Here is a 115,000-nt window from a genome sequence, read left to right on the forward strand (position 1 = left end):
GTTCCAGGTGGGGATCGCCTTCGGTCAGTTCGCGCGCCTTTTCGTTAAGCGCCTCGCGCTGGCGGATCACGGTCCAGCGCCCGGCCTGCTGGCGCTGTTCCATGGTCAGGCGGCGCAGTGCCGACCAGGTCTGGAATGCCGGGTCCGCCAGCATCGCCTTGCGCGCCTCATGCCGGTTGGCGATCGGCCTTCCGTGGGCGGCGGCAAAGGCTGGTTCGACCCGCGATTCGTAAGCGGCGCGCACCCCCGGTACGACTCGCGCGGCGAGGTGTCGGTTCATCTGGGCGAGGTAATTTATCCGCTCGATCTCGTCATGGCTCGTCTCCGGAAACAGCGCATGGCGGCCGATTGCGCGATAATCGGGCGGTCCGTCATAGCCGGCTGCCGGGTTGTTTTTCCGAACGGCGGTCACTGTCAGGCTCCTTGATTGCATGTCTTGCGGCAATTCCTACCGCGGAAACGGTCATCACGTGGGAGGTATCATGCGGGTCATCGCATTGTTCAATCTGAAGCCGGAAGTCTCGCCAGACGAATATCTGGCCTTTGCGCGGGAGCTTGACCTGCCCACCGTCAACGCCCTGTCATCCATCGATTCCTTCCGCGTTTTCAAAAGCACCGGGCTGCTTTTCAGCGAGGGCGCGCCGCCTTATTCGCATATCGAGATCATCGACATAAATGACATGGATCAATTCGGCCGCGATGCTTCCAGCGAGGCGATGCAGGCGATTGCGGCCAAGTTTCAGGCGATGGCCGATGTGATCTTCCTGGCCACCGAAGAAGTGACCGCGTGAGGCTGGCAGGCAAAGTCGCGGTCGTCACCGGGGCTGGACGCGAGGCAGGTCTCGGCGCGGCGATTGCCCGGCGGCTGGCGGCAGAAGGCGCGGCGGTGGTCATTTCCGACATTGGTGGTTCGCGCGATGCGGCTACGCCCGAAGCGATGATCGGCGGAACAGCGGAAATGCAGGCAATTGCCGCCTCGCTGCCGCATGGCGGGTCGACTTTCGTCTGCGATGTGCGCGATCCCGAGTCAGTCAGGGCGCTCGCCGATCATGCCGTGGCAGCGCACGGTTCGCTCGACATCTGGGTGAACAATGCCGGCATCGGCTACATCATGAAGCCGCTGGAAGAGGTCTCGCCCGACGATTGGCGCGCGGTCATCGATGTGAATTTGACCGGCGCATGGTTCGGCTTGCAGGCCGCAGCCGAGGTAATGTTGCGGCAAGGCAAGGGCGGTAGGATCGTCAACATCGCCAGCCAGGCAGCCAAGAGCGGCTTTCCCCACGCGCAGGCCTATACCGCATCGAAGCACGGACTGGTCGGTCTGACGCGGTCAGCCGCGATTGAGTTGGGTGGCCACGGAATTACAGTCAACAACGTCTGCCCGAACCACGTGACGACCGGACTTGGGGCTTGGCAGAACGCCCATTTTGCCGAGCTGCAGGGCAAGACGGTGGAACAGTACATGGCCGATATGGCCGCGCGAATTCCGCTGGGCCGGCCGGGCCTGCCCGGCGACACGGCGGCGGCGGTCGCCTTCCTGTGTTCGGACGACGCCGCCTATATCACGGGTGAAAGCATGAACGTCTCTGGCGGGGAAGAACCCCATTGAGCGACGCCGCCGAACGCCTGATCGATCACGCGCTGGGCCTGCACTGGGAGGCGATTCCTAACGGTGCGCGCATGGCTGCTCAGGCCTTCCTGCTTGATAGCCTTGCGGTTGGTGCTGCGGGGCGCAACGCCGCTCATGCGGACAGTGTGCTGGCCATGGTGCAAGGCTGGGGTGAGGGCGGCGCGGCGGGCGTGCTTGGTCGGTCAGACCTGAAACTGCCCGCGCCTTCCGCGGCTTTCGTCAACGCCTTCCAGATTCACGGGCAGGAATATGACTGTGTGCATGAGGCGGCGGTGCTGCACCCGATGGCGACGGTCCTCTCCGCCTTGCTTGCCGAACTGGCGCGCGGAGCGGCAGTGGACGGGCGCACGTTCATGACCGCCATCGTCGCCGGCGTGGACGTGGCGGTGACGCTCGGCCTTGCCGCCCCCGGAGCGCTGACATTCTTCCGCCCTGCAACCGCCGGCATCTTCGGCTGCGTGGCCGCCATCGCCAGCCTGCGCGCCATGCCGCGCGAGCAAGCTCTCGATGCCTTTGGTCATGCGCTGGCCTTTGCGTCGGGCACGATGCAGGCCCATGTCGAGGGCAAGCCAGCCCTGCCGGTGCAGGTCGCCAATGCGGCGCGCGGCGCCTTGGTTGCGGTCGATCTCGCACGAGCCGGAATGCCCGGAATTCGTGGCACGGTGGAGGGTCCGTTCGGCTACCTCTCGATGCTCGAAGGCGAAACGGCGCTGGCTCCCGCGCTCGCGAAACTGGGGCAGGGGCACCGGATCGAGGAGGTCAGCTGGAAGCCGTTCCCCACCGGACGCGCCGGCCACGGCGGCATTGGCGCGGTGCAGAAGCTGAAGGCAAAGGGCCTTTCCATCAGCAATCTCGCTCATCTCGAATACCGCGCGCCACCGCTGATTCACCGGCTGGTCGGGCGGCCCGCGCATGGCAACATGGCCCCCGGCTACGCGCGGCTGTGCTTGCCCTATCTCGCTGCCGTTACCTTGACGCGCGGCACAGTTTCGCTGTCGGATTTTGGCGCGGAATCGCTTCAAGATCCTGAGCTTCTGGCGCTGGCCGCCAAGGTCGAAGTGGTGATCGATGGCAACCCGGATCAGGCCGCCTTTGTCCCAACCATGGCAACAGCACAGCTTTCCGACGGGTCAATGCTCACCGAAGCCGTGCCCGCGCTGCTCGGATCACCCAGCTGTCCGCTGAGCCGGTCCGAACAGGAGATCAAAGCCGCTGCCTGCCTTGCTTTTGCGGGTCATTATGACCGGCTGGAGAACCTGCTCCACGCTGTCGATACCCTTGCCGATGCGCCAGATGCGCTCGCAACAATTCGCGCCAGCGGGGTGATGACATGACCCTGCTGCGCTGCGCCACTTTGGTCGTCGAGGACATTGACGCAGCGACAGCCTGCTATGCCGAATGGCTAGACTATTCCATGGTCGAAAGCGGCACAATCCCCGCACATCTCGCCGCCGCATGGCAGGCCCCGGCCAGTGCCGGCAAGCGCTATGCCGTGATGGAGCCGCAATCCGGCGAGCCAGTCTTCCTGAGGTTTGTTGAGGGCGATCCGGTGCCGGATTACCTGCCTATCCGCACTTATGGCTGGGCTGCGACCGAGATCTGCGTCACCGATGTCGAAGCGGTCCATCAGCGGATGCTTGCCAGCCCCTTCGAAGTCATCGGCCCGCCGCGCCCGCTGGATGGCTACGCGACGATCAAGCCGATGCAGGTGCGCGGACCCGAGGCGGAAATCGTCTACCTCACCGAGTTCGCCAGAGACGATCCGGCTTTGGCCCTGCCGCAGCCGAAGACCTTGATCGACCGGCCGTTTATTATGGTCCATGCCTGCCGCGATCTGAACGCTGGCCTCGTCTGGCTGCGTGATGTGCTGGGACTGCAGGCGATCGATCCCGTCTCCATCCGTTACACCATGATCGAGCGCGCTTTTGACCTGACGCCCGAAGACAAAACCGCGATCACCACCGCGCAATGGCCTGGCGGCGAGACTTTCCTTGAATTCGACCAGTACCCTGAGGCCGCGAAAGATCGCCCGAAGCATCTGGGCGCGCTGCCGCCGGGGGTGGCGATTGTCACCATGCTGCACCCCGAATTGGCGCGGTTGGAGGGGCATTGGTTGTCGCCGCCAGTCCGCCGCGAAGGTCCGCTTTATGAAGGTCGCACTGTCGGTGTCCTGCAAACCCCTGAGGGTGCCTTGCTGGAGGTGATCGATGCTGGCTGAACCCGTGATACGCCGCCGATTTGCCGATCTCGCTCATGGTCAAGTCCACTACCGCGAAGCGGGTGAGGGCGACGCGCTGTTGCTGCTCCACGGTTCCCCCGGCAGCTCGCGGCAACTGGTGCGGCTTATTGCCCGTTTTGCCCCCGCCATGCGCGTGATCGCGCCCGATACGCCAGGCAATGGCGATAGCGAACCGCTGCCGATCGACGCGCCGACGATTGCCAATCTCGCCGCCGTCGCGCTCGAATTCATGGACCGGGCGGGCATCGCCTCGGCCCATGTCTATGGCAGCCACACCGGCTCGGCGATCGGCGCGGAACTGGCCTTGCTGGCGCCCGATCGCGTGCGCTCGCTGGTTTATGACGGCGTCGGGCATTGGGAAGGCGAGGTTTTGGCCGACATCCTTGCCAACTACGCCCATCCCTTCACGCCTGACACGCAAGGCGAGTACCTGAAAAGGGCGCTCGACTTCTGCCAGAACCAGTATCTGTTCTACCCGTGGTATCGCCGCGTTGAGGAAGCCCGCCGCACCGGGGGGCTGCCGCCGGCCGAGGATTTCCACGCGCTGTTCATCGAGGTGATGAAGGCAGCCACCACTTTCCACCGCAATTACCGCGCCGCGTTCCAGTGGAATGCACGCGGGCGGCTGCCGTTGGTGACATGCCCGGCGCTGTTCATGGCGAGTGTGAGCGATCCACTGTTTGAAGACACCGCCGCGCTCGCCGGCGAAAGCCATTTCACCGCCCTGCCGCCGCTGACCGATCCAGCCTACTCCGGTGCTCGGCAGGCCGCCATGACCCACTTTTTCGCCACGGAAGTCTGATAAATGGACCACATTCTCGCGTTGTTGACGCTGCTGCATCTGCTGGTGCCGATCTACTGGCTAGGCGGCGATCTTGGCACTTTCCTGTCGGGGCAGGTGCTCAAGAATCCGGCCTATAGCCCAGAGGAACGCCTGCTGGCGCTCAAGATCCTGCTCAACTGCGACATGGGCCCGCGTACCGCGCTGATCCTTGCCTTTCCGACCGGGTTTGCCCTTGCCGTGGCCAAAGGCTGGCTGGCAGCTCCGGGCTGGGCGGTCGCGCTGATCTGGCTGGCTGGCCTCGCGTGGCTGGCGATTGCCTGGGCGATCCACCTCAAGCACGGGCCTGCGGCCAATCCCTATCGCAAGGTGGACACTCTGATCCGGCAGGTCGCACTTGCCGCGCTGTTGGCTGCCGGAATTGCCGGATTGGCCGGAGCGCTCGCTCTACCAAAGTTCCTCGCCATCAAACTGCTGCTGCTCGCTGCCGGGATCGCGCTCGGGCTGCTCATCCGCCGCCAGCTTGCGCCGCTGTTCCCCGCCGTCGGTGCCTTGCGTGCCCATGGCGCGACCGAGGGCACCAACGCAGCCATCGCCGGCGTGCTTTCACGCACAACCAGAAGCGTCATGTGCATCTGGGCCATTGTCCTGCTTGCCAGCCTTGCCGGCATCGCCACACCGCTTTGAATACTGGAGTCAGACCCTTGCAACAGCACCGCACCGTCACCGGCCGCATCCTTTACACCTCGCGCAAACCGGGCCGCGAAGGCGAAGAGCGCGGGCGCGAATTCTTCACCTGGACGCACCATTCCGATGGCAAGAAAACCCTGCGCGCGCGCTGCGAGATCGACGAGCCCGATCCCACGGTCCACCGCGACATCGTCTATTCGCTCGATGAGAATGACGTGCCGATGGATCTGTTCGTCCGCCTCACCGTGGGCGACAGGTTCATGGGCTCGGGCTGGATCCGCAATGCCGGCGATTATATCGAATGCGAGAGCTATGGGCCGTCGATTGGCCGCGTCTCGCAAAAGCTGCCAGTGACGGGCGAGTTTGACGGCTTCGGCACCCACCCCATCGTGGCGGATGCCTATAACGCGCGGCGCATCGACCGGTCGAAAGGCCCGCATGCGCGCAAGTTCCGCTGCTTCCTGCCATCGCCTGATCACCGGGGCGCAACCCCGCCGTTTCTGGCGGAATCGCTGATGCAGCTAGGCTATATCGGCGAGGAAACAGTCACCGTTGCCGCCGGGACTTTCGATTGCTGGAAGTTCGAATGGAGCGATCCGCACGGCGGCATGGTCAATGCCAACGGAGCACATCCGCCTTACGAAATGTGGGTGACTGCCGACGACGACGCCTTGTTTGTCCAGGGCGGCGTCGGCGGGTATATGCAGACCTGGTATGAACTGGTTGAGCTGACGCGTTGAACGCACACCTCCGTCAGCGCTTCGCGCCGCCACCTCCCCATTTGCACCTTGCGGCGAAGATGGGGAGGATCTTTGGGGTCAGTCCAGTTTGATCAGCACCTTGCCGACATGCCCGCCTGACTTGAGGTAGGCATAGGCGTCACGTGCTTCATCGAAGGGGAAGGTGCGGTCGATCACCGGCTTGATGCCGTTGGCGGCAATGCAGTCGACAAGGCCAGCGAGCATGGCGCGGCTGCCCTCAGTGATGCCCTTGATGACCAGATTTTTGCCGATAATGCCGCCGTAATTGGGCAGCGGGCCATCGGCGGAACCGACCGCGATCAGCACGATCCGCCCATTGGCGGCGGCGGCGTTGATCGATAGCGGAAGCGTGCCTTGACCACCGGTCTCGGCGATGATGTCTGCCCCGCGTCCGCCAGTCTGGCGCAGCAGTTCGGCGGCCCAGTCTGGGTGCTCGGCATAGTTGACCGTGAAGTCCGCGCCCAGCTTGCGGGCGAGGTCCAGTTTTTCATCGCTCGACGAGGTGATGGCCACCTGGGCGCCGTGAGCCTTGGCAATCTGCAGCGTCCAGATGGCAACTCCGCCGGTGCCGAGCGCGAGGACGAGGTCGCCCGGCTTGACCTGTCCGACCGCGACCACCGCGTTCCACGCCGTCACCGCTGCCGAAGCGAGAGGGGCGGCCTGCTCGTCGGACAGGCCCTCAGGCACGCGGACCAGAGCAGAGGCGGGAACCTTGACGTATTCGGCCAGCCAGCCGTCATGGGTGATACCGACATCGTGGCCGAAGGCGCTCATGGCGAAGGCGCCGTCGATCCACGTGGCGAAATGCGCGAAGACGGCGCGGTCGCCCACAGCGATGCCTGTCGCACCTTCGCCCAGCGCGACAACTTCGCCGACGCCTTCGGAAGTGGGCACGCGCTCGGCCGCCTTTTTCGCGCCGTAGCGGCCTTCGATGACTTGCACGTCACGGTTGTTGAGGCCGACCAGCCGCACCTTGAGCACGGCCTCGCCGGGGCCGGCAACCGGATCAGGACGAGCGACTTCCGTCAGGGCGGAAATACCGTCCTGCGCGCCGATTTCATATGCTTTCACGTGGTGCTCCCGAAGCTGTCGATGATGTCCGCGCCGCGCGCGAACCAGGTGTTGTTGCGTGCTGCCAGTTCGGCAAGCAGGCGTTCGAATGTGTCCATCCGGTAAGGCAAGCCGGTGATGTAGGGCGTCAGATGCAGCGGCAGCATCCGCCCGCCGCCGCTTTGCGCGGCCTCGTTCGACAGCCAGTCATGTGCGTCGAGGACCTGTTCGGCGTAGCTGTCGATGGTCTGCTGCTGGACGTTCAGGATCTGCCGGTCGGACAATTCGTGGTTCAGTGGCAGGTTGATCAGGCCGTTGTTGAAGGTCCACGGCAGTTCGTCATTCGCCCAGTCGCAGCAATATTCAACGCCTGCCTCTTTCAGCAGGTCCGCCGTGGCAAAGCTTTGCGAGCGGGCGATGGAGAGCCAGCCGCGCGGACGGGTGCCGGTGGCCTGCGTCAGGGTGTCGAGCGAGTGCGCGATCAACGCAGCTTCATACTCGCGGGGAAGGGTGGAGGCGATGGTGCCGTTCATGTCGGTCGAATGGGCGATGATCTCGTGACCGGCTTCTGCGATGTCCTGCACTAGCGTTGGATAGCGCTCGGCAATTGCGGCGTTGACGGCGAAGCTGGCAGCGATCCCGGCCTTCGCGAAGGCATCGAGCAGGCGGTAGACGCCGACCCGGTTGCCATAGTCGCGCGCGGTATAGTGGCGGTAATCCGGATAGGCCGTCTGCATGTGGCCGGGCGCGCGGAAAGGCTTGTCCGCCGGGGTGATCGGGAACCACTCGACGCTTACGCAGAGCCAAACGGCGAGAGTCTTGCTTCCTGGCCAGTGCAGCGACGGGCGACTGTGCAGCGGGGCATAGGGATAGAGGTCGTGATCGTACCCGGCGCGGCGGCGCGGGTATTCGAGATAGCTGGGATCAAGCGTCACTGCGCAGCCCTCCACGCATCGGCAATTTCGCCGGAAGTGGTTGCCCATGCCCGCCCATCGGCAGCGATGTGGCGGAGCACTTCCTCGAAGGCACCAATGCGGTGCGGCTGGCCGATCAGGTAGGAATGGAGCGGGATGCACATCACTGTGCCGCTCGGCTCGTCCGCCAGGCGTTCGAACTGGCGGATCAGCGTGCGGGCATACTCGCGCGGGCTCATATTGTAGATGAAGAAGCCGTAGTGATCGTTGACTTCAAGGCTGTAGGGCATCGAAATCAGATCGCCGCTGGCCGTGTTCACGCGGAATGGCTGGTCGTCGTGATAGAGGTCGCAGGTGTAATCGAGCCCGTATTCGGCGATCAGATCCAGCGTGCGCGGGGTATGCGTGAGCGCGGGGGCGAGCCAGCCGCGGATCGTCTGCCCGGTCGCCTCGCGCACGGTACTGATCGAATCCTCGATGATCGCGCGTTCCTGCGCTTCATCCATGCCGTAGGAATAGCGCGTGTTGTAAATGCCGTGGCTGAAGAACTCCCACCCGCGCGCATTGGCGTCGGCGACGACTTCGGGGTGGTGCTGGCACAGCGCAACGGACAGCGAAACCGAGCCGGGAAAGCCGTGGCGCGTCATGACCTCGGCCATGCGCCAGTGGCTCACCCGGTTGGCATGGTCGCGGTGGGAGTAGCCGACAACGTCCGGTTGCGGTATGGCCCAAGCCTTGCGGTGCGGGTTCAGAGGCGGATCGATCTCGTAATATTCGAGGTTGGGCGAAACCCAGACCGCCACCTTCTTGCCGCCCGGCCATTGAAACGGTTTGCGGCCCCGATAGGGAACGTAATCGTAGAGGCCGGGATCAGCCGCACCCTCTTGCATTACCGCGCCTCCAGCCAGTCGATCACGGTCTGCACCGGTTCCACGTCGGCATATTTCAGCTGCAGATCGGTGAGGTTGGCGAAGTGATAGGATTCATGCTTGTCAGCGCAGGTCTCGATCGGGACGATGGTGCGATAACCGCGTGACAGTGCATCCACCGCCGTCGCCCGGATGCAGCCGGACGTGCTGCCGCCGGTAATCACCACGGTATCGACCTTGTGCCAAACCAGCAGGCTTTGCAGCGGCGTTTCGAAGAAGGCCGAGGGCATGCGCTTGGTATAGATCATGTCGGCTGGATCGATCTTGCAGCGATCATCGAAGGCGTGGCGGTCGCTATCGTATTTGATGTTCTGCAGCGAATCCGGCGTGTTGGTGCGCGTACCCCAGACGCCTGCGTCGCTCGCGTCCTCCGCATAGGCGACGTGGGTCCAGATCACCGGCATGCCGCGCGAACGGGCGAGGGCCGAGATCGTGTTGGTATGCTCGATTTGGCGCGGATCGGTCTCGTAGGCAGTCTTGTAGCGGTCGATCCGGGTATAGGCGTTCTGGAAATCGACATTCACGATCGCCAGCTTTTCGCCAAAGCCGAACTTGGTGCGCGCCGAATTGGCCATGACCTCTTCGAACAACTGCCTCGCGGTCTTGCCGTCGCTGACCATGCGGGTGCCGATGATCTCGCTCATGCTGCGTCCTCCTCAAAGCGGGGATAGCGGCCAAGCAACAGGAACAGCGCAGCGGCCAGTGGCAGGGCGATGGCCGAGGTCAGCAGCGCCGGACCATAGCCCTGCGTCACGTCCCGAATCCGCCCGAAAACCAGCGGCGCAATGCCTGATCCCAGCGCGAAGAAGACATAAAGGATGGAGTAGAGCCCCGAATAGGCCTTCAGCCCGAAATAGCGCGAGGTGAGGTATGCCAGCACATCGTATTCAATGCCCAGCGCGAAGCCGATCATCAGGATGGCGAAGGCGGCGGTTGAGGCATCGTAAGTGCCTTGAGACAGCACCCAACAGGCCACACTCGGCAGACCCAGGATGACGAATGCCACGGCCGGCGCCCAGTATCTGTCGAGCAGCAGGCCACCAACGATCCGCCCGGCGATGGCAGAAAGCCCGATCAGCGGGGTAAGCGACAGGATCGTCGCAGAATCGAGGCCTCGGTCCTTGAGGATGCCTTCAAGGTTCGGCACCGGTCCGCCCAAAGCGAAGGAAACGATCAGCATGGCCAGCGCGATGATCCAGAACCGCTTTCCCCGCAGCGCCTCGCCGCGGGTGAGGCCGGTCAGTTTCTCTGCCGGAGCCAGGTGCTGCGCTGCTTCGCCGGCCGGCTCGCGGAACCAGGCAATTGCAATGGGCAGTGCCAGAACCAGCGGAATTGCCCCGATTGCGGCATAGCCCGCGCGCCAGCCCCAATCGCCGATGATCCATGCAAGGTAAGGCTTGCACAAAATGCCGAAGATGCCGGTGCCGGACATCGCCAGCCCCAGTGCGATGCCTCTGCGCTTGTCAAACCAGCGATTTACCGTGCGCGTGAACGTGATCGGCAAGGTTCCCGAACCGATCAGCGCGATCACGCCCCAAGTAACGTAGAACTGCACCAGCGAGCCTCGGAGCAAGGCCATCGACATGAATGACAGTCCGAACAGCACGATCGAGCCGAGCGCGACCGGCCGCGTCCCGTAGCGCTCCGAAAGCGCGCCGGCGAGTGGAGCGCCGACCACCACGGAAAATGTCGTGATCATCAACCCGGCCATGACTTCCGCCACGGACCAGCCAAATTCGGCAATCAGGTGCGGAGCGAAAACGCCCATGGTGTAGAACGGCAGCGGCGAAAGCCCGCAGCCGATGCCGATCAGGGCAGCCGCGACAACGCGCCAGCCTTGGCTGAATTCGCCCTGCTTCTCGGAGGAAACTGCCGCTGTTGTCGCCATGGATTCGCTCGCCCTTGTCGTTGAGACCAGCAAGGAGTCCCGGGCCTTTCAGACAATCTCCTCGCCCGGCCAATCCGCACAGCGGATAGCGGACCTCGCTGCGTTGTTCGTGCGGGGGGCGGGTCCAGACTCCGTGCATGCAGCTTACCATCCCCCCTCATACTTCGCCTGATTCGCACGCTTGGCGAATTCGCCTCGGCTTCGCGATGGTGGGCAAAACTTTGTGCGACTTTCATGAGCGCAAGCGCCTGATAGCGAGCCTGGGCGCGGAGATCGGTGGCCGATTTTGCAAATTGATGGCCATTAAGCCGAGAGAGGTAATAGCATGAATGCTCGTGCTTTCGCGATTGTCCTGGCTTTGCTGGCCGCGCCTGCACTGTCAAAGCCGCGCGTGCTCCCGCCAGAGTCAGTCTGGCCCTCCGGTGTTCCGGGCGGGGCTGAGCTGGTCAAGGAAGAGTCGAACGCCGAAGACGTGTGGAACGTCACCACGCCGACCTATCAGGCCTTCCTTCCGCCTAAGGGCAAGGGCAACGGCGCGGCCATGATCATCGCGCCGGGCGGCGGGTTCCGTCTGCTATCCATGGCCAAGAGCCAGAAGGTGGCCGAATGGTTCGTCGAACGCGGTGTCGCGGCTTTTGTCCTCAAGTACCGGCTTGTCACTCGCCTGCCCGGCGAAACCCCGGCGGCCCAGCGCGACCGGCTCAACGCCACGATGCGCAGCGAGGATCGCGGCATCCGCGCTGCCGAGGATGGCATTCAGGCGCTGCGCCTGATCCGGGCCCGGGCCGGACAGTATGGCATCGATCCGCAACGCATCGGTGTCGTCGGATTTTCCGCCGGCGGCCATGTTGCCGGAATGATGGCGCTCGCCCCCGAACCGGAGCGGCCAAATCTGGTCGGGCTGATCTATGGCATGCCCTTCCTTACCCCGCCGCCGCCACTGCCGCCGGCCAATCTGCCGTTGCCTCCGGGCACGCCCAAGGAGCCATGGCTTCGCCCCGCACCGACGCCGGCACCGGGTGCGTTACCACCGCATTTCATGGTCGTTGCGCAGGATGACACCGCCGTCGGGAACGGCTTTCGCGACTATTACGACGCCCTCTACGCGGCAGGCTACCGGCCGGAAGCTCACATTTACGAGAAGGGCGGTCACGGCTTTGTCCTGAAGAAGCAGGGCCTCACCAGCGATTACTGGATCGACGAATTCTACTGGTGGATCCAGTCGCGCGGCTTCCTGAAAGCTCCTGCGGCGGCGAAGGCCTTTACCGACTGCAAGCTCGATTGCCCCGAGATGGTCCCCATCGCCCCCGGCAAATTTCGCATGGGCGCAGACGGCGGCGAAGAGGGCCGGCCCGAAGGTCCGCCGCACGATGTCACGATTGCCAAGCCCTTCGCGCTGGGCCGCTTCGAAGTGACCAACGCGCAATACGAACGCTTCATCGCCGATACCGGCCGCGTGCCGACCAAGGGTTGCCGTTCGTGGGATCGGAAGTCGAATTCCGTGAGCGAAGGTGCCGACGCCGATTTCCGCAAGCCCGGCATTGGCGCAGGTGAAGGCGCGCCGCAGATCCCGGTCGTCTGCGTCTCGTGGCGCGATGCCAAGGCCTATGTCGCATGGCTGGCGAAGAAGTCCGGCAAACCCTATCGCCTGCCTACCGAGGCCGAGTGGGAATATGCCGCCCGCGCCGGGTCGCAGGATGACTACCCATGGGGCAAGGACCCTGCCGCCGGTTGTGTCTGGGCCAATACGCTGGACAAGCGCGCGATTGCATCGGGGATGCTGCCCGCCTTTCAGGAGAAAGCGGGCGAGCCTGCTCATGCCCGCTGCGACGATGCACAGGCCGGTGCGTCGCCGGTAGGCAGCTACAAGCCGAACGCCTTCGGGCTTTACGACATGACCGGCAATATTTGGGAATGGACCGAGGATTGCTACGCCGCGCCATATGCGCCTGACGTGCCCACCGATGGCAGTGCCTATCAGGTAAACGGCGAATGCGCGCGCCGCGCCGTGCGTGGGGGTAGCTGGATGACCGTGCCCTTCCGCAACCGTCCGGCCTGGCGCGGGCGCGATCCGGAGGATCAGGTGAGCTGGATTTTCGGCATGCGCGTGGCGCGCGATCTTGATGCGAAGGGCCGATAAGTGATGGACGAAATTGCCAGGGTCGATCGGCGTGGACTGTTGCAGATGTTGGGGCTGGGGGCAGGCGCACTGGTGCTCGGCATCGGTCCGGCGCGCGCGCAGGCGAAAGGCAGCCAGTTCGGGGCAATCCTCGGCATTGGCAGTGACGGAGCGATCACGATTGTCTGCCCGTCCTCAGAAATGGGACAAGGGACGCAAGAGGCTCTGGCGCGCTTGATTGCCGAAGAACTCGACTGCGATTGGAGCAAGGTGACGATCCGCCAGCCATGGGCTGACCCGGCTTTCATTAATCCTGCCGCCAAGCGGCAGCTGACCGCGAATTCGATGACCGTGACTGGATACTTCCTGTCGCTTCGACAGCTTGGCGCGTCAGCGCGTGCTTCGCTAGTTGAAGCGGCGGCCAGCAAGCTTGGCGTTCCGGCAAGCGAGCTTGTCGCTGCCAACAGTCGGGTGCGTCACACGGCGACAAACCGGGTTTTGGGATATGGCGAGCTTGCGGAAGCCGCGGCGGCGCTGCCGCTGCGCGCCGACGTGGCGTTCAAATCAGCCAGCGCCTATGCCCTGATCGGCAAGAAGATGCCGCGAAAGGACCTTGAGGCCAAGGTGACTGGCCGGGCCGAATACGGCATCGATGTGCATGAGAACGGCATGTTGATCGCCGCACTGGCGCTTGCTCCGCACCGGCTGGCGGAATTCTCAGCGACCGGAATTGCCGAGGCCAAGGCTATGCCTGGGGTCAAAGCGGTCACGAAGGTGAACGGCGGTTATGCTGTGATCGCCGACAGCTTCTGGCGAGCGCGCAAGGCTGCCGAAAAAGTCATCGTGACGGCGAGCTCTTCGCCGATTGCCGGTCTCGACGATGCCAAGATCGCAGCGGCCATCACCAAGGCGTTCGACAGCGTTCCGGCCGAACCTTTTCCCGATGTCGACATCACCGTGTCGCCGCAGAAGTTCACGCCAGGCGATCCCGATGCCGTCGCCAAGGCGCTCGCAGCTGCGCCGCTCAAACTGGAAGCGGAATACTCGGTGCCATATCTTGCCCACGCCGCGTTGGAGCCGTTGTGCTGTTCGGCGCGGCTGAAGGATGGCGAGCTGCTGGTGCGCGGGCCGTTGCAAGCGCCAGAAGCCTCACGTGATCTGGCGGCGACGCGGGCCGGACTTGCCGTTGATAAGGTACGGGTCGAAATAACCTTCATCGGCGGCGGCTTTGGACGCAAATGGTCGACCGACTTCGTTGAGGTTGCGGTACAGGCTGCTCTCGCCGTGCCGGGCCAAATGGTCAAGACGATCTGGACCCGAGAGCAGGACTTCGCACAGGACGAATTCCGCCCGGCATTTGTTGCCCGCACTACCACCGGATTGGCGGCCGATGGTTCGATTCTTGCCATGGATTCTCGCATCGCCGGCGAGTCGGTCAACCGCTTCCACAAGCGCAAAGGGCCTCCTAGAATTGGCGATCCGACCGCTGCGGCCATGCTGATTTATGGCGCTTATGATTTTCCAAACAAGTTGATCCACTATCACCCCGCAGACCTCTCGATCCCAGTGGGTTTCTGGCGCAGTGTGACGCTGTCGCAGAACGCCTTTTTTGCGGAATCGATGATCGATGAAGCGGCTCGGGCAGCGAAGCGCGATTCGCTGGCTTACCGCAAGGCTATGCTGGCCAAGCACCCGCGTGCGCTTGCCGTGCTCGACAAGGTCGGAGTAATGATCGGCTGGGAGGCCAAGCGGGCAAGGGGCAAGGGACGCGGAGTTGCGCTGTCCTATGCAGACAACGCCTGGTGTGCCCAAGCGGTCGAGGTGTCAGTCAAGGGCAAGGCGCTGACGATTGAACGCATTGCCTGTGCCTTCGATTGCGGCCTTGCGATCGATCCGGCCAGTGTCGAAGCGCAGATATCCGGGGGTATCGTTTTCGGGCTGCAGGCGGCCTTGTGGGGAGAGACGCACTTCGCCGACGGGGCCGTGACCAGCGCGAACTTTTCGGATTACAGAATGCCCATTCTAGCGGATGTGCCGCGAATTGATGTGGCGCTCTTGCAAGGCTCTGAACGGCCCGGAAGTGTTGGTGAATCCAGCGTTCCGGGCATTGCTCCAGCACTTGCCAACGCCATTGTTGATGCCGGGGCCCCTCGTGTCCGCCGCCTGCCGATTGCCTCTACACTCGAGATAAAGGAGGCACGGGCATGACCGAGCTTACCGTGAACGGTCAAACCCATAGCGTCAGTGCTGATGCCGACACGCCACTGCTGTGGGTGCTGCGGGAAGACCTTGGCCTGGCGGGAACGAAATTCGGCTGCGGAGCAGGGCTCTGCGGCGCCTGCACGGTGCATCTTGATGGCGAGGCAACCCGTTCGTGCCAAGTGCCGCTCAGCGAGCTCGGCGCGCGCAAGGTCACGACAATTGAGGCCATCGGGGGCAGCGGGATCAACGCGGTTCAGTCCGCTTGGATCGCCGAACAGGTTCCGCAATGTGGCTATTGCCAGTCAGGCATGGTGATGGCGGCCACGGCGCTGCTCAAAGCGAATCCGCATCCCTCCGTTGCCGAAATCCGCGCAGCAATCACCAACATCTGCCGCTGCGGCACCTATCCGCGCATTATCGCCGCGATAGCGATGGCTGCTGGATAGGGGGCCTCCGGAGCAGCGCCTTACCTCAGAATTGGTTGAAGCCTCAGAACTGGTTGACGCCTCAGAACCGGTTGATCAGGTTCTCACACCATTCCTGCCGGCCAGACTTTTGCTTCGGCGCGGCGTTGCTCGATACGGCGCGGTCGGCGATTGCGGCGAGCGTCGTGCCTTCGGCATGGACCATCTGGCCAAGTTCGCCCTTCCAGCCGGCGTAACGCTCGGCGCGGAAGGTTTCGAGCTGGCCGTCCTCGATCACGGCAGCAGCCCGCAGCAGGCCCTTGGCGATCACGTCAACACCGCCGATGTGGCCGTGGAACAGGTCAGCCGCGTCGATTGACTGGCGGCGCACCTTGGCGTCGAAATTCCAGCCGCCATTGACGAGCCCGCCAGCGCGCAGGACTTCAAGCTGGGCGAGGGTGATTTCCTCGACCGAGTTGGGGAACTGGTCGGTATCCCAGCCATTCTGCGGATCGCCGCGATTGGCGTCGATTGAACCCAGAATGCCAAGCGCGCGGGCCATGGCGATTTCGTGTTCGAAGGTGTGGCCGGAAAGCGTGGCGTGGTTCGCCTCGATATTGACCTTGACCTCGTTCTCCAGCCCGAAGCGCTTGAGGAAGGCGTAAACCGTCTGCGTGTCGAAATCGTACTGGTGCTTGGTCGGCTCATGCGGCTTGGGCTCGATCAGGATCGTGCCGGTGTAGCCGATCCGGTGCTTGTGATCGACGACGAGGGACAGGAACCGGCCGAAGTTTTCCTGCTCCACGCCGATCTTGGTGTTGAGGATCGAATCGTAGCCCTCACGGCCGCCCCACAGCACGTAGTTCGCGCCGCCAAGGCGGTGCGTGGCCTCAAGCGCGTCACGCACCTGCAACGCTGCCCAGGAATAGATCTCCGGATCGGGATTGGTCGCCGCACCGGCCATATAGCGCGGGTGGCTGAACAGGTTGGCGGTGCCCCACAACAGCTTGCGGCCATGCTTGCCCTGCAGTTCCTCAAGGTGGTCGACGGCTTCGGCAAAGCTCTTGCGGAAATCGGTGACGCCATCGGCATCGGCCATGACATCGACGTCGTGGAAGCAGTAGAACGGCAGGTCGAGCTTCTCGACGAAGGCCAGCGCCGCCTCGCGCTTTTGCGCGGCGCGGGTCGCATCGTTCGGGCCGGCGTGCCACGGGCGCGAGAAAGTGCCCGCGCCGAACACGTCGCTGCCCGGCCAGCAGAAGGTGTGCCACATGCACACGGCAAAGCGCAGGTGGTCTTCCATGCGCTTGCCCATGACCACGCGGTCCTTGTCGTACCAGCGGTAGGCAAGGTCGCTCGTGCTGTCCGGTCCTTCGTAGCGGACGGTGTCGAACGGGGCGAAATAGTCGGCGGACATGGTGCTTCCTCTCAGATGGACGCGATCGCGGGATAGGCGGCGCGGAATTTTGCGAGCTTGGGGGCGAGCCGTTCGGCAAGGTCCGGGTCAGGCTCGATGATATGGGCGACGGGCGGCCGGGTGCAAACCTCTTCCGCGCTGGCTCCGGTCACGGCGATCTGGGCGAGTTTGGCTGCGCCCAAAGCCGGGCCGACTTCGCCGCCATCGAGGTAAGTCAGCCGCGCGCCCAGCGAAGCCGACAGGATCGTTCCCCAATAGCGCGAGCGGGCACCGCCGCCGATGACGCTCAGATTATCGACCTGAGTTCCCGCCTCGCGCAACACGGCAAGCCCGTCGGCATGGGCGAATGCCACGCCTTCGAGCACGGCGGCGGCAATGCGTCCCGGATCGCTTTCGTTGTCGAGCCCGAGGAACGCGCCGCGCAAGTGCGGATCGTTGTGCGGCGTGCGCTCGCCCGACAAGTAGGGAAGGAACAGTTCGGGGCCGGAGCAGGGGCCAGCGGCCTCGGCGGCAGCGAAGAAGGCCGGCACATCCATGCCGGTCAGCCGCGCGGCCCAGTCAATGCAGCTGGCGGCGGACAAGTGGACGCTCATCTGGTGCCACAAACCGGGCAGGCAGTGGCAAAACGCATGGACAGCGCTGGCCGGGTTGGGGCGGAATTCCGCAGTGGCGACGAAGATCACGCCCGAAGTGCCGAGCGAAAGCAGGGCGTCGCCATCGCGCACCACGCCTACGCCGGCAGCACCGCCGGCATTGTCTCCAGCTCCGGCAGCAACCGGAACCTGCGCCATGCCCCAGCGCGCGGCGACATCGGCGCGCAGCGTGCCGCTGACTTCGGTGCCTTCCATCAGGCGCGGCATGTGATCGCGCGTCAGGCCGGTCACAGCGAGCATGGCCTCCGACCAGTCGCGCGCCGCGCCATCGAGCCACAGCGTTCCGGCGCTGTCGGACATGTCGCCGGCCTTTTCGCCGGTCATGCACAGCCGCAGGTAGTCCTTGGGCAGCAGCACCGTGCGGACCGCCGCGAAGGTCTCGGGCTCATGCTTGCGGACCCATGCGAGTTTGGGCGCAGTGAAGCCGGGCATGGCGATATTGCCGGTAATCGCGCGAGTCCGGGGCTCGGCCGCCTCGATCTCCGCGCATTCTGCGAAGGAGCGCCCGTCGTTCCACAGGATGGCGGGGCGCAGCACCTTGTCGTCCGCGCCGAGCAAGGTCGCGCCGTGCATCTGGCCAGCGAGGCCCACGCCTTGAACCTTGGCGCGGCTGTCTTCGGGCAGGCCGAGAACAGCCGCTTCGGTGGCGCTCCACCAGTCGGCGGGGTCTTGTTCGGACCACAGCGGCCGCGGGCGAGAGACGCTGAGGGCGGCAGTCGCCTGCGCCACTACGCCGCCGCGCTCGTCGACGATGACCGCCTTTACCCCCGAGGTGCCGAGATCAATCCCCAGGAACATGGCGCGTTCAGGCCTTGTGATCCTCGAGGATGAGTTCGGCGGCGCGTTCTGCCACGGCCATCGCAGGGCCGTTGGTATTGCCCGAAACCGGCGTCGGCATGATCGAACAGTCGACCACGCGCAGACCGCCGATGCCGTGCACGCGGGTGCGCTCATCGGTCACCGAGGTGCGCAGGTCATTGCCCATCGCGCAGGTGCCGGTGCCGTGCAGGCCCGCTTCGACCATCTTGGCAAGATCGCTCAGAATTGCCGCTTCATCCTCAACCTCGGCGCCGGGCATCCGCTCGGCACCGATGAAGCCCGCAAGGGCAGGGTCGGCGGCGATTTTGCGGAACAGCAGGAACAGGTCCAGCGCCTTCTGCTGATCGTAGTGGTCAGACCAGATCGCGATGTCAATAAGCGGCGCGTCGCGATAGTCGGCAGAGGTGAGAGTAACGCTGCCGCGGCTGCGCGGGCGCAGGTGATAGCCGGAAAAGGTGAGCCCTGGCTTTGCCGTTATCGGACTGCCCGGCTGGGCGGCCATTTCGTTCACCGTACGCATGGCAAAGGGCGCGGCGGCGACCTGCAGGTCGGGCCATTCGGGGTTGCCCTCGCTCGAAATCAGGCCGGTGATCGGCATGCCGACGCGCGCCAGCGGGCCCGTGCCGGTGAGGAAATAGCGCATGGCATTGCGATAGAGCCGCCAGCCGATGAATTCGCGGTTGGTGCCGGGATGGCCGGGCAGATCGAATGACAGGCCGAACTTCTGGTGATCGGCAAGATTGCGGCCAACGGCTGGCAAATCGGCCAGCACGTCGATACCCAGTGCCTGCAGCGCCGCGCCGCCGCCGATGCCCGACAATTGCAGCAATTGGGGCGAGGAATAGACGCCGGCTGACATGATCACTTCGCCGCTGGCGGCCAGTGTCAGTTCCTGCCCATCGCGCTCGCAGACCACTCCGGTGGCGCGGCCATCGGCGATGGTCACGCGCTTGACGCGGGTCTGGGTGAAGATCGCGAGGTTGGCGCGCGACTTGATCGGCTTGACGAAGGCTTCATAGGCCGAGGCCCGCTTACCGCGCCGGTCAACGGTATATTGCGAGCGGCCTGCGCCGGTGATGCCGGGGGTGGTGATGTCGCTCACCCAGGGCATGCCCTGATGCGCGAAGGCAGCGGCGAGCGCGTCGAACACCGGCGAGGCATAGGTGGAGGGCGTGATCTGAAGTTCGCCGCCGCGTCCGCGCCCGGGATGCGCACCGGGATCGCGGTAATCCTCGAACCGGGCGAAGCAGCGGGCAATCTCGTCCCAGCCCCAGCCGGTCAGGCCGTGGTCGGCCCAGCCGTCATAGTCTGCCGGCATTCCGGGGAGATACCATGTGCCATTGATCGCAGAGGAACCGCCAAGGCCGCGGCCATAGACATGCATTTCCTTACGCCGGCCGGGCTGCTGCTTGACGGGGAAAGCACGGAAATAGGCGGGGTTGCCCATAATCTTCACGAAGCCGCCGGCCATCGAGATGAAGGGGTGCTGGTTGTCGCCCCCGTCCTCGATCAAGGCCACGCGGTTGCGCGGATCGGCGCTGAGGCGATTGGCGAGCACGCAGCCGGCCGAGCCGGCTCCGACTATGATGTAGTCGAACGTATCCATGGAGCTATCGGCATCCCTACCCAGAGTCAGAATAAGACCCACTGTTCTATTTTCTACAGCACGGGGCTTGACCGCCTGTCAAGCATCAATTAGAAATGATATTCTAATTTAGACGCAAGGGAGAGGAATGCGATGCTGCCGGTCGAACGAGTCATTGGCGAAGAGGGGCTCAGCGCCACATCCGAAGGGCTGAAGCTGGCCATGCGCCTGCCGTGGTATCGCTCGCTGCCGTTCTCGACCGTCGAAATTCCAGAATGCGCCATCGACGGCGAAGCGGTCGACCTGTCCAGCGCCATTGTGGAATACGACGGCGCGCGCTGGCCACTGGCAGAGCTTGGCGAACAGACCAACGCCTTCTGGTTCGTGCGTGACAGCGCCTTCCTGCTGCTTCCCGGTCGCACCGCCGAGCCCGGCAGCGAGCATAGTGTTTCGCTGACGGTCAACGTCAACCCGCCGTACATCCCCGGCATGAAGCGCGCCAACCCGCAGACCACCACGCTGCGCGTCAACTGAACATCCGGGAGGACCCGAAAATGACTAATGCAACCGGCCCCCAGGTGGGCGTAACGCTCTATTCCTTCACCAACGAATGGCTGACCCGCCAGTTCGATCTTGAAGGCCTGCTGCGCGAAGTCGCGAAGCGCGGGATGGGCCCCAATATCGAGATCATTGGCTTCCAGAACTTCAAGGAGTTCCCGGATGTGTCCGACGATTTCGCTGCCCGCTTCAAGGATATGGTCGCCGAAATCGGCCTCAATCCCGTGTCCTGCGCGATCAATTCGGACCGTTTCCTGAGGCCCGGCCAGCAGCCGATCGACGATGCCAGCCTTGTGGAATACCACAAGCGCCAGCTGCGTTCGGCCAAGAAGATGGGCTTCAGCCTCGTCCGCTATCAGTTCGCCCTTCCGGTCGAACTGCTGCCCCAGATCGCGCCCTATGCCGAAGAGCTCGACATCCGCATGGGCGTTGAAGTCCACGCGCCGATGTGGGCCGGCCACCCGGCGGTGCAGGCTTATGGCGATATGTATGACAAGCTGAACACCCCGGTGCTCGGCTGGATTCCGGACTTCGGCGGCACGGCCAGCCGCATCCCTGAATCGATGCTGGATGCCGCGCGCAAGACCGGTGCTGCTGAGAGCCTGCTCGACATGCTCAAGGAGATCTGGGTCGAACCGGGCATGAGCCACGAAAAGGCCGGCAAGCTGCGCGAATGGGGCCTCGCCAACGGCCATGCGCCGCTGCACATCCAGGCCGCCTGCCTCGCGTTCTTCATCCTTGCCAACCACGATCCCAAGAGCTGGGCTGCGATGGTCGACCGCACGATTCACATTCACGGCAAGTTCTATGGCGTGAGCGAGGACCTCGTCGAGGAAGCGATCGATTATCAGACAATCCTGCCGCTGTTCCGCGATGGCGGCTTTACCGGCACGCTGGTCAGCGAGTGGGAAGGCCATGCCTATGACACGCGTGATGCCTTTGAACAGGTCAGTCGACATCAGGCGATGTGCAAGGGTCTGTTCGCAGCTTGACGGGCAAGCCGACTGACACCGGACCAGCGCGATGATCGACGCCAATTCCATGACTGCGCGGCAGAAGACACTCGCGCTGCTGGCGCTCGTCGTCGCGCTGGTGCTGGAGATTGTCGACCTGACGATCATCAACACCGCGCTGCCGGCGATCCAGGCCGATTTCGGCGGCGATGCACAGGCGTCGCAGTGGATCATCGCGGGCTATGCACTGGCCTTCGCCCTGCTGCTGATGGCGGGGGGAAGGTTGGGCGATACCTATGGCTATCGGCGGATGTTCCTGTGGGGAGTGGCCGGCTTCACCCTGTCATCGGCGCTGTGCGGCGCGGCGGGGAGCGGAACCGAGCTGGTGCTCGCCCGCTTGCTGCAAGGCGCCACCGGAGCGCTGATGGCGCCGCAGTTCATGGCGCTGATGCAGGTGATGTTCCAGCCGGTCGAGCGGATATCAAAGCTTGCCATGTTCGGTGTGATCGGCGGTCTGGCGGCGATTATCGGCCCGATCATCGGTGGCCTTCTGATCGAGGCGAATACCTTGGGCCTTGGCTGGCGGCTGATCTTCCTGATCAATCTGCCGGTCGGCCTGATCGCCATGGTCATGGGCTATATCTACCTTCCCGAAGCGCGATCGGGCCGGCCGGCGGGTGTCGACCTGCGCGGCATCGTGCTGTTCGGACTGGGCATCGCCGCCCTGCTCTGGCCGCTGGTACGGGGTGATCACGGTGCGCCGGGAGCGACCGAATGGGCACTGCTCGCCTCGGCCGGTCCGCTCGGCTGGCTCGGTTGGCGGCACGTGACGCGCCGGGTGGCAGATGGCAGGGCGGCGCTGTTCGATCCCTCGCTTTTCACCAACCGCCCGTTCGCCATCGGCATGGCGCTGTCTGTGGCCTTCGCCGCCGCCAATGCCGGCTTTCTGATGTGCTTCGCCTTCGCCTTGCAGGCCGAGCGCGGGCAGACACCCTTGACCACTGGCTTGATGCATGTGCCGTTCGGCTTCGGCGCGATGGTCGGCATTGCCGTTCTGGGGCGTCGCTTCCTTCCGCGCTGGGGGCGCTGGGTGCTGGTGCTAGGCGGCATAGTCATGGCCGCGTCCTGTGCGGTCATTCTACTCGGGATCGGCGTCCTGGGTCTTGATTTTGCCGTGCTGGTTCCCGCGCTTGTTACGGCTGGTCTGGGCATGGGGATGCTCTCGGGCTGCATCAACCCTGTCGCCGTGGCGCAGGTTGACCGCGATCATGCGGGCGCGGCGAGCGGCTTGCTCAAGACCGGCCAGCAGGCGGGCGCGGCGCTCGGCATCGCACTCGTCGGCAGCGCCTATTTTGCTGGCGCAACGCTGACCGGCCATCCCGGCTCGGCGACAGCGCTTTATGCCCTGTTGCCGCTGTTGCTCGGCTGCGCGCTGCTTGCGGCCCAGCTTCCCGCGACGATCTTTACCAAGGCTCCGGCGCACTGATTTCGGCTGGACGCAATGCCTGCTTGGTGAATATGGCAAGGGCAAAGGACCAACGCCCCATGCCCAATCTCTACGACAGCCTGCGCGCCGGATTTCCGGCGGATCGCTCCAAGCCCTTCGCGAGCGAGCTGGATGGCGCGGTGACGACTTACGCCGACGTCGAGGCGCGGTCGGCGCGGCTGGCCCACCGGCTGGGCGAACTGGGCGTGAAGCCGGGCGACCGGGTCGCGGTGCAGACATCCAAGAGCGTCGACATGCTGATGCTCTACCTTGCCTGCCTGCGGGCAGGGGCGGTGTTTCTGCCGCTCAACACGGCCTACACGGCGGGCGAACTCGATTACTTCATGCGCGATGCCTCGCCGGCGTTGTTCGTCTGCGATCAGGGCGCGTTGGCCGCGCTCGCACCACTGGCCGAGGCTGCTGGCGTGCCGCGTGTCGAGACGATGGGGACCGGCGGCGCCGGGACGCTGGTGGGAGGCGCGAGCGCCTGCGCGGAAGACTTCGCGACCTTGCCGATGGCGGACGATGACCTCGCCGCCATTCTCTACACCTCGGGCACCACCGGGCGTTCAAAGGGCGCAATGCTGAGCCACGGCAATCTGGCGTCGAACTGCTTCACCCTGCGCGAATACTGGCGCTTTACCGCAGATGACGTGTTGCTCCACGCGCTGCCGATCTTCCACACGCACGGGCTGTTCGTGGCGACGAACATCGTCCTTGCGAGCGGCGCGCAGATGATCTTCCTGCCCGCCTTCGATGCTGCCCAAGTGCTTGCCGCCCTGCCGCGCGCGACGGCGATGATGGGCGTGCCGACGTTCTATATCCGCTTGCTCAAGGAGTCTGCCTTTACCCGCAATCTGGTGGCGCACATGCGGCTGTTCATCTCCGGCTCGGCGCCGCTTTCCGCCGACATCCACCGCGAATTTTCCGAGCGGACCGGCCACGCCATCCTCGAACGCTATGGCATGACCGAGACCAACATGAACACGTCGAACCCCTATGACGGGGACCGGATTGCCGGCACCGTCGGCCATCCGCTGCCGGGCGTGTCGATCCGCATCGCTGACCCGGAGACGGGCCGGGTGCTGCCGCAGGGCGAGATCGGGGTGATCGAGATTCAGGGCCCGAACGTGTTCAAGGGCTATTGGCGGATGCCGGAAAAGACCGCCGAGGAATTCCGCGACGGCTATTTCATCTCGGGCGATCTCGGCCTCATCGATGAACGCGGCTATGTCTCGATCGTGGGCCGCGCGAAGGACCTGATCATTTCGGGCGGCTACAACATCTATCCGGCCGAGGTCGAAACCGCGATCGACGAATTGCCGCAAGTGCGTGAGAGCGCGGTCATCGGCGTGCCGCACCCGGACATGGGCGAAGGCGTAGTCGCAGTTGTCGTGCCGATGGAGCCGGGCTTCGCCGATGGCGCGGCGATCACCGCTGCGCTGGCCGACCGGCTCGCCCGTTTCAAGATGCCGCGCCGCGTGGTCTTCGTCGATGAACTGCCCAAGAACGGCATGGGCAAGGTGCAGAAAACCGTGCTGCGCGAACAGCTTGGCGACAGTTTCAAGCCGGCCTGACGGGCTATTTCAGCCGCCCTTACCTTTGCCGATGCTGGCAACGTGGGCCATCATCAGGTCCTTGTAATGCGGGCTCAGCATCAGCGATGAATTGACCAGCCGCTCGACCGATGCGGCCTGGTGGGCGGGCAAGTCCTTGGCCAGTTCGATCGCGACCTTCGATGCGCCGACCATTTCGCTGTCCTGCTTGGCCAGGTGGCGGCAGAAAGCCAGCACGTCTTCCTCGAACGTCTCGTCCGGGTAGACCTTGTGGACAAGGCCCATCATTCGCGCTTCGTCAGCATCGACCGGCATGTTGGCGGTGATCATCCAGCGCGCCCAGTGGGTGCCGACGATGCGAACCAGCCGGCTGACGCCGTTAGTGGCCGGCAAGACGCCAAATTTGGCCTCGGGGAAAGCATAGCTTGCGCTTTTGGCGGCAAGGCGGAAGTCGCATGACAGCGACATTTCCAGACTGCCGCCAACGCAGCGCGCGTGGTGCGCGACGACGAAGGGCTTTTCCATGCCCTCCATTTCGTCCCACACGCGGCGCATGCCGCTGGGCAGGCGGCGGTGCGTTTCGCGGATTTGCGAGCCGCGCGTCGGGAAGCCCTTGGCCCCGCCGCCTTCGCGCAGGTCCGCGCCTGACGAGAAATAGCGGCCGTGCGACTTGATCAGCATGACCTTGAGCTCGGGCGTCTCACGGTAATGATCGACCGCCTCTTCGAGCAGGCGCATCAGCTCGTTGCTCATCGCGTTGAGCTTGTCCGGCCGGTTGAAGGTGGCGACCAGAATCGTGTCGTCCACGGTTTCGACGAGCAGGTGCGGTTCTTCGGACATCAGGCCGGTCTCCAGGATCATGTGCCACGCATGGATAGCGCGCTTCGCCATAAGTGAAAGGGCAAGGGGGAGCGGCTTGTCCAGTGGCGTCCCGTGCTGATCGTCCGCGCGATTGGCGGCAGACCGGCGCGGATCACTCCATCGAGGCGATGAGATCCTTGACCGCGACCGAGGCAAAACCGACCGCGCTGTCCGAAATGCCGTAGGGGATCAGCAGCTGTTCCCCCACCTTCAGCGCGCCGCAGGTGTAGACCACGTTGGGGACATAGCCCGAGCGGTCGGCATTCTCCGCCGTCAGCACAGGTTCGCTCGTCCGCGCGATCACCTTGGAAGGATCATCCCGGTCAAGCAATGCGCAGCCCAGCGCATATTTGCGCATCGCGCCGACGCCGTGAGTGAACATCAGCCAGCCTGCGTCGGTCAGGATAGGTGAGCCGCAATTGCCGATCTGGATGAATTCCCACGGGTATTTGGGCTCCATCAGCAGGATGCCTTCGTCGTCCCAGACGTTCGGACGGTCGGAGCGCAGCAGGAACAGGTTCTTGCCGTCCTGCCTGCCGACCATCACGTATTGCCCGTCGATCTTGCGCGGGAACAGCGCCATGCCCTTGTTGCGCCCCGCCGCGCCTTCGATCGGTTCCAGGTCGAATTCCCGGAAATCGCGCGTGCGCAGCAATTCGGAACGGATCGAGCTGCCGGAATAGGCGGTGTACGTGCCGATCCATTCGCTTGAGCCGTCGTCGTGATCGAATTTCACCATGCGCAGGTCTTCCAGCCCGCCGCGCTGCTGTTCTGTGATCGGGAAGATGACCGTGTTCGAAAGGCTCGAATCGGCGTGGCGCAGCACCGTGACGCCGGCATCGGCATCGTTCATGCTCTCTTGCTCAAGCTCGACCGAAGTGGCGAAGGCGCTCTGCGGCCAGAGTTCGAACGTGCCGTCCGGCGCGGCGATGCCTTCGCGGAAAACGATCGAACTGATGTGGCCCTCGCCGACCGCGCGCAGGCTCATGACGAAGCGGATATAGCCATCAATCATGCCGCTTTGATCAGGGTGAGGGACGATCGAGGGGTTCATCAGGGCGGCAGCGGCATAGGTATATTCGTGGCAGAAATAAGCGCCGATCAGCCGCTTGCGCGTCAGCGAAAAGCGCGAACCGTCAAGGCCGAGGTTCGCCTCAACCTCGGTATAGCGCCGTCCGAACATCTGTTCGGTCTGCCAGTGCCGTTCGAGGAAATCGTGCGCAACCCGGGCATATTCCTGGCTGACGCGATCCTCGGGCATGGCCGCAACATCCTCGACCAGCTTGAGCGCCCGTCCTCCGGGTGCGGAGGTCGATTGCCAGCCGAGATGGAATGGCCGCAGCACGACCCGCGACGGGTCGGCATGAAGTCGCTGTTCAAGTATTCGCAAAGGACTGGCGCTGTCTTCCCGTAGTCGCTGCAACCGTGATTCCGTTCAAGCTACCCAAAGTCGTGTCCGTATTGAGCGGCTTTGCGCTGCGAAGCAATCCCATCACGGCAGCATGTGCAAGCTGGAAGCCGAGGATCGATTCCGCCCCGCAATTGGCGTTGGCCCCGCGCGGGGTCACGCCGTCGCGGCAGCGGCCGGTGGCGATGTTGGCCAGCATGACGCCGCGGTCATTGGCGCCGAAGTACCAGCGATAGGCCGTGACCGCACGGTCGATCCAGCGGCGGTCTCCGCTTGCCTTGAAGGCGCTGACCGCTGCTTCGATCGCGGCCTGTGCTTCGAGCGGCTGCTGGTCAAACGGCATCTGCTCATAGGGCTGACCGAAACCTTCCGAACCGACCGGGCGGAAGTGGCCCTGATCGGCGGTCTGGCGGCTGTTGATCCAGTCGAGCGTTTCGAGGCCGATCGCCGTCCAGTCACTGCGGCCGAGCACCATGCCCGCCTCAATCAAAGCCTGCGGCATACGCGGGTTATCATAGGCAAGAACGGCCTCGAACCAGGTCCAGTCGGGACGTCGCGCGGAAGCGAGCAGATGGGCGAGTAAGGTGCCGCCCCGCTCAAGCGTGGCAAAGGCCTCTTTGTGGAAACCCTGCGCCGACAGCACGCAAGACGCACCGAGCATTGCGAAAGATAGCGCGCGCGGCGAATCAATGACCGCAAATGGAGCCGAAGTAATGTCGAACCAGTGCTGCGCCCAATCGCGCATGTCGCCATCGGGGGCGTTGGCAACCGTGTGGCCCAGCGCCCATAGCGCGCGGCCATAGGAATCTTCCGAGCCGGTTTCTTCGCACCAGGTGCGGTCATAGCGCATGAAGTTGCGGAATGCGCCCTGGCCCGGGTTCCAAGCGTACTGGATGAAGCTGGCGAAGGTCGATGACCATTGCAGCCGTTCCGCCGGGGACACGCTTTCGGACACGTTCATCAGGATCAGCGCGCGGGCATTGTCGTCAAGGCAGTAGCCGTGGCGGCGATCGGGGATCACGCCGATCGAATGCTGCATCATGCCGGTGCCGTCGCACATCGCGAAAACGCCGGTCATGCCGGGGGTTGCCGTGATCGGCAGGTCGCTGACCGGCTTGGCGACCGAGCGGCTGACCAGTTCGGCGCTGGCAGCAGCAAAGCGCGGCCAGATCGTTTCACGCCCGGCGCGATAGGCGCGGCGCTTGGTGGCGTTCAGGTGTTCGCGATCATCAAGCAGCGCGTTCACTGCGCGGGCAATCGAGCTGACCGAATTGGGTTCGACAAGGATACCCACACCGCCGTCAAGCAATTCGCGGGCATGGACATAAGGCGTTGAGACCACGGCCTTACCCAGAGCCACGGCATAGCTCAGCGTGCCCGAAGTCGCCTGCTGCATGCCCAGATAGGGGGTGACGTAGATGTCGCAGGCTTCGAGCTGGTCGAGCAGTTCTTCGGTGTCGAGGAAGCGGTTGTCCCACATCACGTTGGCGCTGACGCCGAGCCGCTCCGCCAGCGCGGCGAGGCCCTCGCGGTAGGCTTCGCCATCGCGGGCAACGAGGTTGGGATGGGTGGCGCCGACGATACGGTACACCGTGCCGGGATGACGCTCGAGGATCGCAGGCAGCGCCTCGATCATCTGCTCAAGCCCTTTGCCGGGGCCGAGTAGGCCGAAGGTCATGATGACATTGCGGCCTTCCAGTCCGAGTAGCTGCTTGAACTGCTCCTCGCGGCCAAATGGCCGGTCTGGCGCGCCGTGGGGGATAACCTCGATCCGGGAATGCTCCGCGCCATAGCGTGACGCCAGCATGTCGCGGCCGTGGCGCGACATGACCATAACGCGCGATGCCCGCGCCAGCAGGCGCCGCACAATGCGCTCCTGATTGGGTGATGGCTCGGCCAGGACAGTGTGGAAGGTGATGATAAGCGGCGCAGCGACCCGGTCAACGAAATCGCAGACCATCTCGCCATCGGGGCCGCCGAAAATGCCGAATTCGTGCTGCAGCCAGATGGCGTCATAGCTGCCTTCGTTGATCTGGCGCGCGGTCCGGCTGTAGCAGGCCGGGCTGTCGCAATCGATCACCGCAGCAACGTTTTCGTAGCAATGCGCGCTGTCCGCATGATCGAGTGCGAAGACCTCGGTCGACACTTCGGGGTTCCAGACGGCGAGTTGTTCGGTGAGATCTGCAGTGAAGGTCGCGATGCCGCACTTGCGCGGGGTATATGTCCCGACCACGGCAACCCTGGCTGTGCCATCGAGCGTGATCCGAGCCGGAGATTCAAAAAACGGGACAATCCTTGCGGGCGGGCGCAGACCAGTTGGCGAGCCTGCGCTGAGAAGCGAAGCGGGCGTAAAGACCTGATGTTGCATGCCGTGGAAATCCCGTCTGTGCCGTTCCGTCGCTAGATAAACAAGGCGGAGGCTATAGAGTTCCTGCTGCAGCGCAACATAAACCTCTGTTCATCGCAAATGCCGGTCAATCAAGCGATAATCAGGATAAAATGCTGCAATTGCGAACGTTTGGCATTGCGATAGCGAGCGAATATTGCGGCGCTTGTTGGCCCACATGGCAGGTGGCCAGTGCGACTCGGCAGATTCTGGTTTAAACCCCTGGAGAATGCCGGAACTTTCATCGCAAAGCGGAGTTTTGCGACGGAATGCCAGACAGGAGCGTTCAGATGCCGAAGGGCGAAAAGGTCAAGGCTATCCTGTTCGACGCGAATGGTATGGACCGCGAAATCGCGCCGCTTGCCGATGTCGCGCACATTCCGGATAAGCAGATCTACTGGTTGATCGTATCGGGCCAGGGCGCCGGGAAACTGCCCCATCCTGCGGACGAGATCGACCGCGCGGCTGTGCGGCTCGGCGGCGTTGTTGTCAGCGATGACCGCTTCTGCTTCTCGGTCCCGGTTGCGCCGAACGAAGGCGGTCATTCGGAGGACGCGATGATCCTTGTCGTCGGGCGCAACTGGCTGCTGACCTGTTCGGACGCACCGCTGAGCCTGACGGAGCGCTATCTTGAGCATGACACGGGCGAGACGCTGAAAGGCAGCCTCACTGCGCCCGCCCTGGCGGTGTCCCTGCTCCTTGCGCACTTCGACGAATTTCATACCCATCTCTCCGCAATAGAGGAGAAGCTCGACACGCTTGACGAGCAGGTCTTCCGCTCGCGGCAGCGGCACGATCCGCTTAACACGCTGGCCGTGCTCAGGCGCCGCGCGGCGCGTTTGCGCGGGCTTGTCGCGCAGCATCGCAGCACGATCGCCGCCCTTGACCGGCCCGATTTCGGCCCGGCAGTCTGCGAGGAGGACCGGCATCACCTGACCCATCTGGCTGAGGCTTATCACCGGCTGGTCGACACAGTGGACCGGACGCGAGATGCCGTGCTTTCCAGCTATGATCTCTATGCAACGCGCGTGGCTCAGAACACCAACCGGTTGCTGCAACGATTGACCGTGATCACCATCGGGGTTGGCCTGATCGGCGCCATCGGCAGCATTTTCGGGATGAATTTCAATCTTGGCCTGTTCAAGGCTGGTGAAAGGCCGTTCTGGATTACCGTGGCAGTGATGGCGGTGACCGCGCTGGTTACCCTGTTCCTCGCGCTGCGCGGAGGCCGGCGCTAAGCCATCAGGCGCAGAGCAGTTCGCGCGAGCCCGGCTGATCTTCAAGGAAATCGATGAGTCCGCGCTCGTAGCGCGATAGCCAGCGCGTTGCCCGCGGCAGACGCAGCGAGCGGATCGCCAACTGGTCGTCCAGCGCCACCAGGATCGCTGGGTGGACATAGGACTTGCGGGCAATCGCCGGCGTATTGCCCAATTGATCGGCGACAGCCTCCAGCACAGCCAGCTTGGGCACATTCGAAGCGGCAGAATGCACCGCTTCGAAGGCGACTGCCGATGCTGCCCAGGTACGAAAGTCCTTGGCAGTGAATTCGCCGCCCATCGTCTCGCGGATGTAGTCGTTGACGTCGGTCGAGGCGATGGGGACGGTTTCGCCGTGCTCATCGACATACTGGAACAGGCGCTGCCCGGGCAGGTCCTGCATGGCGCGCACGAAGCGGGCGAGGCCTCTGTCAGACACGCGCATCGCGCATTGCTTACCGCTTTTGGCGCGGAAGGTCAGGTGCAGGGTGTTGCCGACGACCTTGGCATGGCGCATCCTCAGCGTTGTCGCCCCGAAGCTCTTGTTGGCCTTGGCATAGGCCTCGTTCCCCACGCGGATGCCGCCGGTATCGAGCAGCCGAACGATCGAGGCGATAGCCCGTTCCCGGCTGATCGCAGGGGCTTTCAAGTCAGCCTCCACCCGCTCCCGGATCAGCGGCAGCAGCCGGGCAAAACAGGCGCAACCATCGAACTTGCGAGCATCGCGCTGGCTACGGAAATCGGGGTGATAGCGGTATTGCTTGCGCCCGCGCGCATCAATCCCGGTGGCCAGGATATGGGCGTTGGCAGCAGGCGCATACCAGGCATCGACATAGGCCGGGGGCAGGGCGATGGCATTGAGCCGGGTAATTTCGTCGCGGTCAGTGATGCATGTTCCGTCAGCAGCGAAATAGACCCATTTGCCGCGCACTTGCTTGCGGCTGATGCCCGGCAAATCATCGCTGACGTAGATAAGCTTCATCGCTGGCACCGCTTGCTGGAACTGGTGTGCAGATAACGGTGCTGGCGGCGATTTGGTTCCGCCCCCTTTCGCGGATTGCGGTGTCAGTCGCCGCGCCCGGCCTTGGCGAAGGCTGAGCCAATCGCGGTGTGCAATTGTCCCATGGTATAGGGCTTTGTGATCGATGGCGCCGAACTGAGCGCCGGATAGGCACTGTTGTTGTCGCCATAACCGCTGGCGACAACGAAAGGAATCCTGCGTGTGAGCAGCCGCTGTGCAACTGGCTCGGAAACCTCGATGCCCAGGTTAACGTCCAGCAGCGCGAAGGACAGGTCCTTGTGGTCGAGGATCTCCAGCGCGACGGCAACTGACGATGCCACGTGGCACTCCGTAGCGCCGGCATCGCGCAGGATGTCCTCCGCCTCCATGGCGATGATCATCATGTCCTCAACGATCAATACGTCCCCGTGAAGCACGGCCCTGTCTTTCATGCCGCCATCCTCATTGCCGCCATCGCCATTGCCGCCGTGGCGCGACGTACCTTCGGCATCTTTAGTATCGAGACTGCAAGAGGCTGCAATATGATTTTGCGGTGGGGGGATGTCAGTCGCTGTCGCCCGGCGTGAACCAGTCCATGCGCGAAGCAATTTCGCTTTCAATTTGAGGACAACGCTCGGTCGCATGGCAGCACAGCAGGCCTTCTGATTTGAGGTACCGAACGTAATTGTGTTCTACTATGCAGTCCTTCCGAAGAAATCAGCCCACTAGTATACAATGGCTCGGAACCGAGGGAGTTGCCGTGCGTTCAGGCAGGTAGTCTGCCGAACGGGAATCATGATGCACGGTAATGAAAACAATCTCCTGCGGGCGCTGCGGCCACAGGATTACGATATCGTCGAGCCCTATCTCAACGCGGTCCAGATCGAGGCGGGGTCGACGCTTTATCGTCCCGGCGACTTTGTCCAGACGGTATATTTCCCCTGCGGCCCGGCGATGGCGGCCTATCTGGTCGAGCTTCCTGAGGGCAAGGGCGTTGAAACCTCGCTGATCGGCCGCGAGGGAGCGATGGGCGGGATTGTCAGCCAGGGACGGTTGCCCAGTTACTCGCGCTGTACTGTGCAGACTGGCGGCACTTTCATGACCATCCGCTCCGAAGTGCTTGAGGAACTTAAGGGCCGCTCAGAATCGGTGCGTCATCTCTTTGCCCGCTATGCCGATTGCCTGATGGCGCAGGTGTTCCAGTCAGTTGCCTGCAATGCCGCCCACAATATCGACCAGCGCGCCGCCAAGTGGATTGTTGCCACTTATGAACGAACCGGCAGCCTATCGCTGCGCATCACGCAGGACCAGCTCGCGGATATGCTGGGGGTAGGGCGCAGCTACATCACCCGCGTTATATCGCGTTTCAAGGACGATGGGATGGTTCAAACCGGCTGGCGACAATTGACCGTGGTCGATCTGGAAGCGATCCAGGCTATGGCCTGTGACTGCAATGAATCCGTCAAGCGGCACTTCAATGATGTGCTGGCCGGGGTCTATCCGGAGCCCTGATTTGCTCAGCCGTCGGCGATGACCACCCGCACTCCGGCCTTTTCGAGAATGGCACCAAAGCCATCGGGCAGGTCGTCAGTGATGATCGTGTCGATCTCTTCCAGCCCGCAGACGATGGTCCCCGATTGCGATGTGAACTTTGAGCTGTCGACCATCAGGTTGACCTTTTCCGCCCGATCGATCAGCCTGCGCTCGGCGGCGACGAGCACGACGTCGGCCTGCATTATCCCCTGCGGCCCGACGGCGGCAGCGCCCATGAACAGCTTTGGCGCATGAAAGCGCGGCATCGATTCCTCGCCGGCCGCGGCAAGGATGATGTTCTGTTCGCGAAACACCGTGCCCGATGGCAGCAGGATGCGCGTGCCCGGCTGCGGCAGCAGTGCGTTGACGATGTAGAGCGAGTTGGTCAGTACCTGGCAATCGAGCCCGGCAAGGTGAGGGACCATCTGCAGCGTGGTCGTGCCGCCATCTACCATGATCCCTTCGCCCGGCTGGACGAGCGCCGCCGCGGCCTTGCCGATCGCCTGCTTGGCAGCAAGGTGCAGGGTTATCGACTGATCGAACGGTGTGCCGATCAGGCGGGGCGATGCCTCGTCCGTCTCCGCGAGCTTTGCCCCGCCGTGCACCCGAACAATGCGCCCGGCATTCTCCAACCGCGTCAGGTCACGCCGGATGGTCGCCGGGCTGGCATCGAGCCGCGCTTCGAGATCACGATAGCTGACGAATCCCGCCGGCTGCATGATCTCGAGGATGAGTCGCTCGCGCTCCTCTGCATGCATCGTGTATTTACCCCCGTTCGGCCTCCAGCTGCTCGAGCGACTTGCCCTGATTGCTGGGCGCCCAGATATACCCGATCAGCCCCGAAGCAACCAGGAAACCGGTGAGGATCCACGCGAGTGAGTGGAAATCTGCCGAGGCGAGGGCGGGGACTGCAAGGCTCCAGATGCCCAGCCCGATGCGCACCACGGCAAAGGTGACACCCTGCGCGGTTGAACGGATGGCAGTGGGGAACAGCTCGGCGCTCCACAGCTGGAAAAAGCTCTGCGCGCCGAAACCACCGGCAATGCCCATGATGACGATGTGGACGATGACCACCGGCAGGGTGAAGGGCAGCACCGCCAGCAACGCCATGCCAACCACGTGCATCAGCGCCGAAATGCCGAACATCGTGCGCTGGCTGACCTTGTCGGACAGGGTCATGAAGATCGTCAGGATCGAGACGATGCCGATGCCGAAGTAGCTCGCCGGAACCACGGTAGCCGCCCATTCGGGCAGGTTGTTCTGCTCGATAAGGAAGGGTGTGAAGAAGCCGTTGTAGCCGGCCCACAGGTTCCACAGCCCGTACATGCAGATCAGGTAGAGCATCGATTTGACGTAGCGCGGGCTGAACAGTTCGCGCCAGTCGATGCCAGATGGTGCGCCTTCAGCCTTGGCCGCCTGGCTATCTTCCCAGCGCTGCGATTCCTTCATCCGGCTGCGCAGGAAGGTGAGCGCAAGCGCCAATACCGCGAGGTGGATGAACAGCCAGCGGATGCCGTCAATTCCGAAGGGCTTGAGGAAATAGGCCGCGAGCAGGACCACGACCGGGCCGAGATACCACAGCACCTGCGCCACGCCGGAATGGGCGCCGCGCTTGGTATCGGGTGCCTGTTCGGCGATCAGCGACCAGCTGGCGGGAATATCCGCGCCTACCGCCAAACCGACCAGCAGGAAGCCGGCGATGATCATCCACGCCGAGCTGGCGAAGATCAGGAACAGCATGCCGAAAGCGTAGAACAGCATGTCGTACTGGTAGATCTTCTTGCGGCCGAACTTGTCGCACAGCCAACCGCCGATAAAGGCGCCAATACCGGCCGAGATGGCGTTGGCGCTGAAGGCGGCGATCAGGCCGATGAAATTGTCCGACAGGCCATAGATGTCCTTCCACAGCGCCAGCGCCACCGATCCGGCGACAATCGAGCCGGCATCGATATAGTTCGCCAGACCGGCCAGGATCGTGTCCCGCCAGCTGCCTTGACCCGAGGTGGCCGTGCTCATGCAGTCTCTCCCTGTGTAATTGCGTCTGCCGGGGCAGCGCCGTGTTCGATGGCGGCGCACCATTGCGCGCGGTATTGCGTAAGGTCGGTGTCAAGCGGCGTGACCGGCACCAGCTCGCCTTGCGGGCGCAGCGCCGGATCGATCAGCCGCAACGCGCCGAACGACACGTCGTTATGCGCGTTGGCGGTGTAGATCTGCGTTCCCGGCCGCAGCGAGGCGAGCGCGCGGACGAAGACTTCCGCCTCGGCAAAGCGGCCCTCGACCAGCAGGCGGTCCTTCGATCCGATCAGGTCAAGCGAGGTGCTGGCCACCAGCGCGGCATAAAGGCAGGCGGCGGCGCGGCGTTCGAACCAGCATTCCGGCCGGTTCAGCCAGCGCGCTTCGTTGCGGGGGAAGGGGCCATTACCCGGCGCTAGCGTCGGCAGCACCATCGCGCCATCGCTCACCAGCTTGTCCACCGCGGCAAGGAGCGCCGGCTGGTCGGGCTTGATGTCGACGCGGCGGGTGTCGATCTCGATTAGCGTCTCGATCTCGCGCCCGCCCATGAAGCGGGCGGAGGGCACCGGGCGGCCATAGGCATCGACATTGACCAGACAATCGCGCGCTTCGGGCAGGCTGGCGCTGTCCACCGCCTCGCCAGCCAGCCGCATGGCAATGAACCAGGTGCCGGTGGACAGGACGGTCGCTTCATTGTCAGCGATCTCGGCAAAACCGCGCGCGGCGAGCAAGGCGGCGTTGGAATCGTGCAGGCCGGCAAGGACCTTGGTTGTGGCGGGCAGACCGGTCTGCCGCGCGATTTCCGGGCGGAGCGTGCCGGCCGTGTCGCCGGCGCGGACAAGGGGGGCGAATTTCCCGGCCCATCTGCGCGTCTTGGCCATCGGCGAGAAGTCGCCATCAGCCGGGTTCCAAAGGTCGGAATGGCAGCCAAGGCTGGTGACCTCGCTCACCGCCACGCCGGTCAGCAACCACGCCCAGTACTGGGCGTAAGGCATCAGCGTCGCGCCTTCGAGCAAGTCAGCCGTGTCAAGGTAATGCAGCTGCACGCCGAAGTTCAGCCCGGCGGGCAGGGCGGGAGAGCCGGTCATGGCGAAGCTGTCGCGCTGGGCGCGGTAGGCCGCCATTCGATCGGCAGGCATGTCCCATTCATAATCGATGCAAGGGAAAGCGAGTGCGCCGTCCCTGATCCCGGCGACCGCTGCGCCGTGCGAAACCGGGATGATCGCTTCGATTGGGTGCGCGGCAAATGTCGCCAGTGCCTCAAGCAGCCATGCGCTATTCGCCGCCGTATCAAGCGGAACATAGGGGTTCGCCGCTTGCGGTTGGTTGGCGCGCGTCAGGCGTTCAAGGCAGTGCCCGTCACGCGTCCACAGCGACACCTTGCTGAGCGTCTTGCCGAAGTCGACGACGATGTAAGCACCTTGGGCCAATGCCCCCTCCCGAACGCTTCAAACAATCAATAACGATCATGTTTGATCTTTTCCAGTTAAATTGCTACAGGATCGCCAAGCCGAGTCAACCCGCCATTATCCGTCTGTTGGGACATCCGAGGACTGCCATGAACGCCCATACCCAGATTTCCGCCGCCCTGCCTTTCGCCGTTCCGGCCAGTCGCTGGGACGATGCCGTGGCCGCAAAGCTGAGCGCGGCGGAACTTCTGCTCTATCGCTCGAACCTGCTCGGCAGCGACCTGACGGTGACGAATTTCGGCGGCGGCAACACTTCTGCGAAGATCGTCGAGACCGATCCGCTCACCGGCGCGGCGACCGAAGTTCTGTGGGTCAAGGGTTCGGGCGGCGACATCGGCTCGATGAAACTTGATGGTTTTGCCACGCTCTATCAGGACAAGCTGCTCGGGCTTGAAGCGCACTATTCCGGTCCGGACGATGACGACAAGATGGTCGGCTATCTGCCGCACTGCACGTTCAACCTGAACGGCCGCGCCGCCAGCATCGACACGCCGCTGCACTCGCTGCTGCCCTTCGCACACGTCGATCACGTCCACCCTGATGCGATCATCGCACTCGCTGCAAGCTCGGGCGGCGAGGCGGCGACGCAGGAGATCTGGGGCGGCAAGATCGGCTGGTTGCCGTGGAAGCGCCCCGGCTACACGCTCGGCGTGATGCTGCGCGATTACGTCGCGGCGAACCCCAGTGTCGAGGGCGTCATGCTCGCCGGGCACGGTATCATCTGCTGGGCGGACAGCGCCAAGGCCTGTTACGAACACACGGTCGACCTGATTGCCGATGCCGCGAACTACCTCAATGCCAAGCTTGCTGCTGGCCCGGCTTTCGGCGGCCAGGTGACCGCGCCCAACAGCGATCGCGCAGCGATTGTTGCGGGCCTCATGCCCCGCCTGCGCGGACTGATGACCGGCGCGCGCCGCAAGCTTGGCCACTGGTCAGACGATGCCGAGGCTCTGGAATTTACCGGTTCGGCTGAGTTCGAGCGGCTGGCCGGCCTCGGCACAAGCTGCCCGGATCACTTTCTGCGCACCAAGATTGCGCCGCTGACGCTAGATCCTGCGCGCTTGCAGGACGACGCCTATCTTGCGGAAAAGATTACTGATTATCGCGCGATGTATGCCGCCTACTACGATCGCTGCAAGCGGCCGAATTCGCCCGCGATGCGTGATGCCAACCCGGTGGTCGTGCTGGTCCCCGGCCTTGGCCGCATGACCTTCGCCACCGACAAGACCACCGCGCGGCTCGCCGGCGAGTTTTATGGCAATGCGATCAACGTGATGCGCGGGGCTGAGGCCATCGGTGATTACATTGCGCTCGACGAACAGGAAGCCTTCGATATTGAATACTGGCTACTTGAGGAAGCCAAGCTGCAGCGTATGCCGGCACCCAAGCCGATGGTCGGCAAGATCGCTCTGGTCACCGGCGGGGCGGGTGGCATCGGTGCAGCAACGGCGTCGCGGCTCCTGCGCGAGGGCGCCTGCGTCATGCTTGCCGACCGCGATGCAACGGCAGTGCAAGAGGTCTGCAACGGCTTTGCCGGCCAGTTCGGCAAGGACGTGGTCCGCGCGGCCACTTGTGACGTCACCGATGAGGCGCAGGTCAAGGCTGCCTTCGATCTGACCGCCCGCGAATTCGGCGGACTCGATGTGTTGGTCGCCAATGCCGGGATCGCCTCTTCCGCCCCGATCGAGGAAACGACGGTCGAATTGTGGGACCGCAATTTTGATGTGCTGGCGCAGGGCTATTTTCTCACCGCCAAGCACGCCTGGCCTTTGCTGAAAGTGATGAAGGCGCAGGGCGGCACCTCGGTGGTATTCATCGGATCGAAGAACGCGGTCGCCGCGGCGAGCGGGGCGTCGGCCTATGCCTCGGCCAAGGCGGCGGCGAACCATCTTGCCCGCTGCCTCGCGCTGGAAGGCGCGCCCGAGGGTATCCGCGTCAACGTGGTGAACCCCGATGCCGTGATCAAGGGCAGCAAAATCTGGGACGGCGACTGGCGCAAGGAACGCGCCGCCAACAACAAGATCGATCCCGGCGCGGAGCTTGAAGAGCACTACCGCAACCGGTCGATGCTGAAGCGCGACGTTCTGCCCGAAGACATCGCTGAGGCCACCTATTGGCTCGCTAGCGAGCTATCGAGCAAATCGACTGGTAACATGATCAACGTCGATGCAGGAAACGCACAGGCATTCACTCGCTGAGGAATGCCGCGGGAGAGGCATATGATGAAGACCACCTTCGCGGCACTTGCCGTGCTGACAATTACCGTGCAGCCGTTGGCCGCGCAGCCGGCGGGCATGCCGATGCCGAAGCCTGTCGCCGCCCCGACCGAGCCCGGCGCGATCCCGCTTTATGGCGACAAGACGCCAGGCACAGCCGCCAGCGAAGTCTGGTCCAGCATGGGTGTGAGCAACCTGGGCGTGCGCAACGTCACCCGGCCAACGCTGACGCCGTTCCTGCCCAAGCCCGGCAAAGGCAATGGTGCGGCGGTGATCGTGGCTCCCGGCGGTGCGTTCATGATGCTGGCGATGGACCACGAAGGCTGGAAAGTAGCCCGCGCGCTTGCCGATCGCGGCATCGCTGCTTTCGTTCTCAAGTACCGGCTGATCGAAACGCCAAAGGACGACATGGAGGCCATGCGCTTTGTCGGCGAGCAGATGATGAAGGAAGTGGGCAAGCCCATGGAGGGCGCGCTGATCAAGCAGACCAAGGCCCCCGAAGACGCCCGCGCCGCCATCGCCATGGTCCGCGCAAATGCCGCCAAATGGAAGATCGATCCTGCGCGTGTCGGCATGATCGGCTTTTCCGCCGGCGCCATGACCTCGCGCCGCGCCGCGCTTGATGGCGATCCGGCAGGACGGCCCAATTTCGTAGGCTACATCTATGGCCCGCAGGATGCCGAGCCGGTCCCGGCCAATGCGCCGCCGCTGTTCAACGCCATCGCCATGGATGACTCGCTGTTCCCATCGAAGGGCTTCCCGATTGCCGAGGCGTGGCACGCGGCAAAGCGGCCGGTGGAGACCCACGCTTACCAGTCCGGCAACCACGGCTTCGGCCTTGGCCAACCGGGCTCGACCAATGCCCTGATGATCGAACAGTTCGTCAGCTGGCTCGCCCAGAACAAATTCCTCACACCTGCAAAGAAGTGATCTGATGACCAGCCTCCCGCTTTCCCAGGACCTGATTGCCGAAGCCAATTCCCGCGACATGGTTGCGCTGGACGAGGACTATGCCGCGCTTGGCCGCAAGCTTTCGCGCACCGGCATCGATATCGACGCGATCAAGGAGCGGGTGGCGAGCTTTTCTGTCGCCGTGCCCAGCTGGGGCGCGGGGCGCGGCGGCACCCGTTTTGCCAAGTTCCCGATCGCCGGTGAACCAACCAATATCCACGAAAAGCTGGAGGACTGCGCGGTAATCAACCAACTCAGCCGCGTCACGCCGCGCGTGTCGCCGCACTTCCCGTGGGACAAGGTCAGCGACTTCGCGGCGCTGCGCGAAGAAGCTGCCGAGTTGGGCCTCGGCTGGGATGCGGTGAACTCGAACACCTTCCAGGATCAGGTCGGGCAAGCGCATACCTATGCGAACGGCTCGCTGTCCTCGCAGGACGCCGGCGCGCGGGCGCAGGCAGTCGAACACAACATCGAATGCATCGAGATCGGCCAGAAGCTCGGCTCGACCGACCTGACGGTGTGGGTGGGCGATGGCACCAATTTCCCCGGCCAGCAGGACTTCGCCCGCAGTCTCGACCGCTACCTTGATGCGGCGAGCGAGATCTATGCCGCGCTTCCCGGAGACTGGCGGATGCTGCTGGAACACAAGATGTTCGAGCCAGCGTTCTATTCGACCGTGATTTCCGACTGGGGAAGCTCGATCCTCGCCGCGCAGGAACTCGGCCCCAAGGCGAAGTGCCTCGTCGACCTTGGTCACCACGCGCCCAACGTGAACATCGAACAGATCGTCGCGCGGCTCCACCGCTTCGGCAAGCTTGGCGGTTTCCACTTCAATGACAGCAAGTACGGTGACGACGATCTGGATTCCGGATCGATCAACCCGCACCAGCTGTTCCTCGTGTTCAACGAACTGATCGAGGCGGAACTGAACCCGCGAGATGGGTTCAACCCCAGCTACATGATCGACCAGTCGCACAACGTGACCGATCCGATCGAGTCCATGCTGTCCTCCGCCGAAGCCATCACCCAGTGTTATGCCAAGGCCGCGCTGGTTGACCGCGAGGCGCTCCACGGCGCGCAAGAAGCCAACGACACGATGATGGCGTTTCAGGCCCTACGGCGTGCCTATAACGTCGATGTCGCCCCGATCCTCGCCAAGGCGCGTGTCGAAGCGGGCGGCGCGATCGATGTGCTGGCGGTCTATCGGACAAGCATGTGGCGTGACCGCAAGGGGCAGGAACGCAAGGCTGTGGGGCTGGGCGCGGGGATCGTCTAAGCCGGCGAGAGCATATAGGCCCGGCCGTCGTCCTTCGCGGCGAGGCTGGGCAATCCTGCAGTTGTGCTGCTGGACAGGTGGTAGCTGACGATTCCGTCCGCCTTGTCGCCTGCGGGCACCGGGCGCCCCGGCGGTTCGAACCAGATCGGAATCAGCCCCGCCTCGATTCGCCCGTCGGCATGCCACAGCAGTCGCCCGATCATGCCGTTGACCGCTTGCGGATGGAATGGCGCGAGCGGATAGGCGGGGTCGGGCGTGAAGCCGAACAGCTTCTGACGGCGGTCCGCCCATTCGGCACGGGCCGGATGGTCCTGCGCCGGGGCGAGTGCGTGGGTGACGACGCAGCCATTGCCGAGGCCGTGGAAAATCGGTTTGCCCTCGAATATCTCGATTCCTTGCGCGATATGCGCGTGATGGCCGGCGACGGCATCGGCACCGGCGCGGATTGCAGCCTGAGCCAGCGGACGTTCGTAAGCGGCAAGGTGCGCGGGTGTGTGTGTGACGCCCTTGTGCAGCGCGACGATCACGCCGTCAGCCATTGCGCGCGCGGCGGCGATATCGGCCTCCATCGCGGCGAGGGATGCCGGCTCGATATCGCGCAAGTTCGCCTGCGGCCGGCTGGGTCCGCCGTCGGTGGCGAAAACGTTGACATAGGCGCAGCCGGGCGCGTCATCCGCCGCCCAGCAAAGTTCCGGACCGACGCAATTGTAGCTCAGCAGGGCGACTGTTCGATTGCCGATAGTCATAATGGCGGGCATGTGCGCCTCGCTCAGCGACATGCCCGCGCCGGCGTGTGCGATGGCGTTGCGGTCCAGTCCGGTGATGGTCTCCGCCAGTCCTTCGACGCTGCAGTCCATCATGTGATTGCCCGCCATCGAGACCGCGCCGATGCCAGCCCGTGCCAGCGCATCGAGGTGCGAAGGATCGGCTCCGGGGGCGGGGACATCGCCGGGCATTTCTTCCTCGCTCGACGTATAGGGCACCTCAAGGTGGCCGATGACGAGGTCCGCGCCGTGCAGAATGGGCGCAATGCCCGACAGCCAATGATCGGGGTCGGGCACGTCCAGGATCAGGTCGCCGAGCAGCAGGATTTCGTCGGCAGCCATCAGATCGCCTTCGACGCGCGCAGGGACGCGATGGCGGGGGCGTCGTAGCCCAGTTCACCCAGCACGGCGTCGGTATGCTCGCCCAGCGCGGGAACGTGGTCTGGCGCGGCATCGTGATCGACTGCAAAACCCGGTCCGAGAACGTCGAGCAGCTTGTCAGTCCCGGGCAGCGATGCCTGCTGCACCAACCCGCGCGCAGCCATGTGCGGGTGCTGCATGATTTCTCCGACATCGCGCAGCATCGCGGCGGGTACGAGCGCTGAGGTAAGTGCCTGTTCGAGCTCAGCGGCGGACTGCGCCAGCAGGAATTCGGTCAGCCAGCCCTTGAGCGCGGCATAATTTTCCACCCGCGCGGCGTGGTCGGCAAAGCGCGGGTCGGCGAGCATGTCCTCGCGTCCGAAGACGCGGAACAGCACCTCTATCTGGTGCTGGTGGTTGGCACCCAGCGCGATCCAGCCATCGGCGCAGGCGTAGTATTCTGCCGTCGCCACCAGTCGGAAGCCCCGGTTGCCGGTGCCTTTCGGCGCGACCCCGGTGAAAGACCAGACGCTGGCCGCGCTGCCCATGATCTTGAGCGCGGCGTCGAGCATGGCGACATCGATGCGCTTGCCCGTGCCGCTCGCATCGCGTTCGCGCAGGGCGGAGAGGACCGCGATGACACCAAGGTAGCCGGTGAAGCAATCGACAACCGGCAGACCGATCTTGAATGGGCCGGCATCGGTGCCGTTCATGATCGCCATGCCCGAAACGGCCTGAGCTATGTGATCGTAGGCACCCCAGTCACGCAGGGGGCCGGTCTGGCCGAAACCGCTGAGCGACAGCATGATCAGGCGCGGATTTGCGACATGCAACTCCTCCCAGCCAAGCCCTAGCCGCGCGATCACTCCGGGGCGGTAGTTCTCGACCAGCACATCGGCGCGGGCGGCGAGGTCTCGGGCGATCTTGCGGCCTTCCTCGCTCTTGAGGTTGAGCGTCACCGAGCGCTTGCCGGCATTGGCCGAGGCGAAGGGAACGCTCATGCCGGGCAGGCCGGCGTGTTCGGTGTAGTGGCGAAAATCGTCGCCCTTTTCCGGCGGTTCGACCTTGATCACTTGCGCGCCCAATTGCTGCAGCATCTGCGTGCAGGTCGGCCCGGCGATGGCGTGGGTGAAATCGAGCACCCGGATACCTTCGAGCGGCTTCATGCTTCGCGCTCCGTTGAGAAAGCGCCTCGGGCGGCGAGGTCTGCCTCGTCAAAGCCCAGTTCGGCAAGGATCGCGGCATTGTCTGCACCTGCCGCACCGGCGGACTTGGGCGCAACCGGATTGGTCCCGGAAATCGAAAAGGGCAGGCCCAACTGAGTCACCGGTTCCTGTCCATCCACCGGCACCTCCAGCACCATGCCGCGCGCGCGGTTGTGCGGATGGGCCAGTGCCTCGGCGGGGAAATAGACCGGCATGGCCTGCGTTCCGGCCTCGGTCAGCAGCGCGTGCCATTCGCCGCGCGGGCGGGTGAGGAACAGCGCGGCTAGTTCGGCGTGCATGCGCGGATGCTCGGCAATGGTGTGTTGCAGCGCGGCGAATTCGGGCTTGCCCATGGCCGCGCAGAACCGCGCCCAGTAGGCGGGCTCCATGTCAGTAGTGCAGAGATAGCCGCCATCCTGGCACAGCCACACGCCGCCCTTGGGGTGCCACTGACCGAGCGCGGGCAGGCGCTCCAGATCATCTTCGCGCCCCATGCCGACGAGCAGCAACGGCATTGAGGCGTCCGACATGGCGACATCGACGTGGGCGCCTTGCCCCGAGCGTTCGCGGGCTTGCAGCGCCACCAGCATGGCGATGGTCGCATGGGCACCGGTGAGCACGTCTGCCACCTGAAGCCCGGGCAGCGAAGGCACTGGCAGGCCGTTCAGCCGACCCAACGTTCCTGCCAGAGCCAGCGCCAGCGGATCGTGACCGGCCTGTCCGGCGAGCGGCCCGGTCTGCCCGGCGAAACTCACCGACAGGTAGATCAGACGCGGGTTGAGTGCAGCCATGGCGTCAAAGCCGACGCCCATACCGGCCATCACGCCGGGGCGGTAATCCTCGATCAGGATGTCGGCCCCGGCGATCAGTTTTTCGAGAACCGGGCGCGCGGCGGCGGCACCGGGGTTGATCTTCAGGCTGCGTTTGCTGCGCGTATAGCTGGGGCGAGCGCGAGCGCGGGCGGACTGCGCGCCGAGCATCGCTTCCTGCTTTGCGATCTCGCGCGGGTGTTCGATGCGGATCACTTCCGCGCCCATGTCGGCGGCAATCCAGCTGGCATAGGCGCCCGGCAGGAAGCGCGAGAAATCGACGATCTTGAGGCCTTCAAGCGCCGACATATCGCGCCTCCGCCCGCATGGTCGCCGGTCCTTCGATGAACGCGGTGATGGCCGCTTCGATCGCCGCGCCGTCCTCGCCATCGCGGTTGAAATTGTCAGCGGTGAGTTCAAGCACCGGATAGCCCGCCGCGCGCAGCGCTCGCACCACGAAGGGATCGGCGTCCTGCAAGGCGACCACGGCGTCGACCGCGTGGGTATCCGCCTCGTGGACGTACCACGGGCCGGCCCAGGTTGGCATGCGCAGTTCGTCGCCCATGCAGACCACGCGGCTGGCGAGCGCGCGCAAGGGATCGCGGCCGCCGGAAATGTCGCGGATATAGCCGTCCGCCGCCAGCGCGAGGTACATCGACCAGACGAAAACCGCGCCGTGGCTTTCTTCCCATTTCTGGTAAAAGCCCATCTCGCTCCACAGCCCGCGTCCGACCCACATCAGTCGCACGCGTTCATTGGGGCAGGCGGCAAGGCCAGCCTCGGCGCGTTCTTTCACTTCGTCGTAAAACGCCTTGGCAGCATCGCGTGCCCATGGCGTGCCGCGCTGCCACTGCGGAATCATGGTCGCGGGCATCGAATCGACTACGCTGATCGGCGCAGGCACGGTGCGGGCGACGAGGTCGCGGGTCTGGCGGTAGTAATCCTCCTGCTCGTTGACGAGGTCCATGACCTCGCGCAGGCGTTCCATGGTGAAGGTGCGATCGGTCTTCGCCTCGATCGCGGCGATAACCTCGCACATTTCGGCGACCATCAGGTCGACCCGCTCGGCTTCGACAGCCTGCTCCCAGTTACCGGGAAGCTGCACCCACCAGTCGGAAAAGAGGTCAGGGCGGGGGTCAATCGTGCGTTCATAGACGAAGCTCTGCGCGCCCGCCTCCTTGCGCCAATGTTCGAAGATCTTGAGCGTCGGATCGGACGAAGCGACGGCGTGGACGAAGTTCGGGCGGGGCAGTCCGCCCCAGGGGGCATTGTCTTCGTCGTCATCGAACACGGCGGCCAGACCTTGCGCCGAATAGGCTTCGACATCGGTGGGATAGTCGTGCGCGCGCAGCAGGCCCTGATAGCGGCGCGATTGCTGCTTGGCGGCGACGATGGAGGCCCACCACTGGTTGACCACAAAGGGCACGTCCATGGCGCGCAGTATTTCCTGCGGAGCATTGGCATTGACCACGGCGAAAGGCGATCCGGCAGCGACTTCCTCGCGCACCCGGGCGAACCAGTCGCGCTGGTAGGCATTCACGTCGGCGGTGGAGGTCAGCGATTTGCGGCTGCGGCCTTGTTCGGAGCGCGGCTTTGGCTTGGCGTGAGCGGCTGGCGCCGGGGCACTGGCGGGCTGAACTTCCTCACCGGCGAGCGCTGCCGAAATGCGTGCGCGAGCTGCGGCGTCAGGGATGGAACCGCAGCGAAGCGTGGCGAAGCGCAGTCCACCGGGAAGAGCGGCGCGAATGGCGGCGATGTCCCACGGTGCGGCCTCATCGCCGTCGATGGCAATGTGCAGGACGAGGTCGGGCGAGAGGGTGCGGACACGCTGGGCGATGCCTTCGGCGACCGCAAACGGAGAGGCCACCCGGGTAGGCGCTGCGTGGAGACTGGCCCAGCCGTGATCGGCACCGATTATGAGCGCGCCGGCCTGCTCGATCGCGCGGTACAATTCCGCGCCCTCGTGGGCGGTGCCGCAAAGGAACACGCGGGGGCCTGCGGTGCCGTATGCTAGGGTCCTTGCTGCCACTGCTGCTTCGAGCGCAGCAAGGCTTTCATCCACTGGCAGGATTGCACAGGCAGCTACCAGTTCGAGGTGATCACTGGCCGGAATGGTGCCTTCCAGTTCGCCAAGCAGTCGCTCGATACGCCCGAGCTTCTCGCCAGCAGCGGCGAGCGAAGCGGCATCGACAGCCGATCCGCCAAGACCGGCTAGCCAGTCGTGCAACTGGCTCAGGCGTGCTGCGTTATAGGCTGCCGAAGCGGGTCGATCGATGTGCAGCAGGTCGCAGAAATGGACATGGCGTGGCACCGCCTCGCCCAGCCGCCCAAGCTCGCGCAGGGCGGCGAAAATTTGCGGCTGATCGGCATCGGCCTGAGTGATCAACACCGGCACGTCCGGGTGGGCAGGCGCCAGCAACGCTTCAAGCAAACGCCGCCCGCGCGGGCCCATTTCGGCCGCGCCCATGATTGCATCCGCGCGCGGGGTCGCCTCAAGCCTTGGCGCGACGAGGCGCACAGGCTGGAAACTCGCCGCGATCAGGTGCGCGCGCGGTGCATTGTAACCCAGCGTACGGATCGGACGTCGACCTTTGGCAAGCGCGCGTTCGACTTCGCCTTCGGGATTGCTAGAGGCGAGGCGCAGAGTCTCGATCATCAGATTGCGCCGGCTGCTTTCAGCGCGGCAATGCGGTCCTCATCATAGCCGAGCAGGTCGCGGAAGATCGCCTCGTTGTGCTCCCCGATCGCCACTGGGAGCGCATCGTCGAAGCCGGTCGTCGCGCCGGAAAACTGGATCGGAATGCCGGCGGTGCGCAGGTCGATGCTGGAACGGTAGAGCGGGTGCTTGACCGCCATCGTTTCCTGCCGGGCGACCACGCGCGGATCGACCAGCGCGTCTTCGGGATGGCGCACCGGAGCAACAGGCACGTTTTGCGCCTCAAGCGCACGGACGACCTCGACCAGTGGCAACTGTCGCGACCAATCGTTGATCGTCGCTTCCAGTTCGGTGGCATTGGCGACGCGCACGTCGCGGCTGCAAAAGCGGGGGTCCTCGCCGAGTTCAGGCTGGCCCATGGCGGCGAACAGCCCGCGCGCCAGCGGTTCGTGCACTGCCACCACGGCGACATAGCCATCAGCGCATTCGAACACGCCAAAGGGAGAGAGGCGCTGCACGGTCAGCCCGGTGCGCGCCGGCATTCCGGCGGCGGCCATGGCGGACCAGTTCTCGATCGCGACGAACGAGGTCAGTGCGCCCAGCATCGATACGTCGACATGCTGGCCGGTGCCGGTCTTGTGACGCTGCTCGATGGCGGCAAGGATGCCGATGACGGTGAAGACGGGAGCCAGCATATCGGCCATTGGCACGCCGATGCGCACCGGCGGATGGCCGGGTTCGCCGCTGGTGTACATGGCACCCGACAGCGCCTGAATGATCACGTCCATCGCCTTGCCATCGTGATCGGTGGCGCCAAAGCCGGACAGCGAGGCAAAGACAACGCGCGGGTTCACTGCCCTGCACGCGTGATAGCCAACGCCGAGCCGGTCGGCGGTTCCGGCGGTGAAATTCTCCACCACGATATCCGCCTTGGCGACGAGGTCGAAATAGACCGCGCGGCCTTCCGGCGTCTTGAGATCGAGCGACACGCCATACTTGCCGCGGGCGCGGGTCAGGTGGCTGATCGATATGTCGTCGTCATGCCGGCGCACTACCTGAATGCCGTCGCGGCCCACGTAAGGGCTGTTTTCGCGGGCTAGGTCGCCGCCCTTCGGCTCTTCCACCTTGATCACCTGCGCGCCAAGGCCGGCCAGCAGCATCGTGGCATAGGGGCCGGCCAGCGCGCGGGTCAGGTCGATGACGACCAGTCCTTCAAGCGGGCGGTGCATCAGATCGCTGCCGTTACTCACTTCGTTACTCCAACTGATATGGCCGGGCAGGGCTTGCTGCCGGCAGCGATGAGGCGCTGCGCCTCTTCGAAAACGGGCATGCCATCGATGCCGAAAACGGAAAGCCGCTTGGCCTGATCGATGGCAAAACGGTTATAGAGCGTGTCGAGCTTGGCCTGCTCGGCCTGCGGGAAGGGAATGATCTCCACCTTGTGCGTGGTGGCAAATTCGAGGCCGGCCTTGTCGGCGCGGCTGATCTGGCCGTTAAGCGCCTTTTCCCAGACCGGCTTCGATGCGAGCAGCAGCGCCTGCAGGTCTGCGGGCAGCCGGTCAAACGCGCGCTTCGACATGGCGCGTGCGGGATAGGCCCCGCGGCTGAAACGCAGCGCGGTGAAATGGTGCGCGACTTCGGAGAAGTGCAGGCTCTTGATCGTGTCGGCGGGGGCCACCACCCCGTCGATCACGCCCTTGGCCAGCGCGGAGTAAACCTCGCCCATCGGCATGTTCACCGGATCGGCACCCAGCGCGCGCAGCACGTCGATGGCGTCGCTTTGCGCGCGCAGGCGCAGGCCCTTGAAATCGGCCAGAGTGCGGATCGGCTTGTGCCGCGTCATCACGCCGGGGAAGTTGCCGCCCTGCGCGGCGAGGACGACAAGCCCTTCGAGTTCACGGCCGAATTCGGGGAATTTTGCGTTGAGGCAGTCATAGACCGCGACCTGGTCCTCGATGGTCTGGATGCCGCCGTAAAAGCCTGACTGGGCGCGCAGCATATGCGCGCCGCCGCGCGAATAGATCGGGGTGATCAGGCCGATATTGGCAAGGTCGTGGCGGATTTCGGTCATGCTCATGTCAGAGCTGAGCAGAGCACCTGACCAGTAGGTTTTGAAGGCGATGCGCCCGCCGCTCGCGGTTTCGACATGCTTCATCCATTCGATATCCGCCTTGCTGAACGGATGTCCCGGCGGATAGGGCGAGGCATAGCTGATGACATGCTCGGCCACGGGCGCAGGCTTGCCGCAGGCCGCGATAGCGAGGCAGAGGAGGAGGGTGAGGATCTGGCGCATCGGCTTCATCCTGCAACGATGCCCGGCAACCACAAGGTCAGCGCGGGAACGGCGATGATCACGCCGAGGTGGATGAAATCGGCGACGAGGAAGGGGATCACTCCCCGGAAGATCGTGCCGAGCGACAGGTCTTTGGCCAGACCCTGGATGACATAGATGTTGAGCCCCAGCGGCGGATGGACAAAGCCGATCTCCATCGTGCGAACCAGGAAGATGCCGAACCAGATCGGGCTGTAGCCCAGCTGCTCAGCAATCGGCAGGAAGATCGGCGTCGTCAGCAGCATCAGCGCGACCCCGTCTAGGAACGAGCCGAGCAGCAGCAGGACCAGCGCCATGACCACGATGGCGAGCAGCGGGCTGGCGTGAAGGTCGGTGACCAGTGCCGAAAGCGCTTCGGTTATGCCCGACACGCCGACGAAGGCTGCGAAGATCAGAGCGCCGATGATCACGACATAGATCATGCCGGTGGTGCGCAGCGTGTCCTTGAGCGCCTTGGTGATCGCCGGGAGCTTGAACCCTCCGCGAATGGCGAGTAGCATCAGCGAGACGACGACGCCCACCGATGCCGCCTCGGTCGGGGTGAACCAGCCGATCATCATGCCGCCGATGACGAAGAAGATCAGCGCGAAGATGTCGATCACCTTGCGCAGGGCGGGGATGCGTTCACGCCACGGCACCCGCGCCGTCGCCGGTCCGAGCTCAGGCTTGATGGCGCAGAGGATGACAATGGTGATCAGGTAGAACACCGCCTGACTGAGGCCGGGCACCACGGCGGCGGCGAACAGCTTGCCGATCGATTGTTCGGCGATGATGCCGAAGACGATCAGCGCGCCTGATGGCGGGATCAGCGATCCCAGCGTGCCGCCGGCAGCCAGCGCGCCAGAGGCGAAGCCGGGGTGGTAGCCGGCCTTGCGCATTTCGGGGAGAGCAACCGAACTGATCGTCGCGACTGTGGCAAGGCTCGACCCGCTGATCGCACCGAAGCCCGCGCAGCCGCCGATCGAAGCGAGCGCCAGCCCCCCGCGCCGATGGCCGACGAACTTTGCTGCAACATCGAAAAAGTCCCGGCTTGCCCCGGCGGCGAAGCAGATATGTGCCATCAGCAGGAATAGCGGCAATACGCCGAGCTCGTACTTCGAGAGGATCTCGAACGAAACGACGCCGCCCTTGATCAGCGCCGCCTCGGGCGAGATCAGGACGGCCAGCCCGCCAAGTCCGACGACGAGCAGGCCGACGCCGATCGGCACACCCCCAGCCAGCAGAGCCAGCAGCAGGATAATGCCGAAAATGCCGATGATTTCGGTCGTGATCACGCCTTTTCCCCTTCGCCGGGAGCGGGCGAGAAGGCGCGCATGAAGAATTGCCAGGCGATCAGCAGCGCGACAACCAGCCACAACAGCCGCAGCCAGCGAAAGGGAATGTGAAGCAGCTCAGACTGTTCGTGCGCGTTCCACATCTCGGCGGAAATCCAGGCCGAACCGGCAAGGATGACGAGGAAGGTCACGCCGCTGACGACTGCCGCCACGCGCGCCATCATCCGCGCCCGTTCGTTCGAAAGCCGGCTGGTCAGCATGTGGACCGAGGCGTGGTTGTCCGTGATCGTAGCGATCAGCATGGCCGACGTCGCCAGCAGGACCACCGCCGCTTGAACCAGTTCGATCGAGCCGAGCAGGTTGAACCCGGCATGCCGGCCGGTGACCGCAATTGCATCCGAAAGCGTTGCGCCAATCAGTCCCGCTCCGCCAACTGCAAAGGCCACCCGGGCGAGTTTGCTGTCAGACTTTGACGGTTCGACCGTGCCAATATCGCTGGCGCCGCCATCTGCCGCATCGCTAAGGTCCATTTCAGTCCACTCCCCAGCCTGCGCTTCCCGTTCATACGGCGATGGTTGACAGGTGTCTGTCCGAATCGTCTATTAGGGCACAAGTCGAGACGGTAGATTATTTCAATCATCTGTGCTGTCAACTATTGAGGTATGAGCGATGAAGACCACCAGCACTGCCGCGCGCGGCTCGGCCGCGCGCCAGATGCCCGACACCGGACGGGTCAGCCTGGGGCGGCTCGGTGATTTCGTCGGCTTCCGCCTGCGCCGTGTGCAGAACCAGCTCTCGCGGGATTTCGCCGCGGCCACTTCGGCCAAGGGCTTGCGCTCGGGCCTGTTCTCCTCGCTCGGCATTATCGAGGCCAATCCCGGCATCTCGCAAAGCGAATTGTCCCGCGAAGTGGGGCTCGACAAGTCCGTAACCGTAACTATTGTCGATGAACTGGAGAAGTTCGGCTGGGCTGTGCGTGAGCGATCGAAGGAGGATCGTCGCCGGCACGAACTGTTCATCACCGACGAGGGCAAGGCCCACCTCGACGAGCTTTTCACCATCGTCGGCAAGACCGAGGATGCCGTGCTTCACCAGCTGTCGCCAGCCGAATTGCACCTGCTCAGCGAACTGCTCGATCGGATGTACGCAGCCTGTATGCGCGACGACGGCTGAAACGCCGCGCGATTATCCGGTGAAAGAATAGTTGACTAATTCCACCATTTTTGAAATTCAATGCAGCAAGCCGGCAAACGGCGACTGAGTGCGAGGCCACCAAAGGCCGGACGTACAGGTGAGAGGATACGAAACCCGCGTGCCAGATGGTGCCGGTTCCGCCCTCTCTCCGAAATGCCTGGGATTGCTTTCGAGCGGGAGGATAAAATGAGGGTTTCCAAGATAATCAAACGGGGTGCGTCGACGTGCATGTTGGCGATCGCGCTGGTCAATGCCGACGCCGCGCTGGCGCAGAGCGCTGACGGGACCGAGGCGGGCGCCGATGAAATCATCGTCACCGGCAGCCGCGTCCGCGGTGAAGCGCCGGTCGGTTCGACCGTGACTTCGCTCGGCCGCGCCGAGCTCGAAGCGTCATCGGCGGTGACCATCGACCGCATCATCAAGGAAATTCCGCAGAATTTCGACCTCGGCGTTTCGGAAAACTCGCGCGGCCAGTCGGGTGGCAGCGGCAACATCACGTACGGTAACACGGTCAACCTGCGCGGCATCGGGCCTTACGCCACGCTGGTCCTGGTTGACGGGCACCGCGTGACCAACAACAGCCGCTCGATCGATCCCTCGGTCCTGCCGTCGCTTGGCGTTGAGCGTGTGGAAGTCGTCGCGGACGGCGCTTCGGCAATTTACGGTTCGGATGCCGTCGCCGGCGTGGTCAACCTGATCCCGCGCCGCAACCTTGATGGCGGTGAAGTCTTTGCCCGTTACGGCATTGCCGACGCTGGCGATTTCAACGAATTCACCGTTGGCGCCGCGCTCGGCAAGGTGTTTGATCGCGGCCAGATCATGGTGGCTTACGAACACGTCGAACGTTCCAACCTCTCGGGCGACAATCGCTCGTTCTTCACCAGCAATCAGACGCCTTTCGGTGGCCCCGATGGCCGCACAACTCGTTGTTCGCCAGGCACGATCCGCATCGGCACAACGACCTATGCGATTCCTGATGGCGGCGTTACGCAGGCGACTTCTGGTAACCTCTCCGCCGGAACCGCGAACCGCTGCGACATCCAGTCACGGCAGGACCTGTTCCCCGACCAGACCTATGATTCGGTCAACGGCACGGGCCGCTATGAACTCAGCGACTGGCTGACGGTTTCGATCGACGGCTTCTATTCGAAGCGCAGCTTCTACCGCAAGTCGGCTTTCTCCTCGACGGCGATGACCGTGCCGCAGACCAATGCGTTTTTCGTGCGTCCGGCGGGCTTCACGGGCACCAGCTACACGGTCGACTACATGTTCCGCGAACTGCCGGTGAACGATTCGGAAGGCTTTGCGGAAAGCTGGCAAGTCACCCCGAAGATCACCATCAAGCTGCCGCATGACTTCGAGTTCGAGGCGCTGGCTGGTTACGGCAAGACCAACGATTATTCGGCCTCGTTCTTCGGTGTAAACACAGCTGCACTGAACGCCGCGCTGGCGAGTAGCGACCCGACCACCGCCTTCGATCCCTATGGCCTTGGACGCACCAACCCGGCGCTCTATTCGACGCTGGCCAACCAGATATTCCTCGCGCCGACCAATGGCCGGCTGAGGACCTATGAAGCGCGGCTCAACGGCGCATTGCTGACACTGCCGGGCGGTTCGGTGAAGATTGCCACCGGCTACGAACGGCAGGAATTCAAGGTTGCGCTGGGTTCGGCGCGCGGCGGACCAACCACGCCGCTGACGTTCCGCACTTTCGGCCGCAACGTCGATTCGGTCTATGCCGAGCTCTACGTCCCGCTGTTCGGTGCCGAAAATGCTATGCCCGGTTTGCAGCGGCTGGAGCTCAACGCCGCCGTCCGCCACGACAAGTACAGCGACGTTGGCACGACCACCAATCCGAAGTTCGGCATCAACTGGGTTCCGGTCGACGGGCTGAAACTGCGCGCCAGCTATGGCACGTCGTTCCGTGCGCCGACGATCCCTGAAATCTACGGCAATTCGAACAACCTGTTCATCCAGAACTACAGCAACCCGGCGGGCGGTTCGATCACCGGCGTGGCACTGTCCGGCCAGAACCTGTCGCTGAAGCCTGAGACGGCGACGACATGGTCGGTTGGTGCCGATTTCGATCCGATGCCGAACCTGCACTTTGGCGTCACCTATTGGGACGTGAATTACAAGAACCAGGTGCTCGCCAACCTTTCGAACCTGGCGATCCTGGGGCAGGCTTCACTTTATGCCGGGACCAACATCCTCTACACCGGCACGGCAGCGGCAACGCAGGTGCAGAACTACCTGACCGCCGGGATCACGACGGTTGGCACTCTGCCCACCGGCTTTCCGGGATCGATCACGGTATTCGTCGACGGGCGCAGCCAGAACCTGGGTGTATCGATCACGCGCGGGTTCGATTTCGTGGCCAGCTACAAGGCTGAGCTGTCCGCTGATGACAGCCTGACCTTCGCCGCAAATGGCACATATCTGACGACTTACCGGGTCGCCATTTCGCCGACAGCACCGCTTACCAACCAGTTGAACACCATCTTCAATCCGCTGAAGTTCAAGGCGCGTGCCAGCTTGACCTGGGATCATGGTCCGCTGACCACACGGCTGCAGCTGACCCATGTGAACGGCTACAAGAACACGGTGTCCAACCCAGTTCAGAACGTCAGCAGCTTCAACCCGGTGGACTTGTCGATGACCTGGAAGATCGGCGACAAGAGCGCTTCGGGCTTCTTCGAAAAGGGCATGACGCTGTCCTTCGAAGTCCGCAACCTGCTCAATGAAAAGCCGCCCTATGTGAACATCGCGCCCAGCGGCAATGGCAGCGGCGGCTATGACGCCACGGCTGCGGATCCGATCGGCCGCCTGTTTGCCGTCAGCGTCAGGAAATCGTTCTGATGCGTCCTGCGCTCCTTGCCCTGTCCCTCGCCATGGTCCCGGCGGGGGCAGGAGCAGGGGCGCAGGCGGAGGGGCCGGCACCCGCAATGGCGCCGGCCTCCACCGCTTCGGCTTTCGGGCAATATGCCCCGCCGAGACAGTTTACCGAACAGGTCACCGAGACGTTCTACCTGCCGATGCGCGATGGCACCCGGCTCGCGGTGCTGGTCGCGCGGCCGGCGGTTGGCGGCAAGGCGGCACAGGGCCGCTTCCCGGTCATCTGGCATCACTCGCTCAGTTCGACCCAGCAGGACGGCGACGGCGTCGGCCCGCGCAAGGGCGGCTTCGGTTCGATGCCGGGGCTCACCGCTCATGGCTATGTCGTCGTTCAGGTTGCGCGGCGCGGCAACGGGCAGTCGTTCGGCACGATGCGCGGCTATCATGACCGTAACGAGGCACACGACGCCTATGAACTGATCGAATGGCTCGGCACGCAGCCGTGGTCGAGCGGCAAGGTCGGGCAGTACGGCTGCTCGAACACAGGCGATGCGGCGATGCACGGGATGACGGTCAACGCCCCGCACCTTGCTGCGGTCTTTGCCGGCTGCTTTTCGTGGAACAAGTACGATGCCATGCGGCGCGGAGGCATTTTCGCGCAGTGGGGCACGGGCCCGACGCGTACGGTCGAGCAGGACATGGCCGTCCCGCCGGTCGCGGGTGGCGAAGGCAAGATAATGCTGCGCAAGGCGGCCGAGGAACACCAGCGCGGCGTGCGGCTGTTCGACGTGTGGAACGCGCTGCCGTACCGAGACAGTTTCTCGCCCCAGTTGCAGAGCACCTTCTGGTTCGAAGGCAGCGCGTCCAGCTACAAGCCGCAGATCCTGCAAGGCAAGGTGCCGCTCTACATCGTCGGCGGCTGGCGCGACGAATTGCGCGATCAAGGCCTGATTGCGCGGATGAACGTCCCGGGCGCGCGCATCGTCATTGGTGACTGGCTGCACTGCGAGAACGAGGATTTCGCGCTGGTGCAGGAAGCGCACCGCTTCTTCGATCGGCACCTGAAAGGCATCGACACCGGCATCGATCGTGATCCGCCGATCCACTATTTCGTCGTCGGGGCGAACGGCACCAAGGGCGAATGGCGCAGCGCCGTCCAGTGGCCGCTGCCGCAAAGCAAGCTCGTTCCGTTCACCTTTACGCCCGCCGGCCTGAAGGAAGGCACCGCCACCGATCGCGGGCTCACGCGCAGCTTTGCCGTGGACTATGCGGTGACGTGCAAGGACAGCGGGTTCGGCCCGTTCATGCAGCCTTGCCACTTGCCGGGCGTCGGTGCGAGCATCGCCGGCAAGCCGTTGCAAGCACCGACAGAAATGACCGGCCACGGACTTGCTGATGTATGGATTTCGGCACCAACGCCGGACGCCAACCTGTTCCTCTATGTCGAGGATGTCGCTCCTGACGGCAAGGTCCGCGTCGTCACCGAGGGCCGGCTGAAAGCCAGCCTGCGCAAGCTGGGCCAAGCACCCTGGGCCATGCCCGGAATCCCGTGGCACCGCGCCTTTGCCGAGGATGCTCAGCCGCTCAAGCCAGGCGAGCCGGTGCGGCTCCAGTTCGATATCATGCCGACCAGCTGGACCTATGCGAAGGGTCACCGGATGCAGATTACCGTAACGGGTTCGGACTGGCGCGAGCGTGCGCGCGATCCCCAGTCACAGCCCGCCCAGATCACCCTGATCAGCGACCGCGACCACCCGTCCTCGGTGAGCCTGCCGCTCGTTTCCAAGTGATGCGTTCGCTTGCCCTTGCTTGCGCAGCGGCAATTGCGGGGCTGGTGACGACGAGCGCAGAGGCGGCGCCCTGCGACAGCCTGAAAGGCCTGCGCGTGCCCGCGCTCCGTATCGACCGCGCGACGCCTATGACGCAGCCGGTACCCCATTGCCGCGTCGAAGCCAAGATCGAGAACGAGATCGGCGTCGAACTCTGGCTGCCAGAGCGCGCCGCGTGGAACGGCCGCATGCTTACCGGCGGTGTGGGCGGGCAGGCTGGGAGCTTCAACCAGCTCGAGCTCGCGCGCGGGGTGCGGCGGGGTTATGCCAGCGCCAGCACTGATACCGGCCACAAGGCGGCGGACAAGCATTGGCTCCTGAAGCGCCCAGACCGCGCCGCGAACTATGCCCACCGCGCCCATCATCTGCTGGCGGTAAATGCCAAGGCGGTGCTGCGGCATGTCTATGGCCGCAAGCCGGACCATGCGTTTTTCGTCGGCTGCTCGGGCGGCGGGCGTCAGGCGCTGACCGAGGCACAACGCTATCCCCGCGACTATGACGGCGTGATAGCCGGCGCTCCCGGTGTGAACACGCCGGAAATGAGCGCGCGGCGTATGTGGGAAATGCAGCGTCATTCGCAGTGGGGCGCGGCTGTTCCGCCGAGCGTCTGGAAGCTCGTCACCCGCTCGGCCATTGCCATGTGCGACGGCGATGACGGAGTGAGGGACGGCGTGGTCGCAGATCCGCGCCAATGCCGCTTCGATCCCGCGCGCCTGCTGTGCAAGTCCGGTGAAATGGGAACGCAATGCCTCAGCCCGCTACAGGTCGATGCGGTGCGCACAATCTATGCGCCGTTGCATGACGAGAACGGCAAGCCGATCGATCAGGGCTTGCTGTGGACCGCGCCGGTCTCTCCCGCGCCGCTGCCCGAACCCTTCACGCCCGGGCCGAGCTATCTCGCGACTGTGCTTTTCGCTGACGGGGTTCACGCCGATCCGGCATGGGACGCGCGGCAATTCTCGCTCGCACGGGACCTGCCCGCGATCGATAGGCTGATGAACCTTCACGCCGATAATCCCGCAATCGAGCCTTTCACAAGGGCAGGGGGCAAATTGATCCTCTACCACGGCTGGGACGATCCACTGGTCTCGGCCACATCGACGCTGGGCTATTGGGACGCGCTGTCGGTGCGCTTTGGTTCGCGTCTCGATGCCTCGGTGCGGTTGTTCATGGCGCCCGGAGTCGATCACTGCCGGGGCGGTCCCGGTGCGGATCTGTTCGGCGGGGCGGGGGGCGATTCCCCGCAAGTCGGTTCGCGCCATGACCTGCTCAGTGCGCTCGAGGAATGGGTGCTGCGGGGAAAGGCGCCTGCTACGATCATCGCTACCAAGCTGCCGGCAAACGGCGCGCCAGGACGGACGCAGCCCCTATGCCTGTGGCCAGCGCGCGCCGTGTGGGACGGATCGGGCGACACGGCGCTCGCGGCGAGTTACACCTGCCGAAAGGACTGAACATGGGGCCGCCCGGTAATCCGACTCTTGCCAGCCGGTGCCTCAGCCGATATTGCTATGCATAATAGTTAAATCCCTCGGAGAGAATCGCCATGGAATTTACCCGCCTCAACCCGCTGACCGGCGAAGTGGCTAGTTCGGCCACGGCCATGAAGGCCTCGGACATTCCCGCCATCGCCGCCAAGGCCCAGGCAGGCTTTGCGGTCTGGTCGAGGATGGGACCGAACGCCCGCCGTGCGGCGCTGACGAAGGCGGCGGATGCGCTGGTGGCGAAAAAGGATCAATTTGTCGCCGCGATGATGAGCGAAATCGGCGCGACTCCCGGCTGGGCCATGTTCAACCTGATGCTCGGTGCCGGCGTAATCCGCGAAGCAGCGGCGATGACCACCCAGATCACGGGCGAAGTGATTCCATCCGATCATGACGGCACGATTGCCATGGCGGTGAAGGAGCCGGTCGGCGTCCTGCTCGGCATTGCGCCATGGAACGCGCCGATCATCCTTGGCGTACGCGCTATCGCCATGCCGCTCGCTTGCGGCAATGCCGTGATCCTCAAGGCGTCCGAACAGTGCCCGCGCACGCACGAACTGATCATTGAAGCCTTTGCCGAAGCAGGCTTCCCGGACGGCGTCGTCAATGTCGTGACCAACGCGCCTGAAGATGCCGGCGAAGTGGTCGGTGCGCTGATTGATGCGCCGCAGGTCAAGCGGATCAATTTCACCGGCTCAAGCGGGGTCGGCAAGATCATCGCCATTCGCGCGGCACAACACCTCAAGCCGGTGCTGCTTGAACTGGGCGGCAAGTCGCCGATGATCGTGCTCGACGATGCCGATCTCGACGAGGCTGTAAAAGCCGCCGCCTTCGGCGCTTACATGAACCAGGGCCAGATCTGCATGTCGACCGAGCGGATCATCGTGGTGGAGAGCGTGGCCGATGCCTTCGCCGAAAAGTTCGCCGCCAAGGTGCGTTCGATGCCGGCGGGCGATCCCGCTGCTGGCAATACGCCGCTGGGCGCCGTGGTCGACCGCAAGACGGTCGATCATTGTCTGTCACTGATCGACGACGCGGTCAGCAAGGGTGCGCAGCTGCTGGTCAGCGGCGACACCACCATGAACGTCGTCATGCCCGCGCATCTGGTCGACAAGGTTACGCCCGACATGAAGCTGTTCCGCGATGAGAGCTTCGGGCCGGTGGTGGGCATCACCCGCGCGCGCGATGAGGCTCACGCCATCGAACTGGCCAACGATACCGAATACGGCCTGTCATCCGCCGTCTTCACCCGCGACACCGTGCGCGGTCTGAAAGTCGCTCGGCAGATCGAGGCGGGCATCTGCCACGTCAACGCCTCGACCGTGAGCGATGAACCGCAGATGCCCTTCGGCGGCATGAAGTCGTCAGGCTATGGCAGGTTCGGCGGCAAGCAGGGCATTGATGCCTTCACCGAGACGCGGTGGATCACGTTTGAAACCGAGCCAGGCCACTACCCGATATGATCGCTCCGCTTCGTTTGCTTGGGCTTGCCGCAGCGGTTGTCGCATCTGCGGCCACCGCGCAGCCATCAGCGCCGACGCCTGAGCTGGAATATGCCTTCACGGTCAAAGTCGACGTCGCGCCTCCGGTCGAAATGGGACCGGCCGATGGCGGGCGCAAGCGCTTCATCGCGATCACTGGCGGCACCGTCACCGGGCCGGCACTGACCGGCACGGTGCTTCCCGGCGGCGGCGACTGGCAGGTGATCGAGGAAGGCGGACTGACCCGGCTGGAGGCGCGGTATTTCCTCAAGGCGGCGGATGGCACGGTGATCGAGGTGACCAACCTTGGCGTGCGGGTCGCATCGCCGGAAGTGACTGACCGGCTGGCCAGGCTGCAGGTGGTCGATCCTTCGGAATACTATTTCCGCACCACGCCGACCTTCACCGTCACCAAAGGCCCGCACGACTGGATGCGCCGGTCGACTTTCGTCGCGCGGGGTATTCGCAAGCCGGATCGGGTGCTGGTCGACGTCTACCGGGTAAAGTAGTTTCGACTGCGACTAAAAGCCCGGTTTTCCGCCATAAATTCGCTCTGACTGGCCGAATTGACTCTAGGCGCGGTCGGGCGGCCCGCTTATGGCTTTGCGGATGATAACCTCGACAAGTGAACGCGTGCTCATCGCTGGCGGCGGCATTGGCGGACTGGCGCTCGCGCTGACGCTCCACGAAATTGGCGTGCCCTGCGTCGTGTTCGAAAGCGTTCCCGAACTGCAACCGCTGGGCGTGGGCATCAACCTGCAGCCCAATGCGGTGCGCGAACTCGAGGACCTTGGCATTGGTGAGAGCGAGCTGGATCAGGCAGGCCTGCCGGCGCGCGAATGGGCGCTGGTCGGGCTGAACGGCAAGGACATCTACAGCGAACCGCGCGGCAAGCTGGCCGGTTATAACTGGCACCAGTATGCGGTGCATCGCGGCCAGTTCCACCTGCTGCTCTATCGCCACGTGGTCGAGCGGCTGGGCAAGGATGCGGTGCGGCTGGGCCAGAAAGTTACCGGCTATCGCAAGCTGGCCGATGGCTCGGTGATCGCCGAAATCGCGACTATCGACGGGCAGACGATGGAAGAAGCCGGCGCGCTGCTGATCGGCGCGGACGGGATCCATTCCGCCGTGCGCGCGCAGATGCATTCAGGCCAGCCGCCGATCCGCTGGGGCGGCACGATCATGTGGCGCGGTACCAGCCCCGGCGTGCCGATCCGCAGCGGCTCGTCGTTCGTCGGGTTGGGCACAGACCGGCACCGCGTGGTGATCTATCCGATCTCCGCGCCGGATGAGAACGGCCTCGCCGAAATCAACTGGATCGCCGAACAGACCTATGATGCGGACCATGACTGGACGAAGACTGGCTGGTTTCGCCCGGTGCCGCTCGAGGAATTCGCCGCCGAGTTCAGCGGCTTCGTCTATGATTGGCTTGACCTTCCGGCTCTGCTCGCCAAGTCTGAAGTGGCTTACGAAAACCCGATGATTGATCGCGATCCGCTGCCGTTCTGGGTTGATGGTCCGGTCGCGCTGATGGGCGATGCCGCGCATCCGATGTATCCCACCGGATCGAACGGCGCTTCGCAGGCGATCATGGACGCGCGCATTCTGGGGCGGATATTCACCCAGATGGGCGTGTCGCAGGACAGCCTTGCCGCATACAATGCGGAACTATGCGAGCCGGTTGGTAAGCTGGCCTTGCGCAATCGCGGGGCAGGGCCGTTCGGCTTGCTCAAGATGGTGTCGGACCGCTGCGGCGGCGAATTTGACAACATCGACGACGTCATCCCGGCGGACGAGCGCGACCAGTTCATGCAGGCCTACAAGGCGGCTGCCGGCTTTGCCCGCGACACGCTCAATAATGCTCCGCGTACGGTTCCGAAGGGCGCGCGCGTGAAGCAAAAGGTTGCCGATGTCGCTCCAGCTTGAACACGTCTGCGACCTTACGGTCGAACTGACTCCGCCGCATGAGGTTGGCACCAGCGGGCAGGGCGCGCGGCGGATCATCCCGATTGTCGGTGGCAGCGCGCGGGGTGAGCGTCTGTCCGGCACCATCCTGCCGGTTGGCGCGGACTGGCAGACGGTGGACGCGAACGGCGTGGCCGATCTCGATGCGCGTTATGCTATTCAGACCGATGACGGCGCGGTGATCGAAGTGCTCAGCCAGGGCGTGCGCCACGCCTCTCCCGAAGTGGTCGCGCGGATTATGGCCGGGGAGGCGGTGCCGCCGTCCGAATACTACATGCGCACGGCCATTCGCCTGAGCACCGGCCATCCCGCCTATGCCTGGGTAAACTGCGCATTGTTCGTTGCGACCGGCGGGAAAGTCGGCGCGAAGGTCAGCCTCTCGGTCTATCAGGTCCTCTAGCTTCTGCCTGAAAATCGCCGTTTCAACAGGAAGCACGGCCGATCAATTCAAACCCGACATCGATACCGAGTGGCACTCGCTCGCGTTTGCTGCTGCGCGTCTGGAGCAGCGCGGCGAGTTCCTGCCCGACTTTGGTGCCATCGATCGCTACGGACGTGATTGGCGGTATGGCCTCACTCGACAGTCTTGAATTGCCGAAGCCTACCACGGCGAGATCTTCGGGAATGCGCAGCGCCCGCGCCCGGGCCTCTCCAGCGACGCCAAAGGCCAGCAGGTCCGATCCGCAGACAACAACGTCAGGCCGGATCGCCGAAGCAAGCAGCGCGTCGGTAAAGGCATGGGCATCGCTCAGCGTCCCCGGCGTGCCGACCTGCGTGGTCTGCGGCTCTGCCCCGCCAAGTGCCTGCCAGGTCTCCAGAAAGCCCTGCCGCCGCACCCCGGCGCGGGCAGCGTCCGGCATCAGCAGGTGCGGCGCGCGGTAGCCGCGTTCGTGGACATGGTGGGCGAGCGCTTCGCCGACGGCAAAGTGCGAAAAGCCAATGGCGACGTCGACCGGTTCCGCGGGCAGGTCCCAAAGTTCGATCACGCTGGTGCCAGACTTGCGCAGCAGACTGCGCGTCACGCCATCGACTGCGCCGGTGACGACCACGGCTTCTGGCCGCCGGCCCAGCGCAGCGCGAACCATGTCGGACGGCGTTTCCAGCTTGAGCCCGGTGACAAGCAGCATCACGACGTAGCCGTGCGAAGACAGCTCCTCGATCATAGCTTCGATCATGTCGACGAATATCGAACCTGACAGTTCCGGGATCATCACCGCCACCAGCCGCGAACGGTTGGACGCCAATCCGCCGGCCAGCAGGTTGGGGATATAGCCCAGCTGCTCAACAGCCTCGCGGATACGCTCCGCCGTCGCGCGCGCGACAATTCCGGGGGTGTTGAAAAAGCGGGAAACGGTTGCCGGCGAAACCCCGGCCGCCGCGGCGACCTGATCGAGCGTTATGGTTTGGTTGGTTGTGTTCACGCCCTGCAAACTATCGACCGTCTCGTATTGCGCAAGGGTGCTGGAGACTTGCCAATTTCCGATGCTGCGGCCAATGTCTGCAAACGCTTTCAGTCATCGGCCATGAAGGAGGACGCCAATGATCCGCATGCTTGCCGCAATGCCCCTCGCGCTGACCGCCATGCCGCTTGACGCGCAGATCGCCCCGCCGCCCAAGGCCGACCCCAAGCCCTTCGGCATCGTCGGCGCGCCGGGCGGGTCGGGCGCGATGCCGGCCGTTGCCGAATACCTGCGGGCCATGCCCGACCACACGTTCTATCATCCGGCGGTCATGCCGAAGGAGCGCCTGCCGATCATGCTGTGGGGCAACGGCGGCTGCGCAGACAACAGCCTGTCAGCGGCACAATTCCTGCGCGAGGTGTCCAGTCACGGCTATTTCATCGTCGTCCCCGGGCCGCCGCGCAGCGAACGCCCGCTTACGGTGCCGGTGCGGATGACCGAGCCTCCGGCGCTCGACGCTGACCGCAACGCCCAGATTGCCAAGCGCGGCCCCGATGCAACCAGCCCTGAACAGATCCTCGCCGGACTCGACTGGGTGACCAGGCAGAACGCCGATCCGAAAAGCCCGTGGTTTGGCAAGCTGGATCCGTCACGCGTCGCGGTCATGGGTCATTCCTGCGGCGGCCTGCAATCGATCCGCGTCTCGGCTGATGCGCGTATCAAGGCGACAATCCTGTTCAACAGCGGCGTCTTCAACAATCCGATGGAAGGCCGCAGCGCACTGTCGATCACGAAGCAGGAACTACTGAAGCTTCATGCGCCGATTGCCTATATTATCGGCGGGCCGGCCGACATCGCCTGGCCGCAGGCAATCGACGACGCTGCTCGTATAGTCCACGTGCCGGTGTTCTTTGCCCACTCGCCAGTCGGCCATGGCGGCACGTTCTGGACCGCACCAAACGGCGGCGAATATGCCGTAATCGCGCGCAAGTGGCTCAATTTCCACCTCAAGGGACGCGCGAAAGACGGGCTCTATTTCCGCGGACGCAATTGCGGACTGTGCACAAAGACGGACTGGTCCGTGCCGCGGCCGCTGTGACGAGATTGCCATGACCCACGTGTTCCTTGCCACTGGCGACCTTGCGATGGACCGCGAGGATTACGACGAAAGCTTCGTCGCAACGCGCGATCTGCTGCGGTCGGCGGACATCGCCTTTGGCCAGCTGGAGACGAGCTTTGCCTCGACGGGGAGTCGGATGCCGCAAGCGCGCCATGCCGTGCTTGCCCGTCCTGAAGGCGCGGCCGCACTCGCCCGCGCCGGGTTCGATGTGATCTCGATGGCTGGCAATCACTGCATGGACTGGGGACAGGAAGCGTTCTTCGAAACAAAGAGCAACCTTGAGGCTGCCGGTCTAGCGGTGGCCGGTGCCGGGGCGAATATCGCCGAGGCCCGCGCCCCGGTCATCCGCTCGTTGGGCGATGGCACACGGGTGGCGATCCTCGCCTATTCTTCGATCCTGCCGCAGGATTACTGGGCCACCGAGCGCCGTCCCGGCTGCGCCCCGATGCGCGCGCATACCGTCTATGAGCAGATTGAGCATGACCAGCCGGGCACCCCGGCGCGGGTCCACACTTACGCGCACCGTGACGACCTTGCGGCGATGGAAGAGGACATTCGCACAGCCAAGGCGCAGGCCGATGTCGTCATCGTGTCGCAGCACTGGGGCATCCATTTCGTCCGCGCTGCCATTGCCGATTACCAGCACGAAGTTGCCCGCGCCGCCGTGCTCGCCGGGGCCGATGCGGTGATCGGCGGCCATGCCCACATCATCAAGGGTTGCGAACTGATCGAGGGCAAGCCGGTGTTCCATTCGCTGTGCAATTTCGCCACCGATCTGGCGATGGACGAGGAGCACGCCCAGTCAAAAAGCTTCAACGAAATCCGCGTTCTTGCGGAAGAGTGGGAGCCTGATTTCGGCAGCCTCTACAACTTCCCGAAAGCGAGCCGTCTGGCCTTGATCGCCCGGCTCGAGATCGCCGGGGGCACCGTTATCAAGGCCGGGATGCTGCCTGTGGTCATCGGGCGCGATGCGGTGCCGCGCTGCGTCGACAAAGGCAGCGACGACTATGCCGAAGCGCTGGATTATCTGACCGCCGTGACCGCCGAGGCCGGGCTCAATGCGCGATACCGTCAGGGCGAGAAGATGATCGAACTGGAACCTTCCGCATGACAGCCAGCCGCAAGTTGTCGCTCGAGATGATCGTCTTCTTCTATTTCCTCGCTTACCTGCCCAACGTAATGATCACCCGCTGGGTGGCCACCAATCCGGACCCGTCGCTGGGCCGCCCATTGACCGGGCTCGAGACTTTGCCCGTGTCGCTGATCGTCAATCTCGTGCTGACTTACCTGTTCATCTGGCTGTCGGGCTGGCACCGCGATGCCAACAAGGTTCAGATCGGCAGGTTTCGCATTCCGTGCCCGGACAGGTTCACCCTGCTGTCAGGCTTTGGCACGTCGCTGGTGTTGTTCACCGTGCCGCTGTCCTACACGTTTCAGGGCGTGAGCATTCCCTTCATCCAGCTGATCATGCGCGGCGATATCCTGATCATCGCGCCGCTGGTCGACATCGCTTTTGGGCGGCGGGTGAGCTGGTTCAGCTGGACGGCGCTTGCCATGGTTTTCCTGGCGCTGGTCATCGCCCTGACCGACCGGGGCGGGCTGAAACTGCCGCCGCTCGCGATCCTGACCGTGGTACTTTACACACTGGGCTACTTCGTGCGCCTTGCGGTTATGACGCGGATTGCCAAGAACGGAGATGAGGCGATGGTGCGCCGCTATTTCGTCGAGGAGAAAATGGTCGCACTGCCACTGTCGATCATCATTCTGGCGATCATCTCGGCATCGGGCATCGGCGGTCAGGCCGGTGAACTTGAATGGGGCTTTATCGGCGCGTGGAGCAGCTCAGCCGTCTGGCCGCTGGTCATGATCGGCGTGACGCTGACGATCATCTCGGTGATCGCGATCATCATTCTGCTCGACCCGCGCGAGAACGCCTATTGCGTGCCACTGGAGCGCGCGGCGAGCCTTGTTGCCGGAGTAGGCGGAACGATCCTGCTGGCCTGGTTTTTCGGAGCAAAGATGCCGCGCGGGGCCGAACTGGTGGGCGCTGCGATCCTGATCGGGGCGATCGTCCTGCTATCGCTCGCGCCGCGCCTGTCACGCAATAAGCCCGCATGACTCTCAGCGGGCAGATTTGCGACACCATTGCCCGTCTGCAATGGGAGGACTTGCCCGCCTCGACCCGGCGCTCCGCGTGTCACGTTTTGCTTGATGCGAGCGGCGTGATCCTCGGCGCCAGCGGCCTGTCCGAAGAAGTGCGTCCATTCCTTGCCTTGGCCAAGGCATCGGGCACCGGGCCGAGCACAGTGTTGGGGACGGGCCTGCGCGTTCCGCCTGCCGCCGCCGCACTTGCCAGCGGCGCAATGTCGCACGCGCTGGATTATGAAGACGCCTTCGACATTCGCCCTGGACATCCCAATGCCAGTCTGGTGCCGGCGCTGATCGCGCTGGCCCAATCGGAAGGCCCAATTGATGGCCCGCGCTTCCTCACCGCTCTGGCTGCGGGCTGCGATTTCGCCTGTCGGATCGGTGTGGCGCAGCGGCAAGCCATGGAGGTGGGCGGCTGGTATCCGCCGCCCATCGTCGCCGGATTGGGCGCGGCGGTGGGGGCGGCCAAGCTGCTTGGGCTGGACGGCACCGGCATTCGCGACGCGCTCTCGCTGGCGCTGTGCCAGGTGACGATGCCCGGCGAAATCAAGCACAGCCCCGGCACGGTCATCCGCGCCGTGCGGGAGAGTTTCCCGGCGCAGGCGGCGGTGACTTCGGCGCTGCTCGCCCGCGAAGGCGTTGCGGGATTTGAGGAGCCGCTGGAGGGCAAGGACGGCTTCTTTGCGCTCTATGCGGGCGGCAATTTTGACAGCGCCGACTTGACCGAATGTCTCGGTAGCCGCTTCTGGATCGACCACCTGACGTTCAAGGCCTGGCCGAGTTGCCGGGGCACGCATCCATTCATCGAAATGGCGCTTGGCCTGCACGAACGGCACGGCATCGATCCGGCCCGGATCGCGCGGATCACGGTCACTTGCGACGAAATCCAGCGCATGTTGATTGAACCGGCCGGTCGCAAACAGGCTCCCGGTGTGCTCATCGACGCCAAGTTCTCGATCCAGTTCTGCACTGCGTTGGCGCTGGTTCGCGGCAGGGTGGGCCTAGATAGCTTCACCCCCGCCGTGCTGGCTGATGCGGCCGTTCTGGCGGTAGCATCGAAAGTTCAGGCGCAAGTCGACACGGCATCGACCTGCCACCCCGGATCGGGCGGGGCAATCGAGATAGAGATGATGGACGGCACAGCTTACCGAGCCGATGTCCATAACGCTAGGGGTTGTCCCGAAAACCCGCTGAGCGAAGCGGACCTTGTCGCCAAGTTCGTTGACTGCGCGGCGCGCGCGCAGGTGCCGCCCAGCGACCCGCAGCAACTGGCGCGGGCCATCCTTGCGCTGGCCGATTGCGAGGACGTTGGCGCGCTGTTCGCCTAAAATTCGGCACTGATTTCCGCGCGGCGCTGGGACTGTCCGGGGAGCGTATCGGCATCGGGAAGGTCTGCTGGTTTGGCGCCGGTCTTCGCACGGGTCTCGACGACAATGCCGGGGATCAGCCGACGCAGCGATTCCGCGACGATCTCCGCGCGTTCGCGGGCGACCTCGGGCCGCTCGGCCAGCGTCATGCCCGAAACGCTTTCCGGATCGGTCGCCGCATAGCCGGTCACAACGACCTTCGCCGGTTTCGCAGCGATGATCCACTGCGCGGCATTGTCGAGCAGGAAGTCGCTGTACTGATAGACCACGAAGGCGCGGTCGAATTCGAAGAACACCGGGAATGTGCGCGCCGCAAAAGGCCCGGCGGGCGGTTTGCGCGGCACGGAAAGCGGGGTCAGGTTGCGTGCCGGAAGCACGAACTTTCGCCCCGGGTGACCTTCCGCCGGAAGCATGTGCCGCTGGCAGGGCTCGCTCAGGATCGAGGTGCGCACCGGATTAAGCACGGTGGAACCACACGGCGCGGTGCTATCCGCAGTGACTCGGCCTTCGACCAGCACGGCGCGGTTCCAGTCGGGCTTGTGCGGCGATTGGCTCACGTCATAGCGCCTGCCCGACGCGCGCTCGTCAGCCAGCCAGCAGCCCGATTTCTTGCCGCTGTCGGCGTCGCGATACACTGGGCACGAGACGAAGCGGACATAGTCGCCCGTCTCGGCGGCGAAAGCGGATAGCGGCGCGGCTAGCGCGACCAAGGAGGCAAGGGTTTTCACAGCACGCTCATCAAGTTGACCAGATCCTGCTTCTCCCGCTCGGTGTAACCGATGTTGTAGCGCCGTTCGTAATAGTCGACGACGGCGCGCAGGTCCCTGGCAAGTCCGTTGGAGAAATAGGGCGCGCGGGCGGCAAGGCCGCGCATCGATTGCAGGGTGATCTTGCCGGCATCGGCGCAGCGCCCGGTGGTCAGGGCAAAGCCGGGATCATAGGTGTAGAAGGTGCGGCCGTAGAACGGATGCGGCGTCTTCAGGCAGGTGATGCGGAACAGCGGCAAGTCGTCGAACGGATCGGCATAGGGCAGGGTGGTCGTGCCCAGATCGACCTGACCCGGCGCGACGTCATTCCCCATCTGCGCCATGTTGTGGCAGAACACACAGGAATTGCGCACGGGATTGCCGAAACCCACCGGAGAATTGATCCCCGAGCTGTCGGTGATCAGGAAGGTCTTGTCGCGGAAAGTCCGCGCGCCGCGGGCTACGGATTGCCGGAAGGCAAGCTGCTCCGGCGTGAGCTTGGCAGCGTCATCTGGCGAAATTTTCTCCCACGCGGCATATTCGCTCCACACCGGCGTGCCGATCGAGCCAAGGGCGCCGGGTTCGCTGTCGCGCAGCTTGGCGGGGCCGCCGGTCGCTCCGCCGCTGTCTAGCGCGCCGCCCTGCTTGCTGACCTGCTGCGCGGTGTAGAGCCGCATCTCGAAGTCAGTAATCCGGGTGATCTGTGCCGGGGTCAGGCGCCTGGCGAATTCGAGGTGCGTGCTCGACGCATCCTCCATCTGCTCGCGCAGGTTCCGCGCGCGGTTGTCTGCCATCAGGTTGCCCGATTGCATCGCGCCGCTGTCTGGATCGCGCGGCAGGGCAATGCCCTGCTTCGGGTCATAGGCGAAGCCCACGGCGAGCAGGTACTTGAAGTTCGAGACTGGGCGCGGACGGCGGTAGACCGAGATATTGCCCGCCTTCGGGCCGTATTTTTCGCCGCTGTTGCAGCCGTTGGGATCGCGAACAACTTCTATGGCGAAGTCCGGCGTCACTGGCTTGCCTTGCCATTCGCGGACCGGCCAAGGGCGCTGCACGCGGATCAGACCGCGATCCAGCAGCAGCGAGTGCGAAGCCTTCTCGGACTGCGGCAGGCTGGGGCAATTGGAGCCGTCTGACGCGGCGAACAATGGGTCGCGGCCCTTGGTTTCATCCCAGCGTTGCCGCGCGGTTGCGGCGGAAAGGCTCGTGCCGTCAGCGGGTTGGTGGCAGGTTACGCAGGCCCGTCCATTGGGGCCGATGGGTTCGAAAAACGGGTGGCCCTTGGTCGGCAAAGGCCCACCGACGAGCAGGCTGCGCTGCGTGCCATGTTCGTTTGCATAGTCGAGCGTGGCCGGAAAACTGCGGCCTTCACCGGGGGACCACCAGCGCGGCGGGGGTGCCTTTTGCGCGGCGGCAAGAACCAGCAGCGCGGCGGCGGCGAGGATGGGGCGATAGCGGATAAGGTTCATGCGGTTTGCATCCGGGTCCAGCTCGCGGCCATCGCGGCGGCGAGCGAAAGTAGCGTCATCACGGTGAGTACGATGCCAAGCCTAAGCGTATCGGCCGCGCCTATCATGCTGCTTGCAAGCGCACTGCCCCCCATCTGCAAGGCACCTGCAAGGCTGGTGGCCGTGCCTTCAAGGCCGGGGCGCGATTGCATGATGCGGCTGATGGTCGATGGCCCGAGAACTCCGGTGCCGAAACCCATCAAGACCATCGGCAAGAAGAACGCGGCGAGGCTGTGGGCGCCCGCCAGCGCTCCGGCCAACAAGAGGACGGCACCACTCGCCACCAATGCAGCTCCGACGATCGCGCCATTGGTCTGGCGGTTGATGGTGCCGACGAATTTTGTGCCGACGATCCCTGCGGCGGCGATACCGAGCAGGAACAGGCCGGTGTCGCGCGGGCCGATGCCGTGCTGGCTGGCGAGGATGAAGGGCGTCGCGGCCAGAAAAGCATAGAGCGACGAACTCGCCAGCATCATGGCCAGCGCATTGCCGGTGAAGCGCGGGTTGGCAATCAGCATGGACCAGGCATGGGCGAGATTGCGTGCCGGCGCGGCCGCGCGGCGCGGGCTTTCCGCCAGCCGCAGCTGGACGAACATCGCTGCAGCAAGGCCGGTCAAAACCAGCAGTACGAAGATCGAGCGCCAGCCGGCCAGTTCGGTCATCGACCCGCCAATTACAGGCGCTATGGCCGGGGAAAGCAGCACAACCGACATCAAGGTCGCCTGCCGTGTCGCGGCTTCCTCAGGCGGGAAAATGTCGCTGACCATGACCCGGGCGGTGACGATCCCCGTTGCGCCGCCGAGCGCCTGTAACAGCCTCGCTGCCAGCAGCCATGTCAGGCTGTGAACCGCCAAGGCAGCCGCGCTGCCGATCACGAAAAGCCCCAGTCCGCCCAGCATGACCGGGCGGCGGCCGTACTTGTCCGCCATTGGTCCGGCGAACAATTGCCCGCCGGCGAGACCCAGCAAATAGATCCCGATCACCCGCTGCGCTGCCACGGTCGATGCGCCAAATTCCGCGGCAATCGGGGGCAGGGCGGGAACAACCAGCTGCGTCGCCAGCGAACCCAGCGCCGCAATAGCCGCCAGTGTCAGGATGATGGCATTCCCGCCCTTGGCCTTCACGCCATCACTCCCTTGCCGCGCATCCGGCGACGGGTGACGAGGCAGAGCATCACGTTTATCACGGCGATCCCGGTCAGCAGCAGGGTCGGCGGCAGAAACGATCCGGTGCTTTCCCGCAGGAAGCCCATCAGCGGCGGGATGGTTGCCCCGGCGAGCGAGCCGAGCATGTTGATCATCACCACGCCCATGGCCATCGACCGGGGATTGAGCATCTTCATCGGGATCGCCCAGAAGGCGGCAACAGTGCAGCCGGTGCAGGCTCCGCCCAGCACCAGCATGGCGAGCCCGGGCAGGCCGGAGCCGAGCAGGAAGGCCGCAAGTAGTCCCAGCCCGCCAACCATGGCCGGCACGGCGATATGCATGAAACGCTCGCCGGTCCTGTCCGAATGGCGCGCGTTGAGCAGCAGGCCGATGGCGCTGGCCGCGTGCGGCAGAGCTACGATGAACCCAACCTGCGTCGAGGTCAGTCCGGACATGCCCTTCACGATGGTCGGCAGCCAGAACATGATGCCGTAATTGCTCGCCAGGATGCAGAACCAGATCAGTGAGCACAGCCAGCCGTCGAGGCTTTTCAGCGCGTCCCAGCGGCCTTCGCGGCTGCCATCGGGCGCTGCCTTGGCCTCGGCGCGGATGTTGTTGGCCATCCATGTGCGCTCGCTGTCGCTCAGCCAGCGCGCCTGCGATGGCCGGTCGGGGAAATAGAACCAGGCGAAGAACGCGAGCGCGACTGCGGGCAGGGCCTCGACCAGAAACATGAACCGCCAGCCGGCGATCCCCAGCGGATTATCAATATCGAGCAACCAGCCCGAAATCGGCGCGCCAAAGACCTGCGCAACGTTGATCGACATGATCGGCAGGGCAAGGATCGTCGCCCGCCAGCGCTCCGGCGCCCAGTGGGCAAGGTAGAGCATCAGGCCCGACGAAAGCCCGCCCTCGGCAAAGCCGATCAGCACGCGCAGGATGTACAGCTCCAGCTGGCTATCGATGGCGGCAAGGCTGCAGGCGGCGATGCCCCAGGCGAAGGTAATGATCGCCAGCCAGCGCCGGAATCCGATCGCTTCGTACAGCAGCACGCTGGGATACTTGGCGAGGAAATAGCCGACAAACAGCACGCCGGCACCAAAGCCGAACTGCGTGCCTGACAGGCCAAGATCGGCGTTCATCTCCAGCGCGGCAAAGCCGACATTTGCCCGGTCTATGGCTCCTATCAGGGTGAAAAGCGCGCAGGGCAGCACTAGCCGTTTCACAACCTTACGGCCAAGTTCCTCTTCCAGCTGGCCGCTCAATTCCAGACTCCCATTCAAACCTGACGCTTATGATAGCGCTTGCATAGCGCCCCGTCGATACCTATGCGATGGCTATGTCACATAGCCTGAACGATTTCGATTCCGAAGCGACGGAAGACTTCGACAGCGGCCATGCCGAATTTGCCCGGCTGCGGCGGGAATGCCCGGTTGCGCATAGTGAAGGGCTCGGCGGCTTCTGGGCCCTGACGCGCTATGACGACGTCCGCCGCGCGGCAAGCGATCCGGCGACTTTCATTACCTCGGTGCAGAATGTCGTGCCCAAGGTGGCCTTTACCGGCCGCCGGCCGCCGCTGCACCTCGATCCGCCTGAGCACACGCCTTATCGTCGCACGCTCAATCCGCTGCTGTCGCCCGATCGCGCCGCAAAGTTCGAGCCTTACGCCCGGCAATGCGCGCGCGACCTGCTGGCGCCGATGATCGCGCGCGGGTATGGCGACATTTGCGGCGAATTCGCCAGTTTCCTGCCGGTGCGAGTGTTTGGCGAATGGATGAACGTGCCTGAGCACTGGGTTGAGCCGCTCCACCAGTCTGGCCGCGCCTTCATTCTTGCGGTGAACCTTAACCAGCCCGAGCAGATGAAGGCGACCAGTCTCAAGCTGTATGAAATGGCGCGCGAACTTCTGCAATTGCGCAAGGCCGAGCCGCTCGATCCGGAAAGCGACATTACTTCCGCACTGCTGGCCTCACTGGAACGCGGCGAGGACATGACCGAAGACCTCATCGTCGGCATGGTCAGGCAGGTGCTGGTCGTGGGCATCGTCGCGCCGACCGTGTTCATGGGATCGATGGCGGTACACCTGTCGCGTCACCCTGATCTGCAGGTCCAATTGCGCGCCGATCGCAGCCTCGTGCCGGCTGCGGTGGAGGAATTCCTGCGTCTCTACACCCCCTATCGAGGCTTTGCCCGCACGGCGAAATGCCCGGTCGAATTCGGCGGGCGCACGATTCCTGAAGGGGAAGGGATTGCGCTGGTCTATGCCTCGGCCAACCGCGACGAAGCCGTTTTCGAGAATGCGGAAGAGTTCATCCTCAACCGCGCCAATATCGCCGATCACATGGCCTTCGGGCGCGGGCCGCACAATTGCCCGGGCGTGCACCTTGGGCGGATGCAGGTGCGGGTCATGCTCGACGAATTGCTGGCCATGACCTCGCATTTCGAGATCGACGGGCCGGTCGCACCGGCACGCTGGCCGGAAATCGGCGCGATTTCCGTGCCACTGAAGTTGGTCGCAGCCTGACCTAGCGCCAGAGCGCGTTCAGCGCCGGCACCAGATGCGGGCGATGCGCGGCGGGAATGCGCCGCAACAGTTCGCTCTCGAAATTGTCAGTCACCACGCGCACTTCCGCCGCCTTTTCGCGGCCCTTGGCGCTCAGCACGATGGCCATCGACTTGCCGTCGATCCGCACCTTGTCGATGAGCCCCGCGTTCGACAGCCGGTTGAGCAGCGGAACCATGTTGGCCGAACGGATATCGAGCACGCTGCCGATCGCGCTTGACGTCATATCGTCGCGCCCGTCGATCAGCAGCAGGATCGATGCCTCGGAAATCCGCAGGTCAATTGAATCGAGCCGGCTGCCCAGTTCGGCCATCATGGCGTTCGCCGCGCGGCGGAGGGCATAGCCCGGAAGATGGGCCAGCGGATCGTCGCTGACTGCCGGAGTATTCGGGTTCCTGTTCTGCGGCCGTGCCACGCGTTGCTCCAGATTGCTATTGCATATAGCTAAATATTGGCTATTGGAGATAGTCAAATCCCAGTCCAAATACAGCATAGCCGGAGAAATGCCATGTCTGAACGTGCCGAAGCCGATACCGTATCGTTTGTCGTGGAGAACCGCATCGCCTGGGTCTCGTTCGCGCGGCCTGAAAAGCGCAACTGCATGAGCCCCTCGCTCAACCGGCGGATGCTCGAAGTGCTCGAATCGCTGGAATTCCGCGATGACGTTGGCGTTGTCGTGCTGACAGGTGAGGGCACGGCCTTTTCCGCCGGCATGGATCTCAAGGAATATTTCCGCGAGAACGAGGCCAAGGGCCTTGGCGCAATCCGTAAGGCGCAGCGCGAAGCCTATGGCTGGTGGGAACGCCTGCGCTGGCTGGAAAAGCCGACCATCGCCATGGTCAACGGCTGGTGCTTTGGCGGTGCCTATGGTCCGCTCTATGGCTGCGACCTTGCCGTGGCGGCTGAGGACGCGCAGTTCGGCCTGTCGGAAATCAACTGGGGCATCCTGCCCGGCGGCGGTGCCAGCAAGATCATCGTCGAGCTGACCGGCTTCCGCAATGCCATGTACCACGCGATGATGGGTGAGAATATCGACGGCATCAAAGCCGCCGAATGGGGCTTGGTCAACGAAGCGGTTCCCGCTGATCGGCTCAAGGCGCGGGTCACCGCCATCGCCGAAGTGCTGCTGGCCAAGAATCCTACCGCGCTGCGCGCCACCAAGTGGGCGGTTCGCCGGGTCGGCGAAATGACCTTCGACAACTCGATGGACTACCTTGTCCGCGCGCAGGAAGCTGCCAACTTCTTCGATGGCGAAGGCCGCAAGGAAGCAACCAAGCAGTTCATCGACGACAAGACGTTCAAGCCGGGCCTCGGCGCTTACGACCTCAACAAGTCGCGCTGAACAGCGGAGCGGGAGTGTTTGATGACTGAAGGCAGCTTGCCGCGCGAGGCCATTTCACGATTGCTACGGCCGCGTTCGGTGGCTGTGATCGGTGCCAGCGACACGCCGGGTTCGCTCGGCGCGTCGGTGCTGGGCAACCTTGATCGCAACGGCTTTGCCGGGGAGGTCTATCCGATCAACCCCAAGCGCGAAGTTATCGGCGCACGCAAGTGCCTCGCCTCGGTCGATGACCTGCCGGAAGGCGTGGACGTAGCTGTGCTGGCAATTCCGCAGGCCGCCGTGCTTGATGCCGTGCGCGGACTTGCGCGGCGCGGCGCGGGCGGGGCGGTGATCTTCTCCGCCGGATTCGCCGAGGGCGGCGAGGAAGGCAAGGCGCAACAGGCCGAGATTGGCCTCATTGCCGCCGAACACGGCATGGTGATCGAAGGTCCGAACTGCCTTGGCTTCGTCAATCACGTTGCGGGAATTCCGCTTACCTTCGTCGAGACCAAGACATTGGCACCGGAGGGCAGGCGCGCGCTGGGCATCGTTTCGCAGTCCGGTGCGATGGCAGCGGTGCTTTCGACAACCTTCCAGGCGCGTGACCTGCCGGTCAGCTATTCGATCTCCACCGGGAACGAGGCGGGCAGCGGGGTCGAGGACTATGTCGACTGGCTGGTCGATGATGACGCCACTCAAGTCATCACGATGATCGTCGAACAGTTCCGCAAGCCGCGCCGCTTCCTCGCCGCCGCCCGCCGCGCGCGTGCAGCGGGCAAGCCAGTCGTCCTGCTGCACCCGGGCACGTCGAGTGCAGCGCGTGAATCCGCTGCGACGCACACCGGAGCAATGGCCGGTGACTACAAGCTGATGCGCCGCAAGGTAGAGCGCGAAGGCGTGATCTTTGCTGAAACGCTGGAAGAACTAGGCGACATTTCGGAAATCCTGATCCGCTGTGCTGCCATGGCACGGCCCGATGTAGCGGTTCTGGGAGAATCTGGCGCTTTCAAGGCTTTGATGCTCGATCTGACGGAGGCACTCGAAGTTCCGCTGGCAAACCTGAACGACGAAAACGCCCCCGAACTGCGTGCCGCGCTGCCGCCTTTCGTACCGGTGAGCAACCCGCTCGACATTACCGCGCAAGGTCTCAGCCAACCGCATATCTATACGCAGACGCTGTCGGCGCTGCTTGATGATGCGCGCGTCGGCGCGGTCGTCGCCGGAATTATCCAGACCGATCCCGTGACCTGCAAGATCAAGATTCCCGCAATTCTTGCCGCGCTGGATGGCCGCGAGATTGCCAAGCCGCTGATCTACGCGGGTCTTGATGAAGGCGCACCGGTTCCGGGCGAATATGTCGCGGCGCTGCGCTCGCACGGCGTGCCATGCTTCCCCAGCACCGAACGCGTGTTCCGCGCGCTCGCGCGGCTCGGCAAGCGCGCCACGCTGGACCTGTCGCGCGGCGAGACGGCAGCGACGCCGCTGGCACGGCTGGGCGAATTCCACGGCGTTGTGGCGGAATATCAGGCCAAAGACCTGCTAGGCCCGCTCGGTTTCCCGTTCCCGCAAGGGGGTTTTGCCGCCAGCGCGGACGAAGCGGCAGCGGCGGCTGACGCGGTCGGCTATCCGGTAGCGATGAAGGCGCAGGCGCAGCGGCTCGGCCACAAGAGTGACGCCGGCGGCGTGATCCTGAGCCTCGCCGATGCCGGGGCCGTCCGCGATGCCTGGCACCGTATCCACGCCAACGTCGCAGCCTATGACGCATCAATCGCGCTTGACGGCGTGCTCATCGAAAAGATGGGCGCACGGGGCATGGAAATGATCGTCGGCGGACGCAACGATCCCGAATGGGGTGCGGTTGTGCTTGCCGGGTTTGGCGGCGTGACGGCGGAAATCCTGCAGGACGTCTGCCTGTTCACCCCCGACATGACCGAGGCGCAGATTGCCGCCGGTCTGATGGGGCTGAAAAGCGCGGCGCTGCTCGCCGGTTATCGCGGTTCGCCCAGGCTCGATGTGCCGGCGCTCGCCGCGCTTATCCGACAAGTCGGCGCTCTGCTGGCAAGCGAACCGGGCATTGCCGAAATCGATCTCAACCCGGTAATCCTCTATCCTGAGGGTGAAGGCGTGGTAGCGCTCGACGCCTTGATGCTTGTGCAATAACCAGAACATCCGCCGGCACGGGTAACAGGCCCGGCCGGATAATGCGGAGGCGGTCTGCGCCGCCAAACGGGAGAATACGATGTCCTCAGTCCATGCGGCTACCGATCCCCGGCAAGTCATATCCGGCTTGTCGATGCGCTGGCGGCAAATTCTGGTGATCGCGATCTGCGTCGTGCTCAATGGGCTCGACGGGTTCGACGTGCTGTCAATCAGCTTCGCCTCGCCGGGTATCGCCAAGGATTGGGGCATCGAGCGCGGGGCGTTGGGTATCGTGCTGTCCGCAGAATTGCTGGGCATGGCGGTGGGTTCGTTCTTCCTTGGCAATGTCGCTGACAAGATCGGCCGGCGGCCCACGGCTATCGGCTGTCTGTTCGTCATGTCGCTCGGTATGTTCGGCGCGGCCCATGGCACTTCGATACAGGAACTGAGCCTGCTGCGGCTGATCACCGGGCTTGGCATCGGTGGCATGTTGGCTTGCACCAATGCGATGGTCGCCGAATTCGCCAACGACCGCTGGCGCGCCGCCGCGATCGGCATCATGGCGGCTGGCTATCCGATGGGCGCGATTGCGGGCGGAGCCTTTGCCAGCTCGCTGCTGGTCGATGGCACCTGGCGCGACGTGTTCACTTTTGGCGGTTATGTCAGCGCCGCCATGTTGCCGGTGCTCTATTTCCTCGTGCCCGAGACGGTTGGCCACATCGTCCAGCGCAATCCGGACAACGCACTGGCCCGCGTCAACAGGTCGCTGACGGCGATCGGCCACGCACCAGTTGCCGCGCTCCCCGCCGATTCCGGGCAGGAACGCCCACGTATCGCGCTCAGCCGCCTGATGCAGCCAGACCTGCGCAGCCGCACGCTGCTGCTGCTGCTCGCTTATTTCTTCCACGTCATGACGTTCTACTACATCCTCAAGTGGATCCCGAAGATTGTCGTCGACATGGGCTATGCGCCCTCGGCGGCGGGCGGCGTGCTTGTGTGGGCCAATGTCGGCGGACTGATCGGTTCGCTGCTGCTCAGCTTCCTCACGCTTCGCTTTGGCCTGCGTTACCTGATGATCGGCACTCTGCTGATGTCGACGGTGATGGTGGTCCTGTTCGGGCGCGGGCAGGCGGACCTGCAGGGGCTGGCCATCGCGGCGGCGGCTGCCGGGTTCTTCACCAATGCCGGCATGGCGGGTTTCTATCCGCTTATGGCCGCTACGTTCCCGACCGAGGCACGCGCTGGCGGCACCGGATTTGTCATCGGGCTTGGCCGCGGCGGCGCGGTGCTGGGGCCCGTGGCGGCAGGTTTCCTGTTCCAGTTCGGCGCCGGACTGCAGGGCGTTTCGATCGCCATGGGCCTGGGATCGCTGCTCGGCGCGCTGGCTATTATCGCCTTGCACCGGGTCAAAAGCCACGCCTGACCCGGCCCTGACACGGCATCGCTTGGGCGGATTCTGGGACGCGGGGGGCGGACAGAGGCTGCCCTTGCCGGCTGGGGCAGTGACTTATCCGCTCCGGCTTGGCAAAGCCTGCACTCAAAGCGGTGAATCGAACCGGCGCATGCGCTTGCCTTGGCGGCGCGGCACACCGGTCTGCCTGATGAGGAGCACTACGAATGGCGAATGGCAACCTTGGGATCGAACCCGAAGTCCTGAAGGCGATTTACGGCCAGATGACCCGTATCCGCGCGGTGGACAAGGCGATCCAGGCCGGGCTGTCCGCCGGTAAGTTCATGTTCACCTACTGGCCGATGACGGGTCAGGAGTGCATTCCCGCGACGATCTCGCAGCTCACCAGCGAGCGCGACTATATGGTGACCACCTATCGCGGCATTCACGATCAGGTCGCCAAGGGCGTCGATCTGTTCGGCATGTTTGCCGAAGCGCTCGGCCGTCAGGACGGCGTCAACAAGGGCAAGGGCGGCTCCCCGCACATCTCCGACCCGTCGTCGGGTTCGATGGTCACCACGGCCATCGTCGGGGCCGGTGCCCCGATCGCCAACGGTTTCGCCATTTCGGCCAAGGAGCGCGGCGAGGACCGCGTAACCATCGTCAACTTCGGTGACGGCGCGACCTCAATCGGCGCGGTGCACGAAGCGATGAACATGGCTGGCGCTTGGAAGTTGCCGGTGATCTTCATGTGCCAGAACAACCAGTGGGGCGAATACACGCCGATCCCGGACTATACGGCGAGCCCCAACTTCTACGGCCGCGCCGAAGCGCTCGGTTTCCGGGGCGTCCAGCTAGATGGCAACGATCCCGCCGCTTTCTACAACGGCATGAAGGACGTGATCGACCATGTTCGCGCTGGCAAGGGTCCGGTGTTTGTCGAGGCGATGACCTATCGCATGGGCCCGCACGCCGGCGTGGGTGACAATTACAACGCCGACAAGGATGTGCTCGCCGCCGCCCGCGAGCGCGCGCCGATCGAAAAGACCCGCGCGCTGCTGATCGAAGCAGGGATCTGTTCCGACGATGAACTTTCCGCGCTCGAAACCGCGACGGCTGCCGAAGTCGAAGATGCCATCACCCGCGCCATGGCCAGCCCGGTCACCCCGGCGACCGAGACCGTCACCGACGTGTTCGCCGATGTCACCTGCGTTCCCCAGCGCGGTGTCTATCCGGAGCGCGCCGACGAAGGCGCCTTGCCGGCCGACACCAAGTCGATGTCGATGGTCGAAGCGATCCGCGACGCGCAGCACATCGCAATGACCGCCAATCCCGAGGTCTTTATCCTGGGCGAGGACGTTGGCGATCCGCAGGGCGGTGTGTTCGGCACCAACAAGGGACTGCAGATCGAATTCGGCAAGAACCGCGTCCGTCCGACCCCGATTGCCGAACAGGCGATCATCGGCGCGGCCATCGGTTCGTCGATCGCCGGCATGAACCCGATTGCGGAAATCATGTTCACCGACTTCTTCGGCGTCTGCATGGATCAGGTCTACAACCACGCCGCCAAGCAGCGGTACATGTCGGGCTCTGCAACCCACGCCCCGATGACCATCCGCGTTCAGGCCGGCGGCGGCATGGGCGGCTTCGGCGCGCAGCATTCGCAGTCGATGGAAGCCTGGCTGCTCCACTCGCCGGGCATCAAGGTGGTCTATCCGTCGAACCCGATCGACGCCAAGGGCCTGCTCGCCTCGTGCATCGCCGATCCCGATCCCTGCGTGATGATCGAATCGATGATGCTGCTGTTCACCCAGAAGGCCGACGTGCCGACCGGCGATTACCGCGTGCCGTTGGGCGTCGCCAAGGTCGTGCGTGAAGGCACGGACATCACGCTGATCTCCTATGGCTGGATGCTGCACCAGGCCCTGGCCGCTGCCGAGGAACTGGCCAAGGAAGGGATCAGCGCCGAGGTCATCGACCTGCGCTCGCTGATGCCGATCGATTACCACCGCGTTCTGGCCTCGGTAAAGAAGACCGGCCGCGCGCTGGTGGTCCATGCCGCCGTCGAGTTCTGCGGCCTCGGCTCGGAAATCTGCGCCACGATCAACGAGGAGCTGTGGGGCCAGCTCAAGGCACCGGCCAGCCGCCTCGGCGCGGAATATGCGCCGATTGCCTATTCGCAGGCCATCGAATTCAGCCAGGTTCCAGGCGCCGCCGCCATCACGGCACGTGCCCGCGCCACCGTGAAATCCTGAAAAAACGCGAAATCCTGAAAAAACGCGAAATCCTGATCAAGAGAGAGACGCTATCATGTCGACAGTCCTGACCATTCCCAAGCTCGAAATGTCGATGAGCGAAGGTACCCTCGCCGAATGGATGGTGGAGAGCGGCACCGCCGTCCAGCAGGGCGAGGTGATCTACCTGCTCGAAACCAACAAGGCCGCGCGCGAGATCGAGGCACCGGTTGCCGGCACGCTGATCATCAAGGCCGCCGATGGCGAGACCTATCCGTGCGGTACGGAGATCGGCGAAATCGTCTGATCCGGTTGCAGTGTTAAAGAAAAAGGGCCGCCGGTCATTGTGACCGGCGGCCCTTTTTTTGCAAGCGCGTCCCCGCGCAGGCGGGGGCCTCAGGCCTTCAGACGCAACGTCTCGTTTAACCTCTTCAGGCCCCCGACTGCGCGGGGGCTCCAGCTACCCCCGCGTGCGTGGCAGGCCGAGATAGCGTTCGGCAACCATCGAGCGGTGCACTTCGCTGGTGCCGCCATAGATTGTGGTGCCGTGGGCATGGCGGAAGCACTGGTTGACCAGAGCGGCGGCCCCGGTCCGCTTCGACAGCGACAGCGGTGCCGTCAGGTCGAGCAGGTCGCGCGAATCTACCAAGAACTTCTCGGACGACCACATCTTCGCCATCGGACCGAATCCGCCGCTCGGCTTCTTTTCGACGCTGGCCCACTGGGCGCGGTAGGTCATCATTTCAGAGATCCACAGGTGCGCCACGGCCTTGGCCAAACGGCGCCGGGCGTGGGGCTGGTCAATCAGCTTGCCGGCGGGTGTTGCGATCTCACCGCACAGTTCCTCTGCAGCGTGAATCATGCCCTTCATCACCTTGGAGAAGCCGCCGCCATGCTCGAGCTCAAGCGCGGCGGACATGGTCTTGGTGCCGCCATCGACATCACCCAAACGCCATGAATCGGGAATGCGCACGCCGTCATAGAAGGTGATGTTGGTGCGCTCGTTCATGAAGGTGTGGACGGCCTGCACGGTCACGCCCTCGGCCTTCAGCGGCACGATGAACATGGTCAGGCCCTTGTGCTTGGGCACTTCGGTATTGGTGCGGCAGAGCATCAGGACATAGTCGGCCAGGTTCGCGCCAGAGGTCCACATCTTGGTTCCGTCAATCCGCCAGCCGTTGCCGTCCGGGGTGGCCTTGCACTGAGCTGCGAAGACGTCCGAGCCGCAGCTTGGTTCCGAATAGCCGAGGCTGGTGAGGACTTCGCCGTTGATGATCCTAGGCAGGACATCGCGCTTCAGTTCGTCGCTGCCGTACTTGTGGATGATCATCGAGACCATCGCCGCGACATTGGCGCCCGGCGTGTTGTAGCCTTGCTTTTCCAGTTCGCCCATCGCGGCGATCTTGGCATAGGGGCTGATGTTACGGCCCGAAAGCACTTCAGGCAGGCCGGGGAACAGCAGGTTGTTGTCCGCCAGCATCTTGTGGACTTCAGGGACGTAGCCTTCCCACGAATAGTGGAACCTGGCCCGCATTTCCGGCGTGACTTTTTCTTCGAACAGCTTGGCGATTTCCTCGCAGACCTGCCGAGCCTCGTCGCCAAGGTCGAAGTCGATCGGCACTTCGCCGGCATCGGGCAGGGAAGCGGCCTCGCCTGCATAGAGCCGGCGCGCGGCTTCATCGAGCAGGAGGTCCGTATCGCCGAACACCAGCGGCCATGCCTTGGCGCGCAGGACGAAGAGGTGGACGTCATATTCGGTCGTTAGGCCATAGCCGCCAAAGGTGTGCAGCGCCTGGCTGGCGGCATCGACGCAGTACTTGCTGGCCCAGTGCAGCGCGAGGCTAATACCGGCGGAGGCTTCGTCCGAGCCGTCATAGATGTCGCGGATCGCCTTCCAGACGAGGAACTTCGCCCCGTCAACTTCGCACAGCCGGTCGGCCAGCGGGTGTGAAATGCCCTGGAATGTGCCGATCAGCTGGCCGAACGCCATGCGCTCATTGGCATAGGCAGATGCGAGCTTCAGCGCCTCGCGCCCGATGCCGGCAAGTCCGGCGGCGATCAGCAGTTTCCATTCCTCGATCCCTGCGGCAAAGGCGGCGAGCGCTTCGCTGCCGCTGCCCAGAACGGCGGCGTCAAGCGCGCCAAGATCGATCTCGGCAATTGGGGTGGAGGCGAGGTTTTCTTCTGCCTTGCGTGCTGCTTCGGGGACCGAAACCAGCACGATGTCGTTCCCGCGCCGGGCGATCACCGACTCGGCAACAAGCCCGCCGGGCACCCACTGGCTCGGCATGGCGGCAATGTCATGGAGCGCTACTGTTACTACAGTCTCGCCGCCAATGGCACGGCTCAGCACATCGGCCTGAGCATCGCCGCCAAGTTGCGAGAGCAGGCGCGTTGCCACCAGCGTTTCCGCCAAAGGTCCCGAAACCAGCGAGCGCCCAGCCTCATCCATCAGCACTGCGGCGTCGAGCAGGCCCATGCCAAGCCCGCCGAATTCTTCCGGAACCCGCATGCCAAAGGCACCCATTTCGCCAAGGCCCTGCCACAGCGCCGGATCGAAGCCCGAGGGGTGGGCGGCACGGACGCGGATCGTGGAGCTATGTTCGTCAAGGAAGCGCGCAAAGGTGTCGCGCACCATTTCCTGTTCGTCGGTAAGGTCGAAGTTCATTTTCATCCCCGGGAGTGGCCGGATCAGGCCTGTCCCGGGGACGGTATCGGATTGCGCGGCGCCGCGCCAATGGCGCGGGGGCGTTCATCGTCCGCGCGATTGCCCTTTGGTACAGGTTACCCTTGCGCGGCCTTCTTCTCCAGCCGGAAGCGGTGAAGCAGCGGCTCGGTATAGCCGTTCGGCTGGCTGAGCCCTTCGAATACCAGCGCCCGCGCGGCCTTCAGGGCAATACTGTCCCCCTCCAGCTTTTCGTAGAGCGGATCGCCGGCGTTCTGCGCGTCGACCTTGGCCGCCATCTTGGCGAAAGCGGCATCGACCTGGTCCTTGGTGCAAACGCCGTGATGGAGCCAGTTCGCCATGTGCTGGCTGGAAATGCGCAGCGTTGCCCGGTCTTCCATCAGGCCCACGTCGTGAATGTCCGGCACCTTGGAGCAGCCGATGCCTTGATCGATCCAGCGCACAACATAGCCGAGGATACCCTGCGCGTTGTTTTCCAGTTCCTCCCGTACGTCCTCGTCGGCCCAGTTGTGACCGAGCGGCGCGGCGGGGATCGTTAGTAGAGCATCGAGGCCCGGCGTCGGTTGGCTGGCGAGTTCCTTCTGCACGGCGAACACATCAAGCTGGTGGTAATGCATCGCATGGAGCGTTGCTGCGGTGGGCGAAGGGACCCAGGCCGTGTTGGCGCCTGCCTTGGGATGGCCGATCTTCTGGACCATCATGTCACGCATCATGTCAGGTGCGGCCCACATGCCCTTGCCGATCTGCGCCTTGCCCGAAAGCCCGCAGCCAAGCCCGATCTGGACGTTGCGCGCTTCATAAGCCGTGATCCAGGCGCTCGATTTCATCGCCGCCTTGCGGATCATCGGGCCGGCCTGCATCGCGGTGTGCATCTCGTCGCCAGTGCGGTCGAGGAAGCCGGTGTTGATGAAGACGATGCGGTCCTTCACCGCATGAATGCATGCGGCAAGGTTGGCGCTGGTGCGGCGCTCTTCGTCCATCACGCCGACTTTTACGGTGTGACGGGGAAGGCCGAGCACGTCTTCGACCGCGTCGAACAGGTCATTGGTGAATTTGCATTCGTCCGGCCCGTGCTGCTTCGGCTTGACGATGTAGATGCTGCCTTTGCGGCTGTTGCGATGGGTGCCGAGCTGCTTGAGATCGTGCACGCCGCAGAGCGAAGTGACCAGCGCGTCGAGCACGCCTTCGGGGATTTCCGAGCCATCTGCCAGCAGCACTGCCGGGTTGGTCATCAGGTGGCCGACATTGCGGACGAACAGCAGCGAGCGGCCATGCAGGCTGAACGAAGCGCCGTCCGCCGTGGTCCATTCCCGGTCGCCTTCCAGTGTGCGGGTCATGGTCTTTCCGCCCTTCTGGAAGCTGGCGGTCAGGTCGCCGCGCATTAGGCCGAGCCAGTTTCTATAGCCGAGCACCTTGTCCTCCGCATCGACGGCGGCGACCGAATCCTCAAGGTCGATGATCGCGGTCAGCGCTGCTTCGAGCACGACATCGGAAATGCCCAGCGGGTCTTCCATGCCGATGGGATGGTCGCGGTCGATCACCAGTTCGATGTGCAGGCCGTTGTGCGTGAACAGCACGCCGCCGTCCTTGGCGGCGTATTCATAGGGGCAATCGCCGCCGGTCAGCGCGGCTTCCCAGCCGGGAATCGCGGCGTTGAGGAAGGTCCGCGCCGCTGCGATCACTGCAGCGCCGCGCACCTTGTCATAGCCGCCGCCTGTCGCAGGCGCAGCGTCAAGTGCATCGGTGCCGTAATAGGCGTCATACAGGCTACCCCAGCGCGCATTGGCGGCGTTGAGCACGAAGCGGTCATTGAGCGCAGGGACGACGAGCTGCGGCCCAGCCATCGTCGCAACTTCCACGTCGACGTTAGTCGTGCCGATGGAAAAGAGTGCAGGTTCGGCCACCAGATAGCCGATCTCGCGAAGGAACGCCTGATACCCCGCCATGTCGGCAATCGGGCCGGGGTTGGCACGGTGCCATGTGTCGATCTGCGCCTGCAACAGATCGCGCCGGGCGAGCAATTCACGGTTTCGCGGCACAAAGCGGTCCGTGATCGCGGCAAGTCCGCTCCAGAAAGTTTCGGCGCTTACACCAGTGCCGGGCAGGGCCTTGGCTTCGATGAACTGGGCGAGCTCGTCTGCCACCTGCAGACCGGCGCGGTTCTGGTACGTCATGTGGACCTTCCTCACTAGATTGGCGGAGCGACGGCTCATGGCCGCACCCAACTTGAATTGCCGTATCCGGGGAGGAACGGCGCGCCTATGCCTTAATCGCCGGGCGATTTCCAGTGCCTATTCGCCAGTAAAATTGCCCGGCCGCTTGTTCAGGAAGGCGTCGATCGCCTCGTGATGATCTGCGGTGTGGTGCGACAGAGCTTGGAAAGCGGCGGCCATCTGCTGCAGCGTTTCGAGTTTCACGTCCGCCCCTTCGCGCATCAGCCGCTTGGCCAGGCGCGTGGCGTGGCCGGGATTGGCGGCGATGCGCCGCGCCACTTCGACTGCGCGGGCGCGGAGGCCAGCAGCGGGTACGACTTCGGCGACAAGGCCGTATTCCAGTGCCTTGGCCGCATCGATCGCGTCGCCGGTCAGCGTCATCAGTGCCGCGCGCTGAGGGCCGATCAAACGCGGAAGCAACCATGCCCCGCCGCCGCCGGGAATGATGCCGAGCTTGACGTAACTCTCCGCGACGACCGCCGTATCGGCCATCAGGCGGATGTCGGCCATGCAGGCGATGTCGAGACCCAGGCCGATTGCCGGGCCGTTGATCGCGGCGATGATCGGCACCTCCAGTTCGGTCAGCGCCGGGCCGACCATCTGGAAGCTGGTGCGATAGGAATTGCGGATCTGGTAAGGCGAACCGGCGAACATCCCGCCGCGTTCCTGCATATCCTTGACGTTGCCACCGGCGCAGAACGCTTTGCCGGCACCGGTCAGCACAATCGCGCGGACGGTGCGGTCGCGGGTCATGGCGTGGCTGAAGGCGACGATTTCCTCGGCCTGTTCGGCACGGGTGATGGTGTTGCGGTCGTCGGGCCGGTTGAACGTGGCGATGACCACGGGTCCATCGCGTTCGACAAGCAGGAAGGGCTCCATCGGATGTTCTTTCGCTGATTCGTTCGAACCTTGGTCGATAGGCTATTGGCGAGACGCTGCAAGGCGCGGGCGTCCGGAAGCTTTGCCCTGATACTTTGCTTTGAAACGCACATGCGCCATGAATGCGCCATGTCTGCACCGCGCTTGCTCGTCACCCGTGCCATGCCCCCGCTTGTCGAGGAGCGGATTCATGCCATGCAAGTCGATCCGGTCTTTGTGACGGGGCCGCTTTCCCCTGAGGATCTGCAAGCGGCGCTGCGGGACTTCGACCTGCTGCTGCCGACGATCACGGACAAGTTTGGCGCCAATCTGCTCACGTCCAATGTGCGGGTGCGGCTGATTGCCAATTTCGGTGCAGGCGTGGAACACATCGATATTGCCGCAGCAGAAGCTGCCGGGATCGCCGTAACGAACACCCCCGACGCGCTGACAGACGCGACCGCCGAACTCGCGCTCACCCTTATGCTCATGGCCATGCGCCGCGCGGCCGAGGGCGAGCGGGTGGTGCGCGCAGGCGGCTGGAAGGGTTGGGGCCCAACGGCGATGCTGGGGCAGGGGCTTTCGGGCAAGCTGCTTGGCCTGGTCGGCTATGGCCGGATTGCCAAGGTCACTGCGGCGCGGGCGCGGGCGTTCGGAATGCGGATCGCCTGCTTTTCGCGCTCTCCGGTGAGCGATCCCGATGTGCAGCAATTCGCCTCGCTCGAAGACCTGCTGGCAGAGGCGGACGTTGTCTCGCTACACATTCCGGGAGGCGAGGCAACCCGGCACTTGATCAATGCGGAGCGGCTGGCGCGGATGAGGTCCAGCGCTGTGCTGGTGAATACCGCGCGGGGTTCGTTGGTCGATGAAGCCGCGCTTGCCGAGGCGCTCTCCGCGCGGCGCATCTACGCTGCCGGTCTCGACGTGTTCGAGGCGGAGCCGAAAGTCCACCCGGCGCTGCTTACCTGCGAAAACGCCGTCCTGCTGCCGCATCTCGGCTCGGCAACGATCGAGACACGCACCGCGATGGGCATGCAGGCGCTCGACAATATCGATGCCTGGCTCGCGGGGCGGGACTTGCCGAACCGTGTCGCCTGAACTGGACCTGCTGGCAGCGGTCCTCGGCCTGATTGACGCGCGCTTGCCGGATCACCCCGGGCCATTCGTGCTGAGCGTCAGCGGTTCGCAGGGCTCGGGAAAGTCCACGCTGGCGAAAGCCGTGGCGGCTGACCTTCGCAGCCGGGGGGTGGCGAGCGAAGTTCTGTCGATAGACGACCTTTATCTGTCCAGCGCAGCGCGGAGAAAACTGGCGGCCGAGGTCCATCCGCTGCTGGCTACGCGCGGGGTGCCGGGAACCCATGATGTGGGGCTGGGTCTGTCCGTATTTGCCGCGCTTGACGCGGGCGAGCCGGTTCGGCTGCCGCGCTTTGACAAGGCCAGCGATGACCTGCGAGGGCAGGCGGAATGGCCGGAAGTTTCCGCGCTCAGGGTTCTGGTTTTTGAAGGCTGGTGTGTTGGCGCAGGACCTCAGCCCGATTCATCGCTGACCGTACCCGTGAACGTGCTGGAAGCGGATGAGGATCCGGATGGCGCGTGGCGCAGCTTCGTCAACACGCAACTCGGCTTGGCCTATCAGGAACTGTTCGCCCGGATCGATGCACAGGTTTTCCTCGCCGCCCCTGCCTTTTCGGTCGTCAAAGATTGGCGACTCCAGCAAGAACTCGAGATCGCCGGGCAGGGCCAAGCGGTGATGGACGAAGCCGGCATCGCCCGCTTTGTCCAGTTCTACCAACGCCTGACCGAATGGATGATCGAGGACATACCGCACCGCGCCGACCTGACGGCGAGGATCGACCAGAATCGCCGCGTCCTCTCAATCACTTAGTCCGGTTTGGCGTGTAGCCAATCGGCGTGCCGCGGTGCCTTCTTCGTCTGGCTCCATTCCTCCAGCATCGGCCGCGCGACCTTTTCCAGCTCGGCATATTGTTCGGCCGTGCCGATATCGGCGGCGAGTTCGATGCGGTGGCCATTGGGATCGAAGAAGTAGATCGACTGGAAAATGCCGTGCCATGTGGGGCCAAGCACGTCGATGCCCTGCGCCTCGATATGCATCTTGGCGTCGAGCAATGCCTCAAGGCTCGGCACCTTGAACGCGAGATGCTGCACCCACGCCGGGGTGTTCGGATCGCTACCCATCGCCGGCTGATTGGGCAGTTCGAAAAAGGCCAGCACGTTGCCGTTTCCGGCATTCAGGAACACGTGCATGTAGGGATCGTAAGCGCCGGTCGACGGCACGTGATCCTCGGCAAAGGCGGTGACATATTTCATGCCCAGCACGCGTTCGTACCACTCGACTGTCTCGGCGGCGTCTCTGCAGCGATAGGCGACATGGTGAATGCCCCCGAGGGCTACCGGATGCCCGCTCATGATGCCTGCTCCTCGACCTTCAGGGTGCCGCGCCGCAGCTGGTCGGCTTCCATCGACTTGAACAGCGCGGTGAAATTACCTTCGCCGAAGCCTTCATCCTTCTTGCGCTGGATGAATTCGAAGAACACCGGGCCGATCGCAGGCTGGCCGAAGATCTGCAACAGCAGGCGCGGGTCGCCGGCCTCGGTCGATCCATCGACAAGGATGCCGCGCGATTGCAGTTGATCGACTGGCTCGCCGTGGCCGGGGAGGCGGTCGGCCAGCATCTCGTAATAGGTTGCGGGCGGGGCAGGGACGAACCTGTTGCCGCTCGCCTTCAGGCGGTCCCATGTGTCGTAAAGATCGTCGCAGGAGAAGGCGATGTGCTGGATGCCTTCGCCATTATAGGCGCGCAGGTATTCCTCGATTTGGCCCCCACCTTTCGACTTACCATCGCCGGCGCCTTCTTCGTTGAGCGGGATGCGGATCAGGCCATCGGGGGCGGTCATCGCCTTGCTGGTGAGGCCGGTATATTCGCCCTTGATGTCGAAATAGCGGATCTCGCGAAAGTTGAAGACGCGCTCGTAGAATGACGCCCAGTGCGCCATGCGCCCGCCATAAACGTTGTGGGTGAGGTGATCGATCACCTTCAGCCCCGCGCCGACCGGGTGGCGATCGACGCCGGGAAGATAGACGAAATCGATGTCGTAGATCGACAGGTCGCGGGCTTCCTGCCCTTCGAAACGGTCGATCAGGTAGATGATCGAGCCGCCGATGCCGCGGATCGCGGGCAAGCGCAGTTCCATCGGGCCGGTGCGCATTTCGACCGGTTCGGCCCCTCGTTCGAGCGCGCGGGCATAGGCGAGCGCGGCGTCCTTGACCCGCCAGCCCATGCCGCAGGCCGATGCGCCGTGCTCGGCGGCGAACCATGCGGCGGGGCTGCGCGGTTCGTAATTGGCGATGAGGTTGATACCGCCCTGTCGCCACAGCTGCACGTCTTTCGAGCGGTGCTGCGCGATCAGGGTGAAGCCCATACCGGCGAAGACCTGTTCGAGAATGCCCTTTTCGGGCGCGCAAAACTCGACGAATTCGAACCCGGCAAGGCCGATGGGGTTTTCGAACAGGTCAGTCATGGTAGGGATCCGATATGGTTTCGTGTGAAACTATATCGGTAAAAGGGGGCTTGTGTCAAGGCGCGGCGAAGCGAACGATCGGATTCGGAAAATCTCATCGTCATTCCCGCGAAGGCGGGAACCCATCTCCCGCGCTTGCGATCCAGCAAAAGGTGGCGGCAATACGCAACCTTCGGAGATGGGTTCCCGCCTTCGCGGGAATGACGGAAGTGGTATTTAAAGCGGCTTGCCGGTCGCCGCACTCAAGAAGGGTTCTGCCGCAGTCCGCAGCAGGCCCGCGTTTTCATCCCCGGGCAGGATATCGCGCAGCAGGTTGGTATCCTTGGCCAGCAGCGGCGCGCCCATGGCAAAGGCAGCCGGCGAAGGCAGGCGGGCAAGCACTTCGAAGCCGAAGCTGCGCCCGCTCGATGCCTTGATCAGCTCGGCGAGCGCTTTGCGGTCGATCCCCAACGCCTCGCCGGCATCTAGCGCGGCCTGGCCGAGGCCCATGTTGGCCGCCATCAGCGTATTGTTGACGATCTTGGCACGCTGGCCGGAACCTGCCGGGCCGAGGTGGACGTTAAGCCCCGCGAAGGTGGCAAAAACCGGGCTGGCTTGCGCAAAGGCCTCGGCGCTGCCGCCGCACATCACGGTCAATGTTCCCGCCGCCGCTCCGCCCCCGCCGCCGCTCACCGGCGCATCTAGGAAGGCAATGCCGCGTTCCGCGCAGCGCGTTTCGAGCGCCACGCAGCTTTCGGGCAGGATGGTCGAATGGATCGCCAGCAGGCTGCCGGGACGCATCGCGGGGATCAGGGCATCGCAGATTTGCGCAACGCCGGCATCGTCCACCACGCAGACGCCGATATGATCGCAGCTTGCCGCGAGGTCTTCGACCGAAGCCGCCACGATCGCGCCCTGCGCCGCGAACGGTTCAAGCGCTTCGGGTCGCCGTGCCCAGACGGTCAACGGATAGCCGCCCGCCAGCATACGCTCCGCCATCGGGCCGCCTTGGCTGCCGAGACCGATGAATCCCGTGGTAATGCTCATCCGGCCGTGATCCCCGCGTCGATGTTGATGCATGCCCCGTGGAAACCGCGCCCGGCGTCGGAGGCGAGCAGGGCAATCATGTCGGCCACGTCATCCACTTCCACCACGCCGCGCAGGCCGGAGAAGCGCTTGATCAGATCGAAATCGCAGCCTTCAGGCGGCACGAAATTGGCGGCGATGTTGGTCACCATGCCGCCCGGAGCGACGGCGTTGATCCGGATCGGCTTTTTCGAATATTCCATCGCCATCGCCTTGGTCATGCCGACCACGCCCCACTTGCTGGCGCAATAGGCGGCAGCATAGGCCTCGCCGATGAAGGCCGCTGAACTGGCGACATTGACGATCGCGCCGTTCACTTCGAGCAGGTATGGGATCGCAGCGGCCGACAGGTGGAACACCGCGTTGAGGTTCACCGAGATTGTCCGCTCAAACTGGTCGAGCGGCATTTGCGGCGTATTGGCAAGGTAGATCAGCCCCGCAACATTGCATAGCGCATCAAGCCGGCCAAAGCGCGTATGTGCCGCCTCTACAGCGGCGCGGCAGGCGGCAGCGTCCGACAGGTCGACCGGACTGATTTCCACCTCGACACCTTCCAGCATCGCCGCAGTTTCAAAAAGGCCTGCCGCGTTGACGTCGATCAGGAACAGGTTAGCACCCGCCTTCGCCAGCCGCAGCGCAGTCGCCCGGCCAAGTCCCGAGGCCGCGCCAGTTACCAGCGCGGCTTTGCCTGTCATGTCGATATCGGCCATCAGTTTACCCGTTCCATCCCAGTCCCATTTCGAAATTGCGCGTCATGGCAAAGACCGCGCCTTGGATCACCGATGCCTTGGGCCAGCCGGCGTGGATGCCATAAGCGAGGACGAATTCCTGCATCTCTGCCGGCTTGCAATTGCCGCTCGCCATGGCGGCGTAGATGTGGCTCTTGATCGGCGTTTCTGCGCAGCTTTCGCAGACACCCACCAGCGTCAGCCAGCGACGCGAGCGTTCATCAAGCGCGCGGCGGTTCCACATTTCACCGAACACGAAGTTGCGGATCGCCTCAAGGTATGGGGTTTCACCGCCGCCGCCGGCGAAGGTCATGACCTTCATGAATTCGTTGCCGCCAAAGTCGCCGCGCGCGCGCTGGTCCCACGGTTCGCCGCGGATCGGGGCGCAGGGCTCGTCAACCAGCTTGAGTGCCTTGACCGCCTTGGTGATCGCGGCATCGACATGCCCGCCGCGCGACCAGCCGCCATAGACAGACAGGTGCAGCGCAGCTTCGCGCATTTCGACCACCGACAGGATCTTCGATTTCAGCGCGCCGTGGACATAGCCGTAAAGATGGCCGTCCTCACCGCTGCTCAACGCCGCGCCGGCAATGGCGACGAGATAGCGCGCGCGCCGGTCCAGCCCTTCGCGCGACCAGACTTCGGCAAAGATGAAATCGCGCCAGGACTGGTCATGGGGCGTGACCGCCTTGCCCGGTTTGAGCCCGGTAACCTCATGGTGCAGTGCTTCGCCGCGCGCGGAACGCTCAGCCGGATCGAGCAGGTTGGTGCCCTGGTACATTATGATTTCCCCCGAAGGTAATTGCGATGGGGATAGCGTGACGGGGAATGGTGAAGCAAAGGCAAACAGACGCGCCGCCGCGATGTAAATCTGTGCCTAGATTTGCCTAGTATTTCTCGCCCAACTTCGAATGATCCCAGCTGATCATGCGGAACGGGGTCAGCCGCAGGACCACGCGCTTGGCATAGGAGGCGCGGATCTGTTCCTGCGCCTCTTCGGTGTGCGGGCGCGGATTGGCGCTGCGAATGTACTGCATGGCTGCGCGCATCGGCTCGAAATCGCGGATGATTTCGACATTGCACTGGGCCATGACCGACTTGATTTCGTGATAGGCCTTGCCGGTTTCCACCGAGATCGTCGCGCGCGGATCGCGCTCGCAGTTCACCACCTTCTGCGCCTTGGCGAAGGAGGAGATGACGATGCGCCCTTCCGGATCGACGCCGTAATACAGCGTCACCATGTGCGGCATCCCGTCCTTGCTGATCGTGCCCAGCACCGTCTTGCATTCGGAGCGCAGGAATTCGATCGCTTCCGCGTCGCTCATTCGGATGAGATCGCGGCGGCTGGGCATCAGACGGCTGCGGGAGAGGGTTTGAGCAACACGGTGCGCGTCATAGACAGCGCCGTTTCGCCGCGCTGGTTGGTCAGCGTGTGCTGGAACACGACAATGCCTTGCCCGGGACGCGACTTGCTCTCGCGCTTCTCGAGCACTTCGGTGTGGCAAGTGAGGGTGTCGCCAATGAAAGTCGGCTTGGGCGTCACCACCTTGTCGAACCCGAGGTTGGCGACCAGTGTCCCGACCGTGGTGTCAGCGATCGACAGGCCAACCGCCAGGCTGAAGGTGAAGGTCGAGTTGACGAGGATCTGACCGAATTCGCTCGCCTTTGCGTATTCAGCATCAAGGTGCAGCGGCTGCATGTTGTGCGTCATGGCGCTGAACATCAGGTTGTCAGTCTCGGTGACCGTGCGGCTGGGCTGATGAGTGATCATATCACCGATCTGCCATTGATCGAAGTAGCGTCCGGGCATTTCCAGTTCCTCAAACAAACATCAATTCATCGTCATCCTGAACCAGGTTCAGGATGACGAATTGGACGGGCAGTTACTCCTCTACCGCTTCGATCCGCGCGAGCAGGGCGTCCACCTGCACCTGCGCTCCGGCCACGGCCTTCAGTTCCGCCACGGTGCCATCGAACGGCGCGGTGAGGGAGTGTTCCATCTTCATCGCCTCAAGCGTGAGCAGCTTCTGCCCCTTGGTGACGGTCTGGCCTTCGGTGACTTCCACGGCGATGATCTTGCCCGGCATGGGGGAGAGGATATCGCCGTCGTGGGCACCGTGGTGGCCGCTGCCATCGACGCGCCAGGGCAGCATTTGCCAAACCTTGCCGTTCTCTGCGATCAGGACCGAGCTTTCACCACCGCCCTCCGCTTCGCCATCGAGTTCGATGTCGATCGACTCGCCATCGAGTAAGAAGGACGCAACACGGCGCGGCGGGGCGTTGAGCCGAAGCCCCGGAGCAAAGCTGGCGGGAGTCAGCGACATTGCCGCTTCGAGCAGCATTTCGTCCGAAGGCTCGGGATCGGCGGCCATGGCGTCGCCGTCGCGGCCGATCAGCCCAGTGTCGACCTTGCCGGCGGCGAATTCCTCGTGCGCCAGCGCATTGATCAGGAAGGCGGCGTTTGTCTTTACCGGCCAGACGGCGCTGTCGTGCAGCATGTCGGACAGCCGCTCGCTCGCTTCATCGCGAGTTTCGCCATGGGCGATCAGCTTGGCAATCATCGGGTCGTAGAACGGGGTGACCTCACCGCCCTCATAGACGCCGGTATCAATGCGTCCGCCTTCGACCTCGCCCAGTTCAAACAGCTCGAGCGTACCGATCGAGGGCAAAAACCCCTTGGCCGGATCCTCGGCATAGAGCCGCGCTTCCATTGCCCAGCCGTTGATGCTGAGCTCGTCCTGCTTCATCGGGATCGGCTCGCCGCTGGCAACGCGGAGCTGCCATTCGACGAGGTCGACGCCGGTGATTTCCTCGGTCACCGGGTGTTCCACCTGCAGGCGCGTGTTCATTTCCATGAACCACACCCGGTCGGCGCGCAGGCCTTCGGAACCGTCGGCGATGAATTCGATGGTGCCCGCGCCCTCATAGTCGACCGCCTTGGCGGCGCGGACAGCGGCGGCGCAGACGGCCTCACGCGTGGCCTCGTCCATGCCGGGGGCGGGGGCTTCCTCGATCACCTTCTGGTGCCGGCGCTGGAGCGAGCAGTCGCGCTCGAACAGGTGGACGACATTGCCGTGGCTGTCACCAAACACCTGAACTTCGATGTGCCGGGGAGAGAGAATGTATTTCTCGATCAGCACGTGGGCATTGCCAAAGGAATTCGCAGCCTCACGCTGGCACGAGGCGAGCGCATCGGCAAAGTCTTCCGCCGCCTCGACCAGTCGCATACCCTTGCCGCCGCCGCCGGCGACTGCCTTGATCAGCACCGGATAGCCGATCTCCCCAGCTTCCTGTGCGAGGTGCGCCGGGTCCTGATCGTCGCCGAGATAGCCCGGAGTGCAGGGCACTCCTGCGGCGATCATCAGCTTCTTGGCCGCGTCCTTCAGGCCCATCGCGGTGATGCTGGCAGGCTTGGGGCCGACCCAGACAAGGCCCGCGTCCATCACCGCCTGCGCGAATTCGGCGTTCTCGGAGAGGAAGCCGTATCCTGGATGGATAGCCTCGGCTCCGGTCGCCTTGGCAGCGGCGATGATCTTCTCGCCAACGAGGTAGGATTCGCGCGCCGCCGAGGGGCCGATATGCACTGCCTCGTCCGCCGAACGAACGTGCAGCGCCTTGGCATCAGCATCGGAATAGACCGCGACGGTGCGGATACCCATGGCCCGCGCCGTGCGGATCACGCGGCAGGCAATTTCGCCGCGATTGGCGATGAGGAGGCTCTTGATCATTTCGCTTCTTTCAAGACCTCCCCGGAACGGGGAGGGGGACCGCCAGCCGCAGGCTGGTGGTGGAGGGGTAAACGCCCATTACAGGCCGCAACAATAGTCTGGATCGCGCCAGACAAATCCTTGAGCACGAAGCTTGCTGGCAAACGCAGTACCTCAAACCCGCGCGATTGCAGGTACGCAATTCGCCGGAGATCACGTTCAGGTCGGTCACCATGATCGTGAATGCGGCCATCGATTTCGATGGCAACACGGCATTCGAGGCAGGCGAAATCAAGTACCAGTTCGCTTAGCGGATGCTGACGCCGAAACTTGAAGCCGCCCGGTCTTTTGCGCAGTTCGCGCCAGACCAGAACTTCGGGCAAGTTGCCAGAGCGCCGCTCGCGCCTGGCCAGCCTGAAAGCGGCGACGCTGGCGGATAGCACCCCTCCACCACTGCCTTCGGCGTGGTTCCCCTCCCCGTTCCGGGGAGGTGTTTTTGCAGTGTTGCCCAAGACCTCCCCGTTCCGGGGAGGGGGACCGCCGCGAAGCGGGGGTGGAGGGGTGGACATCATCACATCCTGAACACGCCGAATGCCGGCCGCTCCGCCACCGGCGCTTCAAGCGCCGCAGCCAGTGCCAGCCCAAGAACATCGCGGGTTTGCGCGGGGTCAATCACCCCGTCGTCCCACAGCCGGGCCGTGGCGTAATAGGGATTCCCCTCATCCTCGTACTTCTGGCGGACCGGTGCCTTGAAAGCCTCCGCCTCTTCTGGCGTCCACTTGGCAGCGTCGCGGTGGACGGTGGCCAGCACGCTTGCCGCCTGCTCGCCGCCCATCACGCTGATGCGGGCATTGGGCCAGGTGAACAGGAAGCGCGGCTGGTAGGCGCGGCCGCACATGCCGTAGTTGCCGGCGCCAAAGCTGCCGCCGATCAGGACGGTTAGCTTGGGCACGTTGGCCGTTGCGACCGCAGTGACCAGCTTGGCACCATGCTTTGCGATGCCCTCGGCCTCATACTTGCCGCCAACCATGAAGCCGGAGATGTTCTGCAGGAACAGCAGCGGAATGCCGCGCTGGCAGGCGAGTTCGATGAAGTGCGCGCCCTTTTGCGCTGACTCCGAGAACAAGATGCCGTTGTTGGCAAGGATCGCCACCGGCATACCCCAGATATGGGCGAAGCCGCAGACCAGCGTGGTGCCGTAGAGCGCCTTGAATTCGTGGAACTCGCTGCCATCGACGATGCGGGCAATGACTTCCTTGACATCATAGGGTTCGCGAACATCCTGCGGGACGATCGAGTAAAGTTCTTCCGCATCGTACTTCGGCGCGCGCGGTTCTTTCAGCGGTACATTGTGCCGATGCACGCCGCCCAGATGGCTGACGATATCGCGGACAATGGTCAGCGCGTGTTCGTCATTCTCTGCCAGATGGTCGGTCACGCCGGACTTTCGGCTGTGGAGGTCGCCGCCGCCAAGGTCTTCGGCGGAGATCACTTCGCCGGTTGCCGCCTGAACCAGCGGCGGGCCGGCGAGGAAGATCGTGCCCTGTTCGCGCACGATGATGCTCTCGTCGCTCATCGCCGGGACATAGGCGCCGCCGGCGGTGCACGACCCCATGACGCTGGCGATCTGCGGGATGCCGAGCGCGCTCATGTTCGCCTGATTGTAGAAGAAGCGGCCGAAATGGTCGCGGTCGGGGAAGACTTCGGCCTGGTTGGGCAGGTTAGCGCCGCCGCTATCGACCAAGTAGATGCAGGGCAGGCGGTTCTCCTGCGCGATTTCCTGCGCGCGCAAGTGCTTCTTGACCGTCAACGGGAAATAGGTGCCGCCCTTGACCGTCGCGTCATTGGCGAAAATCATGCACTGGCGGCCGGAAACGCGGCCCACGCCGGTGATGATGCCCGCGCCGGGAACCTCGTCGCCATACATGCCATTGGCGGCAAGCTGGCCAACCTCAAGGAACGGTGCGCCAGGATCGAGCAGGCGTTCGACCCGGTCACGCGGGAGAAGTTTGCCCCGGCCGACATGACGGTCGCGGCTGCGCTCGTCACCGCCGAGGGCGGCCTTGGCCACTTTCTCGCGCAGTTCGGCCACGAGCGCGCGGTTATGCGCGCCGCGGGCCTGAGCCTCTGGTGAAGACATATCGATTGAAGTCTGGAGTACGGGGGCGCTCATTTGGCGTCCTTTTTCTTGCGGATCAGATATTGATACACGCCGATGATGTTGATGATCAGCATGAGGATGTTCTGCACGCCGATGCCGGCACTGTCGGGCGTGAGAAAGCCCCATGCGATCAGCGCGATCGACGATGTGACAAAGAGGACGAAGGCCCAGCCGGTCTGCCGGCGACCAAGATCGAGCGAAATCACGGCCGCCGCAATGACGCTGGCCGCCGCGCCGTACCACTGCAGAACGGTGATGAGGGTATCCATCAGGCGCCGATCATTGCGAGAATGCCAGCCCCGGCAATTACCGGCCAGCCAACGTGCTTTCCCCGCGTCGCCAGAAGACCAATCAAAGCAATTGCTATCCATAGCGCTCCGACCAGCCGAATTAGCGCCTGAGGGGTTTCCGGCCACGCGACAGTTGCCGCGTTTGCAAGCACGAATCCACTCATGGCATGCCAGGCGTATCGGGTCAGCTGACGCTTGAACGGATCAGCCAGATAACCCTCCCGTCGCCGCAGAGGGCCACCGATAATGCGCTTTTCACCAAGCCATGAATGGGCGGCTGCGGTTACGACCATCAGGACCGCTGAAAGGGTGAGCAGGATATTCACGCGCCGATCAGCTCTCGGCCGATAAGCATCCGGCGGATCTCGTTGGTGCCCGCGCCGATATCGAGCAGCTTGGCATCGCGCAGGTATCGTTCCACCGGCCAGTCCTTCGTGTAACCTGCGCCGCCCAATGCCTGAACCGCCTCGCCCGCGACACGGAAAGCCGACTCGCTGGCCAGCAGGATCGCCCCGGCGGCGTCAAAGCGTGTGGTCTGCCCAAGGTCGCAGGCCTTGGCCACGGCATAGACATAGGCCCGCGCCGATTGCAGCGACACGTACATGTCCGCAACCTTGGCCTGCATCAGCTGGAAGGTGCCGATGGCCTGGCCGAACTGCTTGCGTTCGCGCACAAAGGGAATGACTGTATCGAGACAGGCCTGCATGATGCCGAGTTGCAGCCCGGCGAGTACCACGCGTTCGTAATCGAGACCCGACATCAGCACGCCGACGCCGCCGTTGAGCGGACCCATGACGCGGTCTTCGGGGATGAAGCAATCATCGAACACCAGCTCTGCCGTGGGCGATCCGCGCATGCCCATCTTGTCGATCTTCTGCCCGATGGTGAATCCGGCGTCGTCCTTCTCAATCAGGAAGGCGGTGATGCCGCGCGAACCTTCACCGGTCTTGGCATAGACCACCAGCGTATCGGCATAGGTTCCGTTGGTGATCCAGAACTTGGTGCCGTTAAGCCGGAAGCCGCCTTCGACCGCGACGGCCTTGAGCTTCATCGAGACGACGTCCGAACCCGCGCCAGCTTCGGACATGGCAAGGCTGCCGACGTGTTCGCCGGAGATCAGGCCCGGCAAGTACTTCGCCTTCTGCTCGGGCGTGCCCCAGCGGCGGATCTGGTTGACGCAGAGGTTCGAATGCGCGCCGTACGACAGCCCAACCGAAGCCGAGGCGCGGCTGACTTCCTCGACCGCGATCACGTGTTCGAGATAGCCGAGCCCAAGCCCGCCGGATTCTTCCTCCACGGTAATGCCATGCAGGCCAAGTTCGCCCATCGCGGGCCACAGTTCACGGGGGAACCAGTCATCCGCGTCAACCTTGGCGGCCAGCGGGGCGATCTGTTCGTCAGCGAAGCGGGCGGTGGCCTCGCGGATCATGTCGGCGCTCTCGCCAAGGCCGAAATCGAAGTGCGGTGTCGCGCGCATGGCAAAGTCCTCTCTGGCGGAGAGGCTAGCACTGACTGATCACCGGACAAAATTGATTGAAGGAGAGATTTACGATAGGTTGAGCCTATGATGAAGCGCGCGCACCTCCGCCAGTTCCTTGCCGTGGTCGATACCGGCAACTTCACTCGCGCTGCAGAGCGAGTCGGCGTGGCGCAGCCAAGCCTGTCCGCAGGGATCGCCGAGCTTGAGCGGCTGGTGGGGGCCAAGCTGTTCCTGCGCGATCGGCGGCGCATACGCCTGACCGATGCGGGCAACCGCCTGCTTGCCCACGCCCGCGCCATCGAACGAGAGTTTCGCGAGGCTGAGGCGAGCCTTGCCGCCTCCGCCCCAGTCGCCTCACCATTGGTCGTGGGCGTGCTGCCCTCGCTGGCGACCGATATGCTGTCGCGCTGCATGAGCGCCTGGAGCGGCGAGCGCGCGCTGGTCTTGACCGAAGGCACCGATGCGGAATTGCGCAAGCGCTTGTCCGATGGGCAACTGGATGCCGCTGTCACTCTTCTAAGACTCGAAGACGGCGAGCGTCCCTCGCTCGATCTCTTTGAAGAGGCCTATGTGCTGATGCTGCCGCAATCTCATCCGTTGGCAGGGTCGGAAATCGTCGACGCCGCACAGGTGGCAGGCGAAACCATGATCGCGCGCCGTTCCTGCGAAATCCTTGCCGATACCAGCCGCTGGTTCACTCAGCGCGGCGTGCGTCCGCCGTTTTTCATGCGCTCGGCCAATGACGATCGCTGCATGGAAATGGTGCGGATCGGGATGGGCGTGACGACCGCGCCTGCATCCTTGGCCCGCGCAGGCATCAATGCTGTGCCGTTGGCAGGCTATGACTTCAGGCGCCGCATCGGGCTGTTGTTGCCACGCGGCCATGCCGGCGAGGCGGGCGATCACCCGCTCGCGCTCGCGTTCCAGCAGGGTCGTACCTAAAGGATCTGGCCTAGACCGCGCCGGCAGCCTTGAACTGTGCGACGCGGGTCGCATCAAAGCCGAGCTCGCTCAGCAGTTCGTCTGTATGCTCGCCGATCAGCGGCGGGGGGCGGCGGATCGTCGCCGGACTTTCCGACATGCCGGCCAGCGGACTGGCGATCAGATCGACATAGCCCGCTTCGGCATGGGGGTGCGGGATGCGGGCCCGCAGGCCGCGATGCTTGACTTGCTCGTCTTCCCACACCTCGGGAAGCTCGTTGTACTTCGCCGCCGGAATGCCGACGCCGTCGAGCAGGTCGAGGAGCTGGACTGCAGTGAACTGGCGACTCCACTGGTTGATGATGTCGATCAGCTCGGCCCGGTTGGTCTTGCCGCGCTTGAAATTGCTGTCGAAGCGCTCGTCAGTGAACAGTTCAGGCTGTTCCATCAGCACAGTGAGCCGGCGATAATGCTCGTCGGTTCCGGCAGTGAGATAGACAATGCCGTCGCTGCCATAGATCAAGTCGGCGGGACCGCCGCCATTGCCGCCATTGCCAAGCCGGGGAGGGGCCTCGCCGCTCAGCAGGTAGTCTTGCATGATGTGGCTGACCATCGCGACCGAGGTGTCGAGCAGGGCAATGTCAATATATTGGCCCTCGCCCGTCACGCTGCGACGCATCAGCGCGCCGAGGATGGCGATGGCAGTGTTGTGGCCGGTGACAAAGTCGACGAGGCTGGGTCCCGCCTTAAGCGGACCGGCACCGGGCTGGCCCGCCGGAACACCGGTTACCGCCATCATGCCGCCAGTTGCCTGGAACAGCCCATCATAGCCGGGCTTCGGCGCCATCGGGCCGGTCTGGCCGTACCCGGTGACCGAACAATAGATTAGCCGCGGGTTGATTGCCTTGAGGCTCTCGAAATCGAGCCCGAAACGCTTGAGGTCGCCGACCTTGTAATTCTCGATCAGCACGTCCGCCGTCTTGACCAGTTCGCGCAGGATTTCCTGACCTTCCTGCTTTGAATGGTTGAGCGTGATCGAACGCTTGTTGCGGTTGGCTACGGTGAAGAAGCTCGACTGGCGGGCATCGAGCCCGTCCTTGCCCTGCAAAAAGGCGAGGCCATAGCCGCGGCCATCATCGCCCACGCCGGGGCGTTCGATCTTGATCACGTCGGCGCCAAGATCGCCCAGGATCTGTGCGCCCACCGGGGCGGCGAAAACGCGGGACATGTCGATGACGCGGATACCCGCGAGTGCGCTGTTGTCGGTCATGGCTGTTATCTAGCCAGCCGCCTCGCCCCCGCCAAGCGAGCGGCGGGCGAGGGCGCCAATACCGCTCCAGCGTTCTCGACGCGGGGCAGGGCCGGGGCTATCCGAAGGCTCAGACAGAATACCGAAAGGGCAGAGGCGTGAAAGTTGCGATCATAACCGGAGCGGGCAGCGGCATTGGCCTCGAAGCCGCGAAGATGCTGGCGGTGGCGGGCATTGCGGTTGTCGGCGTCGGCCGCGACATGGCCAAGCTGACCACGCTCGAAGCCGCGATAGGCAACCCTGACCTCGTCGCGACCATCTCGGTCGATGTGACGGCGGACGATGCGCCGGCGCGGATCGTGGGGCTCGCGCTCGAACGGTTCGGCCGCATCGACTGCCTCGTCAACAATGCCGGCGTCGGCAGCCCGAAACCTGTGCATGAGGCAAGCGACAGCGATTTCGACAGCTTTATCGACATCATGCTCAAGGCGCCGTTCCGCCTGATCCGTGAATGCCTTGGTCACATGGGTGAGGGCGGCTCGATCGTGAACGTAACCAGCACTTTCGCCCACATCGGCGGACGGCGCGGGGGGGCTTACTCTGCGGCCAAGGGCGGTCTCAAGTCGCTCACCGAGCATATGGCTTGCGAATATGGGCCACGCGGTATCCGCTCGAACTGCGTCGCGCCCGGCGTGACCATGACTGAGATGGTTGCCCACCGCTTTGATGACGAAGTGTTCAAGCGCGCCAACGTGGAAACCACGCCTTACCCGCGCCTTGCCAATCCGGAAGACATCGCCAGCGTCATCGCATTCCTCTGTTCGCCGGGCAGTGAGATGATCAACGGGCAGTCGATTGTCGTCGATGGCGGCTGGAACAACACCAAGTACCTCAGCCCCCGCGCCACCAGCACCAAATGGGTCGAACAGTGAGCGCAGAGCTCACCAAGATCATCATCGGGCTTAAGCGCCGGCCCGGAATGTCGGTGCAGGAATTCCGCGACTATTACGAGAATGTCCACACCAAGGTCGCGGGCAAGTACACCCAGCCGGGCATGGTCTATTATGCCCGCCGCTACCTCGATCCGCTGCCGCACCTGGACACCAAGGAGGTCCACGAACCCGAGTTCGATGTGATCACCGAGCTTTGGTACGACGATCCCAAGGCCGCAGCAGGCCTCATCTGGATGGTCAGTGAGGGCAAGCTGCCTACCGATGTGTTCGAGGACGAGCACAATGTCTTTGATCGGCCAAAGACGCGCTACTTCATGACCACCGAATGCGCCACCGATCTGGGTCAGGGCGACCGGTAAATTGTGTAGCGGCGTGAGGTAAAGCGCCACTCCTCTCCATCGTGCAGGAACTTGTCCTCATAGTCGCCGATCAGTTCGCTGCCGCTGGGAAACACCGTGGCGATCATCAGCGAGGTGGCAGACGCCGTGTCGCCTTCCACGGTAACGATCAGGTTATGGATCGCCGGAAACACCCGCGATGCTGCGCCTGAGGAGCCGATCGAGGCGGCAACCTCTTCCCGTCCCACCTTGCGATAGCGCCGCACCGCTGCCTCTGGCTGAAGCGGATCAGCATCGCGCACTTCGAAAGTGGCATCTTGCGTAAACAGCGCGCTGCAGGCCTCCGGGCGGCCCCTCCGTATATTGAGCGCATAGGTGTGCACGAGGTCGGCGATCTCCGCCTTCGCAGCCAGGGTCTTGACGGTGTCGGACACGTGCCTCTCCTGCCGGTCTATCGCTATACGGATGTTGCGCGGCTGCTACTGGACGGCAAGCCTTTTCCCGCGCAAAGGCGGCGCATGTGCCCAATCGCGAGGTTTCCATGAGCTACACCCGTTTCCTCAAGCAGCAGTGCTACATCGATGGCAAGTGGTGCGATGCCGATAGCGGCGGTTCGTTCGATGTCACCGATCCGGGTAGCGGCGAGAAGATGGGCACCGTGCCGAATATGGGGGCGGCGGAAACCGAACGCGCGATTGCTGCCGCTGATGCGGCGCTGCCTGCATGGCGGGCGAAGACCGCTGGCGACCGCGCCAAGATCATGCGCAAGTTCTTTGACCTGATGATCGCCAATCAGGATGCGCTGGGCGAACTGCTCAGCCGCGAACAGGGCAAGCCCTTTGCCGAGGCCAAGGGCGAAATCGCCTATTCCGCCAGCTTCATCGAATGGTTCGCAGAAGAGGGCAAGCGCGCATACGGTGAAGTCGTCCCCAGCCACGCGGCTGACCGCCGGATCGTAACGCTCAAGCAGGGCATCGGCGTTGTCGGCGCGATTACGCCGTGGAATTTCCCCTCCGCTATGATCGGGCGCAAGCTCGGCCCGGCACTCGCGGCTGGCTGCACCATGGTGCTCAAGCCGGCATCCGCTACGCCCTATTCGGCGCTGGCTCTGGCGGTACTGGCGGAAGAAGCGGGCATTCCGGCGGGCGTGTTCAACGTCGTTACCGGATCGGCCCGCGCCATCGGCGGCGAACTGACCCGCAACCCCACCGTGCGCAAGATCACCTTCACGGGATCGACCGAGATCGGCATCGAGCTGATGCGCCAGAGCGCCGACACGATGAAGAAGCTGTCGATGGAACTGGGCGGCAACGCGCCATTCATCGTGTTCGACGATGCTGATGTCGATGCCGCGATCGAAGGCGCGATGGTCTCCAAGTTCCGCAACAACGGCCAGACCTGCGTCTGCACCAACCGCTTTTATGTCCAGGACGCGGTTTATGACGAATTCGTCCACAAGCTCGCCAAGCGGGCCTCCGAGATGAAGATCGGCTACGGCATGGATGAAGGTGTCGTGGTCGGCCCACTGATTGATGAGGCTGCGGTCGAAAAGGTCGAGGAACATCTTGAGGATGCACTGGCAGGCGGCGCAACCCTGCTGGCTGGTGGCAAGCGTCTGGAAGGCACGTATTTCCAGCCGACTGTGGTCGCCAACGTCAAGCCCGACATGAAGTTGGCGCGTGAGGAAACCTTTGGCCCGCTCGCCGGGGTGATCCGTTTCCAGACTGAGGCCGAGGCAATCGAATTGGCCAATGCCAGCGAGTTCGGCCTCGCCGCCTATTTCTATGCGCGCGACCTGGGCCGCGTCTGGCGCGTGGCTGAGGCCCTCGAATCGGGCATCGTCGGGATCAACACCGGTCTGATTTCGACCGAAGTTGCACCGTTTGGCGGGGTGAAGATGTCAGGCCTCGGCCGCGAAGGATCGCGCCACGGGCTCGATGACTTCATGGAGCTGAAGTACCTCTGCATGGGCATCTGAACCCCCATGAGTCCCCGCGAAGGCGGGGCCTCAGGAGGTCGGGAGCCGACGCGAGTGAGGTGCCGAAGGGCCTGAGGCCCCCGCCTTCGCGGGGGAGCTCGCCTATTTCGGCGCGGTCGCCGGCTCCGTCCAGCCGCCCGCCGTGGCGAGGTAGAGACGCGCCACGTCGATGAACTGCCTTGATCGCGCGTCCAGCATTCCGAGCCGCGCCTGCTGCGCCGTGCGGCTGGCATCGAGCACTTGCAGCACGCCCGAATTGCCCACCTGAAAGCTGCGCCGCGACAAGTGCAGCGACCGCTCTGCAATGCCCAGCGATTCGCCGCGTAGCGACACGGCGCGGGCATCGTTGGCCAGCGCGGCGAGCAGGTCCGAAGTCTGTCCGAAAGCTTCCAGCACGGTCTGGCGATAGCGCGCTGCCGCCGCCCGCGCCTCGGCCTCTGCCGCGCGCTTTTCGGCTTTACGGGTGCCGCCGTCGAAGATCGGCGCGGTCAGCCCGCCAAGCAGGCTGAAGGCGGTGTTCGAGGGGCTGAACAGGTCATCCGGACTTTTCGCCGATTGCGTGAACGAGGCACCAAGAGTGATGCTGGGATAGAGCCGCGCTTCGGCAACGCCGATCGCCGCAGTTGCCGCGTGGAGCCGCGCTTCGCTGGCGAGTATATCGGGCCGCTTGTGCACCAGTTCGGAGGGCAGGGTGACCGGCACTTCCTGCGGCAGGCGCAGGCTGGAAACCGATAAGGTCGTTTCGCCCAGTTCTGATGGTGCGACGCCGAGCAGGATCGCCAGCAAGTTGCGCGCCTCGGCGCGCGCCTGTTCAAGCTGCGGCAGGCCGGCCTGATCGGCGGCGAGTTCACCTTGTGCGCTGAGCACTTCAACCATCGTACCGTCGCCCCCGCGGCGCTTGGCGTCGGTCAGCTTCACGTTGCGCAAGTCCTCATCAACCAGTGCCTGCTGCGTGGCGATCCGGTCGTTAAGCGCGGCAATAGTGAGGACCTGCAGGACCACCCGCCCGGCAATCGTCAGGTGTGCGGCTTCAGTTTCGCGCAGCTGGGTTTCCGCCTCGGCCAGCGCCTTTTCGTTTGCGCGCTTCTGACCGCCGAATAAGTCGAGATCATAGCTGACCCCGCCGCCCAGTGAGAACAACGTAAATTCGGGGTTTCCAAAGCCCAGAGCGCCGCCGCTGAGACCGAAGTTCGAGAGGTTGATCTGCTGGTGATTGACCTGCGCTTGACCATTGACCTGCGGCTGGCTCTTCCCGGCGACTGCCTTCACATATTCAAGGCTGCGGGTCAGTGTCTGGCGGCTGGCTTCAAGACTCTGGTTGCCGGCCAGCGCCTTGTCGACGAGGCCGTTGAGCTCGGTTGATCCGAACACCTCCCACCAGCGCGCCTGCGGGCCTTGGCCGGGAATGGCAACCGGTGCCTTTCCGCTCTGGAAGGTGCCGGCATAGCTTCCGGCCGGCGCCACCGGGGCAGCGAAATTCGGGCCGACAGTCTTGCAGCCGGCCAGCGCGGTGAGCGGCAGCAGGGCGATAAGCAGCTTGCGGCACATCGTGGTCACTTGCCCGATTTCGCCGCCAGCGGTGCATTGGGCGGCGTATCCTTGCCCAGCAGGCGGCGCTGGTGGCCGGTATCGACAGTCACCCCGACGCTGAGCCCGGCGTGAAGCGGCAGGTCCTTGGGCAAGCGGTCAACGGCGATTTCGACCGGCAGGCGCTGGGTTACTTTCACCCAGTTGCCGGTGGCGTTTTCGGCCGGGAGCACGGAGAAACTGTTGCCGGTTCCGGGGCTGAAACTGGCGATCCGGCCGGTCAGTTCCTCATCGGGAAAAGCGTCGATGTGGATGGTCACCGGCTGGCCCAGCCGCATGTAGCGAAGCTGATTTTCCTTGAAGTTCGCCTCAACCCAATAACGCGTGCCGGTCATGACGAACAGCGGCTTGCCGGCGGTGACATAGCTGCCCACCTGCACCTGGTTGACCTTGGTGACGATGCCGTCCTGCGCAGCGCGAACGACTGTGTTTTCCAGCGCGATCCGTGCCGTCTGGACCATCGCAGCGGCGCGGCGCGAGGCAGGTTGCGCGGCGGGAGAACCGGCGGGAATCTTGGCGGCGATTGCAGCGGCATGGGCCTGTGCTGCGGCGATGCCGTCGCTCGCGGTGCGGACGGCCAGCACGGCCTGATCGACTTGAGACTGCGAGGAAATCCCTTCCTTCAGCAGCGATTGCTGCCGCGCGGCCTGCGAGCGAGCGAAGGCGAGCTGAGCTTGCATCCGGCTCACTTCGGACTGAGCCTGCAAGTAATCGGCGCGGGTGGCGCCGACTTCGGCAATTGCGCCGGAAAGCTGGGCCTCGGCAGAGGCGAATCCAGCCTGAAAGTCAGACGGATCGATGCGGAACAGTACGTCGCCGGCATGGACGACCTGGTTCTCCTTGACCTCCACCGATACTATCTTGCCGCTGACATTGGCGGCAATCATGACCTTGCCGGCCTGCAACTGGGCATTGTCGGTTTCGACATAGCGGCCGCCGGAAAGATAGAACCACAGGCCGACCGCCGCTGCGATGATAATACCGCCCAGCATCAGCGGACGGCGCAGCCGCGAACTGGACACTTGGGGCTCTGCTACAGGGGCGTTATCGCTCACAGGAATCTCCGCTGCGCGCTGCCGGGCACGTTGACCGGTCGCAGATACTAAGCAATGCTATAATCAGCAAGAGGGATAGCAGCATGGCTAATGACCGTGTCGTCGATTTCACGGGAATACACAATTTTCGCGACTACGGCGGCTATGCCGTAGCGGGCGGTGGCGCGGTTCAGCGCGGTCTGCTGTGGCGCTCGGGCCAGCATTTCGAGGCCAGCGACGAGGACCTTGGCAGGCTCGATTCGCTCGACCTTGCCCACGTCTTCGACCTGCGCAGCGATCGCGAGCGGACGAGCCATCCTTGTCGGCGACCAGTGCAATTTGGGGCGCAGGTCCATACTATCCCTGATGACTTGGCCAATCAGGCACCGCACGTGTCCTCAGCCCGCCGCGATCCCGAAACGACGCGGGCGAACATGCTCCGGTCCTATGCCGGGATGCCCTACCGCCCGCTGCTGGTCGCCATGGTGCGCAACATGTTCGATCGATTGGCAAGCGGCGACGGGGCGAGTCTGGTCAATTGCATGGCAGGCAAGGATCGCACCGGCTTTGCCGTCGCCATGGTGCACCACGCCCTCGGCGTTCATTACGATGACATCGTTACCGACTATCTGCTGACAAACACGGCTGGCAACCCTGAAGAGCGCATCGCCGCCGGTCTGCGCTCGGTTAAAAGCTTGCTCGGCAATATCGAACCCGAAGCCCTGCGCGTGTTGATGAGCGTTGAGCCGGAATATCTCGCAACCGCCTGGCAGGCGATGCAGGACAGCCATGCATCGGTCGATGCCTATCAGGCAGACGTGCTCGGCGTGGACAATGCCTTGCGCGATCGGCTGCGCGCCGTGCTGATCGAGGGCTAGGCCAGAAAGGACTTCACGTCTGTCAGGAACCTGTCGAGCTGGTCGTGGTGCAGCCAGTGGCCGGCCTTTTCATATTCGATCACGCGGGCATCCTGAAAGTGCCGGACGCGGCCGTCGTTCTCAGGGTTTGAAGCCCACGAGTCGGCGCCGTAAAGCAGCAGGAGTGGACAGGTGACGGCTGACCACAGCGTCTCAACATCAGCCTGCGGAATATCGAACGGAGTCCCGACATTCAGGTAATTATCGAACTTCCAGCTCCAGGTGCCGTCTTCATTTCGGCTCGCCCCATGAATGGTCAGGTGACGCGCCTGTTCGTCGGACAGGAACCCGTTTTCCGCCTTCATGCGGGCGTAAGCATGTTCGAGCGTATCATAACGCTTGGGCGTACGGCCTGATGCGGCCCGCTTGTTTTCGATCCACTTGCGCAGATTGTCCGCCACTCCCTGCGCTTGTCGCTCGGCGAGCATCTGCGGCGACAGGCCAAGCCCCTCGATGTTGACCAGCTTGCGGACCTTGTCCGGATAAAGCCCGGTGAAGCGCGTGACGATATTTCCGCCGAGCGAATGGCCGACGATCGTCACCTGCTCATGGCCGAGCGTCTGTACGAACTGGGCGAAGTCATAGACGAAGGCGTGCGCCGAATAGTCCCCATCGGGTGACCATGCACTGTCGCCGTGCCCGCGCAGGTCGGCGGCGACGACGTGCCAGTCGCGCGACAGCTCCTGCGCAACCCAGTCCCAGGACCGGCAATGGTCACGCCCGCCATGCTGCAGGATCAGCGGCGGCGCATCGGGGTTTCCCCAGTCGACATAGTGCAACCGCAGGCGCTGCGAGATGAACGAGTTCGAGGTGGGTCCGGTCGTCAGCATGGCCGCACTTGGCCCGGCGAGTGGCCTTGCGTCAATCGCCCGTGTGGAATTGCCGCGCGGGGGACTCGCAATCGCGCGCCGGGGTAACTATCTGGCCGCAACCGCCTCACTTCAAGGAATCGCCGCATGGCCACCCACAAGACCCGCATGCTGATCATCGGCTCCGGCCCCGCCGGCCTCTCCGCCGCGATTTATGGCGCGCGCGCCGGTATGGAGCCGATCGTCGTGCAGGGCTTGCAGCCGGGCGGCCAGCTGACCATCACCACCGATGTCGAGAACTATCCCGGTTTTCGCGACGTGATCCAGGGTCCGTGGTTGATGCAGGAAATGCAGGCCCAGGCTGAACACGTCGGCACGCGGATGATGTGGGACACCATCGCCGAGGTCCAGATGGACGGGTCGCCTTTCCGTGCGATCGGCGATGGCGGTGATGTCTATGAAGGCGAAACCTTGGTCATCGCGACTGGCGCGCAGGCCAAGTGGCTTGGTGTCGAGGGCGAGCAGGAACTCGGCGGCAAAGGCGTGTCCGCCTGCGCGACCTGCGACGGTTTCTTCTATCGCGGCAAGAAGGTCGTGGTGATCGGCGGCGGCAATACTGCGGTCGAGGAAGCGCTCTACCTTACCAACCATTCGCCCGACGTCACCGTGATCCACCGCCGCGATTCGTTCCGTGCGGAAAAGATCCTGCAGGACCGGCTTTTCGCCAACGAGAAGGTTTCGGTTGAGTGGAACAAGGCTGTAAAGCGCTTCGTCGGCGATCCGGCGAGCGGCGGCCTGACCGGGGTTGAAGTGGTCGATACCATCACTGGCGAGACATCTATTATCCCGACGGACGGCGCTTTTGTGGCCATCGGCCATGCTCCGGCGACAGAATTGTTCAAGGACAAGCTTGAACTGGACGGCGCAGGCTACATAGTTGTTGACGCCGGTACGCCGAAGACAGCCATTCCGGGTGTGTTTGCTTGCGGTGACGTAATGGATCACACCTATCGGCAGGCTGTGACCGCTGCCGGAACGGGCTGCATGGCCGCGCTGGACGCAGAGCGTTTCCTCGGCGCGCAGGAATTTATCGGGACTTATTGATCAGGCGCGCAAGGACTCGAGCACCTGCGCCTCAAGCCAGTCTTGCGCTTCGACATAGGAATGGGTGGCCTCTGCGCAGCGCCTTACGCGGGGGTCTGATTTATCCCAGCTGGCCTCGAACACCTGCGCGGTCCGGTCGCGGCCGGCGAGCAGGATTGATACTGGCCCGGCGTATGCCTTGAGCTCTCTGGCGAAGGTCTGGGCCAAAGTGCTTGGCGGCGGTGCAGGTTGCAGCGCTGATTTTAGCGAATCAATCAACTGGCCGATCTTCACGCTGCCGCGCAGCAGGCGCAAGATGGCTCTCGGGTCACGCAATCGGCGCAGGTAATGCGCGCGGACGGCCGCTGGCGGGGCGGGGGCAGGTTCATCGCCCTCATCGCCTTCAATGGTCCACGGGTTCGACAGCACCAGCGCATCGCACCGTGCGTCTTTGGCCAGAACGAGTGCCGTGGCGCCGTCGCAGTTTCCCATGCCAACCACGCGGGTGACCTGCGGTGCAGCTGCGTGAAGGGCAGCGATGGCAGCAGAAATATCGGCAACGGAATCGCTGAAGCCGGTATTGACGCCCTCAGAGTCACCCACCCCGCGCCGGTCGAAACGGAACACAGGGAAGCCCGCGCTGGCGATCCGCGCGGCGAATTGGGCCTGCCCGTTCCACGCGCCCGCACGCACTTCATTGCCGCCAGTGACGATCAGCAAGGCCGTGGGCTCGCCGCCTTCATCAAGCGTGCCGATTAGCTGCGCGCCCTCGCAGTCGAAGGCGATGTGCCGGCGGTTCATGCCTTGATCCCAACGGTGATGATCGCGGCCAGCGCATCGGCCTGCGCTGGCGCTTCGCCCGGTTCGGCGCGGAGCCACAGCGCGCCGCCGCCCAGCATGTCCTGCCCGATGATCGTCTGCTCGGTTTCCTCGGGCGGCATCGCGGCCTGAAGGTCGGCGATCATGGCTGCGGAAAGCTGGTAGCCCGCAAGTTCGAGCCCTTCAGCCAGACCCTGTTCGAGCAATCCGCCCTGCGTTTCCTCGCGGCCGGCCTCGCGAGATGACAGGATTCGCATCCGCAGCATTTGCCGCAGGATCGTCGCGCCGCCCGTTGGGGCATAGCGCCAGCCGGGGAGCGAGCGCGGCACCACCAGCGCGCCGCCGCGGATGGCCAGCACACGCGTAGCGCGGAATTCGCGCGCGGCGGCAACCATTGCGTGCTGCCAGTGGCCGAGGTTCAGCTCGCCAAGCGCTTGCAGACTTTCATTGCAGCCAGGCAGGTCCGGAAGCAGCGAATCAATGCCAGCATGGTCGAGCCGCCGCATGACTTCCACCGTCAGGCGGCGCAGGCGATTGGCTTCATCGAACAGGGACGGGATCACCAGCAGCCGGTCGGCCCGCCCCTGGTCAAAGCTGAGCGCAAATTCGGCGATTGCCTCACCGCCCGCTTGCACGACCTGATAGGTCGCCGGCGTCATTCGCCCGCGCGTTTCGCCTCGGCGAAGGCGAGTAGCGAACCATAGGTTTCAAGCAGTTCACCATCGATTTCGTCATCATCGATGATAAAGCCAAGGCGATCTTCCATTTCGGTCAGCAGGCCGGCTACCGACATCGAATCGAGTTCGGGCAAATGGCCGAACAGCCCGGTATCGGCGTCGAACGCGGCAACCTGCTCGGCCTTTAGGCCCAGCACGTCGGCAAGGATACGGCGCAATTCCCGGTCGGTCTTGGTGCTCATGTCTTCCCCGAACATAGCGTGCCGCGAAGCGGTGGCGCGGCCTCTACCCATGCTTTGCCCCCGCTGCAAGGCGGCGCAGCGCGATCTTGGTCATAGGCAGCCAGTTTTGCGGCCAAGCGGGCCGGAACATCGTGAGCCGGTAACGTGGGCGCACGACTTCCATCCAGTCGCGTTTGTAGCCATCGTTGCCGGTGCCGAAGTCCACAAGCGTGACCCGGTCGCGGTCGATCACACGTTCAAACAGCGTGGCGCTGAGGGTCGTTCCGGGGGACAGCGGCTTTGACGCTTCGGTGTGGGCGAGTTTGTGGATGAAGGCCGTGCCGCCTTCCACCGTCCAGAACTGCGCGGCGACCGGCTCGCCTTCATGACGGGCTATGGCCATGCGCAGGCGACCGGCGGAACCTTCTTCTTCGGCAAAGCGGCGCAGGAATGGCGGCGAGCCTTCTTCAGGTTTCCAGCTTTGCGCGTAAACCGTTTCATAGGCTGCCCAGGCGTCAGCATCGAAATGGTCGAACAATTCAACCGCAACCTTGCCGCCCTTGCGTTTGAGCGTGGTGCGGAGCTGGCCGGGGCGCGAGGCGAGGTATTCGGCGAAGCTTCGGCCGCTGACCGGCAGTACGTGGTTTACGTCGCTCTGCTCACGGAACACCGCCCAGCCGGCCTTGCGGAAGCTTGCCTCGACCAGGTCGGTCTCGCCGTTCTCGTTCGGCAGCGGCGAAAGCTCGATATGCGGAGCCTGTCCCGCCAGATCGGCAGCGAGTGCGGTTAGCAGTGCGGCCTCGTCCGCGCCCTTGGTGAACAGCGGGCGCACGCGGAAGGCATACCAATTGGCCAGCGCAAGGATCGACCGCTGGCGGCGCATCAGGCCGAGGACGGCGCGCTGATCGCCGCTGCGGGTAACGGCGATCAGGGGGAGGATATCGCAAGTTTCGGCCAGGTTCTGCCACCAGGCCAAACGATCGAAAGGGGCGCAAGACTGCGCCTCGCCCAGCAACTCCGACAACGGAGCATCTGCTTGGACTTCCTTAAGATCATCGTGATAGGTAACCACGATCACTTGATACGTACCCCTCGGAGACTGTTCACTAGTGTCTACCTCGCTGCCTTCCACCATCCTTCCGCTCGACCATCTTGCCCTCAGGGGCGAGGAGGATGCGGCGGCGCTGGTGCTGCGCGGTGAGATGCTTAGCTACAAGGACTTAAGATCGCGTATCTCGCGCCTTGCGGCCTGGCTCGCGGCGCAGGTGCCCGAAAAAGGCGCGCGGGTGGCGACCTGGGCGGCCAAGGGTGAGCTGACCTGCCTGATGCCGCTCGCTGCGGCCCGGGCTGGTCTCGTCCACGTTCCCGTTAACCCACTGCTGAAGCGGGCGCAGGTTGCGCACATCCTTGCCGATAGCGGCACGCGGTTGCTGATCGGCTCGCCCGCGCGGTTGCAGACGCTTGAGGATGGGGATGCTGCGGGGGCGGTGCTTGTTAGTGAGAGCGAGGCGCTTGAACAGGCGGCGGCTTTCGGCGGCAATCTCGCACCATCGCAGGCTGATCCGAACGAACTGGCAGCCATTCTTTATACGTCTGGGTCCACGGGTCGGCCCAAGGGCGTGATGCTCAGCCACGCAAATATGTGGCTGGGGGCGGAAAGTGTCGCTTCCTATCTCGGGCTTGCGGCTGATGATGTGACCCTGGCGGTCCTGCCGCTGTCGTTCGACTACGGTCAGAATCAGCTGCTTTCAACGTGGTACGCCGGTGGGTCGGTCGTCCTGCTCGATTACCTTACGCCGCGCGATGTGGTGAAGTCGGTCGAGCGCAATGGTGTGACCACGCTGGCAGCCGTGCCGCCGCTGTGGGTGCAATTGGCCGAACTGGATTGGCCGCCAGAAACTGCGGCAAAGCTTCGCCGGATGACGAATTCGGGTGGTGCGCTGACTGAAGACCTTGTTCGCCGCCTGCGTGGCCAGTTCCCGCAAGCGCGCCTGTTTGCCATGTACGGCCTAACCGAAGCCTTCCGTTCGACTTTCCTCGATCCCGCTTTGATTGACAGCCACCCGACATCAATGGGCAAGGAAATCCCCCACGCGGAGATCCTCGTGATTGGCGACGATGGTGAAGTCACTGTGGATGGCGAGGAAGGCGAGCTCGTCCACTGCGGGCCGCTGGTGGCGCAGGGCTACTGGCAAGACGCCGAACGAACCGCCGAACGCTACAAGGCAGCTCCTGCGGCCTCGCGATATGGCGGCATGGCGGTGTGGTCCGGTGACCGGGTGAAGCGCGATGCCGACGGCCTGCTGTATTTTGTCGGGCGGCGTGATGCGATGATCAAGAGCGCGGGTAACCGGATCAGCCCGCAGGAAGTCGAAGAGGCGGCGCTCGCCACCGGCCTTGTCGCTGAAGCGGTGGCGCTGGGCGTGAAAGATGCGCGGCTGGGTCAAGTGGTGCATTTGGTTGCCAGACCAGCTCCCGGAATTTCAGACTTCAGGGAAGAATTGCCGCGTAAACTTATGCAGAATTTGCCGAATTTCATGCAGCCCAAAGTCATTCACTGGCGCGATGCCATGCCGATCAGTCCCAATGGCAAGATTGACCGAGCGGGTCTGGCGCATGAACTCCAGCAAGCAGAAGCCGCGTGAAGGCACTCGGACCGATCCCCGCCGGCTTCACCGCCATTGATGGCGAACTCGCCATCGATGGGCACAAGGTCAGCGAACTGGTCGAACGCGCGCATGAAACGCCGCTGTTTGTCTATTCCCAGCGGATGTTGACCGAGAAAGTCGCCCATCTGCGCGCTGCAATGCCGCAGCGGCTTGGCATTCACTTTGCCATGAAAGCCAATCCCTTCGCACCGGTTCTCGATGTCATGTCGAATCTGGTGGACGGATTTGACGTCGCTTCGGCAGGTGAGATGACGATGGCCTTCGCTGCCGGTGTTTCGCCGCGGAAGATCAGCTTCGCAGGTCCCGGTAAGCGCGATTCAGAACTGGCGGCAGCGATTCATCACGGCGTGACGCTGAACCTTGAATCCGAAGGCGAAGCGGAACGTGCGTTGGCCATTGCTGCGCGGGAAGGCCGAACCGCTCGCCTCGCCATCCGAGTGAACCCAGATTTCGATCTCAAGGGGTCAGGTATGAAAATGGGCGGCGGAGCAAAGCCGTTCGGGGTGGATGCAGAACGCGTTCCGGCGCTGGCGCGACGAATCATTGAAGCGGGCGCGGAGTGGCACGGCCTGCATATCTTCGCCGGCAGCCAGGCGCTTTCGGCGGACGCGATCATCGAAGCGCAAGGCCAGACGCTCGATCTTGCCGCGCGCTTGGCCACGGCCATTGGCGCGCCGCTGCCGCATTGCAATCTGGGCGGCGGCATCGGCATTCCCTATTTTCCAGGCGACGAGCCAGTCGACGTTGCC

102 protein-coding genes and 1 pseudogene (1 of these 103 cut by a window edge) are annotated in these 115,000 nt (G+C 63.9%); 47 read left to right on the top strand and 56 right to left on the bottom strand.

What is annotated here, in order from left to right; all coding sequences use genetic code 11:
* Positions 1–412, bottom strand: a pseudogene (locus RMO89_RS10125) (SAM-dependent methyltransferase); the annotation flags it as partial.
* 70 nt (positions 413–482) lie between these two features.
* Between RMO89_RS10125 and RMO89_RS10130 the strand changes: the two are divergent.
* From RMO89_RS10130 to RMO89_RS10160, 7 genes are read left to right on the top strand one after another with little or no spacing between them, the layout of a single operon-like run.
* The gene (locus tag RMO89_RS10130; protein ID WP_310532897.1) at positions 483–791 is read left to right on the top strand and encodes an REDY-like protein HapK; all 309 of its coding nucleotides are present in this window, start codon (positions 483–485) and stop codon (positions 789–791) included.
* On the top strand, positions 788–1,609 hold the full coding sequence (locus tag RMO89_RS10135) for an SDR family NAD(P)-dependent oxidoreductase (protein WP_310532898.1): 822 nt from the start codon (positions 788–790) through the stop codon (positions 1,607–1,609). Before RMO89_RS10130 ends, RMO89_RS10135 begins: the two co-directional genes overlap by 4 nt.
* Entirely contained in the window at positions 1,606–2,964 is a 1,359-nt protein-coding gene (locus RMO89_RS10140) for an MmgE/PrpD family protein (RefSeq protein WP_310532899.1), read from the top strand. Before RMO89_RS10135 ends, RMO89_RS10140 begins: the two co-directional genes overlap by 4 nt.
* Positions 2,961–3,848, top strand: a complete 888-nt coding sequence (locus RMO89_RS10145) for a VOC family protein (RefSeq protein ID WP_310532900.1) — start codon at positions 2,961–2,963, stop codon at positions 3,846–3,848. The genes RMO89_RS10140 and RMO89_RS10145 overlap by 4 nt, the downstream gene beginning before the upstream one ends.
* Positions 3,838–4,671 carry an alpha/beta fold hydrolase gene (locus RMO89_RS10150; RefSeq protein ID WP_310532901.1) on the top strand — a complete coding sequence of 278 codons (834 nt, stop codon included), beginning with the start codon at positions 3,838–3,840 and terminating at the stop codon, positions 4,669–4,671. The genes RMO89_RS10145 and RMO89_RS10150 overlap by 11 nt, the downstream gene beginning before the upstream one ends.
* Before the next feature lie 3 nt (positions 4,672–4,674).
* Positions 4,675–5,337 (top strand): hypothetical protein, encoded by a 663-nt coding sequence (locus RMO89_RS10155; RefSeq protein ID WP_310532903.1) that lies wholly within the window; start codon positions 4,675–4,677, stop codon positions 5,335–5,337.
* A gap of 17 nt (positions 5,338–5,354) precedes the next feature.
* Positions 5,355–6,080 (top strand): hypothetical protein, encoded by a 726-nt coding sequence (locus RMO89_RS10160; RefSeq protein ID WP_310532904.1) that lies wholly within the window; start codon positions 5,355–5,357, stop codon positions 6,078–6,080.
* A 78-nt stretch (positions 6,081–6,158) separates the two neighbouring features.
* Here the strand turns inward: RMO89_RS10160 and RMO89_RS10165 are convergent, their stop codons facing one another.
* From RMO89_RS10165 to RMO89_RS10185, 5 genes are read right to left on the bottom strand one after another with little or no spacing between them, the layout of a single operon-like run.
* Positions 6,159–7,172 carry an NAD(P)-dependent alcohol dehydrogenase gene (locus RMO89_RS10165; RefSeq protein WP_310532906.1) on the bottom strand — a complete coding sequence of 338 codons (1,014 nt, stop codon included), beginning with the start codon at positions 7,170–7,172 and terminating at the stop codon, positions 6,159–6,161.
* Complete coding sequence (locus tag RMO89_RS10170) at positions 7,169–8,086, bottom strand: polysaccharide deacetylase family protein (RefSeq protein WP_310532908.1); 918 nt, start codon at positions 8,084–8,086, stop codon at positions 7,169–7,171. The genes RMO89_RS10165 and RMO89_RS10170 overlap by 4 nt, the downstream gene beginning before the upstream one ends.
* Positions 8,083–8,955, bottom strand: a complete 873-nt coding sequence (locus RMO89_RS10175) for a polysaccharide deacetylase family protein (protein WP_310532909.1) — start codon at positions 8,953–8,955, stop codon at positions 8,083–8,085. Before RMO89_RS10175 ends, RMO89_RS10170 begins: the two co-directional genes overlap by 4 nt.
* Positions 8,955–9,638, bottom strand: a complete 684-nt coding sequence (locus RMO89_RS10180) for an isochorismatase family protein (RefSeq protein WP_310532910.1) — start codon at positions 9,636–9,638, stop codon at positions 8,955–8,957. Before RMO89_RS10180 ends, RMO89_RS10175 begins: the two co-directional genes overlap by 1 nt.
* Entirely contained in the window at positions 9,635–10,882 is a 1,248-nt protein-coding gene (locus RMO89_RS10185; protein ID WP_310532911.1) for an MFS transporter, read from the bottom strand. Before RMO89_RS10185 ends, RMO89_RS10180 begins: the two co-directional genes overlap by 4 nt.
* A 325-nt stretch (positions 10,883–11,207) precedes the next feature.
* On the opposite strand from RMO89_RS10185, the gene RMO89_RS10190 reads away from it, so the two are divergent.
* The 3 genes from RMO89_RS10190 to RMO89_RS10200 are packed head-to-tail and all read left to right on the top strand — an operon-like array spanning position 11,208 to position 15,649.
* On the top strand, positions 11,208–13,022 hold the full coding sequence (locus RMO89_RS10190; protein ID WP_310532912.1) for an SUMF1/EgtB/PvdO family nonheme iron enzyme: 1,815 nt from the start codon (positions 11,208–11,210) through the stop codon (positions 13,020–13,022).
* Between the two features lie 3 nt (positions 13,023–13,025).
* Entirely contained in the window at positions 13,026–15,209 is a 2,184-nt protein-coding gene (locus tag RMO89_RS10195; protein WP_310532914.1) for a molybdopterin cofactor-binding domain-containing protein, read from the top strand.
* Positions 15,206–15,649 (top strand): 2Fe-2S iron-sulfur cluster-binding protein, encoded by a 444-nt coding sequence (locus RMO89_RS10200; protein ID WP_310532915.1) that lies wholly within the window; start codon positions 15,206–15,208, stop codon positions 15,647–15,649. The genes RMO89_RS10195 and RMO89_RS10200 overlap by 4 nt, the downstream gene beginning before the upstream one ends.
* A 61-nt stretch (positions 15,650–15,710) precedes the next feature.
* On the opposite strand, the gene xylA is transcribed toward RMO89_RS10200, so the two are convergent.
* From xylA to RMO89_RS10215, 3 genes are read right to left on the bottom strand one after another with little or no spacing between them, the layout of a single operon-like run.
* The gene (gene xylA, locus RMO89_RS10205; RefSeq protein WP_310532916.1) at positions 15,711–17,024 is read right to left on the bottom strand and encodes a xylose isomerase; all 1,314 of its coding nucleotides are present in this window, start codon (positions 17,022–17,024) and stop codon (positions 15,711–15,713) included.
* Positions 17,025–17,035: 11 nt separating this feature from the next.
* Complete coding sequence (xylB, locus tag RMO89_RS10210) at positions 17,036–18,475, bottom strand: xylulokinase (protein WP_310532918.1); 1,440 nt, start codon at positions 18,473–18,475, stop codon at positions 17,036–17,038.
* A gap of 7 nt (positions 18,476–18,482) precedes the next feature.
* On the bottom strand, positions 18,483–20,102 hold the full coding sequence (locus RMO89_RS10215) for a GMC family oxidoreductase N-terminal domain-containing protein (protein WP_310532919.1): 1,620 nt from the start codon (positions 20,100–20,102) through the stop codon (positions 18,483–18,485).
* 132 nt (positions 20,103–20,234) lie between these two features.
* Between RMO89_RS10215 and RMO89_RS10220 the strand changes: the two genes are divergently transcribed.
* The 4 genes from RMO89_RS10220 to RMO89_RS10235 are packed head-to-tail and all read left to right on the top strand — an operon-like array spanning position 20,235 to position 24,655.
* Entirely contained in the window at positions 20,235–20,615 is a 381-nt protein-coding gene (locus RMO89_RS10220; RefSeq protein ID WP_310532920.1) for a DUF6379 domain-containing protein, read from the top strand.
* Between the two features lie 20 nt (positions 20,616–20,635).
* Positions 20,636–21,631 carry a sugar phosphate isomerase/epimerase gene (locus tag RMO89_RS10225; protein WP_310532921.1) on the top strand — a complete coding sequence of 332 codons (996 nt, stop codon included), beginning with the start codon at positions 20,636–20,638 and terminating at the stop codon, positions 21,629–21,631.
* 31 nt (positions 21,632–21,662) lie between these two features.
* Positions 21,663–23,078: an MFS transporter gene (locus RMO89_RS10230; protein WP_310532922.1), complete on the top strand. Its 1,416-nt coding sequence runs from the start codon at positions 21,663–21,665 to the stop codon at positions 23,076–23,078.
* Positions 23,079–23,137: 59 nt separating this feature from the next.
* Positions 23,138–24,655 (top strand): malonyl-CoA synthase, encoded by a 1,518-nt coding sequence (locus RMO89_RS10235; RefSeq protein ID WP_310532923.1) that lies wholly within the window; start codon positions 23,138–23,140, stop codon positions 24,653–24,655.
* Between the two features lie 9 nt (positions 24,656–24,664).
* Here the strand turns inward: RMO89_RS10235 and RMO89_RS10240 are convergent, their stop codons facing one another.
* From RMO89_RS10240 to RMO89_RS10250, 3 genes are all read right to left on the bottom strand, one after another.
* The gene (locus RMO89_RS10240; protein WP_310532925.1) at positions 24,665–25,495 is read right to left on the bottom strand and encodes an enoyl-CoA hydratase/isomerase family protein; all 831 of its coding nucleotides are present in this window, start codon (positions 25,493–25,495) and stop codon (positions 24,665–24,667) included.
* A gap of 112 nt (positions 25,496–25,607) precedes the next feature.
* Entirely contained in the window at positions 25,608–26,840 is a 1,233-nt protein-coding gene (locus RMO89_RS10245; protein WP_409035537.1) for a glycoside hydrolase family 130 protein, read from the bottom strand.
* Positions 26,841–26,871: 31 nt separating this feature from the next.
* Positions 26,872–29,136: a glycosyltransferase family 4 protein gene (locus RMO89_RS10250; RefSeq protein WP_310532927.1), complete on the bottom strand. Its 2,265-nt coding sequence runs from the start codon at positions 29,134–29,136 to the stop codon at positions 26,872–26,874.
* Between the two features lie 443 nt (positions 29,137–29,579).
* On the opposite strand from RMO89_RS10250, the gene RMO89_RS10255 reads away from it, so the two are divergent.
* The gene (locus RMO89_RS10255) at positions 29,580–30,527 is read left to right on the top strand and encodes a CorA family divalent cation transporter (RefSeq protein WP_310532928.1); all 948 of its coding nucleotides are present in this window, start codon (positions 29,580–29,582) and stop codon (positions 30,525–30,527) included.
* A 4-nt stretch (positions 30,528–30,531) separates the two neighbouring features.
* On the opposite strand, the gene RMO89_RS10260 is transcribed toward RMO89_RS10255, so the two are convergent.
* Both RMO89_RS10260 and RMO89_RS10265 read right to left on the bottom strand, forming a co-directional pair.
* Complete coding sequence (locus RMO89_RS10260; protein ID WP_409035538.1) at positions 30,532–31,527, bottom strand: DNA topoisomerase IB; 996 nt, start codon at positions 31,525–31,527, stop codon at positions 30,532–30,534.
* A gap of 83 nt (positions 31,528–31,610) precedes the next feature.
* Positions 31,611–31,997 carry a response regulator gene (locus RMO89_RS10265; RefSeq protein WP_310532932.1) on the bottom strand — a complete coding sequence of 129 codons (387 nt, stop codon included), beginning with the start codon at positions 31,995–31,997 and terminating at the stop codon, positions 31,611–31,613.
* Between the two features lie 346 nt (positions 31,998–32,343).
* Between RMO89_RS10265 and RMO89_RS10270 the strand changes: the two genes are divergently transcribed.
* Positions 32,344–33,057 (top strand): Crp/Fnr family transcriptional regulator, encoded by a 714-nt coding sequence (locus RMO89_RS10270; RefSeq protein ID WP_310532933.1) that lies wholly within the window; start codon positions 32,344–32,346, stop codon positions 33,055–33,057.
* 5 nt (positions 33,058–33,062) lie between these two features.
* Here RMO89_RS10270 and RMO89_RS10275 read toward each other — a convergent pair whose 3' ends face one another.
* Genes RMO89_RS10275 through RMO89_RS10285 form a run of 3 tightly spaced genes read right to left on the bottom strand, consistent with a single transcriptional unit; the run spans position 33,063 to position 36,521 of the window.
* The gene (locus RMO89_RS10275) at positions 33,063–33,836 is read right to left on the bottom strand and encodes a DeoR/GlpR family DNA-binding transcription regulator (RefSeq protein ID WP_310532934.1); all 774 of its coding nucleotides are present in this window, start codon (positions 33,834–33,836) and stop codon (positions 33,063–33,065) included.
* Between the two features lie 7 nt (positions 33,837–33,843).
* Positions 33,844–35,094 carry an MFS transporter gene (locus tag RMO89_RS10280; protein WP_310532935.1) on the bottom strand — a complete coding sequence of 417 codons (1,251 nt, stop codon included), beginning with the start codon at positions 35,092–35,094 and terminating at the stop codon, positions 33,844–33,846.
* Positions 35,091–36,521: a carbohydrate kinase gene (locus RMO89_RS10285; RefSeq protein ID WP_310532937.1), complete on the bottom strand. Its 1,431-nt coding sequence runs from the start codon at positions 36,519–36,521 to the stop codon at positions 35,091–35,093. Before RMO89_RS10285 ends, RMO89_RS10280 begins: the two co-directional genes overlap by 4 nt.
* Positions 36,522–36,649: 128 nt before the next feature.
* Between RMO89_RS10285 and RMO89_RS10290 the strand changes: the two genes are divergently transcribed.
* The 3 genes from RMO89_RS10290 to rhaI are packed head-to-tail and all read left to right on the top strand — an operon-like array spanning position 36,650 to position 41,003.
* The gene (locus RMO89_RS10290; protein ID WP_310532938.1) at positions 36,650–38,758 is read left to right on the top strand and encodes a bifunctional rhamnulose-1-phosphate aldolase/short-chain dehydrogenase; all 2,109 of its coding nucleotides are present in this window, start codon (positions 36,650–36,652) and stop codon (positions 38,756–38,758) included.
* Positions 38,759–38,779: 21 nt separating this feature from the next.
* Positions 38,780–39,706 (top strand): alpha/beta hydrolase, encoded by a 927-nt coding sequence (locus RMO89_RS10295; protein WP_310532940.1) that lies wholly within the window; start codon positions 38,780–38,782, stop codon positions 39,704–39,706.
* Positions 39,707–39,710: 4 nt separating this feature from the next.
* Positions 39,711–41,003, top strand: a complete 1,293-nt coding sequence (gene rhaI, locus RMO89_RS10300) for an L-rhamnose catabolism isomerase (RefSeq protein WP_310532942.1) — start codon at positions 39,711–39,713, stop codon at positions 41,001–41,003.
* Here rhaI and RMO89_RS10305 read toward each other — a convergent pair.
* Genes RMO89_RS10305 through RMO89_RS10340 form a run of 8 tightly spaced genes read right to left on the bottom strand, consistent with a single transcriptional unit; the run spans position 41,000 to position 50,933 of the window.
* Positions 41,000–42,109 (bottom strand): CapA family protein, encoded by a 1,110-nt coding sequence (locus RMO89_RS10305; protein ID WP_310532943.1) that lies wholly within the window; start codon positions 42,107–42,109, stop codon positions 41,000–41,002. The genes rhaI and RMO89_RS10305 overlap by 4 nt on opposite strands.
* Positions 42,109–43,293, bottom strand: a complete 1,185-nt coding sequence (locus RMO89_RS10310; protein WP_310532945.1) for a CoA transferase — start codon at positions 43,291–43,293, stop codon at positions 42,109–42,111. The genes RMO89_RS10305 and RMO89_RS10310 overlap by 1 nt, the downstream gene beginning before the upstream one ends.
* Positions 43,290–44,450, bottom strand: coding sequence for a CaiB/BaiF CoA-transferase family protein (locus tag RMO89_RS10315; RefSeq protein ID WP_310532947.1), 1,161 nt, complete (start codon positions 44,448–44,450; stop codon positions 43,290–43,292). Before RMO89_RS10315 ends, RMO89_RS10310 begins: the two co-directional genes overlap by 4 nt.
* Complete coding sequence (locus RMO89_RS10320; protein WP_310532948.1) at positions 44,437–46,797, bottom strand: 2-hydroxyacyl-CoA dehydratase family protein; 2,361 nt, start codon at positions 46,795–46,797, stop codon at positions 44,437–44,439. Before RMO89_RS10320 ends, RMO89_RS10315 begins: the two co-directional genes overlap by 14 nt.
* Positions 46,797–48,047 carry a CaiB/BaiF CoA-transferase family protein gene (locus tag RMO89_RS10325; protein WP_310532949.1) on the bottom strand — a complete coding sequence of 417 codons (1,251 nt, stop codon included), beginning with the start codon at positions 48,045–48,047 and terminating at the stop codon, positions 46,797–46,799. The genes RMO89_RS10320 and RMO89_RS10325 overlap by 1 nt, the downstream gene beginning before the upstream one ends.
* A complete protein-coding gene (gene dctP, locus RMO89_RS10330; protein ID WP_310532950.1) occupies positions 48,044–49,090 on the bottom strand; it encodes a TRAP transporter substrate-binding protein DctP in 1,047 nt (348 codons plus the stop codon). The genes RMO89_RS10325 and dctP overlap by 4 nt, the downstream gene beginning before the upstream one ends.
* A 5-nt stretch (positions 49,091–49,095) precedes the next feature.
* The gene (locus RMO89_RS10335) at positions 49,096–50,403 is read right to left on the bottom strand and encodes a TRAP transporter large permease (protein ID WP_310532951.1); all 1,308 of its coding nucleotides are present in this window, start codon (positions 50,401–50,403) and stop codon (positions 49,096–49,098) included.
* Positions 50,400–50,933, bottom strand: coding sequence for a TRAP transporter small permease subunit (locus tag RMO89_RS10340; protein WP_310532952.1), 534 nt, complete (start codon positions 50,931–50,933; stop codon positions 50,400–50,402). The genes RMO89_RS10335 and RMO89_RS10340 overlap by 4 nt, the downstream gene beginning before the upstream one ends.
* A gap of 139 nt (positions 50,934–51,072) precedes the next feature.
* Between RMO89_RS10340 and RMO89_RS10345 the strand changes: the two genes are divergently transcribed.
* The 8 genes from RMO89_RS10345 to RMO89_RS10380 all read left to right on the top strand — a co-directional run bounded on the left by RMO89_RS10345 (position 51,073) and on the right by RMO89_RS10380 (position 61,588).
* Positions 51,073–51,576 carry a MarR family transcriptional regulator gene (locus RMO89_RS10345; RefSeq protein ID WP_310532953.1) on the top strand — a complete coding sequence of 168 codons (504 nt, stop codon included), beginning with the start codon at positions 51,073–51,075 and terminating at the stop codon, positions 51,574–51,576.
* Between the two features lie 249 nt (positions 51,577–51,825).
* Complete coding sequence (locus RMO89_RS10350) at positions 51,826–54,456, top strand: TonB-dependent receptor domain-containing protein (protein WP_310532954.1); 2,631 nt, start codon at positions 51,826–51,828, stop codon at positions 54,454–54,456.
* Positions 54,456–56,222, top strand: coding sequence for a CocE/NonD family hydrolase (locus tag RMO89_RS10355; protein WP_310532955.1), 1,767 nt, complete (start codon positions 54,456–54,458; stop codon positions 56,220–56,222). Before RMO89_RS10350 ends, RMO89_RS10355 begins: the two co-directional genes overlap by 1 nt.
* Before the next feature lie 44 nt (positions 56,223–56,266).
* Entirely contained in the window at positions 56,267–57,712 is a 1,446-nt protein-coding gene (locus tag RMO89_RS10360) for a tannase/feruloyl esterase family alpha/beta hydrolase (protein ID WP_310532956.1), read from the top strand.
* A 92-nt stretch (positions 57,713–57,804) separates the two neighbouring features.
* A complete protein-coding gene (locus RMO89_RS10365) occupies positions 57,805–59,205 on the top strand; it encodes an aldehyde dehydrogenase (RefSeq protein ID WP_310532957.1) in 1,401 nt (466 codons plus the stop codon).
* Positions 59,202–59,732: a DUF3237 domain-containing protein gene (locus tag RMO89_RS10370; protein WP_310532958.1), complete on the top strand. Its 531-nt coding sequence runs from the start codon at positions 59,202–59,204 to the stop codon at positions 59,730–59,732. The genes RMO89_RS10365 and RMO89_RS10370 overlap by 4 nt, the downstream gene beginning before the upstream one ends.
* A 100-nt stretch (positions 59,733–59,832) precedes the next feature.
* Positions 59,833–61,149: a flavin-dependent oxidoreductase gene (locus RMO89_RS10375; RefSeq protein WP_310532959.1), complete on the top strand. Its 1,317-nt coding sequence runs from the start codon at positions 59,833–59,835 to the stop codon at positions 61,147–61,149.
* Entirely contained in the window at positions 61,133–61,588 is a 456-nt protein-coding gene (locus RMO89_RS10380) for a DUF3237 domain-containing protein (protein WP_310532960.1), read from the top strand. The genes RMO89_RS10375 and RMO89_RS10380 overlap by 17 nt, the downstream gene beginning before the upstream one ends.
* Positions 61,589–61,610: 22 nt before the next feature.
* On the opposite strand, the gene RMO89_RS10385 is transcribed toward RMO89_RS10380, so the two are convergent.
* Positions 61,611–62,609: a LacI family DNA-binding transcriptional regulator gene (locus RMO89_RS10385; protein WP_310532961.1), complete on the bottom strand. Its 999-nt coding sequence runs from the start codon at positions 62,607–62,609 to the stop codon at positions 61,611–61,613.
* A 118-nt stretch (positions 62,610–62,727) separates the two neighbouring features.
* Here RMO89_RS10385 and RMO89_RS10390 point away from each other — a divergent pair, with 118 nt between their 5' ends.
* From RMO89_RS10390 to RMO89_RS10405, 4 genes are read left to right on the top strand one after another with little or no spacing between them, the layout of a single operon-like run.
* Positions 62,728–63,687 carry a hypothetical protein gene (locus tag RMO89_RS10390; RefSeq protein ID WP_310532962.1) on the top strand — a complete coding sequence of 320 codons (960 nt, stop codon included), beginning with the start codon at positions 62,728–62,730 and terminating at the stop codon, positions 63,685–63,687.
* Between the two features lie 10 nt (positions 63,688–63,697).
* Entirely contained in the window at positions 63,698–64,819 is a 1,122-nt protein-coding gene (locus RMO89_RS10395; RefSeq protein WP_310532964.1) for a CapA family protein, read from the top strand.
* A complete protein-coding gene (locus RMO89_RS10400) occupies positions 64,816–65,826 on the top strand; it encodes a hypothetical protein (RefSeq protein ID WP_310532966.1) in 1,011 nt (336 codons plus the stop codon). The genes RMO89_RS10395 and RMO89_RS10400 overlap by 4 nt, the downstream gene beginning before the upstream one ends.
* Positions 65,823–67,184, top strand: a complete 1,362-nt coding sequence (locus RMO89_RS10405) for an MmgE/PrpD family protein (RefSeq protein WP_310532967.1) — start codon at positions 65,823–65,825, stop codon at positions 67,182–67,184. Before RMO89_RS10400 ends, RMO89_RS10405 begins: the two co-directional genes overlap by 4 nt.
* On the opposite strand, the gene RMO89_RS10410 is transcribed toward RMO89_RS10405, so the two are convergent.
* From RMO89_RS10410 to RMO89_RS10425, 4 genes are read right to left on the bottom strand one after another with little or no spacing between them, the layout of a single operon-like run.
* A complete protein-coding gene (locus RMO89_RS10410; protein WP_310532969.1) occupies positions 67,181–67,951 on the bottom strand; it encodes a hypothetical protein in 771 nt (256 codons plus the stop codon). The two genes, RMO89_RS10405 and RMO89_RS10410, sit on opposite strands and share 4 nt — an antisense overlap.
* Positions 67,948–69,438: a hypothetical protein gene (locus tag RMO89_RS10415; protein WP_310532970.1), complete on the bottom strand. Its 1,491-nt coding sequence runs from the start codon at positions 69,436–69,438 to the stop codon at positions 67,948–67,950. Before RMO89_RS10415 ends, RMO89_RS10410 begins: the two co-directional genes overlap by 4 nt.
* A complete protein-coding gene (locus tag RMO89_RS10420; protein WP_310532971.1) occupies positions 69,435–70,601 on the bottom strand; it encodes a Bcr/CflA family efflux MFS transporter in 1,167 nt (388 codons plus the stop codon). The genes RMO89_RS10415 and RMO89_RS10420 overlap by 4 nt, the downstream gene beginning before the upstream one ends.
* Positions 70,598–71,887: an MFS transporter gene (locus RMO89_RS10425; protein ID WP_310532973.1), complete on the bottom strand. Its 1,290-nt coding sequence runs from the start codon at positions 71,885–71,887 to the stop codon at positions 70,598–70,600. Before RMO89_RS10425 ends, RMO89_RS10420 begins: the two co-directional genes overlap by 4 nt.
* Positions 71,888–71,961: 74 nt before the next feature.
* Between RMO89_RS10425 and RMO89_RS10430 the strand changes: the two genes are divergently transcribed.
* A complete protein-coding gene (locus RMO89_RS10430) occupies positions 71,962–73,146 on the top strand; it encodes a cytochrome P450 (RefSeq protein ID WP_310532974.1) in 1,185 nt (394 codons plus the stop codon).
* 1 nt (position 73,147) lies between these two features.
* On the opposite strand, the gene RMO89_RS10435 is transcribed toward RMO89_RS10430, so the two are convergent.
* Positions 73,148–73,600 carry a winged helix DNA-binding protein gene (locus tag RMO89_RS10435; RefSeq protein ID WP_310532976.1) on the bottom strand — a complete coding sequence of 151 codons (453 nt, stop codon included), beginning with the start codon at positions 73,598–73,600 and terminating at the stop codon, positions 73,148–73,150.
* A 93-nt stretch (positions 73,601–73,693) separates the two neighbouring features.
* Here RMO89_RS10435 and RMO89_RS10440 point away from each other — a divergent pair, with 93 nt between their 5' ends.
* The 5 genes from RMO89_RS10440 (at position 73,694) to RMO89_RS10460 (ending at position 80,576) form a co-directional block, all read left to right on the top strand.
* On the top strand, positions 73,694–74,527 hold the full coding sequence (locus RMO89_RS10440; protein ID WP_310532977.1) for a p-hydroxycinnamoyl CoA hydratase/lyase: 834 nt from the start codon (positions 73,694–73,696) through the stop codon (positions 74,525–74,527).
* A gap of 21 nt (positions 74,528–74,548) precedes the next feature.
* Positions 74,549–76,666: an acetate--CoA ligase family protein gene (locus RMO89_RS10445; RefSeq protein ID WP_310532978.1), complete on the top strand. Its 2,118-nt coding sequence runs from the start codon at positions 74,549–74,551 to the stop codon at positions 76,664–76,666.
* Positions 76,667–76,745: 79 nt separating this feature from the next.
* On the top strand, positions 76,746–78,068 hold the full coding sequence (locus tag RMO89_RS10450) for an MFS transporter (RefSeq protein WP_409035539.1): 1,323 nt from the start codon (positions 76,746–76,748) through the stop codon (positions 78,066–78,068).
* A gap of 194 nt (positions 78,069–78,262) precedes the next feature.
* A complete protein-coding gene (locus tag RMO89_RS10455; RefSeq protein WP_310532979.1) occupies positions 78,263–80,290 on the top strand; it encodes a thiamine pyrophosphate-dependent enzyme in 2,028 nt (675 codons plus the stop codon).
* A gap of 55 nt (positions 80,291–80,345) precedes the next feature.
* Positions 80,346–80,576 (top strand): lipoyl domain-containing protein, encoded by a 231-nt coding sequence (locus RMO89_RS10460; protein ID WP_310532980.1) that lies wholly within the window; start codon positions 80,346–80,348, stop codon positions 80,574–80,576.
* 153 nt (positions 80,577–80,729) lie between these two features.
* Here RMO89_RS10460 and RMO89_RS10465 read toward each other — a convergent pair whose 3' ends face one another.
* The 3 genes from RMO89_RS10465 to RMO89_RS10475 form a co-directional block, all read right to left on the bottom strand.
* On the bottom strand, positions 80,730–82,937 hold the full coding sequence (locus RMO89_RS10465; RefSeq protein WP_310532981.1) for an acyl-CoA dehydrogenase: 2,208 nt from the start codon (positions 82,935–82,937) through the stop codon (positions 80,730–80,732).
* 116 nt (positions 82,938–83,053) lie between these two features.
* Complete coding sequence (locus RMO89_RS10470; RefSeq protein WP_409035540.1) at positions 83,054–85,168, bottom strand: malate synthase G; 2,115 nt, start codon at positions 85,166–85,168, stop codon at positions 83,054–83,056.
* A 78-nt stretch (positions 85,169–85,246) separates the two neighbouring features.
* Positions 85,247–86,047 (bottom strand): crotonase/enoyl-CoA hydratase family protein, encoded by an 801-nt coding sequence (locus RMO89_RS10475; protein WP_310532983.1) that lies wholly within the window; start codon positions 86,045–86,047, stop codon positions 85,247–85,249.
* Positions 86,048–86,176: 129 nt separating this feature from the next.
* Between RMO89_RS10475 and RMO89_RS10480 the strand changes: the two genes are divergently transcribed.
* Positions 86,177–87,124, top strand: a complete 948-nt coding sequence (locus tag RMO89_RS10480; RefSeq protein ID WP_310532984.1) for a D-glycerate dehydrogenase — start codon at positions 86,177–86,179, stop codon at positions 87,122–87,124.
* Positions 87,114–87,911 (top strand): kinase, encoded by a 798-nt coding sequence (locus tag RMO89_RS10485; RefSeq protein ID WP_310532985.1) that lies wholly within the window; start codon positions 87,114–87,116, stop codon positions 87,909–87,911. Before RMO89_RS10480 ends, RMO89_RS10485 begins: the two co-directional genes overlap by 11 nt.
* On the opposite strand, the gene RMO89_RS10490 is transcribed toward RMO89_RS10485, so the two are convergent.
* The 13 genes from RMO89_RS10490 to RMO89_RS10550 all read right to left on the bottom strand — a co-directional run bounded on the left by RMO89_RS10490 (position 87,908) and on the right by RMO89_RS10550 (position 98,993).
* Positions 87,908–88,453, bottom strand: coding sequence for a VOC family protein (locus tag RMO89_RS10490; protein WP_310532986.1), 546 nt, complete (start codon positions 88,451–88,453; stop codon positions 87,908–87,910). The two genes, RMO89_RS10485 and RMO89_RS10490, sit on opposite strands and share 4 nt — an antisense overlap.
* Positions 88,450–89,565, bottom strand: coding sequence for a 4-hydroxyphenylpyruvate dioxygenase (hppD, locus tag RMO89_RS10495; RefSeq protein WP_310532988.1), 1,116 nt, complete (start codon positions 89,563–89,565; stop codon positions 88,450–88,452). Before hppD ends, RMO89_RS10490 begins: the two co-directional genes overlap by 4 nt.
* A gap of 216 nt (positions 89,566–89,781) precedes the next feature.
* Positions 89,782–90,591 carry an NAD(P)-dependent oxidoreductase gene (locus RMO89_RS10500; RefSeq protein WP_310532989.1) on the bottom strand — a complete coding sequence of 270 codons (810 nt, stop codon included), beginning with the start codon at positions 90,589–90,591 and terminating at the stop codon, positions 89,782–89,784.
* Positions 90,588–91,340, bottom strand: a complete 753-nt coding sequence (locus RMO89_RS10505) for an SDR family oxidoreductase (protein WP_310532990.1) — start codon at positions 91,338–91,340, stop codon at positions 90,588–90,590. Before RMO89_RS10505 ends, RMO89_RS10500 begins: the two co-directional genes overlap by 4 nt.
* 4 nt (positions 91,341–91,344) lie before the next feature.
* Positions 91,345–92,139, bottom strand: coding sequence for a carboxymuconolactone decarboxylase family protein (locus RMO89_RS10510; protein ID WP_310532991.1), 795 nt, complete (start codon positions 92,137–92,139; stop codon positions 91,345–91,347).
* A 106-nt stretch (positions 92,140–92,245) separates the two neighbouring features.
* Positions 92,246–92,683 (bottom strand): pyridoxamine 5'-phosphate oxidase family protein, encoded by a 438-nt coding sequence (locus RMO89_RS10515; protein ID WP_310532992.1) that lies wholly within the window; start codon positions 92,681–92,683, stop codon positions 92,246–92,248.
* Between the two features lie 26 nt (positions 92,684–92,709).
* Positions 92,710–93,168, bottom strand: a complete 459-nt coding sequence (locus RMO89_RS10520) for a MaoC family dehydratase (protein WP_310532993.1) — start codon at positions 93,166–93,168, stop codon at positions 92,710–92,712.
* Positions 93,169–93,241: 73 nt separating this feature from the next.
* Positions 93,242–95,086 carry an acetyl/propionyl/methylcrotonyl-CoA carboxylase subunit alpha gene (locus tag RMO89_RS10525; protein ID WP_310532994.1) on the bottom strand — a complete coding sequence of 615 codons (1,845 nt, stop codon included), beginning with the start codon at positions 95,084–95,086 and terminating at the stop codon, positions 93,242–93,244.
* Entirely contained in the window at positions 95,083–95,448 is a 366-nt protein-coding gene (locus RMO89_RS10530) for an endonuclease domain-containing protein (RefSeq protein WP_409035541.1), read from the bottom strand. The genes RMO89_RS10525 and RMO89_RS10530 overlap by 4 nt, the downstream gene beginning before the upstream one ends.
* A 188-nt stretch (positions 95,449–95,636) precedes the next feature.
* Positions 95,637–97,238, bottom strand: coding sequence for a carboxyl transferase domain-containing protein (locus tag RMO89_RS10535; protein WP_310532996.1), 1,602 nt, complete (start codon positions 97,236–97,238; stop codon positions 95,637–95,639).
* Positions 97,235–97,498 carry a hypothetical protein gene (locus RMO89_RS10540; protein WP_310533068.1) on the bottom strand — a complete coding sequence of 88 codons (264 nt, stop codon included), beginning with the start codon at positions 97,496–97,498 and terminating at the stop codon, positions 97,235–97,237. Before RMO89_RS10540 ends, RMO89_RS10535 begins: the two co-directional genes overlap by 4 nt.
* On the bottom strand, positions 97,495–97,842 hold the full coding sequence (locus RMO89_RS10545; protein ID WP_310533072.1) for a hypothetical protein: 348 nt from the start codon (positions 97,840–97,842) through the stop codon (positions 97,495–97,497). Before RMO89_RS10545 ends, RMO89_RS10540 begins: the two co-directional genes overlap by 4 nt.
* Positions 97,839–98,993, bottom strand: a complete 1,155-nt coding sequence (locus RMO89_RS10550; protein WP_310532997.1) for an acyl-CoA dehydrogenase family protein — start codon at positions 98,991–98,993, stop codon at positions 97,839–97,841. The genes RMO89_RS10545 and RMO89_RS10550 overlap by 4 nt, the downstream gene beginning before the upstream one ends.
* A 90-nt stretch (positions 98,994–99,083) precedes the next feature.
* On the opposite strand from RMO89_RS10550, the gene RMO89_RS10555 reads away from it, so the two are divergent.
* On the top strand, positions 99,084–99,938 hold the full coding sequence (locus tag RMO89_RS10555) for a LysR family transcriptional regulator (protein ID WP_310532998.1): 855 nt from the start codon (positions 99,084–99,086) through the stop codon (positions 99,936–99,938).
* Between the two features lie 10 nt (positions 99,939–99,948).
* Here RMO89_RS10555 and RMO89_RS10560 read toward each other — a convergent pair whose 3' ends face one another.
* Entirely contained in the window at positions 99,949–101,187 is a 1,239-nt protein-coding gene (locus tag RMO89_RS10560; RefSeq protein WP_310532999.1) for a CaiB/BaiF CoA-transferase family protein, read from the bottom strand.
* A gap of 137 nt (positions 101,188–101,324) precedes the next feature.
* On the opposite strand from RMO89_RS10560, the gene RMO89_RS10565 reads away from it, so the two are divergent.
* Complete coding sequence (locus RMO89_RS10565) at positions 101,325–102,098, top strand: SDR family oxidoreductase (RefSeq protein WP_310533000.1); 774 nt, start codon at positions 101,325–101,327, stop codon at positions 102,096–102,098.
* Positions 102,095–102,478 carry an EthD domain-containing protein gene (locus RMO89_RS10570; RefSeq protein WP_310533001.1) on the top strand — a complete coding sequence of 128 codons (384 nt, stop codon included), beginning with the start codon at positions 102,095–102,097 and terminating at the stop codon, positions 102,476–102,478. The genes RMO89_RS10565 and RMO89_RS10570 overlap by 4 nt, the downstream gene beginning before the upstream one ends.
* On the opposite strand, the gene RMO89_RS10575 is transcribed toward RMO89_RS10570, so the two are convergent.
* Positions 102,463–102,891, bottom strand: a complete 429-nt coding sequence (locus RMO89_RS10575) for a nuclear transport factor 2 family protein (RefSeq protein ID WP_310533002.1) — start codon at positions 102,889–102,891, stop codon at positions 102,463–102,465. The two genes, RMO89_RS10570 and RMO89_RS10575, sit on opposite strands and share 16 nt — an antisense overlap.
* 107 nt (positions 102,892–102,998) lie before the next feature.
* Between RMO89_RS10575 and RMO89_RS10580 the strand changes: the two genes are divergently transcribed.
* On the top strand, positions 102,999–104,435 hold the full coding sequence (locus RMO89_RS10580; RefSeq protein WP_310533003.1) for an NAD-dependent succinate-semialdehyde dehydrogenase: 1,437 nt from the start codon (positions 102,999–103,001) through the stop codon (positions 104,433–104,435).
* A 102-nt stretch (positions 104,436–104,537) separates the two neighbouring features.
* On the opposite strand, the gene RMO89_RS10585 is transcribed toward RMO89_RS10580, so the two are convergent.
* Positions 104,538–105,983, bottom strand: coding sequence for an efflux transporter outer membrane subunit (locus RMO89_RS10585; protein ID WP_310533069.1), 1,446 nt, complete (start codon positions 105,981–105,983; stop codon positions 104,538–104,540).
* Between the two features lie 5 nt (positions 105,984–105,988).
* Complete coding sequence (locus RMO89_RS10590; protein WP_310533004.1) at positions 105,989–107,044, bottom strand: HlyD family secretion protein; 1,056 nt, start codon at positions 107,042–107,044, stop codon at positions 105,989–105,991.
* 116 nt (positions 107,045–107,160) lie between these two features.
* Here RMO89_RS10590 and RMO89_RS10595 point away from each other — a divergent pair, with 116 nt between their 5' ends.
* Entirely contained in the window at positions 107,161–107,934 is a 774-nt protein-coding gene (locus RMO89_RS10595; RefSeq protein ID WP_310533005.1) for a tyrosine-protein phosphatase, read from the top strand.
* Here the strand turns inward: RMO89_RS10595 and RMO89_RS10600 are convergent.
* The gene (locus RMO89_RS10600; protein ID WP_310533006.1) at positions 107,931–108,803 is read right to left on the bottom strand and encodes an alpha/beta hydrolase; all 873 of its coding nucleotides are present in this window, start codon (positions 108,801–108,803) and stop codon (positions 107,931–107,933) included. The two genes, RMO89_RS10595 and RMO89_RS10600, sit on opposite strands and share 4 nt — an antisense overlap.
* Positions 108,804–108,929: 126 nt before the next feature.
* Here RMO89_RS10600 and trxB point away from each other — a divergent pair, with 126 nt between their 5' ends.
* Entirely contained in the window at positions 108,930–109,886 is a 957-nt protein-coding gene (gene trxB, locus RMO89_RS10605; RefSeq protein WP_310533007.1) for a thioredoxin-disulfide reductase, read from the top strand.
* Here the strand turns inward: trxB and RMO89_RS10610 are convergent, their stop codons facing one another.
* From RMO89_RS10610 to RMO89_RS10625, 4 genes are read right to left on the bottom strand one after another with little or no spacing between them, the layout of a single operon-like run.
* A complete protein-coding gene (locus RMO89_RS10610; RefSeq protein ID WP_310533008.1) occupies positions 109,887–110,666 on the bottom strand; it encodes a hydrolase 1, exosortase A system-associated in 780 nt (259 codons plus the stop codon).
* Positions 110,663–111,343, bottom strand: coding sequence for a hypothetical protein (locus RMO89_RS10615; protein WP_310533009.1), 681 nt, complete (start codon positions 111,341–111,343; stop codon positions 110,663–110,665). Before RMO89_RS10615 ends, RMO89_RS10610 begins: the two co-directional genes overlap by 4 nt.
* A complete protein-coding gene (locus tag RMO89_RS10620; RefSeq protein ID WP_310533010.1) occupies positions 111,340–111,603 on the bottom strand; it encodes an acyl carrier protein in 264 nt (87 codons plus the stop codon). The genes RMO89_RS10615 and RMO89_RS10620 overlap by 4 nt, the downstream gene beginning before the upstream one ends.
* A gap of 43 nt (positions 111,604–111,646) precedes the next feature.
* Positions 111,647–112,660, bottom strand: coding sequence for a GNAT family N-acetyltransferase (locus tag RMO89_RS10625; protein WP_310533011.1), 1,014 nt, complete (start codon positions 112,658–112,660; stop codon positions 111,647–111,649).
* Between the two features lie 31 nt (positions 112,661–112,691).
* On the opposite strand from RMO89_RS10625, the gene RMO89_RS10630 reads away from it, so the two are divergent.
* Complete coding sequence (locus RMO89_RS10630) at positions 112,692–114,227, top strand: acyl-CoA ligase (AMP-forming), exosortase A system-associated (RefSeq protein ID WP_310533012.1); 1,536 nt, start codon at positions 112,692–112,694, stop codon at positions 114,225–114,227.
* Positions 114,224–115,000: the 5' portion of a pyridoxal-dependent decarboxylase, exosortase A system-associated gene (locus tag RMO89_RS10635; RefSeq protein WP_310533013.1), read on the top strand. It continues 450 nt past the right edge of the window; 777 of the gene's 1,227 nt are visible here — the first part of the coding sequence; its start codon is at positions 114,224–114,226; its stop codon lies beyond the right edge, outside the window. The genes RMO89_RS10630 and RMO89_RS10635 overlap by 4 nt, the downstream gene beginning before the upstream one ends.

The organism is Novosphingobium sp., from assembly GCF_031424035.1.
Taxonomy (GTDB): Bacteria; Pseudomonadota; Alphaproteobacteria; order Sphingomonadales; family Sphingomonadaceae; genus Novosphingobium.

What these genes read in the sequence shown, in the direction of transcription:
- RMO89_RS10130 (WP_310532897.1), top strand. Translation starts at nt 483, where the DNA reads ATGCGGGTCATCGCATTGTTCAATCTGAAGCCGGAAGTCTCGCCAGAC.
- RMO89_RS10145 (WP_310532900.1), top strand. Translation starts at nt 2,961, where the DNA reads ATGACCCTGCTGCGCTGCGCCACTTTGGTCGTCGAGGACATTGACGCA.
- RMO89_RS10150 (WP_310532901.1), top strand. Translation starts at nt 3,838, where the DNA reads ATGCTGGCTGAACCCGTGATACGCCGCCGATTTGCCGATCTCGCTCAT.
- RMO89_RS10155 (WP_310532903.1), top strand. Translation starts at nt 4,675, where the DNA reads ATGGACCACATTCTCGCGTTGTTGACGCTGCTGCATCTGCTGGTGCCG.
- RMO89_RS10175 (WP_310532909.1), bottom strand. Translation starts at nt 8,955, where the DNA reads ATGCAAGAGGGTGCGGCTGATCCCGGCCTCTACGATTACGTTCCCTAT.
- RMO89_RS10180 (WP_310532910.1), bottom strand. Translation starts at nt 9,638, where the DNA reads ATGAGCGAGATCATCGGCACCCGCATGGTCAGCGACGGCAAGACCGCG.
- RMO89_RS10185 (WP_310532911.1), bottom strand. Translation starts at nt 10,882, where the DNA reads ATGGCGACAACAGCGGCAGTTTCCTCCGAGAAGCAGGGCGAATTCAGC.
- RMO89_RS10190 (WP_310532912.1), top strand. Translation starts at nt 11,208, where the DNA reads ATGAATGCTCGTGCTTTCGCGATTGTCCTGGCTTTGCTGGCCGCGCCT.
- RMO89_RS10195 (WP_310532914.1), top strand. Translation starts at nt 13,026, where the DNA reads ATGGACGAAATTGCCAGGGTCGATCGGCGTGGACTGTTGCAGATGTTG.
- RMO89_RS10200 (WP_310532915.1), top strand. Translation starts at nt 15,206, where the DNA reads ATGACCGAGCTTACCGTGAACGGTCAAACCCATAGCGTCAGTGCTGAT.
- xylA (WP_310532916.1), bottom strand. Translation starts at nt 17,024, where the DNA reads ATGTCCGCCGACTATTTCGCCCCGTTCGACACCGTCCGCTACGAAGGA.
- xylB (WP_310532918.1), bottom strand. Translation starts at nt 18,475, where the DNA reads ATGTTCCTGGGGATTGATCTCGGCACCTCGGGGGTAAAGGCGGTCATC.
- RMO89_RS10215 (WP_310532919.1), bottom strand. Translation starts at nt 20,102, where the DNA reads ATGGATACGTTCGACTACATCATAGTCGGAGCCGGCTCGGCCGGCTGC.
- RMO89_RS10220 (WP_310532920.1), top strand. Translation starts at nt 20,235, where the DNA reads ATGCTGCCGGTCGAACGAGTCATTGGCGAAGAGGGGCTCAGCGCCACA.
- RMO89_RS10225 (WP_310532921.1), top strand. Translation starts at nt 20,636, where the DNA reads ATGACTAATGCAACCGGCCCCCAGGTGGGCGTAACGCTCTATTCCTTC.
- RMO89_RS10230 (WP_310532922.1), top strand. Translation starts at nt 21,663, where the DNA reads ATGATCGACGCCAATTCCATGACTGCGCGGCAGAAGACACTCGCGCTG.
- RMO89_RS10235 (WP_310532923.1), top strand. Translation starts at nt 23,138, where the DNA reads ATGCCCAATCTCTACGACAGCCTGCGCGCCGGATTTCCGGCGGATCGC.
- RMO89_RS10240 (WP_310532925.1), bottom strand. Translation starts at nt 25,495, where the DNA reads ATGATCCTGGAGACCGGCCTGATGTCCGAAGAACCGCACCTGCTCGTC.
- RMO89_RS10255 (WP_310532928.1), top strand. Translation starts at nt 29,580, where the DNA reads ATGCCGAAGGGCGAAAAGGTCAAGGCTATCCTGTTCGACGCGAATGGT.
- RMO89_RS10260 (WP_409035538.1), bottom strand. Translation starts at nt 31,527, where the DNA reads ATGAAGCTTATCTACGTCAGCGATGATTTGCCGGGCATCAGCCGCAAG.
- RMO89_RS10265 (WP_310532932.1), bottom strand. Translation starts at nt 31,997, where the DNA reads ATGAAAGACAGGGCCGTGCTTCACGGGGACGTATTGATCGTTGAGGAC.
- RMO89_RS10270 (WP_310532933.1), top strand. Translation starts at nt 32,344, where the DNA reads ATGCACGGTAATGAAAACAATCTCCTGCGGGCGCTGCGGCCACAGGAT.
- RMO89_RS10275 (WP_310532934.1), bottom strand. Translation starts at nt 33,836, where the DNA reads ATGCATGCAGAGGAGCGCGAGCGACTCATCCTCGAGATCATGCAGCCG.
- RMO89_RS10280 (WP_310532935.1), bottom strand. Translation starts at nt 35,094, where the DNA reads ATGAGCACGGCCACCTCGGGTCAAGGCAGCTGGCGGGACACGATCCTG.
- RMO89_RS10290 (WP_310532938.1), top strand. Translation starts at nt 36,650, where the DNA reads ATGAACGCCCATACCCAGATTTCCGCCGCCCTGCCTTTCGCCGTTCCG.
- RMO89_RS10295 (WP_310532940.1), top strand. Translation starts at nt 38,780, where the DNA reads ATGATGAAGACCACCTTCGCGGCACTTGCCGTGCTGACAATTACCGTG.
- rhaI (WP_310532942.1), top strand. Translation starts at nt 39,711, where the DNA reads ATGACCAGCCTCCCGCTTTCCCAGGACCTGATTGCCGAAGCCAATTCC.
- RMO89_RS10305 (WP_310532943.1), bottom strand. Translation starts at nt 42,109, where the DNA reads ATGGCTGCCGACGAAATCCTGCTGCTCGGCGACCTGATCCTGGACGTG.
- RMO89_RS10310 (WP_310532945.1), bottom strand. Translation starts at nt 43,293, where the DNA reads ATGAAGCCGCTCGAAGGTATCCGGGTGCTCGATTTCACCCACGCCATC.
- RMO89_RS10315 (WP_310532947.1), bottom strand. Translation starts at nt 44,450, where the DNA reads ATGTCGGCGCTTGAAGGCCTCAAGATCGTCGATTTCTCGCGCTTCCTG.
- RMO89_RS10320 (WP_310532948.1), bottom strand. Translation starts at nt 46,797, where the DNA reads ATGATCGAGACTCTGCGCCTCGCCTCTAGCAATCCCGAAGGCGAAGTC.
- dctP (WP_310532950.1), bottom strand. Translation starts at nt 49,090, where the DNA reads ATGCGCCAGATCCTCACCCTCCTCCTCTGCCTCGCTATCGCGGCCTGC.
- RMO89_RS10340 (WP_310532952.1), bottom strand. Translation starts at nt 50,933, where the DNA reads ATGGACCTTAGCGATGCGGCAGATGGCGGCGCCAGCGATATTGGCACG.
- RMO89_RS10345 (WP_310532953.1), top strand. Translation starts at nt 51,073, where the DNA reads ATGAAGACCACCAGCACTGCCGCGCGCGGCTCGGCCGCGCGCCAGATG.
- RMO89_RS10350 (WP_310532954.1), top strand. Translation starts at nt 51,826, where the DNA reads ATGTTGGCGATCGCGCTGGTCAATGCCGACGCCGCGCTGGCGCAGAGC.
- RMO89_RS10355 (WP_310532955.1), top strand. Translation starts at nt 54,456, where the DNA reads ATGCGTCCTGCGCTCCTTGCCCTGTCCCTCGCCATGGTCCCGGCGGGG.
- RMO89_RS10365 (WP_310532957.1), top strand. Translation starts at nt 57,805, where the DNA reads ATGGAATTTACCCGCCTCAACCCGCTGACCGGCGAAGTGGCTAGTTCG.
- RMO89_RS10370 (WP_310532958.1), top strand. Translation starts at nt 59,202, where the DNA reads ATGATCGCTCCGCTTCGTTTGCTTGGGCTTGCCGCAGCGGTTGTCGCA.
- RMO89_RS10375 (WP_310532959.1), top strand. Translation starts at nt 59,833, where the DNA reads ATGATAACCTCGACAAGTGAACGCGTGCTCATCGCTGGCGGCGGCATT.
- RMO89_RS10380 (WP_310532960.1), top strand. Translation starts at nt 61,133, where the DNA reads ATGTCGCTCCAGCTTGAACACGTCTGCGACCTTACGGTCGAACTGACT.
- RMO89_RS10390 (WP_310532962.1), top strand. Translation starts at nt 62,728, where the DNA reads ATGATCCGCATGCTTGCCGCAATGCCCCTCGCGCTGACCGCCATGCCG.
- RMO89_RS10395 (WP_310532964.1), top strand. Translation starts at nt 63,698, where the DNA reads ATGACCCACGTGTTCCTTGCCACTGGCGACCTTGCGATGGACCGCGAG.
- RMO89_RS10400 (WP_310532966.1), top strand. Translation starts at nt 64,816, where the DNA reads ATGACAGCCAGCCGCAAGTTGTCGCTCGAGATGATCGTCTTCTTCTAT.
- RMO89_RS10405 (WP_310532967.1), top strand. Translation starts at nt 65,823, where the DNA reads ATGACTCTCAGCGGGCAGATTTGCGACACCATTGCCCGTCTGCAATGG.
- RMO89_RS10415 (WP_310532970.1), bottom strand. Translation starts at nt 69,438, where the DNA reads ATGAACCTTATCCGCTATCGCCCCATCCTCGCCGCCGCCGCGCTGCTG.
- RMO89_RS10430 (WP_310532974.1), top strand. Translation starts at nt 71,962, where the DNA reads ATGTCACATAGCCTGAACGATTTCGATTCCGAAGCGACGGAAGACTTC.
- RMO89_RS10440 (WP_310532977.1), top strand. Translation starts at nt 73,694, where the DNA reads ATGTCTGAACGTGCCGAAGCCGATACCGTATCGTTTGTCGTGGAGAAC.
- RMO89_RS10445 (WP_310532978.1), top strand. Translation starts at nt 74,549, where the DNA reads ATGACTGAAGGCAGCTTGCCGCGCGAGGCCATTTCACGATTGCTACGG.
- RMO89_RS10450 (WP_409035539.1), top strand. Translation starts at nt 76,746, where the DNA reads ATGTCCTCAGTCCATGCGGCTACCGATCCCCGGCAAGTCATATCCGGC.
- RMO89_RS10455 (WP_310532979.1), top strand. Translation starts at nt 78,263, where the DNA reads ATGGCGAATGGCAACCTTGGGATCGAACCCGAAGTCCTGAAGGCGATT.
- RMO89_RS10460 (WP_310532980.1), top strand. Translation starts at nt 80,346, where the DNA reads ATGTCGACAGTCCTGACCATTCCCAAGCTCGAAATGTCGATGAGCGAA.
- RMO89_RS10465 (WP_310532981.1), bottom strand. Translation starts at nt 82,937, where the DNA reads ATGAACTTCGACCTTACCGACGAACAGGAAATGGTGCGCGACACCTTT.
- RMO89_RS10470 (WP_409035540.1), bottom strand. Translation starts at nt 85,168, where the DNA reads ATGAGCCGTCGCTCCGCCAATCTAGTGAGGAAGGTCCACATGACGTAC.
- RMO89_RS10475 (WP_310532983.1), bottom strand. Translation starts at nt 86,047, where the DNA reads ATGGAGCCCTTCCTGCTTGTCGAACGCGATGGACCCGTGGTCATCGCC.
- RMO89_RS10480 (WP_310532984.1), top strand. Translation starts at nt 86,177, where the DNA reads ATGTCTGCACCGCGCTTGCTCGTCACCCGTGCCATGCCCCCGCTTGTC.
- RMO89_RS10490 (WP_310532986.1), bottom strand. Translation starts at nt 88,453, where the DNA reads ATGAGCGGGCATCCGGTAGCCCTCGGGGGCATTCACCATGTCGCCTAT.
- hppD (WP_310532988.1), bottom strand. Translation starts at nt 89,565, where the DNA reads ATGACTGACCTGTTCGAAAACCCCATCGGCCTTGCCGGGTTCGAATTC.
- RMO89_RS10500 (WP_310532989.1), bottom strand. Translation starts at nt 90,591, where the DNA reads ATGAGCATTACCACGGGATTCATCGGTCTCGGCAGCCAAGGCGGCCCG.
- RMO89_RS10505 (WP_310532990.1), bottom strand. Translation starts at nt 91,340, where the DNA reads ATGGCCGATATCGACATGACAGGCAAAGCCGCGCTGGTAACTGGCGCG.
- RMO89_RS10510 (WP_310532991.1), bottom strand. Translation starts at nt 92,139, where the DNA reads ATGTACCAGGGCACCAACCTGCTCGATCCGGCTGAGCGTTCCGCGCGC.
- RMO89_RS10515 (WP_310532992.1), bottom strand. Translation starts at nt 92,683, where the DNA reads ATGAGCGACGCGGAAGCGATCGAATTCCTGCGCTCCGAATGCAAGACG.
- RMO89_RS10520 (WP_310532993.1), bottom strand. Translation starts at nt 93,168, where the DNA reads ATGCCCGGACGCTACTTCGATCAATGGCAGATCGGTGATATGATCACT.
- RMO89_RS10525 (WP_310532994.1), bottom strand. Translation starts at nt 95,086, where the DNA reads ATGATCAAGAGCCTCCTCATCGCCAATCGCGGCGAAATTGCCTGCCGC.
- RMO89_RS10535 (WP_310532996.1), bottom strand. Translation starts at nt 97,238, where the DNA reads ATGAGCGCCCCCGTACTCCAGACTTCAATCGATATGTCTTCACCAGAG.
- RMO89_RS10550 (WP_310532997.1), bottom strand. Translation starts at nt 98,993, where the DNA reads ATGCGCGCGACACCGCACTTCGATTTCGGCCTTGGCGAGAGCGCCGAC.
- RMO89_RS10555 (WP_310532998.1), top strand. Translation starts at nt 99,084, where the DNA reads ATGAAGCGCGCGCACCTCCGCCAGTTCCTTGCCGTGGTCGATACCGGC.
- RMO89_RS10560 (WP_310532999.1), bottom strand. Translation starts at nt 101,187, where the DNA reads ATGACCGACAACAGCGCACTCGCGGGTATCCGCGTCATCGACATGTCC.
- RMO89_RS10580 (WP_310533003.1), top strand. Translation starts at nt 102,999, where the DNA reads ATGAGCTACACCCGTTTCCTCAAGCAGCAGTGCTACATCGATGGCAAG.
- RMO89_RS10585 (WP_310533069.1), bottom strand. Translation starts at nt 105,983, where the DNA reads ATGTGCCGCAAGCTGCTTATCGCCCTGCTGCCGCTCACCGCGCTGGCC.
- RMO89_RS10595 (WP_310533005.1), top strand. Translation starts at nt 107,161, where the DNA reads ATGGCTAATGACCGTGTCGTCGATTTCACGGGAATACACAATTTTCGC.
- RMO89_RS10600 (WP_310533006.1), bottom strand. Translation starts at nt 108,803, where the DNA reads ATGCTGACGACCGGACCCACCTCGAACTCGTTCATCTCGCAGCGCCTG.
- trxB (WP_310533007.1), top strand. Translation starts at nt 108,930, where the DNA reads ATGGCCACCCACAAGACCCGCATGCTGATCATCGGCTCCGGCCCCGCC.
- RMO89_RS10610 (WP_310533008.1), bottom strand. Translation starts at nt 110,666, where the DNA reads ATGAACCGCCGGCACATCGCCTTCGACTGCGAGGGCGCGCAGCTAATC.
- RMO89_RS10615 (WP_310533009.1), bottom strand. Translation starts at nt 111,343, where the DNA reads ATGACGCCGGCGACCTATCAGGTCGTGCAAGCGGGCGGTGAGGCAATC.
- RMO89_RS10620 (WP_310533010.1), bottom strand. Translation starts at nt 111,603, where the DNA reads ATGAGCACCAAGACCGACCGGGAATTGCGCCGTATCCTTGCCGACGTG.